Source organism: Actinoplanes sp. CA-015351 (assembly GCF_050955685.1).
Taxonomy (GTDB): Bacteria; Actinomycetota; Actinomycetes; order Mycobacteriales; family Micromonosporaceae; genus Actinoplanes.
Genome location: NZ_CP192102.1, coordinates 4,715,026 through 4,830,368 on the forward strand (window position 1 = coordinate 4,715,026; position 115,343 = coordinate 4,830,368).

The following is a 115,343-nucleotide window of genomic DNA, read 5'->3' on the forward strand; positions in this document are numbered from 1 at the left end:
CGCCGTACCCGCCCTCGCCGCCGAGTGGCTTGCCGCCGACCAGGATGCCGCCGCCCACGCCGACGTCGCCGTGCAGGTAGATCAGGTCCGGGGAGCCGGCTCCGGCGCCTCGGGCGTACTCGGCCAGGGCGCCCAGGTGCGCCTCGTTGCCGACCGCCACCGGCAGGCCGATCCCGAGCGCGCGCTCCAGCTCGGTGCCGAAGGCCTGGTCGACCCAGCCCATCTCGGGCCCGTATCGGACCATGCCGTCGCCGGGGCGGATCATGCCGCAGTAGGAGGCGCCGATGCCCGCGATCGTGGTAGCGGCCGGCGCGGCCTCCAGCAGCTCACGGCCCATCTCGGCGAGTTCGCGCACCACCGTGTCGAGGTCGGCGCCGGCCCGGGACCGGGCCACCTGCCGCCGGTCCAGGATCGGCCCGCCGAGGCCGACCCGGGCCGCGGTGAGCCGGTCCACCGCCACGTCGAAGGCGAGCACCGCGACGCGCTGTGACTCCGGGACCACCACGAACGACGGCCGGCCGGCTCCGGTGGTGCCGGTGGGCGGCTCCTCGCGGACCAGGCCGGCGGCGGCCAGCTCGGCGGTGAGCCCGAGGATGGTGCTGCGATTGACACCCATCCGTTCGGCGAGGGCGGCGCGGGAGAGCGGCCCGCTCACGTGAACGTGGTGGAGCAGGGTGCCAAGATTCGATCGGTGTCTACGCATACCGCCGCCAAACCTATGACATCAGTACTCCACGATGTCCCGGCCAGCGAAAAACCTGACCCCGATCACCATTGATCGCGCCGGTTACGCTGCCGCCATGAGCCTGGAGGTGCTCGCGGCGCTGCTGGACCGATCGGTCGCGCAGATGTCCGCGTCCACCGCCGAGCTGGCGAGCCTGGACTGCGATTATGACCTGGCCGCCGCGACGATGCGGACCATCCGGCTGGAACGAGCCGGCGATTCGGTGTCCGCCTGGACGTCGCTCGTCCTGCCCCGCCGATTCGCTGCCGCGGCGGGATCGGCCGAGGCCGTCGTCGTGCTCTCTGGCGGATGTCGGCGCGGCGCTCTTCGACAGCGCGGACCACGCCTCGGTGCACCTGTCACTCACCGGCGACGCCCTCACTGCCTGAACACCACGGGATGCCGGAGCCACGCTGGACGATCGGCAGCAGATCCGTGCGAACGGGCGCGGGGAGAGGTTCATGCGTACTCAAGAAAGGGGTTTCGCGGGCTGCTGAGCGGGCACAAAACAGACACCCCCGATATTGACGAAGGAGATACCCCCGATGGCTGGCAACGAGCACGAGGTCAACCGCAGCGCCCGCACCGGCAAGTTCGTCAAGGACAGCACCGTCAAGCGGCAGCCGGACACCACCACGACCGAGACCGTCGGTGGCGACAAGAGTGACAGGACCGGCGACCAGGAAGTGAACCGCAGCACGACGACCGGCCGCTTCGTCAAGGAGACGACCGCCGAGCTGCACCCGGCGACCACCGAGACGCAGAAGCTCTAGAGCCGCGGCTCCCGCGCGCCGGACCAGGCGCGCGGGCCGAGCCGCAGAAGAATCAGGCCGGCCACGAACTGGGTGACCAGAATCGGATAGACGGCGATGCGTTCGAGCAGCCCGCTGTAATCCCCCGGGAACGCCACGAACGCGGCGAACCCCACCAGCCCGGTCACGCCGAGAAACCGGAACCGGCGGATCATCACGATCGCCGCGTTCCCACCGGCGATGGCCAGGAACGCGCCGAGGCCGTGCAGGGAACTCCCGGTGTGAAAGACCGCGATGAGGATCAATCCAGCGCAGTAGGCCAGGGTCAGGCCGCGAAACACACAGCGGTCTCGCACGGCGAGAAACACCAGGACGGCGTTGACGACGAACGCGCCGTTCATGGCCCACGCCAGCGGCGAATCAGGACCGGGTACGCCCAGATCACTGATGTGGTCACCGACCAGGCTGTACCCGGGCCCGCTCCACGCCGCCACCGCCACCGTCTCGCCGGCGAAGTAGACGAGCGCCGCCACGATGAGAAGAACAGCCATATCCGGTGGAGTATCGCAGGCGCGCCGACGCGGATCATCGGCAACAGCGGCCTGGAACTCTAGGGTTGAGCACGCTATGACTGCGCCTGATACCGACAACGAAACCCGCCCCTGCGCGAACTGCGGCCGTCCCGTCCCGCAGCGTGCCTCCGCCGGGCGCCCGTTCCGCTACTGCCGCGACAACGACGGCGAGTGCCAGCGCGCCTCGCGCAACGTGCGGATGCGGCACCGCTCCTCCCCCGGCCTGGCCGGCTCGGTCGCGCGTACCTGGGAGGTCGTCGACCGCCTGGACACCCTGGTCGGCACGCTCACCGAGGCGCTGCACTCGGAGATGTCGCCGGCCGGCGTCGAGCGCCAGGTCGCCGAGGTCCGCGCCGACACGTCCCGGCAGGTCGCGTCCGCGCACGCGGAACGGGACGACGCACGCCGCGACGCCGAGCAGGCCGCGACCGCGATGGCGAACGCGCAGCAGATCGCGATGGCTGCCACCGCCGAGCGTGACGAGGCGCAGCACCGCGCCGCGGACGCCCAGCGCGCGGCGGAGGAAGCGGGCAGGCGCGCCGAGGAAGCCGCTGCCGCGCGCGACGAGGCGGTGCGTGCAGCCACCGGAGCGGCCGCGCTGCGGGAACGGGCCGAGGCCGAGCGCGACACCGCCACCCACGAACTGGCGGATGTCCGGAAAAATCGCGACGCCGCCGAGCGAGACCTCGCTGCCGCGCTCAAGGACGCATCCGACTTCCGCCGTACGGCATCAGCGGCGCAAACTGAGGCCGCCAAGGCTCTGGAGCTGGCGAACGCAACGGCATCGCAGGCCACCGAGGAGACGGGGCGGGCCCGGGCCGCGGCCGACGAGGCGGCCACCCGGGCCGTGGCGGCGGAACGCGAGCGGGACGCCCTGATCAAGAGTGTCAGCGATGCCGATGCACGCGTGGCGGCCGGAATCGCGGAATTGGCGGGAGTGGTAGCTGAACGGGACCGTGTTGCGCGTACCAATGATGATCTGGAACGGACCGCCGAGCGTGCGTCGCGCGAGCGGGCCGAGCTGGAACGCAGGCTGGCGTCCGCCCGTGCCGACGCGGACGCCGCGCAGGAGCGAGTGGCCCAGCTGACGTCACAAGTCAGTGATCTTGCGTCGGCGCTGGCTGCGCTCGGTGCGGCGCGGCCGGCAGCGGTTCCGCCCCAGACAACGAGCCCGAAAAGCTGACGGCGACATATCTCACGGCCAACCGGCCACAGAACGGCAACCACTGGTCTAAATCGGACGGGTGATTGCTACCACGCCGCTACCGTGGTGGCACCCCGCAGTGACCGGCGGATGAGTAAATTGCTGATGAACGCCGTGGAGTGACCGACATCGCACCACCCGCACAAGTCGCAAACACCCGCAAAGTGGACCAAGGTCCACGGGAACACGGGTTCGATTTGCCGGGTAAGGGCGGTGGCCGGTTACGCTCATAGCGTTAACACCGCCGATACAGGCGGTGCGGACAAGATCTCGGCGGCATCCGACTCCGATCCGGCACTGCTCCGTGCCCGGATCAGGAATCCAGCAGCCGTCACTTTCGTTACACCAACGAGAGCAGCACCACGAGCGAGGGGAAAGCCGATCATGGGCGAACGCATGCTGCGCGGCAGCCGTCTAGGCGCGGTCAGCTACGAGTCCGACCGTAACACCGAGCTGGCGCCCCGACAGACCCGTGAGTACCTGTGCGTCAAGGGTCACCAGTTCGAGGTTCCGTTCGCCGTCGACGCCGAGGTGCCGGTCACCTGGGAGTGCAAGTTCGACGGCAGCGTGGCCCGCCTGGTCGACGGCAACGAGCCGGAACAGAAGAAGGCCAAGCCGCCGCGCACCCACTGGGACATGCTGCTCGAGCGGCGTTCGATCGCCGAGCTCGAGGACATCCTCAACGAGCGGCTCCAGGAAGTCCGCACCCGTCGAGGCCGCTAGTCCCGCAGCCACGCGAAGGCCACCCCGGTTCCGGGGTGGCCTTTCGCATTCCCGGCCCCAGCCACCCCGCCCGCCCAGCCAGCCCGCCCAGCCAGACCAGCCACCCGACCCGGCCGCCCCGCCACCGGACCCGGCCGCCCGCCACCCGACCCGGCCGCCCCGCCACCGGACCCGGCCGCCCGCCACCCGACCCGGCCGCCCCGCCACCGGACCCGGCCACTCCGCCACCCGACCCGGCCACTTCCCCGCCGCACGACCGGCCGCCTTGCCACCGCCCGAGCCGGCCGCCCGCGCCCCTGTCCGCGCGCCCAGCCCTGTCCGCGCGCCCCGCATTACCGGCGTCCGGCGATCTTGTGAGCTTGTGGCTGCCACGCAGGCAGAAGCTCACAAGATCCGTCCAAGACAGCTGACACCCACACCCGCCGCACCCCCGGGCAGGGCCGGGGTCAAACCGCACTCGGCGAAGGGGCGGTGAACACCCGCGCAAGCGTTCTGCGAGCACTGACCGCCTCAGAACGGCGGTAAAGGCACGCAAATGCGTTCCGCGGGCGCTCACCCGCCCCGCGCGGACTCTCGCCTGCGCTGGCAGCCTCGGCACAGGCATCTCGCGCGCTTGCCGGCCCGCGGGGCCGGCCGATCAGGATGCGCGGCCCGCGAACTCCGCCCCCGACCACCTGGCGACGAAATCTCACGCAACGGCGCGGCCACCGCGGATGAGGTAGCACCTAACCGCGGTTGGCCCGGAGACGGTCGCACGCAGCCGCCCAGTGCCATTTCGGGCCCGGCGTGTGGATCACCGGGTGCCGCGCTCGACCCCGATCGTCGACATGGCGAACGAATCGCGCCGGGTCAGCGGACGATCTCGCCCTCGATGGCCGGCGGGGCCTGGGTGCGGCCGGTGTGACCCGGAACCGGCTGCTCGTCCACGACGACCACGGTCACCGGGGCGCCGGAGTGGACCTTCACCTTGCGCGGGCCGAAGAGGTCGCCCGTGGCGGCGCCGCCCAGGCTGCGCTCGGCGAACCGCTCGATGCCGCGGCGGGCCAGACCCCGGCCGGGCGGCAGCAGCAGCAGAAGGCCGGCCACCGCGGTGATGAACCCGGGCAGGGTGAGCAGCAACGCCCCGCCGAGACCGGTCAGTGAGTTCGCCACCTCGGCGCCGGGCGGCCGGTTTTCCTGAGCGGCCTGCTGGAAGGCGCGCCAGCCCTTGATCCCCTCGCGGCGCAGCAGGGCGATGCCGGCGAGGGTGGAGGCGGCGAGCAGGAGGATGGCCCAGCCCGCGCCGATCGCGTGCGAGACGGCGAGGAAGACGAAGAACTCGGCCAGCGCCCACAGTGGCATCGCCAGCGGAACATAAGCCAGCCTGGAGCGGCGCATCATTCGACCTCCGGTGTCCCGGGCCCGAAAACACGGGCCCGGTTCAAATATGACACCTCATGGCCAGGAAGAGCCCTGCCGGGGCTTGCGATCGAAGACTTTACGCAAACTCTCAGTTCGGGCCTGTGCACCCCAGATCGTCACCCTGAGCAGCTGTTCCTTGAAGATGTTGCCGCTCATCTTGCTGACGCCGTGCTCGCGTTCGGTGAAGGTGATCGGCACTTCGACCATCCGATAACCCTGACGGTACGAGCGCCAGGCCATCTCGACCTGGAAGGAGTAACCGGTCGACGCGATGGTGCCGACGTCGATCTTGTCGAGAACGCCGATCCGGTACGCCCGGTAACCACCCGTGGCGTCCTTGAACGGCATGCCGAGGGCCATCCGGATGTAGATGTTGCCGCCCCGGGAGAGCAGCAGCCGGTGGATCGGCCAGTTGTGCACGCTCCCGCCGGGGATGTACCGGGTGCCGAGCACGACGTCGTGGCTGCCCAGCGCGTCGAGCAGCTTGTGCAGCTCCTCGGGGGCGTGCGAGCCGTCCGCGTCCATCTCGACGACCGCGTCGTACCCTTTGTCCTTGGCCCAGGCGAACCCGGCCTTGTATGCCGCGCCGAGGCCTTCCTTACCGGCCCGGTGCAGGACGAAGACGTGGTCGTCCGCGAGAGCGATCTCGTCGGCGATGACTCCGGTGCCGTCCGGCGAGTTGTCGTCGGCAACCAGGATGTCCACCTCGGGTACAGCTTTGCGTACCCGATCGGTAATCACCCGTACGTTGTCAGCCTCGTTGTACGTTGGGATGATCACGAGGACGCGTCCCACGCCGGGGTACTCGCTCACCGTTCCTCCGAAACCTTGTCGCCGTCAATGCCGATGTTCGCACGCCGCCGGCGCAAGGGCAGCACGCCGGCGAGGGCAACGACCATCAGAGCGACGGCCACCACCTCGGGCCAGTTGCCCGAACGAGTCGCCAGCGTACGCGGTCCCTCCGTCGCTATGTCACGCACCACCACGGCCGCCGTGTTGAAGCCGGTCGCGCCGTGCACCTCGCCCGTTCCATCCACGAATCCGGACACGCCGACGGTGGAGACCATCAGCGCCTCCCGGCCGTGCTCGACAGCACGCAGCCGTACCATCGCGAGCTGTTGCAGCGCCTCGGCCTCGTTGAACGTGGCGTTGTTGGTCTGCACGGCCAGCAGCTGAGCCCCACCGTCGACGGTGTCACGAACGATCCCGTCGTACGCCACTTCGAAGCAGATCACGTCCCCGAGGATGACCGAACCCGTGTTGATCACACCGGGGTGGTCGCCGGGGAGCATGTTGCGGACCAGGTCGACCTTGTCGGTGACCAGCCGGGCGATCGGGCGCAGCGGCATGTACTCGGCGAACGGCACCGGATGCCGCTTCTCGTACTGCTGGTCCAGATCCGGCCCGGTACGCGGCCACCAGAGGATGCCGACGTTGTAGATGTCCTCCGGGTCCTCGGTGCGCTGCAGCGTGCCGACCAGGATCGGCGCCTTGATCGCGTCGGCGGCCGCGCTGATCGCGTCGGCCGCGTCGTCGTTGCGCAGCGGGTCGATGTCGCTGGAGTTCTCCGGCCAGATCACCAGGCCGGGCTGCTTCTGCTTGCCGGCCGCCACGTCGGCGGCGAGCTGGCGGGTGGCGCTGACGTGGTTGTCCAGGACGGCGCGGCGCTGGGCGTTGAAGTCGAGGCCGAGTCGCGGGACGTTGCCCTGGACGATGGCGATCGTGCTGGTGGGCCCGGCGGGCTCGGTGAGCGGCAGGGCAGCCGGTCCGGCCAGCAGCAGGGCGGCGACCACCGCGAACCCCGCGGCGCCGTGGACGCTTCCCCGAGTGAAACGACGCCAGGCCAGCGCGACCAGCGCGCCACCGGCAGCCGCCACGACGAACGTGACCAGGGGCGCTCCGCCGTAGGCCGCGAGGCGCAAGGTGGGCGCGTCACCCTGGCTGAAAGCGAGCCGGCCCCACGGGAAACCGCCGAACGGCGCCCGGTCGCGCAACGCTTCCTGAGCGGTCCAGAGCAGCCCGGCCAGCAGCGGCCACGACCACCGCCACCGATCCACCAGTGGCGACAGCCAGGCGCCGGCCATCCCGGCCAGTCCGATGATCACGGCCTGGGCGATCGAGAGCATCGCCCAGGGCAGCCAGCCGGCGCCGATCGTGGTCCACCAGAGCAGAGGGAGGAACAGCACCACGCCGGTGAGGAAGCCGAGCCCGAATCCGGCGCGCAGCCGCCGCCGGTGCACCGCCGCCGCCATCAGCGCCACGCCGACCGGCGAGAGCCACCACAGGTCGTACGGAGGGAGGGCGAGAAGCAGAGCCGCGCCCGCGGCGATCGCCAGAGCCGCGGCGAGCGGCAGGCGCAGTGGCCGCGGCGACCCGTGAACCGGGGCTCCGGGTGCCGGCTCCGGTGACGCGAGCCCAGGCGGCGGCAAAGTCATTTCCACGGGTGGGAGGCTACCCGCCCGGACGACAGAGGGGCGCAGCCCGCCTATGGCTGCGCCCCTTGAGTACATCTGGTGTCACTGTTCCAGGCCGGTGGGCCCGATGACATCGCGGCGACCTTCGGACCGACGCGCCGCGAGCCGGCTGCCCGCGTCGTGCCGTTGTCTACTGGCCGTCACCGGTGTCACCGGAGTTGCCACCTGAACGCGGCCGGGTCCGCCCCGCCCCGCGCACCTCCACCCCCTGGACCTGGCTGAACGCGCGACCCCAGCGAGGACTGCGGGCCAGTGGGTAGAGGGACGAAGCGAATCTGGGCTGCTCGCCGTGAACAAGACCTGAAGACGGTACGTCCGGACACCGGTGGCCTGTCAACCACCTGCCGTGTGCTCCGGCGTGTCGCATTCGTCGGCGTGTCACCTGATGTTCAGGTGTTTTCCCTGGTGTTCGCGCTGCTCAGGACCACCAGTCGGCGTGTCGCACGGGTCATCGCAACATAACGATCAACAGCTCCTTCGATACCTTCACCGAACTCTTCCGGGTTGATCAGCACGACCAGATCGAATTCCAGGCCCTTCGCGAGCGACGGCGTGAGCGACCGGACACGCTCCGTGCCCGCGAACGCCGGATCCCCGATCACACACGCCAGCCCCTCGCCCCGCGTGCGCAAGATCTCTTCAAGATCAAGAACATTCCCGTGTACGACCGGAAGCCCGCTGCTGCGGATCGAGATCGGCACGTTCGCATCGGGCAGCACGGCCCGGATCACCGGCGCGGCCTCCTCCATGATTTCCCGGGGAGTGCGGTAGTTGATGGTCAGCGCGGCCATGCTGACCCGATCGAGCCCGATCCGTTCCAGGCGTTCCTGCCACGACTCGCTGAACCCCTGCCGGGCCTGCGCCCGATCCCCGACGATCGTGAAGCTGCGCGACGGGCAGCGCTGCAGCAGCATCTGCCACTCGGCGTCGGTCAGCTCCTGCGCCTCGTCGACGACGATGTGCGCGTACGGGCCGGTGAGCAGCCCCGGCCCGTCACTGTCCGGCGCCACCAGGCCGTCCGCGAGGTTCTCCCGCAGGTCCTGCTGGACCAGCATCTTCATCAAGCCCTCACCGTCGTCGTGCACCGACGAGGCGATCAGGTCGTCGACGACCCGGTCCATCTGCTCCTGGCCGGCCGCCGCGCCGGCGTCGCGCCTCCTTCTTCTCTCCGCGGCCTGCGCGTCACCCAGCCGCTGCCGCGCCGCGTCGAGCAGCGGCAGGTCCGCGACGGTCCAGGCCTGGGCCGCGGCGCGCTGCAACGCGCGCACCTGCCCGGCCTCCAGCCAGGGGGCGCATGTGCGCAGGTACGCGGGGACAGCCCACAGGTCACCGATCAGATCCGGGGCCGACAGCATCGGCCACGCCCGGTTCAGCGCGGCCCGCAGATCCGGGTTGCGGTTCAGCTCCCGCTCGGTGAGGTCGTGCTTCTCGGCGAGGACGGCGGTCAGCTCCGCCCAGATCTGCTCCCGCGCCTCGTTGTGCGGGGTGCCCGGCTCGACGGCGTCGAACGCGGCCGCCCAGTCGCCCGCCGTCACCACGAACTCGTCCAGGGCGGTCGGGCCCGGTGGCTCCTCGTAGAACCGGACCGCTGCCTCGACCGCCCCCACCATCCGGGCCTCGGACTTGAGCGCGGCCACCACGGCGTTCGTCTCGGGCACCGCGCCGGCACCCTCCGGCACCAGATCACGCACCGTGCAGGTCTGCACGTCGTCCTCGCCGAGGCTGGGCAGCACATCCGACACGTACGCCAGATAGGGCTCGTGCGGCCCGACGAACAGCACCCCGCCGCGCCGGTTGCCCAGCCGCGGATCGGAGTAGAGCAGGTACGCGGTGCGGTGCAGGGCCACCACGGTCTTCCCGGTGCCCGGCCCGCCGTCGACCACCAGCGCGCCGCGCGAGCCGGCCCGGATGATCGCGTCCTGGTCGGCCTGGATGGTGCCGAGCACGTCACGCATCCGGTCCGTGCGAGCGCCGCCGAGACTGGCGATGAACGCGGACTGGTCGTCGAGCGCCACGGCGTGCCCCTCGAACCCGCCGGCGTCGAACACCTCGTCCCAGTAATCGGTGATCCGGCCGCCGCTCCATCGGTACCGGCGGCGGAACACCAGGCCCATCGGGTTCGCGTGGGTCGCCCCGAAGAACGGCTCCGCGGCCGGCGACCGCCAGTCCAGCAGCAACCGCCGGCCGGTGTCGTCGGTCAGGCCGCGGCGGCCGATGTAGACCGGCTCAGCGCCGTCGTCGCCGACCATCCGGCCCAGGCAGAGATCCACCCCGTACCGGCGCAGCAGTTCGAGGCGGGAGGTGAGCCGCCGGACCTCGTCGTCGCGGTCCACCGCCTGGCGTCCCTTGCCCGCGGGCGCCCTGCGGACCGTTTCGAGACGCTCGGCCAGCTCACCGATGGAGCGATCCAGGCTCTCCGCGATCGCCGCGAAATGCTTCTCGTCCTCACCGATCAGGTTCGGGTCGGCCTTGGCGCCGGCCTCCCCGAGCTCGAACAGGCTCATGGCCACTCGTGACTCCCATGCGGCAGAAAACAGCTGTGAGCTGCGATTTTGCTGCACGAACCGGGTCTTGCCGCAAGGCCCCCTCTGTGTTATAAGTTAAAGAGGGCAAGGGAATTGCCCCTTTTTTGTGCCCTGGCACACCCGTCCGAGATCGGAGGCTCCCGGTTCCGGCCGGGGGCGGTTACCCTCTGGGCATGGAGCAGGACACCAGCGCGCAGCGCAGCATGACCGACGTCCTCGCCGAGCTCGGTGTCACGGTCACCGCCGAGGGCAAGGCCCGTGCCCGCGCCCGCCTGCAGGAGGCCGACGCCCGCCGCGACCACACCACCCGAGCAGCCTTCCTGGCCGAGATCCGCTCCCGCCGCACGGCCGCGTGACCGCCGGGCCGCGCACGGTCCGGCTGGTGCTCGACACGTCGGCGGTGGTGGCCTGGACCCGCGGTTCGCTGGCGGTCGGCGAGCTGATCGCCGAGATCGACGACGAGCACGGCGCGGTCGTCCTGCCGCTGCCCTGCCTGATCGAGGCCGCACACCTGACCGGCCTGCTGGAGCAGGTTCGGCTCGACGCGCTGATCGCCCACCGCGCGGTCTTCCTGCTCTCCGACGACCCCCAGGACTGGCAGGCCCTGGCAACCCTGCGAGGCCTGGTCGGCACACCCGGCCGGGCCTCGGCCGCGATGCTCGCCCTGGACGCGGACGTCGACGTCCTGACCCGCGACGCCACCTGGTACACCCCGGTGGCCGGCGGCAAAGCCACCCTCGAATTCAACGATTGACCCGGCACAGGTCCGTTTCGTGGGCATTCTGCGGGGCTGCGGTTCAGGCTTTCAGCAGGCCGTCCAGCAAACCGGCGGCTGCTTCCGGATGGTCTGTTGCCAGTAGGCCTGCTGCGGCCAGGACGTACTGCGCGTCGACCACTGTGCGGGCCTGCTCCGGCAGGGCCCATCCGCCGGCCAGGTCGCCCAGTACTGCGCCGAGGACGTGCTCGCCACCGCCGTGCCGGAGCACTCCCCCGGAGCCGACCACCAGCCGCACGTCGCGCAGGTCACGGCCACCGGTTCGGGGCTGCCCGGGCCCGGCGGAATGGCCGCGCGCGTGCCGGCGCAGAGCGACCACCGCCGCTGCGGCCGCCAACTGTTGATCATCAGAAGCGGCGCCGAGGTCGAGCTTCTCCGCCACTGCCGCCGCGCGAGTCCCCTCCGCCCCCACCGCCACCCCGAGATCGCCCTCGACCGTTCGGGAGCGCCACAGCGTCCCGGCCACATCCCGCTGCGGACCGGTCTCGCTCTCCGCGTCCGGGATCAGCGCCGAGTACACGTCGGTGGTCGCCCCGCCGACATCGACCACCAGCACGCCGTAACCGGTCAGGTCCGCGAGCAGCTCCACCCCGGCCAGGACCGCGTCCGGGGTGGCCGAGCGCACCAGCGAGCCGAACCGGGCCCCTTTCGACAGCCGCTTCCCGCCGATCACGTGCCGCAGGAACACCTCCCGGATCGCGCCGCGCGCCGGCAGCGGATCCAGCACGCCGATGCGCGGCAGCACGTTGCTGGTCAGCGTGACCGGCACCCCCCGTTCCCGCAGCAGCGACACCGTCGCAGGCCCCGCCTCGGCGTTGCCCGCCACCACCACCGGCACCCGGAAGCGCGCCGCCGCCAGCCGCCGGGCGTTGTGCAGCAGCGTCGACGCATCCCCGCCGTCGGTGCCGCCGACGAGCAGCACCACGTCCGGCCGGGCCGCGCGGACGGCGGCCAGGCCCGGCCCGGAGAGCAGGCCCGCCGACACGTGCACCACCTGCGCGCCGGCCGACAGCCCGACGCGGTGCCCGGCCTCGGCGGTCACCAGTGACTCGTACCCGATGACCGCGAGCCGCAGCCCGCCTCCCGCAGAGGAACAGACGTAGAGATCGCCGCCGTTGCCGCCGACGGCGGCGACGGCGGCATCCAGGCCGTGCAGCACATCGGTGGCGGAGGTCGTGGGAACTTCCGCGCGGCGGATCAGTCGCGCGCCGCGCGGGTCGATCCGGGCGGCTTTCGTGTACGTGGAACCGACATCGACGCAGACCACAGAACTCACGAGTGTGCCGGCACGACGACCGTCCCGACGGCGGTCACCGCGACGATCGGCTCGTCCAGCACCCGGGCGGCCGACCCCTCGGTGCCCCGGCAGACGACCTTGGACTCGAAGTAGATGCGGCGCGACCGGTTGCCCATGTGCACGACGTTCCCGGTGATCTCGAGGACGTCGCCGGCCTGCACCGGCGCCTTGAACTGCACGTCGGAGTAGGACGCGAACAGCCCCTCGTCGCCGTCGAGCTGGATGCACACCTCGGTGGCGACGTCGCCGAACAGGCCGAGCGAGTACGCCCCGTCGACCAGGTTCCCCGCGTAGTGAGCGTGCGAGTACGGCACGTAACGGCGATGCGTGACAGTGATCAACTCTTGCTCCCTGCGGACAGAAGGGCGTGAACCAGATAGGAGGCGACCTCGCGCGGTGTCGTGCCCCGCCCGAAGATCCGGTCGACGCCGAGCTCGCCGGTCATCAGCTCGTCGAAGCGCGGCCCGCCGACGATCAGCAGCGGCCGCCGCCCGGCCGGCAGGGCCTCGCGGAACGCGGCCGACATGGCCCGGGTGTTCTGCAGGTGCGCGTCGCGCTGGGTGACGACCTGGGAGACCAGCACCGCGTCGGCGTTGCGTTCCCGGGCGGTCTCGACGAGTTCGGGCACCGAGACCTGCGCGCCCATGTTGGTGACGGAGAGCTCGGAGTAGTACTCCAGGCCCTTCTCCCCGGCGATGCCCTTGAGGTTGAGGATCGCGTCGATGCCGACGGTGTGCGCGTCGGTGCCGATGCACGCGCCGACCACGTTGAGCCGGCGACGCAGGCCCTTCTTGATGGCCGCGTTCACCTCTTTGGCGCTGAGCAGCGGGAAGTCGCGTTCGACGACCTGCACCTGCTCGGTGTCGACGAGGTGGCCCACCTTGCCGTAGACGACGAAGAAGGTGTACCCGTCGCCCATCTGCTTGGCGTGCACGAGCATCGCCGGGTCCATGCCCATCTTCCCGGCGAGCTGCAGCGCCGCGCCCTCGGCGCGTTTGTCGTGCGGGATCGGCAGGGTGAACGAGAGCTGCACCATCCCGTCCCCGGTGGTGTCCCCATAAGGCCGGATGATCACAGCGCTTCCACCACCGGGTTGTAGTAGTCGTCCGCGTGCTTCGCGACGCCGTCGAGGCCCTTGCCCCGGTCGGCGGGGCGTTTCATGATGCCGAAGGTGCCGTCGGCTATGGCGTCCAGCAGGGTGTCGTCGACGATCTTCGCCAGCAGGTCGATCGCCTCGCCGAGGACCTGGTTGGCCCGGCCCCGGATGAACGGGCCGGGGGTGAAGTCCTCGTGCAGGTTGCCGGCGCCGTTGAGGACGTACCGCACGTTCTGCAGAGCGATGTCGCGGTCGGAGAGCCACGGGGTGACCACGGCCTCGGTCATCATGCCGACGAGCAGGATGCCCTGCCCGGTCAGCGCCCCGGCCAGGTTGAAGAAGCCGTCCAGCAGGTTTCCCCGGAAGACGTCGCCGGTCATGTGCTTGGTCGGCGGCATCCATTTCAGGGGCGCGTCCGGGAACAGCTCGCGGGCGAGCAACGCGTGGGCCAGCTCCAGCCGGAAGCTGTCCGGCAGGTCCGGGTTGATCTCGAACGCGTGCCCCAGCCCGAGCTGCCAGTCCGCCAGGCCCGCCTCGTGCGCGAAGAACTCGTTGAGCAGCTGCGACACCGTCACCGTGTGCGCGGCGTCCACGGCGTCGGCCGTGGTCAGGTAGTTGTCCTCGCCGGTGTTGATGATGATGCCGGCGCGGGCGTGCACCTGACGGGAGAACCGCTGGTCGACGAAGGTGCGGATCGGGTTGATGTCGCGGAAGAGGATCCCGTACATCGAGTCGTTGAGCATCATGTCGAGGCGTTCCATGCCGGCCAGCGCCGCGATCTCCGGCATGCACAGACCGGACGCGTAGTTGGTCAGCCTGATGTATCGGCCCAGTTCGCGCGAGGTCTCGTCGAGCGCCGCCCGCATCAGGCGGAAGTTCTCCTGGGTGGCGTAGGTGCCGGCGAACCCCTCCCGCGTGGCGCCCTCCGGCACGTAGTCGAGCAGCGACTGCCCGGTGGACCGGATCACCGCGATGACGTCGGCGCCGGCCCGGGCGGCGGCCTGCGCCTGCGGGATGTCCTCGTAGATGTCCCCGGTCGCGACGATCAGGTAGATCCACGGCCGCTGCGCGGGATTGCCGTGCCGTTTGATCAGCCGGTCGCGTGCCACCCGCTGCCGGTCCATGATCTTGATGCCGGCCCGCGCCGCCTTCGACGCCGCGCGCCGGGCCGCCGAGATGTCACCTTTCCGAGCAGGAAGGGTGAACCGGACCGAGCCGGCCGCCGCCTTCTGCGCCAGCGTCGTCAGATCCTCCGACCCCGATGACAGCAACGCGTGAAACGCCGGCACGGCCACCCCGTGTTCCAGGCCGACGTCCGCGCGGACCGCGTCGACCAGACGGTTCACCCAGGGAATGCCGTCCGGGTCGGCGCCGGTCACGCCGGCCAGGCGCAGCACCGCACGCTCCACCGACACGGTGGTGTGCGACCGCGCCAGGTCGACGACGGGCTGTCCCGCCCGCGCCGCCAGCGCACGGGCCCGCGCCACGATGCGCGGGTCAAGATCCAGCTTCCCGGACAAGGCCACTCCCTACTCTTCGAAAATCGTCTCGCCGGACAGGACCGTGCGACGGCAGATCGGCCGTTCCGGTGTCACGCCGTCGACATCGGGCAGCAGCGACGGCAGCCCGGCCTGGGTGCCGCCCGGGGTGGTCCAGGTCGCGAACGTGGCCTGGGCGCCCGGTGCGAGAACACCGGCGTCGCCGACTCCGGCGGCGCGCCAGCCGCCCTTGCTGGACGCCGCGAACGCCGCGCGGACAGTCATCCGGTAGATCGGGTTGCGCGGCGCGGCGGCGGCCACCACCATCGCCCACGGGTCCAGGGCGGTGACCGGCGAGTCGGAGCCGAACGCCAGGGCCACCCCGGTCGCGTGCATGGCGCCGATCGGGTTGCTGGCCAGGGCCCGGTCGACGCCGAGGCGCTGGGCGTACATCCGGTCGGTGCCGCCCCAGAGGGCGTCGAAGACCGGCTGCACCGAGGCGATCACGCCGAACTCGACCATCCGGGCGATCATCGCCTTGTCGATCAGCTCGACGTGCTCGATGCGGTGGTGGCCCTCGCGCAGCGTGTCGACGCCGACCTGCTTCGCGGCGATGGCGAATCCGTCCAGGACCGTCTCGATCGCGGCGTCGCCAATGGCGTGGAAACCGCCCTGGAACCCGATCCGGACGCAGTCGAGCAGGTGCTCGCCGACCTGCTCGGCGGTCAGGAACGCCTCGCCGCAGCCGTGGTCGCCGTCGAGGTAGGGCCGGCGCACCGACGCGGTACGCGAACCGAGGGCGCCGTCCGCGTACAGGTCGCCGGCCGCGCCGTGGGCGCCCAGCTCACGGGCCTTCGCGGCACCGCCGAGCTCGCCCCAGTACCCGTACACTCGCGGCAGTTTCTGTCCGGAGAGCGCGAGCACCGAGGTGAAGTCGGCCTCGCTGGAGGTGCCCGGCCCGCCGCACTCGTGCACCGCGGCGATGCCCATCGACGCGGCCTTGCGCAGCGCGGTGGTCTGCGCGGCGGTGCGCTGGGAGTCGGTGAGCGAGCCGAGCGCGACCGCCCGGACCGCGTGGTGGGCGTGCTCCCGCACCCAGCCCGACTCGTCGAATCCGTCGACCCCGCGCGCGGCCGGGAGCAGCGCCGACGAGGTGAGCGCCGAGTGCACCGACGCCTGTGACAGGTAGACGCGGCGTCCCCCGGCGGCCCGATCCAGCTCAGCGGCGGTCGGTGGAACCTGGGAGGCCCAGGTCGACTCGTCCCAGCCGTGCCCGTGCACGACGGCGTCGGCCGCGCGGGTCGCCGCGAACGCCGCCACCGCGTCGAGCAGTTCCCCTGCCGAGCGCACCCCGGACAGATCGAGGCCGTCGAACGCCAGGCCGGTGTCGGTGGCGTGCAGGTGCGCGTCGACGAACGCCGGGGTTACCAGGGTGCCGTCCAGATCCACTGTCCGGTCGGCGGCGGGCGCGTCGGCGCTCTGGCCGAGCCAGGCGATCTTCCCGTCGCGGACCAGCATCGCGGTGGCGCGCGGGTCGGCGGCGGAGTAGAAGCGGCCGTTGAGGTACCGGGCGGAGGGAGTTTCGCTCATGCGGGTCAGTCTCCCGCGATCCGCGCTTCGAAGAGAGCACGCACCGCGGGCACGCTGCGCAGCAACCCCACCGCGAACTCCGCGTGCCCGGGCACGAAACCGTTGCCCACCAGCATCGTCACGTCCGCGGCGAGGCCTTCGGCGCCGAGTGCGGCAGCGGAGAAGCTGGTCGCCATCGAGAAGAAGATCACGGTTCCGCCGGCCGCCGTCGCCAGGATCGCGCCGTGCTCGCAGCCGGGCACGTCCACGCAGACCACTGTCACGTCGGCGGGCGTACCGATCGCCTCGGCCACCGCGACCGGGTCCCGCGCGTCCGCGACCGCGATCGCGTCGGCCAGTCCCGCTCCCCGGAGCGCGTCGCGCTCGGAGTCCGAGACGACCACAGCGACGGTACGCGCACCGGCCCGCTTCGCCGCCGCGAGAGACAACGATCCGCTCTTCCCGGCCCCGCCCAGCACGGCGACGGTGGCACCCGCCGGATAGCCCCGGACGACCCGGTCGACAAGCGCCGGGGCGCCGCACACGTCGTAGACCGCCAGGGCCAGCTCCGGCGGCAGGTCGTCGGGGAGAACACCGATTATCGAACGGCCGAACAGGATCGCGGTGCCGTCGGCCGGCACCTGCTCGCTGAGACCGTCCCACCCGGCGAGGCGGTCGGTGATCCGCAACGGGGTGAGCGTCAGCGAGACGAGGGTGGCGACCAGATCACCGGGTTTCACGGGCAGCGGCGAGTCCGGCCCGACCTCGTCGACCACGCCGATCAGCATGCCGCCGGACCCGGTCACCGGATTGTGCATCTTGCCGCGCGTCTCGACGATCTCCAGGACCTCGGCCCGGATCGCGGCGCCGTCGCCCTCATGCTTGCCGGCGAGCTGCCGATAGCTGGCGGCGTCGAGGTTGAGCCGGCGCACCCGGATCCGTACCTCGTCCGGCCCGATCGCCGGGTCGGCGTCGAGGCGCCAGGCCGCCTGCGGCAGGACACCGGTCGGCTCCAGCACCCGGCCAAGACCCACAGATTCCGTCACGTCACACCCTCCTCACGTGAAACAATCGTCTCGAACCGCTGTCTCACCGTAAATCCTCCGTCAACATGGTTACTACACCGGAGATTATCCGTTAGCGTGTGCCCAGCCAACGATGCCTGGAGGGGATCCGTGCTTTCCATGGGACAGCCCTACGAGTACCGGCGACGCGAGCTCGTCGAGCCGGACTGGACGCGATTCCCCGGCTGGAAGAACGTCACCGCCACGCAGTGGGCCTCCGCGCAGTGGCAGCGGGTCAACTGCGTGAAGAACGTGAAGCAGCTGCGCGCGGTGATGGGCGACCTGCTCGGCGAGAGCTTCTACGCCGACCTGGAGACCGACCAGCAGCGCCTCGCCACCATGTCGATGCTGCTGCCGCCGCAGATGCTCAACACCATGGTTCCCGGCCAGGCGCCGGACACGGAGACCTTTTACGCGGACCCGATCCGGCGGTACATGCTCCCGGTCGCCACCGACCGCCAGCTGGACTGGCCGTCACACCCGCACGCCTCCCGGGACTCGCTGCACGAGCACGACATGTGGGTCGCCGAGGGCCTCACCCACCGGTACCCCACCAAGGTCCTCGCCGAGCTGCTCAGCACCTGCCCGCAGTACTGCGGGCACTGCACCCGGATGGACCTGGTCGGCAACAGCACCCCCATCGTCAGCAAGCTCAAGCTGCTGGAGAAGCCGGTCGACCGCTACGCGGCCCACCTCGAATACCTCAAGAACCACCCCGGGGTACGCGACGTCGTGGTCTCCGGCGGCGACGTGGCCAACGTGCCGTGGAAGCAGCTCGAGGCGTACCTGATGGGTCTGCTCTCGGTGCCGACGGTGCGCGACATCCGGCTCGCCACCAAGGCGCTGATGGGCCTTCCGCAGCACTGGCTGCAGGACGACGTGGTCGAGGGGATGCACCGGGTCGCGGTCACCGCCGAGCGGCGCGGGGTCAACCTGGCCGTGCACACCCACGTGAACCACGTGAACTCGCTGACGCCGCTGGTCGCCAAGGCCACCCGCACGCTGCTGGAGATCGGCGTCCGCGACGTGCGCAACCAGGGCGTACTGATGCGCGGCGTCAACGCCACCGCGCCGGACCTGCTCGACCTCTGCTTCGCGCTGCAGGGCGAGGCCGGGATCCTGCCCTACTACTTCTACATGTGCGACATGATCCCGAACGCGGAGCACTGGCGGGTGCCGGTCTGGCACGCCCAGCAGCTCCAGCACGACCTGATGGGATACCTGCCCGGGTACGCGACCCCGCGGATCGTCTGCGACGTGCCGTTCGTCGGCAAACGCTGGGTGCACATGATCGCCGATTACGACCGGGAGCACGGCATCTCGTACTGGACCAAGAACTACCGCACCTCGATCGAGGCCGAGGACACCGAGGCGCTGTCCAAGCAGTACGCCTACTACGACCCGATCGACACGCTGCCCGGGTCCGGCCAGGACTGGTGGCGCAAGCAGCAACAGGAACAACTGCAGACGGCATGAGAAAAGGGCCCGGCGAACCGCCGGGCCCTTTTCTGGTCTTCGATGCTGATCAGCTGAAGGTGTCGCGGACGTCGCGGCCGGCGTCCTTCACGTGCTCGCCGGCCTGCTTGGCGTGCGCGGCGGCTTCCTGCGCCTGACCCTCGGCCTGAAGGCGCTCGTTGTCGGTGGCGTCGCCGATGCCCTGCTTCGCCTTGCCGGTGAGTTCCTCGGCCTTGTTCTTGACCTTATCGGTGAAGCTCATAGCAACCTCCGTCGTCGTGCCTACGAGAACTGGTGTGCCCGGCGTGGCCCGTTTCGAAACAAGCGCACAACCGGTACGACTTGATCGGACGGTCGGCTAGCTAAGATCATTAATGTGATCGACCCTCATGCCGGCTCCTTCGGGGAGGCCGCTGACGCTTACGAACGAGGCCGTCCCGCGTACCCTCACAAGGCGCTGGATTGGCTCCTGCCCGGCGGCGAGCCGCGGGTCTTGGATCTCGGGGCCGGGACCGGCAAGCTGAGCCGGCAGGTCCGCGAGCGTGGCCTCGACGTCGTCGCGGTCGATCCGTCCGAAGGCATGCTGGCCGAGCTGCGCCGGGTCCTGCCGGACGTGCCGGCCTCACTGGGCAGCGCCGAGAACATCCCGCTGCCGGACAACTCGGTGGACGTCGTGCTTGTCGCGCAGGCCTGGCACTGGGTGGATCCGGCGCGCGCGCTGCCGGAGATCGCGCGCGTGCTGACGCCGGGCGGCCGGCTCGGGCTGATCTGGAACGTGCGCGACGAGCGCAGCGATTGGGTACGCCGTCTCGGCGCGATCATCGGCAGCGAGCCGATGGACCGCAGCCCTCGCCTCGACGTGCCGTTCGAGACCACGTCGTTCGAGTGGACGCACACTGTCGCGCCGGAGGTTCTCCAGGACCTCGTCGCGTCCCGCAGCCGGATCATCCTGATGCCGGCCGACGAGCGCGCGGCGGTGCTGGCCCAGGTCAGGCAGCTGACGGCTACGCATCCGGCGTTGCTGGGGCGAGGGTCCTACGAGCTTCCGTACGTGACGGAGTGCGCGCGGGCGACGCTGAACTGACCGCTGGGTTCGTTCCTCCTTTTCCTCCGCTTCCTCCTCTTCCTTTTCTTCCTCCGCTTCCTTTTCTTCCTCCGACCGCTCCCATCGCGGCGGTGATCACCAGTGTGATGGCGAGGCATTCCAGCAGGGTGAGGGCCTGGCCGTGCAGGAGGAAACCGGCGAGAGCGGCCACCGCCGGGCCGAGGCTCATCAGCACGGCGAACGTCGTCGTCGGCATCCGGCGCAGCGCCAGCATCTCCAGGCTGTACGGCAGCACCGACGCCAGGACCGCCACCACCGTGCCCATCAGCAGCATCGACGGCTCCAGCAGCACCGTTCCGGCCTCCGCCACACCGAACGGCAGCATGATCACGGCGGAGGCGGTGACCGCGAGGGCCAGGCCGCCGGCTTTCGGGAAGCGGTGGCCGACCCGGGCGCTCAGCACGATGTACGCGGCCCACATCACCGCGGCGCCGAGCGCGAAAGCGACACCGGCTCTGCTCTCGGCCGGGCCCAGACCGCCGAGTCCGGCCCGGCCGAGCACTGCCACCCCGGCCAGGGCCAGACCGGCCCTCAGCCCTTTTTGGTACGCGCGGTCAGCACCGACAGCGTCAGCGGGCCGAGCACCTCGAGGGTGACTGCGGCGCCCATCGGGATCCGGTCGATCGCCTGGTAGAAGAGTGTGTTCAGCCCGGCCAGGGCGATCCCGAACGCGCCGATCGACAGCCAGTCCGTTGTCGTGTGGCCTCTGATCCGCGGGCGGCAGATCGCCAGCAGGATCAGCGCGGCGATCGTGAGCCGCACCGCGACCCCGCCGTGCACGCCGGCCCGCCGGCCCGCGCAAAGAGCAGCGCCGCGACAGCGCCGCCGAACTGCAACGACAGCACACTGCCGAGAACCACCCGCAGACCCCGCTCCAGCTGCTGCGCGTCGACGAACGCGACGCCGGCCTGGCCCACCCAGCCTGACCCATTAACCCCGGCGCGCCCTGCCGCCCTGCCTGCCTGCCGCCCTGCCGATCTGCCTGCCGATCTGCCTGCCGCCCTGCCTGCCGCCCTGCCGATCTGCTGGCCGAACAGGCCGGCGCAGCCGCCAGCGAGCTTTCGCCCATCACTCCCGCGGTCCGCTGACCGGCGTCCCGCTGACCGGCGTCCCGCTGACCGGCGTCCCGCTGACCGGCGTCCCGCTGGCCGGCGTCCCGCTGACCGGTGTCCCGCCGAGTGGCCCGCACCGGTCAGTTCGCGATCTTAGAAACTTCCAGTTGCGAAGTGTTACTGCCTGTCACGGCAAGGCGAGCGGCTGCCGATGTGTGGAGCGTCCGGGGGCCTCCAGTGTCCGCCAGTTACCAAGATCTGCGGTAATGCCGGCGAGCACAACACGCAGAGCCACCAATACAGGCCGCCGGCAACTCGCGAACCGCCACCCCGCCCTTGCCCCGTCCTCCGGGCGGCTCCGTGTCAAGCCCCGAGTTTGATGGAGAGTTGGTTAGCTGGTTTTCAGGGCTGCGGTGACCGGGCGGGTCATCGCGTGTAGGGCCTCGTATTCGGCGGGTGGGACGTGTCCGATTTCGCCGTGCAGTCTGCGGTTGTTGTACCAGTCGATGTACTCGACGGTGGCCATCTCCAGGTCGTCGAGCCCACGCCACGGACCTTTGTTGCGGACCAGTTCGGCCTTGAACAGGGAGTTGAACGCCTCGGCCATCGCGTTGTCGTAGGAGTCGCCCTTCGACCCGACCGAGGCGACTGCGCCAGCCTCGGAGAGCCGCTGGGTGTAGCGGATCGCTCGATATTGGACGCCGCGGTCGGAGTGGTGGACGAGTTTATGCAGGTCAGCGCCCTGGCTTTCGCGGCGCCAGGTCGCCATTGTCAACGCGTCCAGGGCGAGATCGGTGTAGAGGCTGGTCGCAACCTGCCAGCCGACGATCAGCCGGGAGTACACGTCGAGGACGAACGCGGCGTATACCCAGCCCACGCTGGTGCGCACGTAGGTCAGGTCGGCGACCCACAGCTGGTTGGGGCCGGCCGCGGTGAAGTCGCGTTTGACCAAGTCACGAGGCCGGTCGGCTTCGGCTGCGGGGCGGGTCGTGCGGGGCGATTTGTCGCGCAGCAGTCCCCGTAGCCCGGACTCGCGCATCAGCCGTTCGACCGTGCACCGGGCCACCTCGACGCCGCGACGGCGCAGCTCGTGCCAGATCTTGCGGGCCCCGTAGACGCCGTAGTTCTCCGCGTGGATCTGCTCGATCACCGCGGTCAGTTCCTCGTCACGCCGGGAACGGGCCGAGGCGGGGCGGGACTTGGCGGCGTAGTAGGTCGACGATGCGATCTGTGCCGGCGTGTCTTCGAGCGCCTGCAGGACCGGCTGGACACCGTGTTCCTCGTGCTGGGAGTCGACGAAGGCGACCTTCATCGCGACGGACGGTCCAGCTCCGCCGCGAAGAAAGACGCCGCGGACTTCAAGATCTGATTCGCCCGCCGCAACTCACGATTCTCCCGTTCCAGCACCGCGAGGCGTTCCGCGTCGCTGGACGTCGTGCCCGACCGCACGCCGGCATCGGTCTCGGCCTGCCGCACCCACACCCGCAACGCCTCCGGATGAACACCGAGCTGGCCGGCGATCCGCCGAATCGCCCCGACGCTGGATGCCGGGTCTCGGCGGGCCTCGATCGCCAACCGGGTCGCACGCTCACGCAGCTCATCGGGGTACTTCTTCGGTGCCGCCATAGCGAGATTCTCTCCCAGGTTTGGATGTCTCCATCAAACCCGGGGCGGGACACCGCCCGCAGCCCCACCGCGTGTTGACTTCGGGTGCGATTCAAACCTGAAGTCAACACACAAACAGCGCTTCCCGCTGTGCAGCCCCACCGCGTGTTGACTTCGGGTGCGATTCGAACCTGAAGTCAACACACGGACAGCGTTTCCCGGTGCGTGTCGGCACTAGGCGCGTATCAAACCCGAAGTCAACACGCTGGGCCGCACCGGCCGTGGCAGCGGTAGGCGGCACCGGCCGTGGCCGCTGGGACGGCGGTTCGGGCGGCACCGTCCGTAGCAGCGCTGGGACGGTGCGGGCGGTACCGCTTGTAGTGGCTCTGCGGTGGCGGTGAGGGCCGGCCGGCACCCCCTTTGGCGTCCTAGGAGGCTAGGTGGGTTGGTTCGGGCGATAATCGGTTGCGCGGGTGCTGGCGGGACGCGTACAAAAGGGGCCTCGATCTTGAAGGAAGGAGGCTGAGCGATGTTTGCACCGACGACCGCGCTCGTGTCCTCCCGGGACGGCAGCTGAGCTGATCCCGGAGCAGGCCGGGCGCATCCTGTGAAGGAAACGCCTTGACTGAACTGACCATCCGTCCGATCACCGGGGCCGGCGAGTTGCCCCTGTTCAACAGCCTGCCGTACGTTCTGAACGACGAGATCGACGCCGACCTGGCCGCCGGGCGGCGGCGACTGCCCTGGCTGTGGGTCGCGCTGCGCGGTGACCGCGTGGTCGCCCGGGCTGCCTGGTGGGCGCTGCCCGGCGACGGGAGACCGCAGCTGATGGACATCTTCGACATCGCTGAGGACGTCGAGGACGGCGTCCGGCTGCTCGCGGCCGCGCTACCCGTGATGGCCCCGGACGGGGCGGCCCCGCCGGAGTCCGTCCGGTTCGTCCCGCCGGACTGGCGGGACAACCCGCGGACCCGGCAGGTGGTGGACAACCACATGGCCGCGCTGGAGAGGACCGGGGCGAAACTGTTCGTGGAGCGGCTACGGATGAACTGGCTGCCCGGCACGCCGATCCCCGAGCCCACCGGCCGGCTGACGTTTCGCCCGGTCTTCGGCGCAAACAAACCGGCCGGAGCGAACAAACCGGCCGGAGCGAACAAACCAACCCGAGCGAACAAACCGGCCGGCGCGAACAAACCGGCCGGCGCGGACGAGCTGATCGACCTGATGACGCTCGCGCTGGAGGGCTCGCTCGACGCGCACAGCCGCGACGAGCTCACCCGGATGACCGCTCGCGAGTCCGCCGTGGCGCAGTACCACGACGAGCTGGAGCGGTACACCAGCCCGCACGACTGGTGGCAGATCGCCACGCTGCCGGACGGCGAGCCGGTCGGTTTCGTGATTCCGGCGCGGAACAGCTACAACCCGATCATCGCGTACCTCGGGGTGGTGCCGGCGCATCGCGGCAAGGGGTACATCGACGAGATCCTCGCCGCCGGGACCCGGCTGCTGGCCGGGCAGGACGTGCCCAGGATCCGGGCCGCCACCGACGTCGGCAACGTGCCGATGGCGAAGGCGTTCGCCCGCGCCGGTTACGTCACCTTCGAGCGCCAGATCGACATGGTCTGGCAGTGATCAACCAGTAACCCCGATCCGGGGAGGACGGCTCTCGTACGGGGTGGAGAGCACGACCGTGGTCCGCGTCGTCACGTTCGCGGCGGTCCGGATGTCCTGGAGCAGGCGTTCCAGGTCGGCCGGGCTCTTCACTCGCACGAGCAGCATGTAGAAGTCCTCGCCGGCCACCGAGTAACACGACTCGATCTCGGCGAGGTGGGCGAGGCGTTCCGGCGCGTCGTCCGGCTGGGACGGGTCGAACGGCCGGATCGCCACGAACGCTGTCAAGGGCAGGCCGAGCGCCTCGTACGAGACGCGCGCGGTGTATCCCGCGAGCACGCCGCGCTGTTCGAGGCGCCGGACCCGCTGGTGCACGGCGGAGACGCTCAGGCCCACCCGTTCGGCCAGGTCGGTGTACGACAGCCGGCCGTCCACGGTGAGCGCCGACACGATCGCCTGGTCGATCTCTTCCACGCGGACAACCCTACGGGAGCGTCCTCGGTGAGCAATCTTCAACCTGGCAGCGGGCCTGAAGCCGCCGGGCCGTTGTTCGGCGCCGGCGAGCGAGGCCCTCGCCACGGTGAAAAGGCTCATTGAAGAAGCGCGCGGGCGATCACCATCCGCTGGATCTGGTTGGTGCCCTCCACGATCTGCAGAACCTTGGCCTCGCGGAACCAGCGCTCGACCGGGTGGTCGCTGACGTATCCGGCCCCGCCGAGGACCTGGACGGCGTCGGTGGTGACCCGCATGGCGACGTCGGTGGCGAACAGTTTCGCTTTCGCCGCCTCGATCGAGAACGGCCGGCCGGCGTCCTTGAGGCGGGCCGCGTTGAGCAGCAGCGCGCGGGCCGCCGAGATCTGGGTGCCCATGTCGGCGAGCATGAACCCGAGTCCCTGGAATCTGCCGATCGGCTGGCCGAACTGTTCGCGCTCCCGTGCGTACCCAAGGGCATGATCGAGTGCCGCCTGAGCGAGCCCGACCGCGCAGGCCGCGATGCCGAGACGCCCGGCGTCGAGGGCTTTCATGGCGATGGCGAAGCCTTCGCCCTCCGCGCCGACCAGGCGGTCGCGCGGGACCCGGGCCTGTTCCAGGACGATCTGCGCGGGGGCTGAGGAACGCAGGCCCATCAGGCGTTCCCGCTGCTGCGGGAGCAGGCCGGGGGTGCCGGCGTCGGCGAGCAGGCAGGAGATGCCCTTCGGGCCGGGGCCGCCGGTGCGGCAGAAGATGTTGTAGAAGTCGGCCTGGCCGCCGTGCGTGATCCAGGCCTTGGTGCCGTCGACCACCCAGGTGTCGCCGTCGGCGACCGCCCGGGTGGTGAGGCCGGCCGCGTCGGAACCACCCTGCGGCTCGGAGAGGGCGAACGCGCCGAGCAGCTCGCCGCCGAGCATGTCAGGCAGCATCTTGCGCTGCTCCGGGGTGCCGAAATAGGCGGTGGGCAGGCAGGACAGGGTGTGCACGCTGACTGCCTCGGCGATGCCCAGCCAGGTGGTCGCCAGGATCTCCAGGACCTGGACGTAGACCTCGTAGGGCTGGCCGGCGCCGCCCATCTCCTCCGGGTACGGCAGGCCGAGCAGCCCGGAGCGGCCCAGAACGCGCAGGACCTCGCGGGGGAACTCGCCGCGCGCCTCGAAGTCGTCGACCTTGCCGGCGAGCTCGCGGGTGGCGAGTTCCCCGGTCAGGTCCAGGAGGTCGTGCGCTTCAGGGGTGGGAAGCATGCGATCGACGGTCATGCGTCACAGCTTAACGAACGTTCAGTGCGCGGAGGGCGCCACCAAGCCGGTCTCGTACGCCAGCACCACGGCCTGTGCCCGGTCCCGCAACTCCAGCTTCGCAAAGATGCGGGCCACGTGGGTCTTGACGGTCGCTTCGCTCAGGGTCAGCTCGGCGGCCAGCTCGGTGTTGGACAAGCCCCGGCCGAGCAGCGTCAGCACCTCCCGCTCGCGGGGTGTGAGCGCGGTGAGGTCGCGGTGCACGGCGGGCGGGTCGTCGGACTGGGCGAACCGCTGCACCAGCCGCCGGGTGATCGACGGGGCGAGCAGGGCGTCCCCGGTGCCGACCAGGCGGACCGCGGCCGCGAGGTGCTCGGCCGTGACGTCCTTGAGCAGGAAGCCGCTGGCGCCGATCGCGAGGGCCGTGTAGACGTACTTGTCCAGGTCGAACGTGGTCAGCATGAGGACGCGGCAGGCCGGGTTGCGGGCCAGGATGCGCCGGGTCGCCTCCAGGCCGTCCAGGACGGGCATCCGGATGTCCATCAGCACCACGTCGGGGCGCAGGCGGCGCTCGGCCTCGACCGCCGCCAGACCGTCGGAGGCCTCGCCGGCCACCTCGATGCCGCGGGCGGTGAGGATCATCCGGAAGCCGGTGCGGATCAGCTCCTGGTCGTCGACGATCAGAACCCGCGGCTCACTCATGCGGGATCCTCGCCCGCACCCGGTAACCGCCGCCGAGCCGGCGGCGAGCGTCCAGATCGCCGCCGTAGACGGCGACCCGCTCGCGCAGCCCGAGCAGACCACGACCTGCGCCTCCGGGAGAGAACGGTGGTGCTGATCCGGTCAGCACGCTCGGGCCGGTGGTCAGCACCTCGACCCGCAGGGCACGTCCGGCGTACCTGATGGTGACCTCGGCCTTGCCGCCGCTGCCGTGCTTGAGCGCGTTGGTGAGCGCCTCCTGCACGATGCGGTAGGCGGTCGCGCCGATCCCGGACGGCAGCGGCCGCGCCTCGCCGGAGACGCGCACCTCGACCGGCATGCCGGCGAAGGCGATCCGGTCGACGAGGGACCCGAGCGCGTCGAGGCCCGGCTGCGGCGCGAGGCCGCCGGCGTCCGGATCGAGCAGGTCGAGCAGGTGGCGCAGCTCGGCCATGGTGTCCCGGCCGGCTGTCTCCACCGCTTCCAGGGCGGCGAGGGCCTCGTCGGGCATGGTCCGCAGCACCTCGCGGGCGGCCGACGTCTGCACGATCATGACGCTGACGTTGTGGCTCACGATGTCGTGCAGCTCGCCGGCGATCCGGGTGCGCTCCGCGTCGACGGCGGCACGGGTGGCGCTCTCCCGCTCGCGCTCCAGCAGCCAGCCCCGCTCCCCCACCGCCTTGTCGTGCCGCTGCCGGGCCCGGCGCAGGGCCAGCGTGAACGGCGCCGCGACCAGCACGGCCACCACGAGCCCCACGGCCATCAGCGTCCCCATGCTCCCCATGCGACACACCCTGTCAGATCGACGCCGGTGGGTCATCCACCCGGGAGCTGACGCTCCCTACATCTCGGGGATGACGCCGCCGGGTGGTTGCATACAGAGGTGGATGCCTATTCCGTACGCCTCTCCGTAGCGTTCCGCCCATGACAACCGACACCCCCGTCGTACGCCTGACCGGCGTCCGCAAGGAGTACGGCGACACCGTGGCGCTCGACGGCGTCACCCTCGACATCCGCGCCGGTGAGGCGGTGGCCGTGATGGGCCCGTCCGGTTGCGGCAAATCCACCCTGCTCAACATGATCGCCGGGCTGGACAAGCCGAGCGCCGGCGAGATCACCGTGCACGGCGAGCGCCTGGACACGATGAACGAGACGAAGCTGTCGCTGTTCCGCCGCCACCACCTCGGGATGATCTTCCAGTTCTTCAACCTGCTCGACGACCTGTCGGCGCTGGACAACGTGGCCCTGGCCGCGCAGCTCACCGGCAGCTCGGCGAGCACCGCCCGGCGCCGCGCGCTGGAACTCTTCGACGAGCTCGGCATCGCGACCCGCCGCAACGTGTACCCGGCCGCGCTCAGCGGCGGCGAGCGCCAGCGTGTCGCGGTGGCCCGCGCCCTGATGAACCGGCCGGCGCTGCTGCTCGCCGACGAGCCGACCGGCGCGCTGGACAGCAAGGCCGGCGAGCAGGTGATGGACCTGCTGCTCGACCTGAACCAGATCGGCCAGACGCTGCTGATCGTCACGCACGACGAGCGCCTCGCCCATCGGTGCGCCAGCCGGCTCGTCGAGTTCGCCGATGGTCAGGTCGCCCGCGAATCAGTCCTGGACCGGGTATGAGCGCCGTCTGGAAGGCCTCCCGCGCCGCTGTTCGCCGGCGCCGGGTACAGACCTTTGTGATCTTCCTGGTGGTGCTGGTCTGCTCGGCCACCGCCCTGGTCTCGGTGGCGCTGCTGGACGCGGCCCGGTCGCCGTTCCAGCGGGCGTTCGAGGGCCAGCGCGGCGCCCACTCGGTCGTCACGTTCGATCCGGCGAAGGTCACCGACGCGCAGCTCACCGCGGCGGCCACCGGTGCCGAGGCGTCGGCCGGGCCGTTCGGCCAGGTGATCGTCGAGCCGCAGAACGACGTCGGCCCGGTGTTCAGCCAGCCGCTGACCGTCGTCGGGCGCGCTGATCCGGCCGGCGCGGTGGACCGGGTCGACCTGTGGCACGGGCGCTGGCCGTCCGCTCCCGGTGAGATCGTGCTCAACGAGCCGCCGCAGCCGGACGAGGACCTGTCCATCGGCCCGCTCGCCGGCGTCACCGAGCTGACCACGAACGGGACCACGCTGACGATCGTCGGCTTCGCGTTCACGGTCAGCGGCTCGGCGGACGGCTGGGTGACACCGGCGCAGATGGCCGCGCTGCACCCGACCGGAACACAGATGCTCTACCGGTTCGCCGGCGACGTCGCCACTCGCGAAGCCCTGGCGGCTCGCGTCTCCGGGGTGACCACGGGGCTCCCCGCAGGCGCGCTGCTCGCCGCCCAGCCGTACCTGGTCACGAAGGAGGAGGCGGCCGCCGGACCCGGCGTCTACCTGCCGTTCCTCGGTACGTTCGGCATCCTCGGCCTGCTGGTCGCGGTGATCATCGTAGGTAATGTGGTGAGCGGCGCCGTGGTCTCCGGATTCCGGCACATCGGCGTACTCAAGGCGCTCGGTTTCACCCCGCGGCAGGTGGTCGCCGTCTACCTGACCATGGTGTCGGTCCCGGCCGTCGCCGGCGCCATTCTGGGTACGGGACTCGGCTGGGTGGCAGTCCGTCCGATGCTGACCGATACGTTCCGGGGGCTCGGCTTCGGTCAGGAGGCGGAGGTCCAGCCGTGGGTCATCACGGTCGTGCTTCTCGGCGTACCCTCGCTGGTCTTGATCGCGGCGTTGCTTCCCGCGCTGCGTGCCCACCGGCTGTCCGCGGCGCAGGCGATCAGCGCCGGGAGCGCGCCGCGGCGTGGACGCGGGCTGCGCGTGCAACGCGCCCTGAGTGGATCACGACTGCCGCGAGCCATCAGTCTCGGACTCGGCCTGCCGTTCGCCAGGCCGGCGAGGACCGCCTTGACCATGGCGTCGCTGCTGCTCGGCGTGGTGACGGTGACGTTCGCGATGGGGCTGTCGGATTCGGTCATCCGGATCAGCGAGGTCGGCGAGATCGCCGCCGGGGACATCGGCGTGCGGCCGATGCGCGGGGACGACCAGCCCGCCACCCAGCGCTCGGACACCGAGATCGAGCAGATGCTGCGGGCGCTGCCCGGCACCGCCCGGGTCGGCGTCGGCGTGGCCCGCGACCTGTCCGTCGCCGGCCAGAGCGAACCCCTCATGATCAATTTCGTACGCGGCGACACGGCTGCCATGGGGTACCAGGAACAGCTCTACGAGGGCCACTGGATGACCGCTCCTGATCAGTTGGTGGTGCCGACGCAGCTGCTCAACGAACGCGGCCTGACGATCGGCGAGAAGGTCACCGTCGCCCTCGAAGGCGCCTGGACCACGTTCACCGTCGTCGGCGAGACGGTCCGCGGGCTGCCCGGCCCGGAGGGCGCGTTCGCCACCTGGCGCGACTTCCCCGGCACCGGCCCGAACGCGTTCTTCTACCAGGTGCAGACCGTCGAGGGCACCGACCTGGGCGCGTTCACCGCGTCGATCCGCGCCGCCGACCCCGGCCTGGACGCCTGGGACAACACCGGCGGCGACTCGTTCTCCACCGTGGTCGCCGGGTTCGCCACCGTGCTCGCCCTGCTGCTCGCCATGGTGGCCGCTCTCGGCGTCCTCAACACGGTCGCGCTCAACGTCACCGAACGCCGCCGTGACCTGGGCATGCTCAAGTCTCTCGGTATGACCCCGCGGCAGGTGGTGACCATGGTGGTGACCTCGATGGCGGCGCTCGGTGTGATCGGCGGGCTGCTCGGCATCCCGCTCGGCCTGGCCGCGCACCGGTTCGTCGTGCCGCTCTCCGCGGACGCTGCCAGGATCCGGCTGCCGGAGTACGTCATGCAGGTGTGGGACCCGGCCACCCTGGCCCTGCTGGCGTTCAGCGGCGTGGTGATCGCGGTGGCCGGCGCGCTGATTCCGGCACGCGCGGCGGCGAGGCTGACGATCGCCCGGGTGCTGCACAACGAATAGGGTGTTCGGCGTGAGTCAACCTCTGCTGGCCGTCGACGCCCCGAGCCTGTACTTCCGGGCCTTCCACGGCATTCCCGAGAAGGCGGCGCAGACCGCGGCCGGCGAGCCGGTCAACGCGATCCGGGGCTTCCTCGACATGCTCGCCCAGCTGATCCGGACCCGGCGTCCGGATCGGCTGGTCTGCGCGCTGGACGCGGACTGGCGCCCGGCCTGGCGGGTCGAGCTGGTGCCGAGCTACAAGCAGCACCGGGTCGCGCACGGCGACGTCGAGGAGGTGCCGTCGTCGCTGGAGAAGCAGGTCCCGGTGCTGCTCGAGGTCCTCGCCGCGATCGGCATCCCGGCGTTCGGGGTGCCCGGTTACGAGGCCGACGACGTGCTCGGCACCCTCGCCGCGACCCAGCCGGCCCCGGTCGAGGTGGTCTCCGGCGACCGCGACCTGTTCCAGCTCGTCGACGACGCCCGCGGCACCCGGCTGCTCTACTGCGGCCGGGGCGTCGCCAAGCTGGAGGATGCCGACGAGGCCCTGGTGATGGCGAAGTACGGCGTCGAGGCCCGGTGGTACGCGGACTTCGCGGCGATGCGCGGCGACGCCTCCGACGGCCTGCCCGGCGTGGCCGGCGTCGGCGAGAAGACCGCGGCCCGCCTGATCGAGCGGTACGGCGGCGTCGAGCAGATCCTGGCGGCCCTGGACGACCCGGACGCCGGTTTCGCCCCCGGTGTCCGGACCAAGCTGGACGTCTCCCGCGACTACCTGGCGAGGGCGCTGCCGGTCTGCAAGGTCGTCCTGGACGTGCCGCTGCCGTCGTTCGACGCGCGCCTGCCGTCGTCGCCACTCGACGAGAAATCCCTGCTCACCCTCGCCGACCGGTGGAATCTGGCCGGGTCCGCGCGACGCCTGGTGGACGCCCTGGCTCTCTGAATTCCTCAGGTCGAGGGCCTTTCCCTCCGATACGCGTGTCGGCAACCCCGCCGCCTGACGATCGGAGTGCGCTGTGCAGACGCGAGTTGTTCGCGCGTGCTTCGCGGCCTGGGTCGTGGTGCTCACCGGGCTCTACTACGTGTTCCCGGACGCGCACCTCTACACCTGGGCGGCGCTCGGATATTCGTGCGCCGTCATGGTGCTGGCCGGTGTCCGGCTGCACCGGCCCGTCCGCCGGCTGCCCTGGTACCTGATCAGCGCGGCGCTGGCGTTCTTCACCACCGGCGACACCTGGTACAACCTGGTCCTCGCGATGGGCCGGCAGCCGGGCTTCCCCGGCCTGGCCGACCTGTTCTACCTGCTGGTCTACCCGCTGCTCACGGGCGGCCTGCTGATCTTCGTACGGGCCCGGTCGGGCGGCGGTGACAAGGCCGCGCTGCTCGACGCGCTGGTGCCGACCGTCGGCCTCGGCCTGCTCGCCTGGGTGTACTGGATCGCGCCGTTCACCCGCTCGGCCGAGCTGTCCGAGCTGGAGAAGATCGTCTCGATCGGGTACCCGCTCGGCGACGTCCTGGTGCTCGCCATGATCCTGCGGATGCTGACCGGCTCCGGCCGGAAGCCCCGCGCGGTCGGCGTCATCGGCGTCGCCATGGTCGGCCTGCTGATCTCCGACATCTTCTACGGCCAGTCCCAGCTCAACAGCGCCTGGGAACTCGGCGGGCCGGTCGACTTCGGCTGGATCGTCTTCTACTCCTCGATGGCGTTCGCGGCCCTGCACCCCTCGATGGGGATGCTCACCCAGCCGGCCGCGCGTACCGCCGAGACCGGCATGGGCCGCAACCGGCTGTTCTGGCTCAGCGCCGCCGCGCTGATCGCCCCCGGCGTGCTCGCCCTGGAGTACGCGCAGGGCAAGGAGGTCGAGATCACCCGCGGCGGTGTCGTCGACGCGCCCGTCATCGCGGCCGCCGCCGCCCTGATGTTCCTGCTGGTCCTGGCCCGGGTCGGCGACCTGGCCTGGTCGCAGCGGCAGGCCAGCGCCCGGGAACGTGCTCTGCGCGAGGCCGGCACCGCGCTCTTCGCCGCCACCAACGAGCGCGAACTGGCCGCCGGGGTACGCGAGGCCGTCAGCCGGCTGATGCCCGCCGACAAGCCGTACCACCTGCAGCTCGCGCTGCCGCGTCCCGGCGACGCCGATGCCACGCTGCGCTGGATGGCCGCCGCCGATCTGCCGGAACACGTCAGCAGCGGCGGTTTCGCCAACACGCTCTTCTGCCCGCAGCAGCTGCCCGGCGGCCGTTACGGCATCATCGTGCTCGGCGCGCCGGACGCGGTGCTGCACGCCGTCCAGGGCTCGATCGAGACGCTCAGCTCGCAGATCGCGGTGGTCCTGGACCGGATCTCACTCACCGAGGAGGTCACCCGCCGCGACAGCGAGGCCTACTTCCGTACGCTCATCCAGTCCGCCGCCGACGTCATCATGATCCTCGACCAGGACGGCACGATCCGGTACGCCAGCCCGTCCGCCGGCACCCTGTTCGGGTGCGACGACCCCACTGGCGGCGTCTTCGCGACGCTGATCGCTCCGGACGCCCAGGACGCTCTCCGGGTCGCCATCGCGCGGATCGCGCACGGCTCCGGCGACCTCGAGGGCGTCGCGCTCGCCGCGCTCCGCGGCGAGCGGCGGGTGGAGATCGAGTGCGACATGCGCGATCTCCGAGAGGATCCGACGGTACGCGGACTCGTGGTCACCATGCGCGACGTGACCGAGCAGCGCCGGCTCGAGGACGACCTGACCCATCAGGCGTACCACGACTCGCTGACCGGGCTCGCCAACCGGGTGCTGTTCCGCAACCGGCTGGAGCAGGCGTTCGCCCTGGCCGCGCTGAGCGACGCCACCCTCGGCGTGCTCTTCGTCGACCTGGACGACTTCAAGGAGATCAACGACACCCTCGGGCACGCCGTCGGCGACCAGCTGCTGATCACCGTGGCGCAGCGGATCTCCGCGGTCATCGGGGCCGGCGGCACCGCGGCCCGGATGGGCGGCGACGAGTTCGCCGTCATGATCGCGCCGAGCCACAACGCCGACGCCGCCGAGGACGTCGCGGCCCGCCTGGTCGCCGCGCTGGCCGCGCCGATCGAGCTCGCCGACGGCGAGGGCGGCACCCACCTGGTCAACGGCGCCGCCAGCGTCGGTGTCGCCACCAACCTGGACGCGACCAGCGCCACCGAGCTCCTGCGCCACGCCGACCTGGCGCTGTACCTGGCCAAGGGCCTCGGCAAGGGCGGCTGGCAGCGGTACCAGAACGACCTGCACACCGCGATGGTGCAGCGCCTGGAGATGCGTACCCAGCTGATCGAGGCGATCGAGGGTGAGCAGTTCGTGCTCCAGTACCAGCCGATCGTCGAACTCGCCGACCAGCGGATCACCGGTGTCGAGGCGCTGGTGCGCTGGCAGCACCCCGTTCGCGGGCTGCTCGGGCCGTACCACTTCATCGAGGCCGCCGAGGAGAGCGGCGCGATCGTCGGCATCGGGACCTGGGTGATGCGCGAGGCGCTGCGCCAGTTCGCTCAGTGGCGCGCCTCCCAGCCGTCCACCACTCTTCGGTACGTCAGTGTCAACGTGTCGCCACGCCAGTTCCGCAGCCCGGATTTCGCCGACGTGGTCCGCCAGGCCCTCGCCGACGCCGGCGCGCGCCCGGAGTGGCTGCTCCTGGAGATCACCGAGAGCCTGGTGCTGCGGGACGCGGAGAAGGTGCTCGCCGACCTCAAGGCGCTGCGCGCCCTCGGGGTCCGGGTCGCGATCGACGACTTCGGTACGGGGTACTCGTCGCTCAGTTACTTGCGGCAGATGCCGGTAGACGTGCTTAAGCTGGACAAGTCGTTCATTGACGACATTCTGCACAGCCGGCAGCAGCACGCCCTCGTCGACGCCATCGTCACCCTCGCCGGCAACCTCGACCTGTCCGTGGTCGCCGAGGGCATCGAGGAGCCCGGCCAGCACACCGCCCTCGACACCATGGGCTGCCAGTACGGCCAGGGGTACCTGTTCGCCAAGCCGCAGTGGCCGGCCGACATCCCCGCCATGGCCGCAGCATCGGCCAGCCTCGCCGCGCTCGCGGCCCCGAGGTGAGGCGTTGCCCATTTGTCTGCCGGATCGTTGACAGAACCGGCAGATTAAGTGTGCATCCCGCGCGGGTGGAAGCCTGGATATCCACTGGCGCGGTGACGCGGTAAGGGGCAGGGTCGCAACTGTGCTGAACAATCCCGTGTGGGCCGCCCTCTCCGGGCCGCAGGCCTGTTTCGCCGAGGCCGCCGGTGACGCCGCCCGCTACTCTCCCGAGATCGCGCCGTTCGGCGCGCTGCGTGACCCCGCCGACCCGGCAGGGTGGCGCGACCTGTCCACCATCGCCGACACCGTGGTGCTCACCGGCCCGTCCATCAACCCGCTCGCCGGCTGGGAGACCACCGAGGTCCTAGCCGGCGTCCAGATGGTCGGCCAGAGCATGACCGGCGTCGACGACCCGGACGCGGTCGTCCTCACCGAGTCCGACGTCCCCGAGATGCTGGACCTGGTCGCCCGCGCCCAGCCCGGCCCGTTCCGCAAACGAACCATCGACCTGGGCCGTTACCTGGGCATCCGCGGCCCGGACGGCCGCCTGATCGCGATGGCCGGCGAGCGTTTCCGGCTCCCGGGGTGGACCGAGGTGAGCGCGGTCTGCACCGACCCGGAGTTCCGCGGCCAGGGCCTGGGCGCCCGCCTGACCCTCGCGGTCGCCGCCGGCATCCTGGCCCGCGGCGAGCTCCCGTTCCTGCACACGGTCCACGACAACGAGAACGCGATCCGCCTCTACGGACGGCTCGGCTTCGAACACAGCGGCGACGTGGTGTTCTCCACATTCCGCAACACCGCGACGCCCTGACCCGCCGCCTCCGGCCCCACCGGGCCGGAGGCAGCAGCCCGCCAATCCCACCAACCCGCTCACGCGGCAGCCCGCCAGCCCGCTCACGCGGCAGCCCCCAGCGCGCCAGCCCTCCAATCCCGGCAGCCCGCGCGGCAGCGCGGCAATCCCGGCAGCCCGCCCGCGCGGCAGTGCGCCAGTCCCGGCAGCCCGCACACGCGGCAGTGCGCCAGTCCCGGCAGCCCGCACACGCGGCAGCGCGGCAGCGCGGCAGCCCACCAATCCCGGCAGCCCACCAATCCCGGCCAGCCCGCCCGCGCGGCAGCCCGCCAATCCCGGCGGCGCGAGGGCACGGTGGCGTGGCAGCGCGGAGCAGGCCAACAGTCGGCAGCGGCTGGGTTACCACTGCGACGCGGCCACCCATTTCACACGCTTTGACGTTATGCGTGCGCTTTGCCGAGGTAGTCAGGCGGCGACACAGAACTCGTTGCCCTCCGGGTCGATCATCACAATGTGATGACCGTCGAAGGTCGCCCGCACCCGCCCGCCCGCCGCGACGAGCTGCTCGGATTTCGCCACGATCCGTTCCCACTGGTCGGCGGACTTGCCCACGCGAACGTCGATGTGCAGCCGATTCTTGGCGACTTTGGCCTCCGGCACATCCAGGAAGCAGAGCCGAGGCCCGACACCCGCTGGATCCTGCAGCCAGGCACCACCGCCCTCGTCCTCCTCAGGCTCCCCGAACGAGGCCACCCAATCCTCCCGTGTCGCGAACGGCGCCGGCGGCGGCTCGTCCTCGTAACCGAGAGCCAGCTTCCAGAACTCAGCCAGCGCCTCAGCGTCGACCGTGTCGAACGTCAGATCCACCCGTAACGCCATGCCCGCATCCTCCCACTCCCCTACGACATCCCGCCGCCCCAGCACCGCGCACGTTTGACCCCGGACGCGGAAGCCGACGCCCCGAACGCGAAAGTCGACGCCCCGAACGCGGCCCGCGGCGCCCCGGACGCGGCCCGCGACGCTCGGGAGTTGATCCGCGACCTGTTGGCGGTCGGCGTCACTCGCACGCGTTCCCTCGCGCCCCATGCCAGGCCGGGCCGGCCGATGCTGCTGGCTGCCGCTCGGCGCAGGGCACCAGCGCACACGTCCGCCGACTTCACGTGGACGAGGACACACACAGCGGTTACGTGTGACTCCATCCACCCAAGGCGGGGTCACCGTGTGCCCGGAACGAGGTGACCGCGCTCCCGAGGCGAGGTGCCCGTGCTCCCTGGGCGAGGTGCCCGTGCTCCCTGGGCGAGGTGACCGCGCTCCCGGGGCGGGGTCACCGTGCGCCCAGGGCCAGGCCACGCGGCAGGCCTGCTGCGAGCGGGCGGCTTGTGCTCACGGTCGTTGGAACAGGCCCAGCACGACCACAAGCACAAGCCGGACATGAGCATCGACGCCGGCTTGCGCTCGCGGTCGCCATACGTGACAGCCGGCAGCCGTGCGCGACAGCCGCCGAGAACTGGCTGTCCCTGGCGGACGCCGGCTGTCGCTCACGGTCGCCACGCCGTACAGCCGGCAGCCGTGCGTGACAGCCGGGCGCCGCGAGCGACAGCCCGCCGCCGTAAGCGACAGCCCGCCGCCGTAAGCGACAGCCGGGCGCCGTGAGCGACAGCCGTTCAGGGTCGGCTGTCGCTCAGGGCTGCCGGCTGTCACGCACGGCGACCGTGGCGTTCAGCCGGCTGACGCTGACGCCCCGGGACGCGGGCGGCAGACCCGGGCGGGCGGACGCGGGCGGGCGGACGCGGGCGGGCGGACGCGGGCGGGCGGACGCGGGCGGGCGGACGCGGGCGGGCGGACGCGGGCGGGCGGACGCGGGCGGGCGGACGCGGGCGGGCGGACGCGGGCGGGCGGACGCGGGCGGGCGGACGCGGGCGGGCGGACGCGGGCGGGCGGACGCGGGCGGGCGGACGCGGGCGGGCGGACGCGGGTGGTTGCCGGTGAGGGCTTCGGAGGGCTTGGGTGGTGGCTGGGGTGAGGGTGACGCCGCGCCGGGGTGGCGGCGGGGCGCGCCGGGGTGTGGGCGTCAGGGGCGGACGGGGCGGGGGCACGGTGATGCGGTTGGGAGGCCGTCGGGCGTACCCAGGAATTAGATCTGGCCGTGGTTGGGTGGGGGGACGTCGGAGAGGTCATATGCGGCTATGTGGGCGTATTTGTAGTCGATGGGGTCGTGGATGCTGTGGGTTCGGGCGTTGCGCCAGTGGCGGTCCAGGTCCCATGTGGCGGCTGCGGAGCTGGTGCCGCAGAGGGTGAAGAGTTCGGAGCCCGCCTCGACGGCGATCTCGCTGGCGAAGGCTTTGGCGGCGGCTACGGTGAGTGATCCCCGGGCTGCTTCGGCGGGGGAGGCCGGGCCCAGGCCGATCTCCTCGAGGGTTGCTGCCGCCGAGGCGAGCAGGGCCTCGGCGGCGCGCACCCGGCTGGCGAGGCGGCCATATCGGTGGCGGACGTGCGGATCGGCGGTGGCACTGTCGTGACCTGCGCGGATGGCCTCGCTGGAGGGGCGGGCGGTGGAGCGCAGGTACGCCCGGGCGTCGCGCAAAGCAGCGCCGGCGATGCCTGCCTCGATGGCGGTGTGCACCAGCTGGGCGCGGGCGCCGAGCTGTTGCGGGACTTCGTAGGCGGAGGCGTAGTCGATGACCGATGACACCGGAACGTCACGGAAAGTAGCGGTTCCGCTGATGGTGGCGCGCTGGCCGATCACGTCCCAGTCGGTGCCGACCGTGACGCCCGGAGCTGAGCGGGGGACGAAGGCCAGGACCAGGCGACCGGTTTCGTTCAGGGCGCTGACCGCGATCCAGGCGCTGGTCAGGGCGCCGGTGGTGTAGTACTTGACGCCGTTCAGAACGCCGTCGGTGATCCGCGTCCGTAGGTCTTGCGCATGCTTGCCGCCGCGTTCGGCGAGGCCGTTGCCGATGCGCTTGCCGGCCAGGACGTCGGCGAAGAGCGCCTTGCGCACCGGCGGCGAGCCGTGCACGGCCAGGATGTCGATCATCAGGAAGTGGCCCTGCGGCACCTGCGCGATCGCCGGGTCGGCGGCGGCCAGGATGCGGGTGACCTCGGCGAGGGTACGCGGGCCGAGGCCGGGACCCCCGTCGGCCGCCGGGATCGTGATGCCGAGCAGGCCCGAGGAGTCGACGGCGGACAGGGCGTCGTGCGGGATCACCGTGGCGCCGTCGCGGTCGCGCTGGATCGCGCCGGGTTCGAGTTCAGCGGCGAGCCGGTGGGCAGTGGTGACCGCCTGATCGTGGGTGAGCATCCCGCGATCCTAAGGTGCAGCTCCGCAACCGAGGGGTTTCTCAAGTCGGTGATGACCGGAACCGATCAGCGGAAGGTCAGAACCGGCGGAGGGGGAACCTTGCACACCTGGACCAACCGTGTGCCGGAGCCACGCCTGCCGTCCGGCTCCTATCTCGCGCTGGGACTGCTCTATGTCGCCGCGATGTTCGGGCTGGCCGGATCGGCGGCCGCGACCGACGTGAACGAATGGGTGGCCGAGGCCGCCCGGTTCAGCTTCGGTGTGTTCGGCCTGATCGCGGCGGTACGCGCGGCCCGGCTCCCGCACCTCGCGCCGCGTCTGCGCCAGGCGTGGGGTGCGGTCGCCGGCTGCTTCGCCATCCTGGTGATCAGCGTGCCGGTGCTGCTGCTCGCCGACCCGGACGGTTCGTCGACCGCCAACGACGTCATCCACATGATGTTCGTGGTGGCGCTGCTGATCGCGCTGCAGCGGTTCCCGCTCGCCCCGATGAACCGCCGGGACGGCTGGAAGACCGCCCTCGACGCGATGACCGTGCTGGTCGGCGGCTCGATGGTGCTCTGGTACACCGCTGTCGACCCGCTGCTGCAGAGCCACCGGCTCACCATGGACGTCGCGGTGAGCGCCGTGATCTACCCGATCGGTGACCTGGCGCTGCTGTTCAGCGTCTCCCGGGCGCTGCTGCGCGGCGCCAACGAGTCCGCGCGCCGCCCGTTGCAGCTGCTCACCGCCGGCACGCTGGTGCTGTTCCTGGGCGACGCGCTGAACGGCTACCTGGACGCGCACGGGCTCTACCTGCAGTCGTCCTGGCAGTTCTACCTGTGGATCACCACGGACGCGCTGCTCGCCGCGGCCGCCGTGGAGCAGAGCCGGTCGCGGGTCTCGAACGGTTTCGTGTTCAGCCCGGTCCGGATCGGCCGGTTCCTGCCCTTTCTCGCGGTCGTGGTCGCGCACGCCCTGATGCTCGACGCCGCCGTGAAGTCCGGAACGTTCTCCCCGTGGGGCGGGCTCGCCCTCGGTGGCGCCGCGATCAGCGCGCTCGTGCTGTTCCGGCAGACCCTCGTGCAGCGGGAGTCCGACGAGCAGGCGCTCACCGACGGGCTGACCGGGCTCGCCAACCGCAGCCGGTTCCGGGCCACGTCCTACAAGGGTCTCGCCCGGGGTGCACGCTCCGGCCTGCACTCGGCGATCCTGGTGATCGACATGAACAGCTTCAAGGAGATCAACGACACGCTCGGGCACAAGTCCGGCGACCTCGTTCTCATCGAGTTCGCCGAGGTGCTGCGCCGCAGCGTGCCCTCGCCGGGCCTGCCGGCCCGTCTCGGCGGTGACGAATTCGCCGTCGTCCTCTCCGACCTCACGTCACCCCAGCAGGCGTACGACGTAGCGGGGCGGATCGCCGCCGCGCTGGGCCCCGTCGCCGTGCACGGCCGGCTGATCAACCTGGCCGCGAGCGTCGGTGTCGCGGTGTCCGCCCCGGGCGAGCTGAACCACGACGAGCTGGTGCACCGCGCCGACCTGGCGATGTACAAGGCCAAGGGCCTCGGCCCGTCGACCCGGTGGGCGGTCTGGCAGGAATCGCTGGAAATCGCCGCCTAAAAATCTGTTGTCATCGATGTGGTGTCGCATCTACTGGAATGGATCGGTGGTCCCCCGCCGCCGATCCTCATCCCCAGGGAAGGACCCACCATGCAACGAAGGCGTCTCCTCGTCTTAGCCGGCGGTATAGCCGTCCCGGCCCTGCTCGTCGGCATCTCGATGATCCCCGCATCGGCTGCCGACGCTCCGGCCGCGAACGGCGTGCCCGCCCTCGCCGAGGCCGGCCGGCAGATGGAGGACCTCGACCGCGGCCTGATCAGTGTCCGCTCCGGATCCGCCAACCTGGTTTCCTGGCGGCTGCTCGGCACCGAGGCCTCCACCACCGGCTTCAACGTCTACCGGGCCGGCACCAAGATCACCGCCACGCCGATCACCAACTCGACGAACTACCTGGATTCCGGGGCGGCAGCCGGCGTCTCCTACACGGTCCGTGCCGTGGTCGACGGCGTCGAGCAGGCGGCGTCAGGCACCTCGCTCTCCTTCGGCAGCGGCTATCTCGACGTGCCGCTGTCGGTGCCGGCCGCCGGTTCCGGTTTCACCTATTCCGCCAACGACGCCTCGGTCGGTGACCTCGACGGCGACGGCGATTACGAGATCGTCCTCAAGTGGGACCCGTCCAACTCCAAGGACAACTCCCAATCCGGTGTCACCGGCAACGTCCTCGTCGACGCGTACACCCTGCAGGGCCAGCGGCTGTGGCGCATCGACCTGGGCCGCAACATCCGGGCCGGCGCCCACTACACCCAGTTCCAGGTCTACGACTACGACGGCGACGGCAAGGCCGAGGTCGCCATGAAGACGGCCGACGCCACTGTCGACGGCACCGGCACGGTGATCGGCTCGTCCACCGCCGACCACCGCAACTCCTCCGGGTACATCCTGTCCGGCCCGGAGTACCTGACCATGTTCAGCGGCCAGACCGGCGCGGCGCTGTCGACGGTCAACTACACCCCGGCCCGCGGAACGGTCTCGTCGTGGGGCGACTCCTACGGCAACCGGGTCGACCGTTTCCTGGCCGGAACCGCGTACCTGGACGGCGTCCGCCCCTCGCTGATCATGGCCCGTGGTTACTACACCCGGGCTGTCGTCGCCGCCTGGGACTTCCGCAACGGAACCTTGACCAGCCGCTGGACCTACGACTCGGGTACCAGCAACACCGGCGCCTACGGCCAGGGCAACCACCAGCTGTCCATCGCCGACGCCGATCAGGACGGCAAGGACGAGATCATCTACGGCGCTGCGGCGATCAACGACAACGGCACCCTGATGTGGCGTACCGGCCTCGGCCACGGCGACTCCCTGCACGTCGGCGACCTGATCCCGGCCCGCGCCGGGCTTGAGGTGTACCGCCCGTCGGAGAGCACCACCCAGCCGACCGACGCGATGCTGGATGCCAGGACAGGCGCGATCATCTGGTCGCACGCCTCCTGCGGCTGCGACAACGGCCGCGCGGTGGCCGGCGACGTCCATGCCGGAAGCGCCGGAGCCGAGGCCTGGTCGTCATCGGTGGACGGCCTCTCCAACACGGCCGGGCAGAACGTAGGCCGCAAACCCTCCTCCACCAACTTCCTGGCCTGGTGGGACGCCGACCCGGTCCGCGAGCTGGTGGACGCCACCCGGGTGGACAAATACGGCACCAGCGGCGACACCCGTCTGCTCACCGCGTCAGGCGTGGCGTCCAACAACACCACGAAGCAGACCCCGGCACTCTCCGGCGACATCCTGGGCGACTGGCGCGAGGAGATCGTCTGGCGCCTGTCCGACTCGTCGGCGCTGCGCATCTACAGCACCCCGGCGCCCACGGACCGCCGCATCCACACGCTGATGCACGACGCGCAGTACCGCACCGCGATCGCCTGGCAGAACACCGCCTACAACCAGCCGCCGCACCCGAGCTTCTTCCTCGGCAACGGCATGACCACCCCGCCCCAGCCCACCATCTACGTTCGCTGACGGCGGTTGCGCTTCTTTTCTTTGATACGCGTAACCGCCCTCAACAAACGCATCAACGGCGTATTCGAGAGTCCACCGCGACCCCCTGCCCACTCCCGGCCGCTGCGCGACCATCGCGACCGGTGCACGGTCACCCTCCCCAGCGGCCGTGGTGTTCAGCCAGCCCCGCCCGGCTGAACACCACGGCCGCCATACGTGACAGCCAGCAGCCGCACGCGACAGCCAGCCCCGCCCGGCTGAACACCACGGCCGCCCTGCGTGACAGCCGGCAGTCGCACGTGACAGCCGACCGCCGTAAGCGACAGCCGACCGCCGTGAGCGACAGCCGGTTGGCCGGGGGCCGGCTGTCGCTCAGCACTGTGAAAACGGTCCCGTGACAGCGCTGAGAGCCAGCCGGCAGGGTGAGGCAGGGTGCATGTGACGACACCGTGTGCCCGGGTCTACGCCCGGGCAGCGGTTCGCGGGCGCAGCCCCTCCGTGACGTCGTATCCAGTGGCTCGGCGCGGGGCCGGGACCAGGCGGGCCTGCGAATCGCCGGCTGGCGGCGGGTGTCAGGCGTGGTGGGCGGCTGCCAGGAATGTCGGGAAGTCGTTGCCGTGGGCGGCCGCCGCTGTCCAGATCGCCTCTATCGCCGCGGCGAGGGGGTCGTCCTCGGTCAGGGCCAGCAGGGCGGGGAACGCCACCGCCTGGTGCAGCATCCGGGAGGACGCGCCGCGGACGTCGAGGATCGTCTGGGGCACCTCCGGGTCCTCCAGGAGCCGCCGGAAGGCTTCGCCGTGGTCGGTGAAGGCGGCGGGCAACGGATCTCCGGACTCCACCGCCTCCAGGGCTGCGGCTATCCAGCCGACACGGTCCAGGCCGGCGGTCTGCATGGCTCGGCGGGCGGCCCAGCAGGCTACCTCGCGCTGGCGCTCCGGCGGCAGTCGTTCCAGGTGGTCCAGCAGCGGGCGGTCCAGTGTGGCCAGGGCTTTCGCGCGTGCTCGTACACCGCGCAGCCGCTCGGTCGGCGGGGTACCACCCCAGGCCGCCATCTCCCGTTCGGCGCGCTCGCGCTGCTTCTTCGCGGCCCGCCGGGTGGCTTCGGCCGCTTTGGCACGCATCGGTTGTTCCCAGGCGACCGGGACGCCGGTGGGCAGGTCGATCAGGTAGTCCCAGATCAGGCCGAGCAGCACGGCCTGATGACCGGGTACGCCCTCGTGCCGCACGGTCAGCGTCCCGTCCTCCTCGACGACCGCCCGGACCGTGCTCGGCGCCGCGTCCGGCAGTGCTGCCGCGGGCGACGGGGAGATGGGCCGGTCGGCGAGCGCCCATGTGAACGTCCACCTGTCGTCGCCGGCCGCACGCAACTGGATCTCCAGGTCGCCGGCGAAGATCGTCGGTGGCGGCGACCAGCGCCCGCCCGGCGCCACCGCGCGGCACCGCACGACCGCCACCCGCGACGAGCCCGGATCGGCCGGGCCGGTGTCCAGGAGGCGGGACATGGCCCAGGTGGCGGCGTGGGCGGGTTTCGGGGACCAGGTGCTCCGGGTGCCGTCGCCGACGATCGTTCGCAGGGCGGTCTCCTCGGACGCCGGCCAGACGTGCAGCTCGTGCTGCTCGGCCGGGTCGGCGTCGGTACGGAGTCCGTCGTGGATACGGTTGCGGGCGTATACGCGTACCCTCGCCAGTCCGGGCACCGCAAGGGGCACGTCGGTGTGATCGTCGGACATCAGGCCGTTCACGGTCAGTGACCCCGTGGGGCACCAGAGCGTGGTCTCCGAGGCCGCGTCCCAGTCGTCGCCGGAGAGCAGCGGCGGCTCGGACGGGAAGGCCTCGATGCGCATCTGCACGGTTCCGGTGTGCAGGCCGGTGAACGCGGTGCACTCGTCCGGGCCGCCGACGTGCAGCAATTCGTCGCCGGCCGTGTAGATCTCCAGGCCGTCGCCGCCCTCGCCGGTGAAGATCTGGTACTGGCAGTAACTGACGAACCGCGGCTCGAACCCGCTCATCGGCCCAGCCACCCGTCGATCTCGGCGATGGCCTGCTCCGTCTCGGTGAAACGCACTGCCCGTAGCCCGAACTCCCGCGCCTGCCGGACCAGTTCCGGGGAGTCGTCGACGAACACGATCTCGCCCGGTTCGGCGCCCATCCGCCGGCAGGTGAGTGCCCAGAGCGCCGGGTCCGGCTTGCTCATGCCTGCCTCGTGCGAGTAGATCAAATCGTCCACCAGGTCACCGAACCCGTATCGCTGCTGCTCGCGTTCCCGGGCGCCGACGAAGCTGTTGCTGAGGATTCCGGTCCGGTAGTCCGGCCGTAAGGTTCGGGCGTACCCGATCAGCCGGGTGTTGGCGACGCCCAGGTACTGCCGCCAGATCTCGTCCATCACGTCGGTGACCTGCCCGGCTGACAGGCCCAGCCGGTCGCGCAGGGCGGTGTGCACGTCGGTCTCGGTGATCCGGCCGAGCTCGCCGTCGGCCCAGACGTCCGCCATGGTCGCGTCGCCGACGCCGGCCGGGAGGGCCACCCGTGGTCCGGGCGGGACCACCGACAGCACCCCACCGACATCGAAGACGACCGCGCGAATCGACATGGGTCGACACTTTACGACGCGACGACGGCAAGCGGATTGCGGATGCCCCGGCCGGCGCCGTCATGCGGGACCGCGACCTCGCCGGTGACGCCGGCCCGCTCGGTGATCTCCCATCCGCCGACCGTGGTCAGTTCGGCGGCGATCGTGGCGGCGATCGTGGCCGCGGTGCGGTGTTCGGCGAAGCCGAGTTCGAAGTGGGCGATTTCGGGGTGGGCGAGTTCGGGGTGGGTGTGCAGGTCGCGGTAGACGTCCTCCCCGTGCGGGAGGTGCACGGCCAGGTCGTCGTCCCGAGACGGCATCGATCACTCCTCGACGCGTAGTGGTTCGCCGCATTCGCTGACAGCGACGCCTTCGGCCTCCGAGTACACGGCGGCCGAGCAGGTCACCCGCTCGATGATCTGGGTGCCGAAATTGTCCTGCCGGGAGTCGGTGGTGACGTCGATCCGGCCGTCGGCGCGGGTGGCGTAGGTGACCGGGATCGGGTCGCCCTCGGTGGTCGGGGACGTCACCTTCAGGGTGGCCACCCGTTTCGCCGTGAACGCGTCGAGCAGGCAGGTCACCGCGTCCCCGGGAACCTCCTCGCCCTGGTGGAGGTCGAAGGAGCCGCAGTCACCGGCAGCGGCGGAGAAGGAGGAGGCGGAGAAGGAGGAGGCGGAGAAGGAGGAGGCGGAGAAGGAGGAGGCGGAGAAGGAGGAGGCGGAGAAGGAGGAGGCGGAGAAGGAGGAGGCGCCGGGTGGATACGGCGCGGCGGCGGGGGCGTCGTCACCGCACGCGGCCAGGCAGGCCACGGCGAGCAGCAGCGGGATCCGTCTCATGCCCGCTTCGACGTGGTGAGCGTGCCGGGCGTTCCGTCACCGGTGCCCCGGACGACGAAGCCTGCGCGTTCCCACGGGCGGTCGGCGCGCAGGAACGGGATCTCCTCGGCCATCCACTCGTCCCACTCCCGTTTCGCGGTGCCCGGGTCGAGCCCGTCCCGATCGACATCGCGAAGAATGCCCCGCCGCTCGGCCTCGGCGAAATCGGACTGCACCCAGATCGCGGCGTCGAGCAGCGGCAGCAGCTCGCGGCGGGACGCGCCGACGCCTTCGACGAAGACGGCGGAGCAGCCGGCCGGCACCTCGATGAACCCCTCGCGGCCGCGCTGCTCCCAGGCCGGTGGCCGGAACCGCACCCCGAGACCGGCGTGCAGCGGGTCCAGCACGCCGGAGATCATCAACGGTGCCCAGCCGAACCGGGAATGCCACCAGGCCACGTCGTCGGTGTGCACGACCGCCGAGCCCGGCGTCAGCTCGCGCAGCCGGCCCGCGAGGGTCGATTTGCCGCTGCCGCTCCGGCCATCCACGGCGATCAGGCGCGGGCGCCCGGCCGGTGACCCCGCCGCGGCCTGCACCGACGCCGCGAAATCGATCGGCGTCAGCTCCTGCCAGGGCCCTGCGAGTGGTTCGTCCGGGCCAAGTTTCACCCTTGGACCGTACCAACGCTCAGGTTTTCGCGAAGGGTGCCGATGCACCCACCCGGAGAGAGACGCGGAGAGGGACCCGAGATGCACAACGTGGATGAGCGCTGGTTCGGTGTCGGGCGCAGCCTTCTGGAGGACCCCGCCGAGGCCGGCGCGCAGGCGTGCCGGGAGGCGATCGCCGGGCGGCAACCCACGCTGCTGCTCGTCTTCGCCGCGCTGCGGCACTCGACCCAGGCCATGGCCGAGGCGGTGCACGCGGCGGCCGGCGGCGACGTGCTGATGATCGGCTGTTCCACGGCGGGCGAGTTCACCAGCGACGGCCGTGGCAGCGGCGTCGTCGTGACCGCTCTGGGCGGTCCCGGTTTCACCGCTTCGGTACGCGCGATCGAGCACGACAGCATGGACCTCTACGAAGCCGGGGTGACCGCCGCCTCCAGCCTCGACGACATCGACGCCGAGCACCGGGTGGTGCTGCTGCTCGGTGACGGGCGCAGCGGCGACCAGCAGGAGATGGTCCGTGGCGCCTATTCGGTGGCCGGTGCCGGGGTGCCGCTGGTCGGGGGGTGCGCGGCCGACGACCTGACACAGACCGGCACGGTCAGCTTCGTCAGCGACGGCGCGACGGTACGCGTGCTCCCGAACGCTGTCCTCGGCGCCGCCCTGGGCTCCCCGTCCCCGCTCGGGGTCGGCCTGGCACACGGCTGGCACAAGATCGGTGAGCCGATGGTGGTTACCCGTAGCGAGGGCGGCAAGATCTACGAGCTGGACGGGGAGCCGGCGCTCGACACCTACCTGCGGCGTACCGGCGCCGCGCCCGGCCTCGGCGACGACCCGGCGGCGTTCCTCACGTTCGCGGCGGTACGCCCGCTCGGGCTGGCCCGGCGCACCGGCGAGGACATCCGGATCATCTTCGAGGCGGACCCGGCCGAGCGGTCGATCTCCGGGCTGGCCGACACGCCGGAGGGCGCGATGGTCTGGTTCATGGAGGGCGACCGGGAGAACGTCGTCGACGCGGCTGCCGTCGCCACCCGCGAGGCGATCGGCGAACTCGGCCGGGACGCGCTCGGCGTGCTGGTCTTCGACTGCTCGGTACGCCTGATCGCGCTCGGCGGTGACGGCGTCGACCTGGCCGGCGAGCGGGTACGCGACGTGCTCAAGCCGGTTCCGTACAGCGGCTTCTTCTCCAACGGTGAGATCGTCCGCCGTGCCAACGCGAAGGGCATGCACCACCTGTCCGTGGCCGCGCTCGCGGTGAGCTGACATGCCCGGCTGGTCCTCGCTGCAGCTCACCGAGTTCTTCAGCGCGATCACCCGGGCCGGCGACATCGCCGCGGCGACCCGGATCGCGGTGCAGCGCGCGGCCGAGGCCACCGACGCCGAGCTGGCCGCGGTGGTCTGCGGCGACGCCGTGCCGGCCTCGGTGGGGCTGGGCCGGTCCCCCGACGTGGCGTTGTTCACCGGGTTGCCGGCCGGCGACGACATCGCGGACTTCCCGGGTCTCGGCCCGATGCACCTGACCGTGCACCCGCTGGACCGGGACACCGGCGACCGCATCCTGGTGGCCCGGGCCGGCGACGCGTTCGACCCCGAGGAGCGGCAGATGCTCCAGGGCATGGCCCGGGTGCTGGGCCTGGCCCTGCGCGGGCTGCGCACCCTGGAGACCGAGCGGGAGCTGCGCCGCGAACGGGAGCGGGAGGCCGCGTCGCGTCTGGAGCTGCTGGAAGCACTGGAGCGCCGGGAGCGGCTGCTGGAGACGTTGCTGCGCGTGCAGAGGATGGTGAATCCGCGTACGCCTGTCGACGAGACCCTGGACGCGATCACCGACGGGGCGCGGTCGCTGCTGGCCGGGGCGACGACGGCGCTGGTGCTGCGGGACGGCGCGGCTCTCACCGTCGCGTCGATGAGCCGGGGCACCGACGTCCGCAACGAGGTGCTGATCGCCGCCGCCGATCAGGCCCTCGCCGGGAAAGGGCCGGTCACCGGCGGCCCGGTCCTCGCCGCCCCGGTCAAGATCGGGGAGGAGTACGCCGGCGCCTTCGTCATCGCCGGGGACGGTGCGGAGATCCTGGAGGCGTTCGCGGAGCAGGCCAGCCTCGCGCTGACCGGCGCGCACACCCAGGCCGCGGTGCACGAGGCGCACCATGACCCGCTGACCCGGCTGCCGAACCGCAAGCTCTTCCTGACCCGCGTCGAACAGGTCGTCAACACCGGGCCGGCCGCGCTGCTCTACCTCGACCTGGACCTGTTCAAGCAGGTCAACGACACCCTGGGGCACAGCGTCGGCGACGAGCTGCTGCGCGGGGTCGCCGACCGGATCCGCGGCGCGATCCGGGACTCGGACATGGCCGCCCGGTTCGGCGGTGACGAGTTCGCGGTGCTACTCGAGCCGATCACCGGCACCGAGCAAGCGGTGGAGATCGCTCAGCGGGTGATCGACTCGATATCCCAGCCGTTCGCCATTTCCGGACGGATGGTGCGCACCCGGGCCAGCGTCGGGATCGCGTACAGCGACGGGGTCCGGACCGCCGAGGAGCTGCTGGAGGACGCGGACCTGGCGATGTACCGGGCCAAGCGGTCCCGGCCCGGCACCTGCCGGGCGTACGACCCCCGGATGCGCACCGATGACCTGCTACGCGCGAGCTAGCGTGCGCAGCAGCGTGTAGTAGGCCGGCTTCTTGCCGAAGTCGTCCCACATCACCGTGGCCGCGCCCTCGGCGGGGAAGAACACCGGCACCCAGGAGTACTTGTCGGTGAATCCCCAGAGGGTGAACGAGTTGCACCCGGCGACGGCGAGGCAGGCGTCGAGCACGGTCTTGTAGTAGACCGCCTGCGTCGCCAGCTGGTCAGCGGTGGGCACCCCGGTGGCGGGGAGGTCCATCCGCACGTCCAGCTCGGTGATCGCGGTGTGCAGCCCGAGGTCGTCGAACCGTTGCAGCACGCTCGCGAGCTGGTCGGGAGCGCCGTACCGCATGCTCAGGTGCGCCTGCGAGGCGAAACCGTGCAGCGGCACCCGCGCGGCGAGAAGCTGCTGGGCGAGCGCGTGGTACGCGTCGACCTTCACCCCCGGCCAATCGACCCCGTAGTCGTTGAGGAACAGCTGCGCGCGCGGGTCGGCCTGGTGCGCCCAGCGGAACGCGTCGGCGACGATGCCCGGCCCGAGCTCCCGGATGAAGATGTTCTCCTGCCGGTACTCACCGTTCTCGTTGAAGATCTCGTTGGCGACGTCCCACTGCTGAATCTTGCCGCGGTAGTGGCCGACCACGGTGACGATGTGATCCCGCAGGATCTTCCGGAGCTCGGCCTTGGTGAACGTGCCCTCGGCGAGCCAGTCCGGGTTCTGGCTGTGCCACAGCAGGGTGTGGCCGCGGACGACCTGGCCGTTCTTGCGGGCGAAGGCGACGATCGCGTCGGCCGGGCCGAAGTTGTACTCGTCGCGGCCGGGGTGGATGAACTCCCACTTCATCTGGTTCTCCGGCGAGACCGAGCTGAACTCGCGGGCCAGGACCTTGCGGTACGCACGATCGTTCGGGAACGGGTCCGGGTAGGGCTGGTCGACGTGGTGTCCGCCGCCGGCAACCGCGGAGCCGATCCGCAAGTATCGGGGCGCGGCGTCCCGCAGCGATCGGTCGTGAGCCTGGGCGGGTGGGGTGGCGGGGATGAGTACGGCGGCCGTGGCGAGGACGGCCATCAGTGCCTTTCTCACACGAACTCCTTCGGTGGGCCGGAGCGACGAAACTTACGGAGCTGTGTCGTAAGTTAGGCGTCGGTGCCCCCGCCGTCAATCGAAGTTGATCAGTGCTCTCCCACCCGGTTCACCAGAACTCGCGCGGACACCACGGTGATCAGACCGGCCGCGACCACGGTCAGCAGGCCGATCCGCAGGCTGGACAGGTCGGCGATCGCACCGACCAGCGGCGCCGACAGCAGGAATCCGGCCCGCAGCAGCCAGCTCGACACGGTCAGGCCGGCGCCCTCCGGCAGGCCGGGCAGTTCGTCGGCGCTGTGCATCGCGGCGGGCACCAGGGTCGCCGTACCGAGACCGGCGAGAGCGAAACCGATCAGCGTGGCCGGCACCGACGGGAACGCCAGAGCGAGGCCCATGCCGAGCGCGGCGATCGCGCCACCGGCGCGCACCACGGTCCGCTGGCCGAACCGGTCGACAACGCGGTCGCCGGTCAGCCGGCCGATGGTCATCGCGACCTGGAGCGCGACGAACGCGAGGCCGGCCACGGCGGCGCTGGTGAGCAGCTCGTTGCGCAGGTAGAGCGCGCCCCAGGAGGAGCCGGCGTCCTCGACGAGAGCGCCGCAGGCGGCCAGCAGGCCGAGAACGGCGAGCATCCGCACGGCATGTGCGGAGTAAGAGCCCTTCTTGGCGGGGGCCTCGGAGGTGACGACCGCCCCATCCGGTCCAGGCAGCATGAATTTCAGGGCAAAAAGAGCGACAAAGCTAAAAATAACCGCAGATATCGTCAGATGCAGTGGCAGCGAGAGTGCCAGCCCAGCCGCCGCCGACCCCATCAGCCCGCCCAGGACCGCCCCGACGCTCCACAACCCGTGCAGCGAGTTCAGGATCGACCGCCCGTAGATCCGCTGCACCCGCAGACCGTGCGCGTTCTGCGCCACGTCCACGATCGCGTCCAGCGCGCCCGCCGCGAAGAACACCGCGCCGAGCACCCAGACATTCGGCGCGAACGCGACGAGCAGCACCAGCACCGCGAGCAGGACGATGCCGAGCGACGCGACCCGCGCCGACCGGAACCGCCGGATGATCGTGGCGGCGAACAACCCGGCGATCAGCGCGCCGAGCGGCATCGCCGCGATCGCCGATCCGAGAGCGGCGTTGGTCAGGCCGAGTTCCGCCTTGAGCTGCGGAAACCGGGGTACGACGTTCGCGTAGAGCGCGCCGTTGGTGAGGAACACCAGCGCGACGGCCATGCGGGCCAGTCGCGCCTCGCGCGTCGGCGCGGTACGGGTGGGGACGGACATGCGTACGATCGTACATACGATATGTACGCGTGTACACATCCCCCTAAACCTCAAAGCGTCCCGGCAGCGGCCGATAACGCAAGAGTGGAAAGGTCATCGAAGGCCGCGGAGCGGCGCCGCGAGATCATCGCGCCCGCGCTGCGCCATGACCCTCTGCTGACCGCGGCCACCTGGTGGACCATCCTCGCGGTGATCCTGCTGTTCACCCTCGCCGGGCACACCGAGTCCCAGGTACGCGTCTACTGGGCGTTCCAGGTGCCGCTCGACGTGTTGCTCGCGTACTCGTCGTGGCAGGTCTCCCGGGTCGCGACCGGGCCCACCAAGCGGTTCTGGCGTGTCCTGACCGGGGCCGGCGTGCTCTTCGTCATCGGCGACACCACCCAGACGATCACCGTGCTGCTCAACGGCGGCCAGGGGCTGACCAACGGCGGCTCCGTGCAGACCGCCTGCTTCGGGATCGGCCTCAGCGCGGTGGTCATCGCGATGCTGGCCCACCCGCATCCGCAGCGCTCCGGCCGGGAACGGCTCGCGTTCTGGCTCGACTCGGCCACCGTGATGGTCGGTGGCGCGGTCGTGGCGTGGTGTTTCACGGCGGACACGAGGGGCTCGACAGGTGATCTGATCGCCAACCTCGCGGCCGGCGGCGTCATCCTCACCGCCGCCTTCGCCTCCGCCAAGATGAGCCTCAACGGCAACGCGCCGATGCACAAGGCCGCCGTTCTGCCGATGGTCGTCTCGAGCGCCTTCAACAGCGTCGGCTTCTTTCTCGCCCCGGGCAGCGCGGTCACACTTCCCGCGTACGTCTTCGCGATCCGGTTCCTTCCGTCGCTGCTGATCGCCGCCGGTCCCCGTACCCAAGAGATCATCGCCCGGTTCGACCAGACCGCGTTCGGCGCCAAGCGCCGCAAGCCGTACAGCCTGCTCCCCTACGGCTCGATCGTGGTCGTCTTCACCGCCCTGGTGGTGCTGCTCGGCAGAAGCGGCGACAACAACCTGCAGAACGTCGAGAAGAGCCGCCTCTGGGGTGTCATCGCCGGTCTCGGCGTGATCATCGCGCTGGTCGCCGGGCGGCAGCTGGTCGCCTTCCACGACAACACCCGGCTGATCAAGGAACTCGACCACACCCTCGCCGAACTGCGCGAGCACGAGATCCGGCTGCGGCACCAGGCGAACACCGACGGCCTCACCGGGCTGGCGAACCGTACCCACCTGCAGGAGGAGATGGCCGAGGCGCTGGACGGCCACGAGCCGGGCACGGTCTCGCTGCTCCTGATCGACCTGGACGGCTTCAAAGCCGTCAACGACACCCTCGGTCACCCCGCCGGCGACGCCCTGCTCACCGGGGTGGCACACCGGCTGACCGAATCGGTACGCGGCAACGACCTGGTGGCCCGGCTCGGCGGCGACGAGTTCGCGGTGCTGCTGCGCGACTGCGACGCGGCCGCCGCCGAACACACCGCGCGCCGCGTCCTGCGCTCCCTGGAAACCCCGCTGCCGGTCGGCGACGGCGCGATGACCAGGGCGAACGCGAGCATCGGCGCGGCCACGGCGGGACCGGACGCGGACATCGAGACGCTGCTGCGCGACGCGGACATCGCCATGTATGCCGCGAAACGTGCCGGCAAGGGCTGCTGGCGCAGCTATACGCCGGCCTTGGCGGGGGTCCAGGCCAGCGAGGCGGCGCAGGCTCTGCAGCGCGCCGGCTGACTTCGTGCGTACGGAAATGTGTGCGATGGTTTCGGGGTGACCCTCGACGACCTGGTCCGGTTGCGTCGTGTCCGGGACCGGATGGACCGTGACTACGCCGAGCCGCTGGACGTCCCGGCGCTGGCGCGCGAGGCCCTGATGTCGGCCGGTCACTTCTCCCGCAGTTTCCGGGCCGCGTTCGGTGAGACGCCGTACAGCTACCTGATGACCCGCCGCATCGAGCGGGCGAAGGCGCTGCTGCGGCGCGGCGACCTGTCGGTGACCGAGGTGTGCTTCGCCGTCGGCTGTACCTCGCTCGGATCGTTCAGCAGCCGGTTCACCGAGCTCGTCGGGGAGAGTCCCAGCGCGTACCGGGCCCGTGGGCACGAGGCCGGCGCGGCGATCCCGGCCTGCTACGCCAAGATTTACACGCGACCGGTCAGGAACGGAGAAGCCGGCCGCGCTTCCCGTCCGTAGCGTGGAACGCATGACAGTCACCATCGCGCAGACGTTCATCGCCGTCGACGACCACGACAAGGCGCTCTCCTTCTACCGCGACGCGCTGGGCCTGGAGGTCCGCAACGACGTCGGGTTCGAGGGCATGCGCTGGATCACTCTCGGCGCGCCCGGCCAGGACGTGGAGATCGTCCTGGAGCCGCCGCTGGCCGACCCGAACGCGTCACCCGCCGACCGGGACACCCTGGCCGAGCTGATGGCCAAGGGTTTGCTGCGGGGCGTCATCTTCACCACCGCGGATGTCGACGGCGCGTTCGAGAAGGTTCGCTCGGCCGGCGGCGAGGTGCTGCAGGAGCCGATCGACCAGCCGTACGGGGTGCGGGACTGCGCCTTCCGGGACCCGGCCGGCAACATGATCCGGATCAACCAGAAGAAGAAGTAACGGTGGTGCCGGGCCGGTGTTCTCCGGCCGGCGCTCACAGGAACCGCACAGATCGCTCATGGGTCAGGGCCAAGAGCAGGGCCGACAGTAGTTCTCATGACCGACATCGCGATCCGCCTCCCGCAGACCCAGTCCTCCTCCACCGTCGCCGTGGCGCCGATCAGCTGGCGCCTGCGCGGCGCGGCGATGGCCGCGGCGTTCGTGCTCGGCACCGCCGGCAGCACGGCGGCCGTCCGGATGGCCGACCACGGCGCCGCCGTCGCGCCGGTGGTGACCGGTGGTGCTCTTGCCGGCGCCGGCGGCCGGTCCGCCGGTTTCGCGGCGACCAGCGTCGCGCCGGTCTCAGCGCAGCCGTTGCGGGCGTTCGTCTACGAGCGCACCACCGGCGCCGTCCGCGAAATCGCGTGAGACGCCGGGTCCTTCGATGGCAGCACCCGGGTAGACGAAGACACTCCCGCCTGAAGCCCGTAAATCCGAAGCCCACAAATCTGAAGCCCATAAAGGCGATAAGTCCGGCGCTGGCGCGCCAGACTTATCGCCTTTATCCGCATTTAGCAGGTCAGCTGCAGGTGTTCAGCATCGTCTGAAGTGCCGTCTTCTCCGTCGACTGGAGCTTCAGCGCCCAGTAGTACTTCACCGCGATCCACATCCGGGCGTACGTACACCGGTACGACGTGACCGACGGCTGCCAGGTCGACGGGTCCTGGTCGCTCTTCGACTGGTTGACGTTGTCGGTCACCGCGATCAGCTGCGGACGCGTCAGGTCGTTCGCGAAGAGCTGCCGTTTGGCGGTGGTCCACGCGCTGGCGCCGGACCGCCACGCCTCGGCGAGCGGCACCACGTGGTCGATGTCCACGTCCGAAGCCGCGGTCCAGGTCGCCCCGTCGTACGGCGAGAACCACGACCCGGAGGTCGCCGCACACGCCGAACTGGTCACCACATTGCTGCCGTCCCGCTTGAGCACGGTCTCGCGGGTGTTACAGGTGCCGCTGATCGTGATCCAGTGCGGGAACAGGTCACGGTCGTACGTGCTCGCGTTCGCCTCGGCGGCCACGGTCAGCGCGTTGAGGTAGGTCTGCGCGGTCGCCTTGGTGGGGATTCCGGTCGGCGCGGCCTCGGCCGGGGCGCCGAGGAAGAGGCTGACCAGAACACCGGTCAGGACAGCGGGGATGAGGGGACGGAGGGACAGGCGCATATTGGCTCCCATCGACATGATGTCCGTGCTGGACACGCATAGAATTACGGAAGCCAAACGTCACAAGACGTCGACGCACGTGAATTTCTTGTGTCTGAACAAACAAGAACAATCGCCCAGTTCGCGTGTTCATGTTGCGAGAGGGTTTCCGTTTCGCGCACGGCTACGATGCGGCCATGATCGAACTCCACCTGGAGAACGCCGCGGCGATGTGGGCCTCACGCCACACCCTCACCCCTTCAGGGGTACGCGTAACCGAAGCCACCGATCCGGAAGAACTGGCCGTGGCAGAACGGGTGATGGTCGACGGATTCCCGTTCCCGGCGTACCAGCCGTGGTCACCGGGCCAGGCCTTGCCACCGAGCCTGTTACCGAACCCCGGCGGGCAGTTCTGGCTGGCCCGCATCGGCACTTCTCCGGCAGCCGCGGACTACACGTTCGACGACGGCGCCAGCATCGGCGTCTATTGGCTGGCGACAATGCCCCAGCACCGTTCCCGTGGCGCCGCCCGAGCCATCCTGACAACGGCGATAGCCGCCCACCCCGGCCGCCCGTTCACCCTGGTGGCGACAGAGGCGGGCCGCCCGCTCCACGAATGCCTGAACTTCACCACAGCCACCACGACAACCTGGCGAACCCGGCCCTGGCGATCCCGTGAGTTGACGGCCGCCACGCCATCACTCGAGTTTCGCCGTTTGCGGTCTCGCCCGGCGACCGGCTCATCGCGTAACAACTGGTGGCCCTGCGGATCCGCGAGGCCGACCCGGTTTCCCGACAGAGATCGCGATCAGCCACGACGCAACATCCACTGCCATGCCGGGCACCGGCGCCCTCCGCCGCGCCGGCGCCCTCCGCCGCGCCGGCGCCCTCCGCCGCAGGCACCCCACGCTCCGCCCCGCGCTCCGCCCCGCCACGCACCCTCTTCCGCCCCGCGCGCGCCGCTCTGCCCGCGCGGTTCCGCTCTGCCCGCGCGGTTCCGCTCTGCCCGCGCGTTCCGCTCTGCCCGCGCGTATGCTCCGCCCGCGCGTTCCGCTCCGCCCGCGCGTTCCGCTCCGCCCGCGCGTTCCGCTCTGCCCGCGCGTATGCTCCGCCCGCGCGTTCCGCTCTGCCCGCGCCGCTCTGCCCGCGACCCTCTGCCCGCACGGCCCTGCTCGGCCTGGATCTTGTGGACTTCCCCGCAGACGTGCCCGCACAACTCCGCAAGATCGAACAAGCCGAGCCGATCTTGCGGAATTACGCGCAAACGGCTCGCCGAACTCCACAAGATCGGCGAAGCACCACGCTCACCACGTCGAAACGGTCAACCACCGCGCTCACCACGTCGGACCCAAAGCACTGCGACGCCACGGATGGCCGTCTCGCAAACTCGTGCACTCGTGGCCGATCAGCCGGCCGAACCGCACAAGATCTCCGAGCGGCACCTCGCACCAAGGAAACCGCCACGACGTCCCGAAGCCGCTACCGCTCCACAAATGGCGAAACCCGCGCCATCACAACCGCACAAGATCCAGGAGCCACCACCTGTGGCCGGCATCGCTCAGCTCACCTCAGCAGCATGGGCCGCTCGGCGGCTGTCACTCACGGCCCCCAGCTGCACACCACGGCGACCACCAGCGACAGCCAGCAGCCGCCAGCGACAGCCAGCGACCACGACCGACAGCCAGCAGCCGCCAGCGACAGCCAGCAGCCACGACCGACAGCCAGCCGCCGCCTGTTCAGGATCAGCCGAGGGGGATCTCGGCGATCGGGCTCCACGTCACCGTCTTGGCCGCGGCTGACACCGTCACCTCCACCAGAAACACCGAACCGATCCGCATCACCGCGTGCCCCGGCCGCACCCGGCGCAGATCACGCTGAATGTCAGCGTTGTCCGCCGATCCGTGCGCATACCCGAGGGACATGTGCGGCACCCCGGCGTTGTACCCCAGCGCCTCGTCACCGCGTACCCGCCCGATCGTCGCGTGCACCGCCGCCCCCAGCGCGCCGATCCGCTCATCGGGATGGACGTCGAACATCACCACCGACGACTGCGCGAGACAACTGCCGACCGTCAGCTCGAAGGCCCCGAAACCCGCCAGGTCCGACGACAACGCAGCAGCCAGCGAGGCCCGCTCCGACGGCGAATACTCCGAACCGAAAGCGTCGGTGATCTGCGAGATCGTGATGTGCAGCCAGCGATCCTCGACCATCGTCAGCGGGTACCCCGCCAGCGCGGTCCGGCAGCCGGTCACCAGTTCACGAAGCTCGTGGTCCCGGGAAAGGTCAGGAATAGCATAAACGTGCAGGAGGGTCTCCCCCTCCGGCCATTTTCCGGTGCCATGCCGGAACACGAAGGGTTTCACGGCGGCAACTCTAGAAGGTCACCGCCGTACCGGAGAAAACCTCAGCTGACGCTACGGTCGACCGGCTCGTTCGGGTCGGAGCTGGCGCCCGAACCGCCCGTGGTCGCCTTCGGGATGCTGGCCTTCAGGGCCTCGACATCCTGACAAACCGTACGGAACTTGAGAATGTCGGTGCTCACCGCCGCGGTGAGCGTCTGCTCGTCCGGGTCGCCGACGGACGCTTCGGCCTTCCGGACGCTGACCTCCAGGACGTTCGCCTGGGTCGAGATCATCGTGCTCTTCGCCGTCTTCCCGGCGGTGATGATCTGGTTCGCGGACTCCAGGTCCAGGTCGTGGCCGGCCCGGCCGAGGACCGCGTTCTCCGCCAGCGTGCAGGCGGTCGCGGTGCTCTCGTCGAGGCCGGACAGGTCCGCTGCCGATGCCGCGGTGGCGGCTCCCGGTGCGGTCGAGGTGCCGTCGTCGCTGGCACAGCCGGTCAGGGCAAAGGTCAGCAGGACGCTTGTGGCGATCACTGCGGTGGTTGCGCGCATGTCCGGCAGGTTACCGATTCGCCCCGCGCGACCCGGCCTCCGGCTTGAGCTTTGTGACCTATATCGTCCGAATAGACCCACTGCGATGCCGAAGTCACGAAGAGCAATAACTTCTTGCTCAGCGAACCTCCAGCTCCAACAGAGAGTAACCGTAACTGCTGTTGCGCTCCGTGCCATACATTCGCACATAGCGCGCGACGGACGCCTTCGCGTCGACGGTCACCGAGCCACCCTTGCCGGCTTTCGTACTGTAGATCGCCGTCCACTTCTTGCCATCGAGCGAGGTCTCGACGCGGTAACTGACCCCGTAGGCGTGCTCCCATTCGAGCGTCACCTGGGACAGCTGCCACCGTTCCTTGAGGTCGACGGTGATCCACTGCGGGTCGGCGAAGCCACTCGACCAGCGAGTCGTGATGTCTCCGTCGATCGCTTTCGCCGGCAGCCACGGATCGCCCTCGACCGCCGACGCGGTAGCGGCCCCGGCGAGCGCGAGGTTGGCGCCCTTCGGATTAGGCTTGCCGACGACCGCCGGGCTGGAGGCAGCGGACGCCACCGCACTCGCCGAAGCGCTCGCCGTCACCCCGGTCGCCGCACCGGCAGACGGACCGGCACCCGCACTCGCAACCGCACTGGGTGCGACACTCACCGAAGCAGCAACACCCTCGGTAACCGGCGCGACCACCTCGACACTACCGCCAGTCACCGCAGGAAACCCCACCTCGCTCGCGACCGGGTCAGCCACCCGCAGGGGCGCGGGCCCACTGCCCTCTTTCTCCAGACCCCTTCGGTACGCCCAGCCGACGCCAGCCCCGGCCAGCAGCACCACCACGACGGCGAACACGACCCACCGCCCCCACCGCTTCCGAGTCCCACCGGCAGCACCCTCATCCACCGACTTTCCGGATTTGCCGGACAAATCGCCTACGGGGATAGGTTCACCCGGCCCACCCGGCCCACCCGCCCCGACCGACCCCACCGGACCACCCGACCCGCCGGACAACCCGGAAACGCCGGACAAGCTGGAAACGCCGGACAAGCCGGAAACGCCAAGCGCGGGCGCGGCGCTGGTTCGCGGCACCGGGCGCTGCGGCATCCGTGTGAGGCGCAAATTCTCGGCCCGGGACGGCCGCCGCTCTCCGGACGCACCACGCCCGGACGCACCACGCTCAGACGCACCGCGCCCGGAAACATCGCGCCCGGAAACATCGCGCCCGGAAACATCGCGCCCGGGAACGTCGCGCCCGGACGCTGCCGGGCCGGGTGTGGAGGCAGCATCGGCCGGCGGGCTGGGCTTGCCGGCGGTGGGCTCGAACCCGTTCACGCTTGTCGCTCCCCTGTCGCTTTTGCGGCGCGCGCGCTGCGGCCGCAGCGCCGTATCTTGGCGCATGTCCATGTCCGGGAAAGCACCCCGAAGCCCCGGTGATCCACAGGAATGCGGTCCTGCTGGGCGAACACCACCCCAGTGATGCCCATCACTCTTGCGTGTCGCGACAGGAAAGAATCCTGCATGAACACGGACAGGATGGACACGAGCACAGACCGCCAGCGCAGCGCCTACCCAGCGAGGCCCGCGCGGAACTGCTGCGGGGTCGTCCCGCGTACCCGCTTGAAGGCGACCGTGAGCGCGAACGCGTTGGCGTAACCGACCTGCCGGGCGATCGAGGCGAGTGTCGCCTCGGACTCGCGCAGCGACGCGGCGGCGAGGTCGAGACGCCAGTGCGTCAGGTACGCCATCGGTGGCTGGCCGACAAGCGTGGTGAACCGGCGGGCGAACGCGGCACGGGACACCCCGGTGGCGGCGGCGAGGCCGGCGACGGTCCACTGCCGCGACGGCTCCTCGTGGATGATCCGCAGGGCGTGGCCGACGCAGGGGTCGCCGTGGGCGCGGTACCAGCCGGGCGGGTCGGCCGCGGGCCGGGCGAACCAGCCGCGCAGCGCCGCGATCAGGGCCAGGTCGAGGAGCCGGTCGAGGACGACCTGCTGGCCGGGCTCGTCACGGTTCATCTCGGCGTACAGAAGGTCCATGATCGGGGATTGGACCTGGTCGCGCGGCACCCGGACGACCGGCGGCAGCGTCGCGAGCAGGCGGCCGGAGACGAAGCTGGAGACCTGGTAGGACCCGCTGGCGATCACCGTGGAGGCCCCGGAGCCGAGGCCGAGGGTGCTGGTGTTCGGCCCGAGCCGGGTGGCGGCCGTGATGTCCACGCCGCCGTCCGTGATCAGCCGGTTGCCGGGGTGAACGAAAACGGTCGGCCGGGTCGCCACCGCATCAGCGACGGTGTACGGCGCCGGCCCCTGCACGATCGCCACGTCGCCGGTCTCGATCAGGGTGGGATCGCCCTGGTCCGGCACGATCCAGGCGTGCCCGTGCAGCGGGGTGGCCAGCCCGAGCGGTGCCTCGTCGCAGATCCGCAGCGACCAGGGCGGGTCGAGCACCGACCGGCAGAACGCGGCGGTCCGGGCGCGTACCCCGTCCAGGAGGTCGCCGAGCGGGTCCATGGCATCGCAGCGTAGACGCTCGAACATGCGAACGAGGCGTACGAACATGGATCGTCTCACCAACTGCGATTTCACTAGGAGGCATGACGGAGACCTACGCCATCACCGGCGTCACCGGACATGTCGGCGGCGCCACCGCCCGAGCACTCATCACCGCCGGCCGGCAGGTCCGCGCCATCAGCCGCCGGCCCGGCACCGCCGTGACAAAAGGCCGGAACTGGACAGAAAGCGCACAGGCCGACCTTGCCGACACCGCCGCCCTGACCAGGGCCCTGTACGGCTGCGCCGGCGCGTTCCTGCTGCTACCGACCGTGCCACCGTTCACCGCCGAGGCCCACCGGGACCTGATCACGTCGATGGCCGCCGCGGTCGAGGCGAGTGGCGTCCCGCACGTCGTCATGCTGTCGTCGTGGGGCGCGGACCTGGCCGAGGGCACCGGCCCGATCCGCTGGCTGCACGATCTGGAGAACCGGCTGCGCGCGACCGGCGCCCGCCTCACCGCGATCCGTTCACCGCACTTCCAGGAGAAGGTCGAGACGGTACTGGACGCGGCGATCGGTGCCGGCGTCTACCCGGTCTTCGCCGACGAAACCGACAAACCAATCCCGATGGTCGCGACCCGGGACATCGGCGAGGCAGTCGCTCAAGCGCTGACCACAAAAGAGGATAAATCCGAAGTCGTCGTTCTCGACGCCCCCACCTACACCGAAAGCCAGGTCGCCGAAGCCCTCGCCACGGCCCTCGGCAAGCCGCTGACAACGATCACCATCCCGCGCGAGGCCTGGCACGACACCCTCACCACCGGTGGCATCCCGTCCCAGCTCGCCACCGAGCTGGTCGCCCTCTACGCAGCCGACGCCGACGGCCGGCTCCAGCCCCGCGGCGACCGGACGATCACCTGCACGACACCGATCGAGGAGACCCTAGAAGTCGTCACCCGTGGATGACACCGCGAAGAAGAACACGAACGCGATCTGCGCGATCAGCCCCAGAATGCCGAGCGCGATCCCCGCAACTGCCATCCCGCGCCCGTAGGCGGCGCCACGCGGCGGCGGTCGCATCCCGAGAACCCCGGTGATGATCGCCGTGATCGAGAAGACCGGGCCGACCGGAACACACATGGTCGCCGGCAGCGACAGGATGCCGAGTATCAACGAGACGAGCGGCAGGCCGCCGACCGGCGGGACGGGAGGCGGCGGCCGGGGCGGCGCGACCGGCACCACCGGGTATCTGCCGGCCGGGGCCGGCAGGTCCCACACCACCTCGGAGAGCTCGCCCCAGGTCCGGCACGCGTACGCCTGCCGGGCCCGCTCGCTGAACTCCTCGATGGACAGACGCCCCTCGGCCGTCGCCTGGTTCAGCCGGGCCACGATCGCCTCACGATCGGCGTCGGAAACCCGCATGTGGGGTTCGCGGTACATGCCCGGAGACTATCCAGGCCGGTCAAGAAGCGCGAGCGTCCGCTCGTCAGGTCCCTCGTAGAACAGATCTATCACCTGATGGAAGACGGTCGGGTGGTCGGCCGCCCGGGAGAACAGGGTCATCGAGGACCGCAGTTTCAGGTCGTCGGGGAAACCGAAGATCTGGTTGGCGCTCTTGTCCGGATGAGCCAGCAGCGCCGACGAGCAGGAGACCAGGCGCGGGCCGAGCAGCGGGTGTGCCATGTAGGAACGGGCCTCGGCCAGGTCGCGGATGGCGTACTGCTGGGCGGTCGGGCTGGAGCCGAGGCCGGCGAGCTGCGGGAAGATGAACCACATCCAGTGGCTGCGCTTCTTCCCGTCGACGATCTCCGCGAGGGCACGGTCGTAGACACCCTCTTGCGCCCGCACGAATCGTTCCATGACCGTGCAATTCCCGGCCGTCAGGAACGCAAACGAATCACCTCACAGCCGGCCTATCCGCAGCCCGGACAACCCCGGCACGCTGCGCCGGGCCACGCCGAGCCCGCTCACCCCCTCGACCGTCACCTCGACGATGTCGGCGTCGGCCAGGACCAGCGTCTCGCCGCCGGCCGGCATGCTCAGGATCAGCTCGCCGTTGTCGCGTACCTCTCCCCCGGCGGCGGTCAGCCCGGCGGCGCCGCTGGTCAGGTACGGGTCGAGGTGGGGGTGCGGCGTGGCGACGAGCCTCTGCCCGCGTACCGAAAGAACCCAGGGGAGGCTGAAGGCACTGGCCTGACCGGTGAGATGGGCGAGCGCGCAGCGCCGCCCCGCCGCATCCGCGAAGGTGACCACCGGGCCGAGCCGGCCGCGACCGAAAACGCCCTGACTCGCGGCCGTGAAGACCCGGCCGTCGTAGGTGCCGACCGCGTAGGAACCGGCGACGAGCAGCACCCACGCGCCGTCGAGCGGGAAGAGCCGCGGGCATCGCGCGCCGTCCCAGGCGACCAGATCGGAGACGAAATCCCAGGCCAGCTGGTCGGTCGATCGATATTGCGCGATGCGGTCGGCGCCGGCGAGCAGCATCCGCCACTCGTCGCCGGCGCGCCACACGTAGGGGTCGCGCAGGTCCGGATCAACGGCAAGGACCTGATCGGTGGTCCAGCCGGCAGATCCGGTCGCGGCCGTCGCCCGCACGATCACCCCAGGGGTACGCGTGAAGAACAACGCCGGCCCGTCCACCACCGATCCACAGCCGGCGTCACCCAGCGCCCCGGGTGACGGCTGCTCCCACCAGATCACCAGGTCGTCGGAGCTGGCCTGCCCGAGGCCGCCGGGGGCCTGCTCGTAGAAGACCTGGTACCGCCCGCCGGAGCGCAGCACGCCGTAGATCTCGCCGATCTCGCCGTCACGCGGGGCGAAGTGCAGCCGGGGTGCGGGCACGGGTTCCATGTCTATGCCTAGCACCGGCTGTCCGGTTTTCCGACCGGCGTCAGGTCACTTTCGCAGCAGTTGCTGGAAACCGATCGGCGGGTGGCCGGTCAGGTCGGCGATGTGCGTGGTCACGGCTGCCAGCTCACCGGCGGCGATGGCCAGGTAGGTGGAGACCCAGGCGTCGAGCTGCCAGCGCGGCGCGTCGTAGACCGCCCGGGACTCGTAGGCCTCCTCGACGGTCTCGTCGTGGTACCGGGCCCCGAGGATGTCCGCGATCTCGGCGAGGCTGAGCGCTTCCGGCCCGGTCAGCTCGTAGGCCTTCCCGGCGTGCGCGGCCGGGTCACCCAGCACGGCCACGGCCGCGTCGGCGATGTCGTCCTGCGCCACGGCGGCCACTCTCCCGTCGCCGCCCGGTCCGCGGATCACCCCGTCGGCGCCGGCGAGATGCGGCAGGAAATCGGCGTACAGATTGTCGCGCAGGAAGGTCGCGCTCAGCCCGCGCTCGCGGATGCGCTGCTCGGTGGCCCAATGGTCACGCGCCAGGGTGAACGTGGCGTCCGGGGCCGCGCCCGCGAACGAGATGTACACCAGGTGTTCGACACCGGCCTCGGCGGCCGCGTCGACGAACGTGTGATGCTGCGCCACCCGGTCCGGCGCCTCGGACGCCGACACCATCAGCACCGTCCGCACACCGTCGAGGGCCTTGCGCACCGCCGGCCCGTCGGCATAGGGCGCGACCGCCGCCTCAGCGCCGGGCAGCTGCGGCGCCCGCGCCGCGTCTCGCACGAGCAATGTCAGGGGTACGCCCAGCGCCGTCAGTTTCAGGGCGATGCGTCCACCCAGCTGACCGGTCGACCCGGTGACGGCAACAGTTTCACGACTCATGGGTCCATCCTGCCGGGGCGCAAGGGTGGTGCGCCCCGGCAGGTGGAATCTCCTATCGGGCGTACGCCTGGAACTCGGCGATACGCACGTTCTGCGCCTGCGGGCTGGCCGTCGAACAGTCCGTGTTCGCCCGCGGGTCGGCATCCTGCTCACCGGCGTACGCCGGTGCGCCGGTGCACTGGTTGGTGACGACCTCGACCCGCAGGTGGGTCGCTGTCGTGTCCGGGATGTCGAAGTCCCGGACGATCAGCTCCGGAGCCCGCGGCCGGGGCTGCCCGGACGGGAACGCGTCCCGCTTGCTGACGTAGACCGTGCGGTAGTCGGTCGCCTCGACGCAGTCGTTCGTGGCCGACGCCGTGCAGGCGAGGACCGTGAACTGCCGCAGCGCGGAGAACCGGCTCTGGCCGAGCGGATCGGCGTTGCCGGCGATGGCCGGGCGCAGCATCGCGCTGACCTGCACCCGCTTGATCCGCTGCCGGTCACCGGCCAGGTCGACGGAGACGCCCTTGCCGGCGATCGGGCTGGCCAGCGAGGCCCAGTTCGTCGCCTCGTCGTCGTCGATCAGCGCCGGCACGTTCACACCGTCACCGGTCGCGGTGGCGCCGCTGGTGCCGGACGCCAGGTTGGTGGGCAGCTTCACGGTCAGGGTCCGGTCGCGGCCCGCCCTGAACTCGGTCGCCTTGACCTTCGCCTCGCCGTGTCCCGGCGCCTGGGCGATGAACGTGTACTTCCCGGCAACCAGGTCGACCGTGTCCGGCAGCGTGGTGGCCGGGTCGGTGTCGGCGACCGCGACCGCACGGGCCTGGTAGTCACCGACGAACAGCTTCGCTCCGGGAACGACCGTGCCGGTCTCGTCGAGCGGCCGGAAGGTCACCGTGGACTCGTTCGCGTACGGCGAGCTGAAGCTCGGCCGCGGGTCGACGTCGCCGGCGCCGTTGCTGAGCGCCGTCTCGCCGAGACCACGCTTCGCGAACGCGTTCCAGATGATGTCCTGGTTCGCGCCACCGAAGCGGATCCGGTCGGCGGCGATCAGCGCGTCACGGGCGTCGACCTGGCTGTTGGCACTGTTCGCCAGCAGCAGGAACGAGTCGAACACCAGCTGGATCCAGCGGCGGTTGCCGGGGCACTTGGTGACCGCGACCTTGCCGTTGGCGCAGGCCTTCTGCAGCGCCGCGCTGCCGGTGCCGTACCGCTTCATGAACGCGGCGCGGACATCGAAGTTGGACACGCTCCAGACCTCGCCGGAGGCGTGCACCTGCAGGCCGACGAAGTCGTAGTCGACGTGGCTGTAGTTGAGCGGGCTGCGGCTCATGTTGAAGTTGCGGATGCCCGCCCCGCCGTCACCTGTCACGTACTCGCCGACGGTGTAGGCGCTGCTGCCCTTCGGCATGTAGCCGTGCTCGTACAGGTACTCGATCGCGAGCAGGTCGGACCAGCTCTCGCTCATGCCCTGCGGTGAGCTCAGGCCCGCGTTCGGCCCGGCGATCATGCGGTTCGTGATGGCGTGCGTGTACTCGTGCGCGATCACCGACATGTCGTAGTCGCCGTCGACGCAGGAGCCGTAGAACGCCCCGGCGATCGGCTGCCACAGGTACATGTTGGTGATCGGCGCCTGGCCGTCCGGCGGCGTGATCTGGTTGGCGTTGTTGCGGGCCGCGAAGTCCGGCGGGCCGCCGCTGATCCCACCGGCCTGCGCGTTGCCCTGTTCGTAATCGTTGCCCAGCCCGGCGCCGGAGGCGTTCTCGGCCTGCATGTTCCAGGTCTCCTCGGTGAACCCGAGGTGGTACGACCAGTCGTGCATCCGGTTGTGCTGGGCGAACAGGTTGGCGCGAGCCGCGTCGATGTCGTTGCGGGCCGCCGACGCGAACGTCGTCGGCGCGCACTGCTCCTCGTACCACTGGTTGGTCCAGGGGTACTGGTATTCGCGGGCCGGGCTCGGGGTGGCGGTCTCGGTGCCGACCGAGAACGGGTCGTTGGAGTTCCAGTTGTGCACCGCGATCGCGTTGTTGCCCCGCGTCGTGAACGTCGGCAGATCGGTGGCCGGGTCGACGTCCCACGCCTGCGGGGACGCCGGCGTGGCGAGCGACTCGTCGCAGCGGCGCGACGGCAGGAAGCACCAGGTCTTGCGGGTGTCCGCCGACGAGTTGCTGACCGGTGGAGAGTTCGGGAAGACGTCCCACTCCGGGTTGTCGCTGTCCGAGTCCACGATGCTCTCGCTGACCAGCACGGCGCCGTCCCGGGCATCGACCCAGGTGGTGTACGCGACCGGGTCCGCCCCGGTCAGGTCCTGTCCGAGAGTCACCTGGTAGGCGGCGCGCGCACCCTGCTCCGGGGTGGGAACCGCGACCAGTTCGGTGCCGAGCACCGTGGGCGCGGTGAGACCGGCGTCGGTGGCGGCGATCCGCTCGGCGTCGGCCTTGCTGAGGGTGGCGGGTGCGGGCGCGGCAGCGTCGCGGGCCAGGGAGGAGCTCACACTCCACACCTCGCCGTCGCGCAGGCCGACCGAGAGCAGGCCGTCACGGCCCGCGGGCAGGTCGCCGAAGCGCTGCCGGAGGATCACGACGGCGCCTTCGCCGAGTTTCTGCTCGGTGAGCACCTCGAGGGCGGCCGCGCCGCTGGTGGTGAGGCCGAGAACGCCGAGGTTCGCCGCGACGTACGCCTTGGCGGCGGCCACCGGTTCGGCCGGGAGCCCGGTTGCCAGGGGTTGTTCGACCGCCGTGAGCGCGGCGGGTGTGCCGAGGGTGTTCCAGCGGGTCAGTGCCCCGGTCTCGGCGGCGCCCCTGCGCTGTGCCGAGGTCGGCGCGAGCGAGCCGCGCCGGTTGTCCGTTGTCCTCTCGTGGTCATGGTCGTCGTGAGCCTGCTCGGCCCGGGCCGGAGCGGCGGGCGCGGCGCTGCTCCCGGCCCCCGGAACGAGAATGAGCGCGGCCGCGACGAACGCTGTGGTGGATGCCGCCGACGCACGGGATGCTGTGCGCACGGTACCTCCTCTGTGGACGGCGTTTACCGATCCACTGCATCCGATCAGTCGAACGGCCCCGGCGACATGGGCCGAACATCCACAATCGAAGTTGATCAATTGCGATGCACGTCGATGTCACCGGGGCCGCCCGGCGAACTCAGCCGACCGGTTCGAGCTCGCGTTCCGGCTGGTCCAGAGGCTGCGGCCGCTTATCGCGACGGCTCTCCACGATGGTGTAGAGGACCGGGATCAGCACCAGCGTGAGCAGCGTCGAACTCACCAGTCCGCCGATCACCACGACCGCGAGGGGCTGCGAGATGAACCCGCCCGAGCCGGTGATCCCGAGGGCCATCGGAATCAGCGCGAAGATCGTGGCGAGGGCGGTCATCAGGATCGGGCGCAGCCGGCGCAGGCCACCCTCGACGACCGCCTCGGTGACCGTCATGCCACGTTCCCGGTACTGGTTGATCAGGTCCATCAGCACGATCGCGTTGGTGACCACGATGCCGATCAGCATCAGGATGCCGATCAGCGCGGCCACGCCCATCGGGGTACCGGTGATCAGCAACAGGGTGATCGCGCCGACGAACGCGAACGGGATCGACACCAGCAGGATCAGCGTCTGCCGGATGCTGCGGAACACCGCGACCAGGATCAGGAACACCAGCGCGATGGCGGCGGCGATGGCGAGGAACAGCTGGCTGAACGCCTCGTCCTGCTGCGCGGTCACGCCACCGGTCTCGACCGACGCCCCGGCCGGCAGATCAAGAGCATCAAGAGCCTCCTGTACGGCGGTGCCGGCCGCGCCCGTGTCGTCCCCGGCCGGCGTGGCGGTGACCGTGTTGGTGCGGTCGCCGTCGGCGCGGACCCGCTGGACCGGGCCGTCGACCTGGGTCACCGTGGCGACCTTGTCGAGGCGTACCGGGCCGGTCGGTGTGCTGACCGTCAGCGCCTTCACCTCGGCGAGGCTGTCCGGAGCGGTGGCGCTCGTGCGCACCACGACGTCGTTCGCGCCGGCCCGGGTGGTGGTGACGCCCTGGACCGCGGTGCGCAGCGTGGACACGATCGTCTGGTCGGTGACGCCGTACCGGGCCGCGGCTTCGCCCTTGGGCACGATGCTGATCTGCGGGGCGCTGGCGCTCAGGTCGCTGGTGACGCCGGTGACCGCGGCGACGCCGGTCAACGCCTTCTCCACCTGCTCGGTGGCGGATTTCAGCACGGTGTCGTCGCCGGCGCGTACCGAGACCTCGACGTCGGTGCCACCCAGGCTGCCGCCGCCCGAGCCGAACGTCAGGTCGTCGAAACCGGACAGGGCGTCCTCGACCGCCGCCGAGGCCGCCGCCGCGTCGGCGTCCTCGGCCAGGTGGACCGTGTAGGAGACCGTGTTGGATCCGCCGCCACCCCCGAGGAAGCCGCCCGAGGAGCCGATCACCACCTGGTACGACGACACCTCGGGCAGCGCGCCGAGGACCTTCTCGACCTTCTGCGCGGCGGCGTCGGTGGTGGCCAGATCGGTGCCCGGCGGCAGTTCCTGGCTGATGCTCACGCTCTCCTCGCCGGAGTCGCCGAGGAAGCTGGTCTTCAGCGCGCCGGCCATCGCCACCGTGGCGACCAGCAGCAGCACCGCGCCGGCCAGCACCGTCTTGCGGCGGCGTACCGACCAGGCGATCACCGGCAGGTAGACGCGCGGCAGGAAACCCCGCCGTTCCCCGGCCTCGACCTCGGCGCGGGAGACGCCGGTCGCCGGTGCTTTCAGGAACCAGTACGCGAGCACCGGCACGATCGTCAGCGACACGATCAGCGACGCCACCATCGCCACCGTCACGGTGATCGAGAAGGGCCCGAACAGCTCGCCGACGAACCCGCTGACGAACGCGATCGGCAGGAACACCGCGACAGTGGTCAGCGTCGACGAGGTCACCGCCGACGACACCTCCCGCACGGCGGTGAGGATCGCCTGGCGCCGCGGTTCGCCGTACCCGAGATGGCGTTTGATGTTCTCCAGCACGACGATCGAGTCGTCGACGACGCGGCCCACCGCGATCGTGAGGCCGCCCAGGGTGAGGATGTTGAGCGAGTAATCCTGCGTCCAGAGCGCGGTCAGCGCGATCAGCAGCGAGACCGGGATCGACACCGCCGTGACCAGGGTGGACCGCGCCGAGCGCAGGAACACCAGGATCACCACGATCGCCATCAGCAGGCCGAGAGCGCCCTCTTCGAGCAGGCCGTTCACCGACTCGCGGACCTGCGGGCCGCTGTCCGACACGACGGTCAGCCGCGCGCCGGCGCCGAGCCGTTGCTGCAGGTCGTCCAGTTGATCGGTGACGTCCGAGGAGATCGACGCGGCGCTGCCGCCGTGCGCCATGGTGATCGAGACGCCGAGGCTGGGCCGGCCGTCGGTCCGGGTGATCGAGGTGCTCGGCGCGTCCGCCAGCGTCACCGTCGCGACGTCCTTGAGCTGCACCGGGCCGGGCAGCCACAGGTTCTCGACCTGCTCGGCCGAGGTGACCGCGGCGCCGACCGCCAGGCTCAGATCCCGGCCGCCGGTGCTGATCGACCCGGCCGACTGGGTGCCGCCGAGGCCGGTCAGCGCCGAGATGATCGCCTGGGTCTGTTCCTTGCGTGTGGGTGTCACCGTGATGACCTGGTCGCGGGTACCGGAGACGGACACCTCGTTGACGCCGTCGACCGCCTGGAGCGCGGGCACGACCTCGCTGGTCAGCTTCGCGGCGAGGTCCCGCTGGTCGCCGTCGGCGGTCGCGGCCAGCACCATCGTCGGCATGTCGCCGGTGCTGCCGGTCATCACCTGCGGGTCGACGCCGGCCGGCAGCTGCCGGGAGATCTTCGAGACGGCCTGCTCGATGTCGCCGGCCGCGTCATCGATCGCGGTGCCGAACGCGAACGACAGCAGTACCACGGCCGAGCCCTGCGTCGACGTGGAGGTCATGCTCTCCACCCCGCCGATGCTCTGCACCGCGGTTTCGATCGGCACCGTGACCTGCTGCTCGACCACCTCCGGCGCGGCACCCGGGTAGGACGCGACAACGGTCACGGCCGGGAACGACAGGTCGGGCAGCAGCTGCTGTTTCAACGACGACGTGGCGTACACGCCGAGCGCGACCAGGAGCACGGTGACCAGGGCCACCAGCTTCCGGTTCGTGAGACTGATCCGGGACAGCAAGGACACCAGGGACCCCGTTCGGCATCGACAAAGATTGGGCGGGCCCAGTCTCTGTGTGCCGGGGTGTACCGCGCGTCGTCCTTTGGCGGTCCGTGCGACTACTCCGTCCGCGGTACCCGGCGGCCTCGCCTACCGCGCCTGCGGACTCCCCGGACGGACCAGGCCACTTTGGTACGCCACAACGACCAGCTGCGCGCGGTCCCGGACCCCGAGCTTCGCCATCGCCCGGTTCACGTGGGTCTTCGCGGTCAGCGGCGACAGGAACAGCCGCTCGGCGATGGCGTCGTTGGACATGCCGTGCGCCACCAGCACCAGCACCTCGCGTTCCCGGTGGGTCAGCTCGGCGAGTTTCTGCTCCGACGGCGGCGGGCCGGCCTCGGGCTGGCTGAGCAGGTGGTCGAGCAGTCCCCGGGTGGCTTTCGGGGACAGCATCGCCTCACCGGCGGCGACCGCGCGCACGGCGCTGATCAGGTCGTCCGGGCCGACACCCTTGCCGAGGAATCCACTGGCGCCGGCGCGCAGCGCGAGCATCACGTTGTCGTCCTGCTCGAAGGTGGTGAGCACGAGGACGCGTACCCCTGCCAGGTCGTCGTCCGCGGCGATGAGCCGCGTCGCCTCGATCCCGTCGACGCCGGGCATGCGGATGTCCATCAGCACCACGTCGGCCCGGCGGGTCCGGGCGAGGTCGACCGCCTCCCGGCCGTTCACCGCCTCACCGACGATCTCCAGATCGGGTTCGGAGTCGAGGATCATCCGATAACCCGCCCGGATCAGCGGCTGGTCGTCGGCGAGCAGGACGCGGATGGTCATTTCAGTTCCTCGATCGGTGCCGGTAGCAGTGCTCGCACGGTGAACCGGCCGTCCGGCTCGGTGCACGTCTGAAATGTCCCATCCGCGGCGGCCGCGCGCTCGCGCATGCCCACGATGCCGTACCCGGATCCGCCGCCGTCGTGGCCGGTCGCGACAGTGTTCTCCACCTCGATCCCGATCGCCTCGGCCGTGTACCTGACGGTCAGCGACGCCTCGCCGGTGCCGTGCTTGTGCGCGTTGGTGAGCGCCTCCTGCACGATCCGGTACGCGGCCAGGTCCACCACGGCCGGCAGGTCCCGCTCGTCGCCGGCCCGGTGGTGCCGGACCCGCAGCCCGGCCGCCGCCATCGCCTCCAGGAGCTCGGGAAGCCGGGCCAGGCCCCGGGTCGGCTCGGCCGAGTCCGGGTCGTCGGACTGCCGCAGCACACCGACGATCGACCCCAGCTCCTTGAGCACGGTGTCCCCGGCGTGCCGGATGTGGTTCAGCGCCGGCCGCACCTGATCGGGACGCTTGTCGACCAGGTGGCTCGCGGCCGCGGCCTGCACGTTGATCACCGCGATGTGGTGGGCGACCACGTCGTGCAGTTCCCGGGCGATCCGCAGCCGCTCCTGGATGACCCGGCGCCGCGCCTCCTCCTCGCGGGTCAGCTCGGCCCGCCGGGCCCGCTCCTCCACCTCGGCCAGGTAGGCCCGCCGGTTGCGGGTGGCGTCCCCGAACGCGGTAGCCATCGCGATGAACGTCAGCACCGGCACGATCGAGGCGCTCTGGTACGAGATCAGGTCACCCAGGTACAGCGCCAGCCCGCACCCCACCACCACGATCAGGCTGCGCCACCGCGAGGTGCTGACCGCCGTGGTGTACGCCGCCACGGCCGCCGCCACGATCAGCAGCGGGTGCCGGTCACCGGCCACCGCGGTGTACCAGATCATCGCGGCGCTGCACGCCACCAGAACCTGCCACGGCCAGCGGCTGCGCAGCGAGATCGCCACGAAGGTGGCGATCACGCCCAGCACAAGCGGGCTGGTCAGCGGCTGATTCGCATTCTTGGCGCTGCCCGCGAAGTACCCGGCGATCGGCAGGCCGGTCAGCACCGCGGCGAGCCCCAGATCCGCGGCGCCCGGATGGCGCGCGATGAGCCGGCGGATCGGGCCGGACCGGGTCCCCGCCACGATCATGCCCTCCAGGCTAGTGACGCCACCCCTCCCCGGCGTCCTCCACCTGCGGTATTTTCTTCCCACCCGCCCACACCACCGGACCGCCCCGCACCGCCCCTGCGCATGCCCTGCCCTGGCCTGGCCTGGCCTGGACTGGGCTGGGCTGGGCTGGGCTGGGCTGGACTCAGCGTGCCCAAGCTTCCAGTTCGCCCGGCACGGTCACCTCGCCGAACCGCCGGGGAGGTATATATCGCTTACGGCCTACACCCATTGCGGGTGTGGGCACACCCGCAATGGGTGTAGGCCAGAAAGCACTATGCCGCCGAGCGCCGCAGGCCCAGGGCGGCAGTGGTCTCCGCCGCCTTGGGCCTGCGGCCCTCGCTCCCGGGTCACAGCCGCACGGGAACCCTCGCGCACCAGGCGCAGAGCCCGCCAGGCACAGGGCCGGTCGGGTGCGGGGCTGGTCAGGCTCCGGTGTCCAGGCGGGCTCTCTGGTCCGGGGTGAGGGTCACGTGGCGGGCGGCGAGCGCTTCGGTGATCTGGGCGGGGGTGGTCACGCCGACGATCGGGGAGATCTTCAGCGGGCCGCCGGCCAGCCAGGACAGCACGACCTGGTTGCGAGTAGCGCCGGTCTCGGCCGCCACCTCGTCGAGCACCGCGAGCCGCCGCGCGGTGCCCGGGTGGTCGTAGGCCTCCGGCAGGGGCCGGTCCGCCCGGGTGTACCCACCGTCGAGCAGCGTGTTGTACGCCCACAACCAGACGTCGTCGTTGCTCCGCAGATAGTCGAACGTCTCGCTGGTGGCGTGCACGTGCCCGCTCTGCGGCAGCGCCACGCCGGGCAGGGGCTGGAGATACGACCAGCGGAGCTGAATAGCGCTATATCCCGCTAGTCCCTGGTCAGAAGCAATATTTCGGGCACGCTCCACCCGCCACAACGGGTGGTTCGACACCCCGAGCCGCGCCACCTGCCCGTCCGCCACGAAGCCGCCGAGCGTCGCCACGGTCTCCTCCAGCGGAACCGTCCGATCCTCGATGTGCGCCCAGTACACGTCGACGTGCGAGGTCCGCAGCCGCTCGAGACTCCCCCGCAACGCGGTCCGCAGAGCCGGGCCCGACAACCCTTCGACGTGATCGGGATAGCCGTTCGGCGTCGTCGGCTCCGCACCGCCCTTGGTGCTGATCCGGACGTCTCCACGGGCGCCCGGCCGTTTGTCCAGCCACCGGCCGATGACCGTCTCGCTCTGCCCGCCGAAGCCGCTCGGATGCAGCCACCACGAATAGTTGTTCGCCGTGTCGATCCACTCGCCGCCGGCCTCCCGATACTGATCAAGCAGGTCGAAGGATTGCGCCTCGTCGATGCGGGTGCCGAACGCGAGAGCGCCGAGAATCAGCGTGATGTCCGTTGCCATGCCCGTTACCCTGTCGCCTGGAGCGCGCTCCAGGTCAATACCGCTCCAGGTCAATACGGCTCCAGGTCAATACGGGAAGGAACGCGAATGCCGTACACGCCGGGTGAGGTGGCCGGGCGGATCGGGGTCAGCATCGACACGATTCGCTACTACGAGAGGATCGGCCTGATGAGCGGGGTCCAGCGGGACTCCGTCGGCCGCCGGGTGTTCACCGATCACGACCTGTCCCGGCTCGGGCTGCTGCGCTGCCTGCGCGACTCCGGCATGCCGATCGCGCGCCTGCGCAAGTTCGCCGAGCTCCTGGAGGGTGGCGACGACAACGCGGGGCTGCGCGCGGCGCTCCTCGAGGAGCATGATCGGGAAATCGACGCGAAGGTCGCCCAGCTGCGGCTGGAACAGAAGCGAGTACGGGAGAAGATCGCGTGGTACCGGTCGGTAGCGGAACACTGACGTACGTCAAGAGCATCACGTTCGACTGCGCCGACGCCCTGGTGGTGGCGCGGTTCTGGGCTGCCGCGCTCGGCGGCGAGCTGGACGAGGACGCGACAGCGGAGAAGGCGTACGTCGAGGCGCCCGGCTGGGGTGGCCCGAACCTGTGGTTCCAGCGCGTCCCGGAGCCCGCGGTGGCGAAGAACCGGATGCACTTCGACCTGCGCGCCCCGGGCGGTGACGTGCCCGCCGAGGTGGCCCGGCTCAGCTCGCTCGGCGCCACCGTGGTGACACCGGGCGAGCTGACCGTGATGGCCGACCCCGAGGGCAACATCTTCTGCGTGGAGAGCTGAAGCGCGGAGGACCGGAAAATCAGTACCGGCAGCGCATCACGACGAGGCTGTGCCGCATCACGCTCTTCTGGCTCCCGGCCTTGGCGGTACGCCGCCGCCCGGCCAGCAGCGGATCAGCGGTGTTCGCCACGACCTCCCAGGTCCGGCCGTAATCGCGGCCCGGCAGCGTGAACGCGACGTCCTCGTCGAGCGGGTTGAACAGCAGCAGGAACGAGTCGTCCTTGATCTCCTCGCCGAGGGCGTCCCGCTCCGGCAGACCGTGCCCGTTCAGGAAGACGGTCATCGTCATCCCGCTGCGGGTGTTCCAGTCCTCGTCGGTCATGATCTCGCCGTCCCGGCGCAGCCAGGCGATGTCCGGCAGCTTCGAGTCGCCGGCCGGCTCGCCGGTGAAGAACCGCCGGCGGCGGAAGATCGGGTGCTCGGCGCGCAGTTCGAGCAGCCGCCGGGTGAACCCGGTCAGCACGTCGAAGTTGCGGGAGTCCTTCCAGTCGACCCAGGAGATCGGGCCGTCCTGGCAGTAGACGTTGTTGTTGCCGTCCTGGGTGCGTCCCAGTTCGTCGCCGTGCGCGATCATCGGCACGCCCTGGCTGAGCAGCAGCGTCGCCAGGAAGTTGCGCTTCTGCCGCTCGCGCATCATGACGACCTCGGCGTCGTCGGTCGGCCCTTCGATGCCGCAGTTCCAGGACCGGTTGTGGCTCTCGCCGTCCCGGTTGCCCTCACCGTTCGCGTCGTTGTGCTTCTCGTTGTACGACACCAGGTCGTGCAGCGTGAACCCGTCGTGCGCCGTCACGAAGTTGATCGACGCGATGGGCCGCCGGCCGTCGTCCTGGTACAGGTCCGAGCTGCCGGTGAAGCGGGACGCGAACTCGCCGAGGCTCCACTGCTCGCCGCGCCAGAAGTCGCGGACCGAGTCGCGGTACTTGCCGTTCCACTCGGTCCAGTTCGGCGGGAAGCCGCCGACCTGGTAACCGCCGTCGCCGACGTCCCAGGGTTCGGCGATCAGCTTCACCTGTGACACCACCGGGTCCTGGTTGACCAGGTCGAAGAACGCGGCCAGCCGGTCCACCTCGTGGAACTCGCGGGCCAGGGCGGCGGCCAGGTCGAACCGGAACCCGTCCACGTGCATCTCGGTCACCCAGTACCGCAGCGAATCCATGATCAGTCGCAGCGATTCGTGGTGCCGGACGTTCAGGCTGTTCCCGGTACCCGTGGTGTCGTAGTAGTACGACTTGTCGGAGTCGACCAGGCGGTAGTACGCCGGGTTGTCGATGCCCCGGAACGACAGGGTCGGGCCCAGGTGGTTGCCCTCGGCCGTGTGGTTGTAGACCACGTCCAGGATGACCTCCATGCCGGCCGCGTGCAGGGCCTTGACCATGGCCTTGAACTCCTGGACCTGCCCGCCGCTGCCGCCGAACGACGAGTAGTCGTTGTGCGGCGCGAAGAACCCGATCGTGTTGTAACCCCAGTAGTTCGTGAGGCCCTTCTCGATCAGCCCGCTGTCGTGCACGAACTGGTGCACCGGCATCAGCTCGACCGCGGTCACGCCGAGGTTCTTCAAGTACTTGATCATGGCCGGGTGGGCCAGGCCGGAGTACGTCCCCTGCACGTCCGCCGGGATGTCCGGATGCGCGACCGTCATGCCCTTCACGTGCGCCTCGTAGATCACCGTCTGCCACATCGGGATCTTCAGCGGCCGGTCGTTGCCCCAGTCGAAGAACGGGTTGATCACCACGGACCGGGCGGCGAACGGCGCCGAGTCAGCGTCGTTGTACGAGCTCGGATCCCCGAAGTTGTACGAGAACAACGCCTGGTCCCACGTGAAATCCCCGTCGATCGCCTTGGCGTACGGGTCGAGGAGCAGCTTCGACGGGTTGCAACGCAGACCCCGCGACGGGTCGTACGGCCCGTGCACCCGGTAGCCGTACCGCTGTCCCGGCACCACCCGTGGCAGGTACCCGTGCCACACGAGCGCTTCGCGTTCCGGCAGATCGACCCGGGTCTCGGTGCCGTCATCGTCGAAGAGACACAGCTCGACGCGGGTCGCCGCCTCGGAGAAGATGGCGAAGTTCGTCCCGCCGCCGTCATATGTCGCACCCAGCGGATACGGGTTGCCAGGCCAGATTTTCATGCGCCCACGATGCCCAATTACCGTGCGTGCGAAAACACCGGGTCGATGTGACAAGCGTCCTGCGGATCGAATGCCCTGCCCAGGGTAGAAATCAAACGTGCCACGCCGCTACCTCATCCTCGCGATCTGCTGCATGAGTCTGTTGATCATCAGCCTGGACGTGACGATCGTGAACATCGCCCTGCCCGCGATCGGCGAGGAGCTCGACGCCCCGCTCTCCGGCCTGCAGTGGACCATCGACGCGTACACCCTGGTCCTGGCGAGCCTGCTGGTGCTGGCCGGCTCGACCGCCGACCGGATCGGCCGCCGCCGCGTCTTCCAGACCGGCCTTGCGCTGTTCACGCTCGGTTCGCTGCTGTGCAGCGTCGCCCCGTCGCTGAGCTGGCTGATCTTCTTCCGGATGCTCCAGGCGGTCGGCGGCTCGATGCTCAACCCGGTCGCCATGTCGATCATCACGAACACGTTCACCGAGCCGAAGGAGCGCGCCCGCGCCATCGGCGTCTGGGGCGCGGTGACCGGTTTCAGCATGGCGCTCGGCCCGCTCGCCGGCGGGGTGCTGGTCCACTCGTTCGGCTGGCGGTCCATCTTCTGGATCAACGTGCCGGTCGGGATCGCGGCGTTCCTGCTGGCCTGGCGGTTCATCCCGGAGTCCCGGGCGGACCATCCGCGCCGTCTCGACCCGATCGGCCAGGTCCTGGTGCTGACCGTACTGGCCGCTGTCACGTACGCGATCATCGAGGGACCGGCCGCGGGCTGGACGTCCGCGCAAACGGTGAGCTGCTTCGCGCTGGGTCTTGCCGCCCTCGGCGGCCTGCTGTGGTGGGAGCCGCGCCGCGCCGAACCGCTGATCGAACTGAAGTTCTTCCGCAGCGCGCCGTTCAGCGGCGCCACTCTGATCGCGGTCTGCGCGTTCGCCGCGCTCGGCGGCTTCCTTTTCCTGAACACGCTCTACCTGCAGACCGAACGCGGCCTGTCCGCCCTGCACGCCGGCCTCTACACGCTGCCGATGGCCGCGATGACGGTGATCGCCTCGCCTCTTTCCGGCCGCCTGGTCGCGGCCCGCGGCACCCGTCTGCCGCTGACGATCGCCGGCACCGCGATGGCGCTCGGCATGCTCCCGCTGACGGTGTCCGGCCCGGACACCCCGGTCTGGCCGCTGTTCCTCGGATACCTGCTCTTCGGTTTCGGCTTCGGCATGGTCAACACCCCGATCACCAACACCGCCGTCTCCGGCATGCCCCGCGCCCAGGCCGGCGTCGCCGCCGCGATCGCCTCCACCAGCCGCCAGGTCGGCAGCGCCCTCGGCGTAGCCGTCATCGGCGCGGTCGTCGCCTCCGCCGCCTCCGGCGCCTCCCCCACCGGGGGCAATGCCGGCTGGTGGATCCTCGTCGCCCTGGGCCTGGCGGTCCTCACGCTCGGCCGCTTCTCCACCGGCCGCTGGGCACGATCAACCGCCGAGCACGGGTACGCCGAAAAGCTCCCCGCCTGACCCCAGCGCCCCCGCCCTCCCGCATGCAAGGACATCGCACCCGCTGAAGCGAGACGAGAGCACACCGAAACGTTGCGTGTTCCATGGTCGACGCCATAGCGGTGATGAGGTCGCACGGACCGCTTGCGTGCGACTTCATCACCGTGCCCAGCGTTGAACATGCGGCCTGATCCCTGGGGGCAGGCGCTGTACATGCGCGAGTACACCGCCGCAGCCACCGCACCCACCGCCGCGGCGGAGGCCGCCTGGCACTCGCGAGTCTGCGGTCGATCGGACAGCTCTCGAATTTCGCCACGTGCGGTCACGTCCGGCGACCGGGCTCATCGCGTAACAACTGATGAACCTGCGGATCCGCCAGGCCGACGTAGTTTCCCGATTCAGACCGCGATCAGCCACGACGCAAGATTCACGCCATGCCGGGCGCCGACGCCCTCCGCCGCAGGCACCCCGCACCACCCCGCACCGCCCGCACCGCCCGCACCGCCCGCACCGCCCGCGCCCCCGTGCTGCCTGGATCTTGTGGACTTCCCCGCAGACGTGACCGCACAACTCCACAAGATCGAACAAGCCGAGCCGATCTTGTGGAGTTACGCGCAAACGGCTCGCCGAACTTCACAAGATCGGCGAAGCACCGCGCTCACCACGCCGAAACCGTGAAGCACCGCGCCAACCACGCCGAAACCGTGAAGCACCGCGTCGCCACGCCGGAACTGTGGAGCACCGCGTTGGCCGGACCTTAGAGACCGGTGGGGCATGAAACACCCACGAGTATTCACGATCCAGCACTGTTCACCTGTCGTCGTGACAGAGCGTCACCACGACGCTCGCCAGCCACCCGACATCGACATGCCGCGGACGCCCGTCCCCGCAAACTCGTGCACTCGTGGTCGATCAGCCGGCCAAACCGCACAAGATCTCCGAGCGACACCCCACACCGAGAAACCGCCACGCCGCCACGCCGCCACGCCGCCACGCCGCCACGAACCCGCTACCCCTTCACAAATGGCGAAACCCGAGCGACGCCCCAACCGCACAAGATCCGCAGCGACGCCTTGAAGCTGCGGGCTGGGCGCCATGGCAACCACAGCGCAACGCCGGGTTCGGGGACAATGAACCCGTGACCGACCTCCTGGACATCCGGCGCATCTACCTCGAACCGGCTGCCGCCGACCTCTACCGTGGCCGGGAGATCCTCGACCGGTACCCGGACGCCACGATCGTCGAGGTGGAGAGTCATCAGCGGATCCCGGAGCTATACGGCGACGAGACGAACGTGCGTCGCTGGGTCCGGATCAAGCAGGAGGCGCTCGTCGTCGGCGTGAAGAAGACGATGACGGCCCGGCCGAACGGGCGTTCCGCCGATTTCATCGCGCCGTCCACCGCGAACGGCTGCGCCATGGCCTGCGCCTATTGTTATGTTCCCCGGCACAAGGGCTACAGCAATCCGATCACTGTTTTCGCGAACATCGAGCGCATTCTCGCGTACACGAAAAAGCATGTGCTGAAGCAGGGCGCGAAAGCGGAGGCAAATGAGTGCGACCCGGTGAGCTGGGTCTATGACATCGGCGAGAATTCCGACTGCGCGCTGGACGCGCGGATCAGCGACAACGTGCGCGATCTGGTCACGCTGTTCCGCGATCTGCCGTCGGCGAAGGCCAGTTTCGCCACCAAGCACGTCAATCGCGACCTCCTGGAGTGGGATCCGCGCGGCCGGACCCGGATCCGCTTCTCGCTGATGCCACCGGCCGACGCGAAAGTCCTGGACATCCGCACCAGCGGAATCGCGGAGAGAATCGCCGCGATCGACGATTTCGTCGCGGCCGGGTACGAGGTGCATGTCAATTTCAGCCCGGTGGTGGTCCGCGACGGCTGGCTGGCGGATTGGCGCGATCTGCTCGACCACCTGGACGCCGGAATCGGCCCGGACGCCAAGAAACAACTGGCCGCCGAAATTATCTTCCTGACCCACAATCGCGGTCTGCACGAGGTCAACCTGGGCTGGCACCCGAAAGCCGAGGATCTGCTCTGGCGCCCCGACCTGCAGCAGGTGAAGCGTTCCCAGAACGGCGACCTGAACGTCCGTTACCGCACCGGCGACAAGGGCGTTTACGTCCGGGCACTCACCGACCTGATCGCCGAACGAACACCCTATCTACGAATCCGATACGCGTTCTAGACCCGGAAACGGGAGACCAGAGTGTTCAGGCCGGTGGACATCCGGGCGAGTTCCGCGATCGCCTGCTGGGTCTCGGCGACGCCGTGGCTGGTGCTCTGCGCGGCCTGGGCGACGCCCACGATGCTGCGCGAGATCTCGCCGGTGCCGGACGCCGCCTCCGAGACACTGCGGTTCATCTCGGCCGTCGTCGCGGTCTGTTCCTCCACGGCCGACGCGATCGTCGTCTGGAAGTCGCTGATCCGGCCGATCACCGTCGAGATCCGTTCGATGGCCTCGACCGCGCCCTCGGTGTCGACCTGGATGGCCTGGACCCGTTTCGAGATGTCCTCGGTGGCCCGCGCGGTCTCCTGCGCCAGATCCTTCACCTCGGACGCCACCACCGCGAAGCCCTTGCCCATCTCACCGGCCCGCGCCGCCTCGATGGTGGCGTTCAGCGCGAGCAGGTTCGTCTGTTCGGCGATCGCGGTGATCGTCTTGATCACGTTGCCGATCTCGGCGGACGAGTCGCCCAGCTTGTTCATGGTGCTGGAGGTGACCGCGGCGAGGCCGACCGCTTCGGCGGCGACCTGAGCGGCCTCGGCGGCGTTCTGCGAGATCTCCCGGATCGACGCGCCCATCTCCTCGCTACCGGCCGAGACGGTGTCGACGCTGCGGGAGATCTCCTCGGCGGCGCTGGAGACCGCCGCCGACTGGTCCGACGTCTCCTGCGCCGAGCTGGCGATCTGCACGGCCGTGCTGGTCATCTGCTCGCTCGCGCCGGCGAGGGACGCCGCCGAGCCTTCGATCGTCGACACCGCGTCCCGCAGCGAGGCGGTCGCGGCGTCCAGCGAGCGGCCCATCCGGCCGGTCTCGTCGTTGCTGGTGAGCCCGGTCCGCCGGGTCAGATCAAAGGCTTCAAGACCTTCACAGACCTTCTGTACGGCGGTGAGCGACCGCACGATCCGGACAGCGACGTAGGTACCGAGCGCGAGCGCAAGCGCGATCCCGACCACCATGGTGAGGATCTGCACCAGCCGGTTCGTCTGGTACGCGTCCGTGGCAGCCTTCGCGTTCTTCGCCGCGTCGGCGGTCTCGGTGCCGTCCAGCTCGGTCATGTCGGCGTAGATCTCGTCCATCAGCGGGACGACTTCCTCGTCCCGGACCGTGGACCAGGCGGACAGATTGTTGGCCTCGCCGGCCGGCAGCAGTTTCTCCTGCGCCACCGTCACGTAGGTGTCCCACTGGGCCTGCAGGTGGTCGATGGTGTCCGGATCGCCGGCCGGGTAACTGGCCCGGTAGGCGGTCATCGCCGCGGTGAACCCCTCCAGGTCGGCGCTGAAGGCGTCGGCGAACTTCGCGGTCGACGCCTTGTCCGGCGACAACGCCTGGTTCGCCACGTCCACCCGGGCCTGGGTCACCGCGGCCTTGACCTGCCCGACGGCCTTGATGCTCGCCACGTTGCTCTCGTAGATCAGCTTCGCCTTGTCGCTGATCTCGCTCAGCGCGGCAAGGCCGACGAGACCGACGATCAGCGCCACGACGGCGGCCAGGCCGACCGCGCCGAGAATCTTGACCTTCACGCTGATGTCCGCGAGAGACCAGCGCCGCGTGCCCGCGTTCATCGAACTCACAGCTTCACCGTATGACGTCGCACCGGTCCGCGTACCGAACATGAAAGAGCCCGGCGGGGTCACCGCCGGGCTCCCGGGAAACAAGGGGCGGGGTCAGGCGAAGCGGGCCGCGATCCAGTCCGCCACGTAATCCGCGGAGTCGATCACCGCTTGGTCATGGTTGACGCCTTCCAGGCCGAGGAACGTCGTCGGCACCCCGTACTCCTGGATCTGCGGCACGAGCAGCTCGGACGAGAGCGAGAACGGGACCGCCTCGTCCAGGGTGCCGTGCACGATCAGCACCGGCGCGCTGGGCGCCGTCTGCGCCGGGTTGTTGTACGACGCCAGCTTGGTGACCACCGAGGCCGGGACCGTCCCGCCGGAGACGAGCTGGGCCGCGGTGAAGTTCTTGTAGGTGTCGAGGATCTGGTAGAGGCATCCGGTGTTCAGCACCCCGGTCTTGGCCTCGGCCGGCGCGGCGAGCACCGAGTACGGGTGGAACGACGGTTCCACGGCCGCCAGCCCGTAGAGCGCCATCACCAGGTAACCCTGCCCCTCGGTCCCGGCGATGTACGGAATGATCTCCTGGGTGTTGGAGACCGGCGCGATGCTGGCCGTCCCCTTGAGCACCAGCGTCCCGTCGTACGACGGCGCCAGCTGACTCGCGAAGAGCGCGCCCTGCCCGCCCTGCGAGTGCCCGTCGACCGCGTACTGCGTGCCCAGCGTCGCGTCGAGGCTGCGCGCCGCACGGACGCTGTCGATCAGGGAGCGGCCGGCGCTCGCCCCGATGAGGTACGGGTGGGCCTGGGGCGTACCCAATCCGGGGTAATCCGGAGCGGCGACCGTCCATCCGCGGCTGAGCAGTTCGGCCACCGCGATCCGCGCCTCGGGCCAGAAGACCGGAAGGTTGTTGGAGGGCGCGCAGATGTCGGCGAGCCCGGTCGTGCCGTGCCCCCAAGCGACGATCTTGTTGTTCTTGCCGGTTTTCGGAGTGAGCACCAGCCCGGTCGCGGTGATGACACTTCCGGTCACCGAGGTGGTCAGATATTGAATGCGGCGACCGGTTGCCAGTGGTGTCAACTCGGCCGGCAGGGTAGCGGCCGAGTTGGTCAGCACCAGCCCGGGCAGTGTTGCCGCAGCCGCTGGTGAGGCGGCTGCGGCGACCGTGCCGGCGACGGCGAGAAGCACCGCCAGCAGCACGCGTGACGCTGTTTTCATGAACGACCCCGTTCCCTGAAATGATCCCTGTAGTGATCGAGCGCCCAGCCTAAAACCGATCACCACGAGTCGTATCCGTATTCAGGTACACAGATGCCTGACCACCTATCCGATGTGGACTAGGCGGTTGCGGCAAAGCGAAGATCCATTTAAGCGGGGCCACGAATTCACACGCCGGACGGGTACGTCTCCGGCTCCCGGGTGTCGACCCGCAGGGTGTGCAGCGGCCGTAGCGCGTGCGTCTCGTCGAACCAGAAGAACGCGTCGTACCGGCTGCCGAGGATGGTCGGGACGTAGTTGGCCCAGCGTTCCTTGTGCGGGTCGTACACGACGCCGATGGCGCGATGGGCCAGATCGGTCGAGAGCAGATCGGGGACTTCCCAGCCGGCCGGGAAGACCAGCAGGCCGGCGGCCGGCGCGGTCGCGTGCAGCACGTCCTCCAGGGAGCCCGGCCGCGCCTCCGGCACGCCCATCACCTCCATGTGCCCACCCCAGGACGGTCCGGCCACGACGGTTCCCCGGTACGTCCCGAACCCGACCAGCACCACCTCGTCGTCGCCGTACCGTTCCCGGGCGAGCTGGCCCAGGGTGACCTCGCCGTAGATCGACTGGTCGGTCGCCCGGGCGTCGCCGACGTGCGTGTTGTGCGCCCAGACGACGGCTTTCGACGCCGGCCCGTACCGGTTCAGGAGGCGGTCGAGGGTCTCGTCCATGTGCCGGTCCCGGATGTTCCAGGCGTCCGGCCCGCCCTTCACCATGTGCCGGTAGTAGCCCTCGGCGCCGGCCACCACCGCGGCGTTCTGCCACACCCCGAAGTCACGGTCCTTCAGCTCGGCGAGCATCCGCACCACCCGGTCCTCGCAGCCGGGCGCCACGAACTGGGTCGACCACGCGTACGCGTTCGGGTCCTCGGCGTACGGCTCGAAGCACCGGTACGCGTCGAGCGCGGCCGGCACCAGCTCCGGGTCGTGTTCCCGCAGCCAGGTCAGGATCTGGTGCATCGACTCCCAGAGCGAGTAGACATCGAGCCCGTGGAAACCGGCCCGGTCGTCCGGCGGCCGTCCGGCGTTGAAGCCGCGCAGCCACCGGGTGAAGTCGACGGTCTCCTCGTTGGCCCACATCCAGGTGGGCCACCTGTCGTACCGGACCAGCGCGGCTCGCGGATCGTCCGGCGCGCCGGGCATGCATCGCACCGCGGCGTCGACCCGGTCGCAGTCCGGCCAGTCCCCTTCGACGGCGACGAACGAGAAGCCGCGCTCCTCGATCAGCCGCCGGGTCAGCGCGGCCCGCCAGGCGTAGAACTCGTGGGTCCCGTGGGTGGCCTCGCCGATCTGAACGACACGCGCGCCGGCCGTCCGATCCAGGAGGATTTCCAGATCGCCGGGGTCCCGCAGCGGCCGGGCCATCGACGCCACATCATCGCCGTACCGGATCATCCCGGTGCGGTACCCCGGGCGAGATGTCCCATACATCCGACTTTAGAAGCACGCTCCGGCTGCGGCCTCGCCGCGAGGATGCAGGTGTCGTCGTCCGGGTTGGCCCGGCGTAATCGGGCCACCAGCTCGGCGAGCGGGCGCAGCGGCGCGGCCCGGACCGCCTCGTCGACCGTGGCGATCACCGTGTCCAGACCAGCGTCGAGGCTCTGCCCGCGGTGCTCGACGAGACCGTCGGTGTAGAGCAGCAGCACGTCGCCGGGGAGGAAGTCGGTGACCGCGTCCGGGTAGGTGGCGCCGTCGACCACCCCGAGCATCGACCCCGGCGGGCGGGAGAGGGTCCGGGTCCGCCCGCCCCGGCTGAGCATCGGCGGCGGGTGCCCGGCCTGCGCCCAGACCAACTCGCCGCCGGCCGGGTCGAACCGGGCGATCACCGCGGTGGCCGCGAGCTCGGGAGATTGCAGCCCCAGTTCGCAGGTGAGCTGGTTGAGGTGCTCCAGCAGGGTTCCGGGATCGCTGGTGACGACCGAGAGAGCCCGCAGCGCGTGCCGCAGCTGCGCCATCGTGGTGGCGGCCGGGGTGCCGTGCCCGGCGACGTCACCAACGGCGAGCAGCACCGAGCCGTCGCGCAGCGCGGCCGCGTGGTACCAGTCGCCGCCGACCATGGTCTCCTCGGTCGCCGGCAGGTACCGCACGGCCACCTTGAGCCCGGGCAGCTCGATCGGCTCGTCCGGGATCGGGAGAATGATCTTCTGCAGCCGGGACGCGAGGTCGTGCTCGGCCGCGGAGGTCCGGCGCTGCTCGTCCAGCTCGCTCTCCACCTCGGCGAGCCGGGCCGCGCCGGCCTGCTGGTCGGTGACGTCCTGCACGATGCCGAAGATCCGCAACGGGCGGCCGTCGGCATCCCGGACCGCGTCGGCGACCGTGCGGACATGCTTCACCATGCCGCCGATCCGGACCCGGGTGATCAGGTCGACGCGTCCCGACCGGCGGAACGCGTCGAGCGCCGCCAATCGCAGCGGCTGGTCGTCGGCGACCGCGGCCCGCTGCGCCTCGTCCTGGCTCAGCGGCCCGAGCGCCGGGTCCCGCTCGTAGATCCGGTAGATCTGCGGCGACCAGTAGACCTCGCCGCTGACCAGGTCCCACTCCCCCCAGCCGAGCTTGCCGAGTTCCTCCATGCCGTCGAGGCGGTCGCGTTCCCGCAGCGGGTCCTCGCGGCGCTGCCAGCTCATCAGCAACCCGGGACCGAGCGGCCGGGCCCGCACCGTGTACTCGTCCTCGTCCACCAGCAGCGGCCCCAGATCGGCCGGCTCACCGGTGTCCAGCACCCGCTGGTACACCTGCCAGCGTTCCTCGCCGATCACCTGCGGGTAGTGCCGGCTGATCGGCTGGCCGAGCAGCTGAGCGCCCCGGCGTCCGTCCGGCGCGACCGCGTCCGGGCTGGCCGCGGCCCAGGTGAGGTCGATCAGCCGGCCGGCGTCGTCCCGCTCCGGCACCAGGTAACCGGACATCCCGGGCAGCGCGTCCAGCACGCCCTGCACCGTGGTCAGCCACGGTGTGAATCGGCGGCCACCGGTCTCGGCCCGCGGCAGTGACATGATGATCTCCGGAAGCGCCGGATCGGTGAGTTCGTGCGCCGTGTCCAGCAGCCGGACCACCCGCCCGGCCATCTCGGCCAGGTCGCAGCGCTGCTCGGCCGCCGCCCGCACCAGGTGCCGGTGCGCCTCGGCGAGCCGGCAGCGTGCCCGCCCGGCGAGCAGCCCGACGGCTCGTTCCACCCGGATCCGCACCTCGCCGGGTGACTCGTCACCCGGCTCGGGGAGCATGCCCACCGCCTGCGCGTACGCCTGACCACCCACCAGCGACCTCCCCGCCCGCTCTGGGTTCCTGCTTAACCCAGCCCGCGCCCGCGCCGCATCCCCCGATCATCCGGGCAGGGCTCCTGCCTGCGGCATCGCGCCGGGCGGGTCACCCGGTCGAGCGTCGGGCGTTCGGGGAGGGCAACGGGCCGTGCGGAGTCCGGGACGGACCGGTCGGAGTCCGGCGCCGGTCAGAGCTCGAAGAGCGAACGCATCGCGTCGGTCAGCCGGACCATGCTCGCCCCGGTCACCATGCCGATCCGTTCGGCGCCGGTCGATGCGGGAAGCCGGCGCATCCGGTTTATCACCACGACACCGGTGATCGGGTCCTGCTCGGTGAGCGCCACCGCGTACGGCGGCAGCTCGGTGACGCCGCGCTGGCGGACGATCGGCGCGCAGAACGGGGACGCGTTGCCGCGCTCGTTGTAGCTGTCGCCGGAGAGGACGAGAACACGGTATCGCAGGTCGGAACGGTCGCCGATGGTCCAGATCTCGCCGCGACGCACGTCAGCACAATCCTGAGGGCAGGATTATCCGGCTCGGCATGGCTGGAAGCGTACCGTCGCCTCGATCTCCGCAGACGTCACCCCGCCGGGCGCGCCGCAAGCTCATGCCGCGCGGCTCGACGCCTTCTCCCGGTACATCGCCTGATCGGCGCGGCGGATCAGCTCGTCGGCGTCCGGCGTGCCGCCGGAACGGGCCGTGCCGATGCTGGCGCCCACGCGTACCCACTCGGTCATGACCTGGACGGGAGCGCTCAGCGCGACCCGGACATGGTCCTCCAGGCGCCGGTCGGCGCCCTCGCCCGAGGAGAGCAGGACGAACTCGTCACCGCCGTAACGGGCCACCGTGTCGCCGGGCGCGAGGCCCGCGCGCAACCGGGCGGCGACCCCGGCGAGCAGCTGGTCGCCGGCGAGGTGACCGAGCCGGTCGTTCACCGCCTTGAACCCGTTGAGGTCGCAGAAGAGCAGGACCACCTCGGGACCGCCGGACGCGCGCTCATCGGCCAGGGCGGCGTCCAGGCGGGTCCACAGCTCGGCCCGGTTCGGCAGCCCGGTCAGCAGGTCGTGGGTGGCCTGGTGCCGCATCCGGGCCTCGACCTGCTCGCGCTGGTCGGCGAGCCGGGACACCCGGATCGCGACCAGCACGACGATCAGCAGGTTGCCCACGGTGAGCAGCGCCGCGTCACCGCGCACGCCGAGCAGCTCGCGGATCGCGGAGACCAGCGGCACGACGGTGACCGCCGCGGTCAGGAAGATCACCCGCTTGCGGAACGGGCGCTCCGCCGGCGTCGGGCCGGGCTGCGCCACCCGGTCCGCGCCGGGCATCAGCGGAGCGAGCCCGACCAGCACGTACGCGACCATGAAGACCATCTCGCGCCAGGCCGAGGACGGCGCGGTGATCGAGCCGGTCGCGGTGACCGAGACGGTGGTGCCGACCAGATCCAGGACGATCGCGCCGGTGAGCAGCACCAGCGGCAACGGCGGGCGCCGCGCCACGACCACGATCCGGAGCAGCGCGCCGAGCACGCCGGCGAGCAGCAGAACCGTGGTGAGCAGGGTGGTCTGCCGGGCCACCACGATCTGTGCGGCGTTCAGGCCGGGCTGCAGCAGCGTGGTCCAGGTGAGCGCGGCCACCAGGATCGCCACCACACTGGAGTCGATCACCCCGCCGACGTCGTTGCGGCCACGCCGCAGCACCAGCGAGACCGCGGCGACCAGCAGATGCACGTGACTGATCGCCACCAGCACGTCGCCGGTCGCGCCTCGGGGCTCGGCGCTCGCCAGCGCCACCGTATTGGCGACGACCAGCCAGCCGAGACCCAGAGCCAGGAATCGGTACGGGTACCGTTCGGCGCCCGCCACCCGCGGCAGAACGCTGAGAACCGCCACCAGGGCGGCCACCGAGACTCCCACCATCAGCAGGTGACGCCCCGACGAGGAGGCCAGCGGCATGGCGGCCGTCAGCCCGCCGGTCACGGCCAGGTAGGCGGACACGCCGAAGTAACGGGTCACGAGCCCCTCCATCGGTTGTGAAAGGCTCGACCTGAGGGTGTGCCGGAGAAGGCTCGGCCGCAGGCCGCTCAACACGTGGACGTGATCGAACCGCTGCGGCCCGGTTCCCGTAAGAATGACCGCGGGGCCCGTAACGCGCGGGTAACGAGGAAGGACGTAGTGATGTCGCAGAAGGCGCAGATCGGAGTCACCGGCCTGGCGGTGATGGGCCGCAACCTGGCTCGCAACTTCGCTCGGCACGGTCACACCGTGGCGGTGCACAACCGGTCCTACGGCCGCACCAAGGAGCTTGTCGAGGAGTTCGGTCACGAGGGCACGTTCCTGCCGGCCGAGACCGCCGAGCAGTTCGTCGCGAGCCTCGAGCGCCCCCGTCGCGTCGTCATCATGGTCAAGGCCGGTCCCGCCACCGACGCCGTGATCGACGAGTTCGCCCCGCTGCTCGAAGAGGGCGACATGCTCATCGACGCGGGCAACGCCCACTTCGCGGACACCCGCCGGCGGGAGGCCGCGCTCAAGGAACAGGGCCTGCACTTCGTCGGTACCGGCGTGTCCGGCGGTGAGGAGGGCGCGCTGCACGGCCCGAGCATCATGCCGGGCGGCTCACCGGAGTCGTACCAGGCGCTCGGCCCGCTGCTGGAGGACATCTCGGCGAAGGTGGACGGCGAGCCGTGCTGCGTGCACGTCGGCCCGGACGGCGCCGGCCACTTCGTGAAGATGGTGCACAACGGCATCGAGTACGCCGACATGCAGCTCATCGCCGAGGCGTACGACCTGCTGCGTCAGGTGGGCGGGCACACCCCGGCCGAGATCGCCGAGGTCTTCCAGGGGTGGAACGAGGGGCGGCTCGGGTCGTACCTCATCGAGATCACCGCTGAGGTGCTGAAGCAGACCGACGCGGCGACCGGCAAGCCGTTCGTCGACGTCGTGGTGGACCGGGCCGAGCAGAAGGGCACCGGCCGCTGGACCGTGCAGGCGGCTCTCGACCTCGGGGTCCCGGTCTCCGGCATCGCCGAATCGGTCTTCGCCCGGGCGCTCTCCGGCGGCGCGGACGTGCGGGACGCGGCCGCCTCGGCCGGCCTGCCCGGTCCGGGCGCCAGCGCCGGCCTGCACGCCGGCGACCTGGTGGCCGACGTCGAGCAGGCGCTGTTCGCCTCCAAGATCGTCGCGTACGCGCAGGGCTTCCAGCAGGTACAGGCGGCCAGCGCGGAGTACGGCTGGGACATCGACCCCGGCGCCATGGCGAAGATCTGGCGGGCCGGCTGCATCATCCGGGCCAAGTTCCTGGACTTCATCAAGCAGGCGTACGACAAGCAGCCGTCGCTGCCGACGCTGCTCGTCGACGAGTACTTCCTGGACGCCGTCTCGGGCGCGCAGGACGCCTGGCGGCGGGTCGTGGTGACGGCGGCGCAGCAGGGCATCCCGGCACCCGGTTTCTCGTCGGCGCTGGCGTACTACGACGGTCTGCGGGCCAAGCGCCTGCCGGCCGCCCTGATCCAGGGCCAGCGGGACTTCTTCGGCGCGCACACCTACCAGCGGGTGGACAAGCCGGGCGCGTTCCACACCCTCTGGGCGGCGGAGAACCGCCCCGAGGTCGACGCCTGATTCAGCTGAGCGATTCAGCGGGTGCGGCGGCCGGCCCGGCCGTCGCCCTGCTGTTCAGCCGCCGATAGGGGCGGCTCACCAGGGCCAGCGCGGTCGCGATCACGCCGATGATGCCGGTCAGCACGAACACCAGGGCGATCCCCCGGTCCGCGCCGGTGCCGAACCACGGCCCCAGCTCCCGCGCGCCCCACCCGTCGGTCATGAACGGGATGAACACGAACTGGGTGATCGGCGAGATCAGGAACGCGGTCAGCGGCGACGCGGCCTGCTCGGCGCTCTGTGCCAGCCCGAAGACCCGCCCCTGCCGCTCGTACGGCACCACCTTCTGCAGGATGGTCTGTTCGGCGGCCTCGGCGTACGGCATCAGCAGCATGTAGAGGTAGAGCCCGGCGGCAAGCCACCAGATCGACGCGCGCAGCGGGAACACGATGATGATCGCCCAGAGCACCACGTTGATCAGCAGGAGCAGGCGCACCGGGCGGCGGCCGAGCCCGGTCCGAGACACCGCCAGCCCGCCGACGATCATGCCGGTGCTCAGCACACCCCAGAGCAGGCCCCACGACTGCACCGAGACGAGCGACAGTCCGTACGCGTCGGCGAGGGCCATGAACACCCCGCCGAGGAAGTTGTTGAACGTGCTGAACAGGATCAGCGCGGTCAGCCCGGGAACGCCCGCGATGATCCGCAGGGTGCCACGGAGGTCGACGCCCGATTTATCGGCAATCTCGCCCGGGGCGACCACTCTCTCCGGGATCGTCACGAACGACAGGTGCACCATCGCTAAAACCAGCGACGCGATCCCCAGGATCAGCACCGAGCGCATCCCGTCGAACGCCACCAGCACCCCACTGATCACCGACGTGGTCAGGAAGGTGGTGCCGGTGACCGTACCCACGAGGCCGTTGGCCCGATCCCGGGTGTCCTCCTCGATCAGCAGCGTGACCAGGGTGGGCAACGCGATCGTCCGGATGTTGCCGGCGATCACGCCGAACATGATCAGCAGGATCAGCGCCCAGAGCGGGACGCCGGCCGGATCGTGGAATTCATCCGCCGGGGTGACCAGGTAGACCGCGAGGGCGCCCGCGTAGAAGAGCAGCGACGCGAACGCCGAGGCCTGCAGCGCGGTCTTCTTCCGGTGACCGTCCACGATGCTGCCGAACCAGATCCCGGTCGCCGCGGTGAGCACCAGGAAGATCCCGGAGATCACCCCGGTGGCGAAGACCGACCTGGTCTGCAGGTAAACCCAGAACGTCACGGCGAACCAGGCGGTGAAGTTCATGACCGACACCAGGAGCGTGTTGGCGAGGATCTGGTAGAAGGTCTTCACATGGCCCTGGATGACGGTCATGCAGACAAGGTACGACCTCAAGGGCGGTCGAGGTCCAGCGGTTTCAGGCCGCTCGCACCGGATCGGCGGCCATCAGCGCGCCGCACTCGTCGGCCGGCAGCGGCTTGGCCATGAAGAACCCCTGGCCGTACCGATACCCCAGCGCCCGCAGCCGATCCATCTGGGCCTGGCTCTCGATGCCCTCGGCGACCGCCTTGAGCTGCAGATGCTCGGCGAGCTGGGCGACCGCACCGGCCACCGCGAGCCGGCCCCGGTCCTCACCGTCGGCGATGCCGTCCACGAACGACTTGTCCAGTTTCAGCACGTCCACCGGGAAGGCCCGGAGCAGGCTCAGCGACGACTGACCGGTGCCGAAGTCGTCGAGCGCGAGCCGCACACCCATGTCGTGCAGCTGCTCCAGGGTCTCCCGGACCTGCCAGCCGTCGACCACCGACGACTCGGTGACCTCCAGGATCAGATTGATCGCGGTCAGCCCGGTCTCGCTGAGCACGGCCGCCACCTCGTCGACCAGGCCGGCCTCGCGCAGCTGGCGGACCGCGACGTTCACGTTGATCGCCTCGATCGCGCCGGCCCCGTGCTCGGCACGCCAGCGGGCGAGCTGCTCGCAGGCTTCCCGGAGCACCCAGGCGCCGAGCGGCACGATCAGCCCGGAGCGCTCGGCGACCGGGATGAACTCGGCCGGCGAGACGAACCCGCGCTGCGGGTGCTGCCAGCGGACCAGCGCCTCGGCGCCGTGCAGGCGGCCGGTGACCAGGTCGAAGACGGGCTGGTAGAGCAGCCGCAGCTCGCCGCGGATGATGGCGTTGCGCAGCTCGCTGGCGACCCGGGCATGGCTGACCATGTCCTGGCGCATCTGCGGCTCGAACCGGATCCAGGAGGCCTTGCCGGCTTCCTTGGCGGCGTACATGGCGATGTCGGCGTTGCGCAGCACCTCGTCGGCCGTCTCGCCGGTGTCGGCGATCGCGATACCGGCGCTGGCGTGCAGCAGCAGGTGCTGGTCACCGAGGTGGAACGGGTCGGCGAGCGCGGCCAGCAGCCGGCCCGCGGCGGCCTCGGCGGCCGGCGGGTCGTCGAGCGGCAGCAGCACGGCGAACTCGTCACCGCCGAGCCGGGCCGGCAGCTCGCCGGCCTGGCAGAGCCCGCGCAGCCGCTGCGCCACCTGGTAGAGCAGCTGGTCGCCGGCGGCCGGGCCGAGCGTGTCGTTGATCATCTTGAAGTCGTCGACGTCGATCAGCAGGGCGGTGGCCGCCTGGTGGTCACCGAGCCGTTCGCCGAGGACCACGCTGAAGCGGGTGCGGTTCGGCAGGCCGGTGAGCGTGTCGCTGAGCGCGAGCCGTTCCAGCTCGGCCTGCTGCTGCCGGATCCCGCGCAGCGCGATGGTGTTCTCCCGCAGGCTGAGCAGCTGGCGGGCGACCACGAACCCGGTGATCAGCACGGCGCCGATGATCACGGTGCGCTGCCGGGTGTTCATGTCCTGGGCGCTGACCGTCACCACCAGCGCGGCCGTGGCGGTGACCGCGAGGAACGGCAGCAGGTTGAAGAGCGAGCGGTGGGTGAGCAGCTCCCGGGGCGGGGCGGCCAGGGCCCGGCGCTGCACCAGGGCGGCCGTGCAGACCGCGGTCCCGATCAGCGGCAGGGCCAGCACGGACAGCGCCAGCCGGCTCCAGTCCTCGCCCGCGATCAGCAGGATGTTGCCGCCGATGGCGACCACCGGCGCGACGGTCAGCACCCGCAGCGCGACCGGGTCGACGAGGGTCTCCGGGCGGGACGCGGCCTTGCCGATCACCACGAGCAGCAGCACGCCGCCGACGCCGACGATCGCCGCGGAGGTCCGGGAGACGAGCGACGTTCCCTCGGGCGCGAGATCGAGGACCACGTACCAGAAGATGAGCGCGCTGGCGGTGGCCACGGTCGCGCCGTCCAGCAGCGCCCGGACCCAGCCCGCTCCGGTGCGTTTCGGCCCGGGCAGCCCCAGGAACCCGAGCATCAGCAGCAGGACGCCGCACAGCATCGGCACCGCGGTCTGCCAGGACAGGCCGGTGTCGTTGTTGGCTCGGGCCAGGGTGACGCACGAGGCGACGAGCAGGCAGAACGAGGCGTGTTCCAGACGGCGCCAGAATGTGCGTACCGGCCGGGACAGCCGCACCTGCCGGGCGATCCGCCAGCTGGCGAAGACCGCGGCGGCCAGGGCGATCGGGCCGGCCGCGTACCCGAATGTCACATCCGACTCGTGGCGCACCCCGAGCCACACGAGAACCCCGGCGACGGCGGCGACAGCCACGATCGTCGGAGCGAGCCCACCGGCTCGCTGCCTCTCGGGTGCACTCACGGTGTCCGACTGCTCCTCGCCGACTGGTACGCCTTCCTTGCGGGATACCAGTCGGCGAGAAGACGCGGAACCTGAGTTCTAACTGTTCAGCGCCGCGGAAACCACCCCGCGTGCTTCTTCCTGGATGCGGGCCAGATGGTCCGGGCCGTGGAACGACTCGGCGTAGATCTTGTAGACGTCCTCGGTGCCGGACGGCCGGGCTGCGAACCAGCCCGACTCGGTCACCACCTTGAGGCCGCCGATCGCCGCGCCGTTGCCGGGCGCGCTGGTCAGCACGCTGGTGATCGGCTCACCGGCCAGCTCTTTGGCGGTCACCTGGGACGGCGACAGCTTGCCGAGGACGGCTTTCTGCTCCCGGGTGGCGGGCGCGTCGATCCGCGCGTACGCCGGCTCGCCGAAGCGTGCGGTCAGCTCCGCGTAGTGCTGCGACGGCGTCTTGCCGGTGGTGGCGATGATCTCGGACGCCAGCAGGTCGAGCAGGATGCCGTCCTTGTCGGTGCTCCACACGCTGCCGTCGCGGCGCAGGAACGACGCCCCGGCGCTCTCCTCGCCGCCGAACCCGATCGACGCGTCCAGCAGGCCGGGCACGAACCACTTGAAGCCGACCGGCACCTCGTCGAGACGCCGGCCCAGGTCGGCCGCGACCCGGTCGATCATCGAGGAGGAGACCAGGGTCTTGCCGATCCCGGCGGTGGCCGGCCAGTCGGTACGCGCCCGGAACAGGTATCCGATCGCCACCGCGAGGTAGTGGTTCGGGTTCATCAGCCCGCCGTCCGGGGTGACGATGCCGTGCCGGTCGGCGTCGGCGTCGTTGCCGGTGGCGATCTGGTACTTGTCCTTCTGCGCGATCAGCGACGCCATCGCGTACGGCGATGAGCAGTCCATCCGGATCTTGCCGTCCCAGTCCAGCGTCATGAAGCCGAACGTCGGGTCGACCGCCGGGTTCACCACGGTCAGGTCGAGGCCGTGCCGGTCGGCGATCTCGCCCCAGTAGTGCACGCTGGCCCCGCCGAGCGGGTCGGCGCCGATCCGGACACCGGCCCGCCGGATCGCCTCGATGTCGATCACGCTCGGCAGATCGTCGACGTACGCGGCCAGGTAGTCGTATCCGGAGACGGTGGCCGACTCGCGGGCCCGGACCGCGCTGATCCGGCGCACGTCCTTGAGACCGCCGGCGACCAGGTCGTTCGCCCGGTCCTGGATCCACCGGGTGGCGTCGGTGTCGGCCGGCCCGCCGTTCGGCGGGTTGTACTTGAAGCCGCCGTCGTCCGGCGGGTTGTGCGACGGGGTGACCACGACGCCGTCCGCGTAACTGCCGGTGCGACCGCGGTTGTAGGTCAGGATCGCGTGCGACAGCGCCGGCGTCGGGGTGTATCCGTCCCGGCTGTCGATCAGCGTGGTCACGTCGTTCGCGGCGAACACCTCGAGCGCGGTGATCATGGCCGGCTCGCTCAGCGCGTGGGTGTCCCGGCCGAGGAACAGCGGGCCATCGGTGCCCTGCGCCTTGCGGTACTCGACGATCGCCTGGCTGGTGGCAGCGATGTGATCCTCGTTGAACGCGGTGCGCAGGCTGGACCCGCGATGACCGGAGGTGCCGAACGCGACGCGCTGCCCCGCCTGGGACGGATCGGGGTGCTCGGTGTAGTAACGCGAGATGACTTTCGGCACGTCGATCAGATCGGCCGGTTCGGCGGGCTTGCCGGCACGGGGGTGGGTGGACATCGCGGCCTCCTCAGGAGCGTGGACCTGTGCGGAATCGTATCGAGCCGCTCACTTGAACCTTTCCCCCGCATCATCCGAACTACCTCACGTGATCCGGGTCGTTCCACGCGTACTGTTGCTCCTGCTCGTGCTGCTGGGAGCGCTTGTCGCGTCGCCGGGCCCGGCTTCCGCGCACGCCGCGACCATCGGCGCCGTCCCCGCGCCCGGCAGCGTCATCGGCAGCTCCCCCACCGAGATCACCGTTACGTTCAGTGAGCCGATCAGCCCGGTCACCGGCCAGATCCAGGTGATCGCCCCCGACGGCGAGCGCATCAACGCCACTCCCACGGTGCGGGGCGCTGTGCTGCGCATCCCGGTCCGCGCCGCGCAACGCCCGCTCGGCACCTACCTCGTCAGCTTCCGGGTGATCTCCGCGGACAGCCACCCGGTCGGCGGCGCCATCACCTTCTCGGTGGGCGCGCCCTCGGCGCGACCCGAGGCCGCGACCACCACCGGCTCCCACCCCTCGGTCACCCTCGCGATCCCCGCCTTCAAATTCCTGGGGTACGCGGGAATCACGCTGATCGCGGGCCCGGCGATGTTCCTGGCCTTCCTGTGGCCCCGCAAACGCTCCCGGACGGGGGCGATCCGGCTGATCAGGATCGGTCTGGCCCTGACAGCCGTGGCGACGCTCGGCGCGCTCGGCACCCAAGCGCAGCAGGGCAGCGGGAGCGCGCTGTGGCAGGTGTCCTGGTCCGAGGTGACGACCGTGGTGAACAGCCAGTTCGGGCTCCTGCTGGTGGCCCGGCTGATCGCTGTCGGCCTGCTGGCGGTGCTGCTGCCGCCGCTGGTGCGCGCCTCGCCACCCGGCGTCACGGGTCAGCGGATGCGTGCCGGCTCACCATCCGGTTCCCCGGGCCGGCGGGTGCGTGCCGCCGGTGTGCTCCTGATCGCCGCTCTCGGCCTCGCCACCTGGCCGCTGACCGGGCACGCCATCGCGGCGCCGATGCCGGCTGTCACCGTCGTGGTCGGCGTCGTGCACATGGCGGCGATGGCCGTGTGGATCGGTGGCCTGGTGACGCTCGCCGGGTTCCTGCTGCGCGGCACCGACCGGCGCCTGCTCGGCGTGCTGCTCCCGGCCTGGTCACGGTGGGCCGGCCTGGCAGTGGTCTGGCTCGTCACGGCCGGCCTGGTGCAGTCGGTGGTCCAGCTGGGATCGCTGCCGGCCCTCTGGCAGACCGGGTACGGGCAGCTGCTGCTCGCCAAAGCCGGCCTGCTCGTCGGCGTCCTGGCGTTTGCCGCCGTCGCCCGTCGCCTGGTCGCCCGGGTTGCCGCGACCGGGGCCGCGGGCCTGCTCCGCACGGTAGGCATCGAGGTGGCGGCCACCGTGCTGATCCTCGGTCTGAGCGCCGTGCTCGTGCAGGTGGACCCGGGCCGCACCGCCGCCGCGCGCGAGGGCGCGGTGTCCGGCAGGGGCCTGTCGGAGACGCTGACCAGCCCGATCTACTCGCTGCAGTTCAACATCTACCCGGTGGAGCTCGGCGAGTACAACACGGTGCACGCCTTCCTCTACACGCCGGACGGCAGCCCGCTGCGGGCCGCGGAATGGCAGCTCTCCAGCCGCCTGGTCAGCCAGAACCTGGAAGCGGTGCAGGAGGCCATCGCCCCGCTACCGGCGGGTCACCAGGCCCTCGGCTCCATCACCTTCCCCATCCCGGGCACGTACGAGGTCGCCTTCACCATCCGCGTCGACGACCTGAACCGCGCAACAGTGAAAACCTCGGTAACGGTCCCCTGACCGACCCCACACCGGCCCCTCCTTGCGTGTTGAGTTCGGGTGCGATCCTCACCTCAGATCGACACAGTCGCCCAGCTCGCGGCGCGTGTGTGGAACAAGGGCGCGGATCGAACCCGAACTCAACACGCAAACTCTGCGCTGCGCTCTCCCGCCCGGTGGTCTGCGCCGCTGGGTGGTTCGCGTCGCACGTGATGTTCGCGGACAGGTGACTGCGCGTCACTTTCTGGGCAGAAGTAGTCCGGGAGGTGACCGTGGTGCGTGTTTCTTCGGAGGAGACAGCCGGGGTCGTCGTCGTGACAGTGCGCGGCAACCTGGATCTCGACAGTGCCCCGAGCCTGGCCATCGGGCTGGACGAAGCGCTCTCCCGGGATCAGCCCCGCGTGGTGGTCGACCTGTCCCGGGTGGAGTTCTGCGATTCGATCGGGCTGAGCACGTTCGTGGTCGGGCACAACCGGGCCCGGGCGGCAGGCGGCTGGTTACGGATCGCCGCGCCCTCCGAGTTCCTGGAGCAGCTGCTCGACACGGTGGGCCTGGCCGGCCGGCTCGGCGTCTACGCGACAGTGGACGACGCCCTCGCCGGCCGCCCGGACGCCTGACCGGCACCGAGGACGCCCGGCGGGCGAACCACCCGGCGCACCCCGGACGGCCGGGCACGGTGTCACCCCGGCGCACTCGGACGGCCGGGCACGGTGTCACCCCGGCGCGTCCCGCACAAGCTGGGCACGGGACGGCCGGTTAGTCTCGCCGCGTGCTGATCCTGCTGCCGCCGTCCGAGGGCAAGACCACCGCGACCACCGGTGACCCGGTCGACCTTGCCGGCCTCTGGCTGCCCGAGCTCGCGACCGCCCGCACCCGGGTGCTCCACCGCCTCGTCGCTCTGTGTAAGCGAACGAGCGAACGCTCGGTGACCGACTCGCTGACCGTTCTCGGACTCAGCGCCGGGCAGCGCGACGAGGTCACCCGGAACGCCGTGCTGCACACCGCGCCGGCCGCGCCCGCGTCCGAGGTCTACACCGGTGTGCTCTACGAGGCTCTCGACCCGGCCGGGCTCACCGGTGAATCACGGGAGTGGCTGGACCGGACGGCCGTCGTCTTCTCCGGGTTGTGGGGCGCGGTCCGGCTCGGCGATCGGATCCCGGCTTACCGCTGCTCGATCGGTGTCACTCTGCCGGCGCCGGTCGGTGGGCTCACCCCGTACTGGAAAAAGGCTCTGAAGCCGGTGCTGGACCGCCTGGAGGGACCCGTTCTGGATCTTCGCTCGGGTGCTTATGTGGCGATGTGGGCGCCTGGCGCGCAGAGCGCGCAAGTCCGGGTGCTGCACGAACGCACCGTCGGCGGGGTGGTGAAGCGGGCCGTGGTGAGCCACTTCAACAAGGCCACGAAGGGGCGCCTGGTTCGCGCGCTGGCCGAGGATCGCGCCACGCCGGAGACGGCGGACGAACTGGTCACGGCGTTGCGCGACCTGAAGTTCACGGTCGAGGAGCGGCCTGCCGGCCAGGGCAGGCCGCGTCAGCTCGACATCGTGGTCAGTGATCTGTAACGGTCACTTCGCGTCGAGGATGTCGACGACGAAGCGCAGGTCGCCACGCTGCGGACCGTAAGCGAGGTCCTGCGGGACGTCGAGCTGGATCCGGCTGCCGACCTTCTGGCCGGGGATCCCCTGGTCCCAGCCCTTGATCAGCTCGCCGGTGCCGATCCGGGTGGAGAACGGCGCCTTGGTGGCCCACGACGAGTCGATCACGTCGCCGGTGGTGTACGAGACCAGCTTGTAGTTGACAGTGATGGTCTGACCAGCGGTGACGACCGGGCCGGTGCCCGGGATCAGCTCCTTGATCGTGAGCTTCTCGAGGGTGCCGGTGCCGGCGGTGACCTCGGGCTCCACGGTGAGCGGATCCACCGGCGCCGCGGACCGGGTGGCGGCCGCAGCGGTGGGCGTCGCGTCGCTGTCGCCGGATCGGACCCAGAAGACGACGGCGGCGAGCACCGCGAAGACCAGGACCGCGGTCAGCACGCCGGCGATGGCCCGGCCTCGGCTCGTGGTGTCGAACGTGTCGCTCATGCAAATCCCCCGCCGGTGTCGGAAACTTCGGACACGGTACTCGGGTCCGGGACGAAAGCCGCGAAGAACCTCCGCCGAATCACCGATGCCCCTGATCGTCCGTAAGTCCGGAGACGAGTCCCACTCTTCACTCCTGGCCCAACAGATGAGATCGTTTATCGCCCCCTGCCCCCGTGAGCGCCCCCTCCCCGTGAGCCAACGCCTGATCCGGAGGACCCTTGTCCGATCAGACGCCACCGGAAAAGCCTGGACAGAGCCTCGTGCTCCGCGGCCGACCGGACGTCCCCGCCATGCTGCTGGAAGAGAAACGATCCTGGCGCGAGTACTTCGCACCCGGATTGGTGATCTTCCTGGGCGCGGTCGCGGTGATCGCCTTCGGGCTGGTCGTCGTCACCCGCGGCGACGATCCCCAGCCGTCGAACACCACACCGGTCCTCGGTGGCCTCGGCGAGCCGACGGCCGCCCAGGTGCCGATCCCGCTGCCCAGCGCGTCGCCCTCGATCAGCCCGGTGCCTGTCGACTCGATCGCGATCGAACGGTCCGCCGTTCCCGACCGGGTCGACCTGAGCGCCGAGGGCACGATCGACTGGGTGCACTGGGGTGAGCAGGGCGCGTACACCCTCGAACGCAACGCCAACGGCGGGTTCGCGATCCTGGAAGGCACGCCGGATCCGTCCCGCGCCCGGCACACCGCCAGCCCGGAGACGTACAGCTGGACCGGTGGCCACCCGCTCGCCGAGGCCAGCGGCGTGACCAGCGGCGTACGGTCCTGCGACGCCGGCAGCGGGTTCACGCTCTCCGCGCCGGCCGGGACCCGGGACACGACACTGCGCCTCTACGTCGGCATGATCGCCGGACGAGGCTCGCTGGAGGTCCGGCTGTCCACCGGCGGCAAGGTCGTCACCGACTCCTGGGAGCAGACCGGGGAGTCGATGGCCACCGCTGCCTACACGGTGAGCTACACCTCTTCGGGTACTGGCAAGATCTCCATCAAGTGGATCACCGACGAGTCCTTCGACGAGGACTGCGGCGGGGTCACCCTGCAGGCCGCGACCCTGAGCTGACCTGCTTTTTCTGACCCTCATCCGGAAGGGGAGCTTGTGTTCGCGGGCTGGGGATCGCAGGTTGCCCGCCTTCGGTGGCCGGTTCTGATCATCGCGCTCGTCGCGGTGCTCGGCGCCGGGACCTGGGGCTTCGGGGTGTTCGATCGGCTCACCGAGGGCGGTTACAGCGATCCGGGCTCGGAGTCCGCGCGCGCCGCCGAGGTGGTCGCCACCGCCCTGAGCGGGCAGAGCGGCGACGTCATCGCGATCTGGACACCGGACCAGGGCACGATCGACGACGCGCCGCTGACCAAGCGGATCAAGGAACGGCTCGCGGCGCTGCCGGAGTCGGCTGTCGTCTCGTCGCCGTCCTACTGGGACAAGAAGGCGCCGCAGTTCGCCGCCGAGGACAAGTCCAGCGCGGTCGCGGTGATCACCCTGGCCGGGGCGGACGACGCCGGGAAGCTCGCCTCTTACGGCGACATAGTGGATCAGCTGGCGGTGCCCGGCGCGCACCTCCAGCTCGCCGGCGGCCTCCCCCTTGCCCACGCCTCCAACGAACGCTCCGCCTCCGACCTCGTCTTCGCCGAGATGATCTCGCTGCCGATCGTCCTGATCCTGCTGCTCTTCATCTTCGGCTCGCTGGTCGCCGCGTCCCTGCCGGTGCTCGTCGGCGGCGCCGCGGTGCTCGGCTCACTCGGTGTGCTCAACGCGGTCGCGCTCAGCCACGAGGTCAACTCGTTCGCCGTCAACGTGGCCAGCCTCCTGGGCCTCGGCATGGCGATCGATTACGGACTCTTCATGGTCGGCCGGTTCCGGGAGGAGCAGGCGTTCCACTCCACCGCCGAGGCGGTTCGGCGTACCGTCGCCACCGCCGGGCGTACCGTCCTGTTCTCCGCCACCCTGCTGATGACCGCCCTGGCCGGGCTGCTGCTGTTCCCGCAGGGCTTCCTCAAATCGCTCGCCTACGGCGGCCTCGCCGCTGTCTTCCTCGCGGCGCTGCTTTCGCTCACCCTGCTGCCCGCAGTCCTTGCCATCCTGGGTACGCGCGTCGACAAACTCCCGGTTCGTCTCCCCTCGTTCGGCAGTGGCGGCGACGGCTGGACCCGGCTCGCCGGCGCGGTGCTGCGCCGTCCGGTCCTGTTCGCGCTGCCGATCCTGGCCGGGCTGCTGGTGCTCGCGCTGCCGATCGGCGGCGTCCGCTTCGGTGAAAATGACGAGCGGGTCCTCCCCGAGGGCGACCCGTCACGCGTCGCGATCGAGACCCTCACGACCGACTACCCCCAGTTCAGTACGGGTGGTGTACAGATCGTCGTGAGTGGCTCGCCGGAGGTCGTCGCGGCCGGCTCGCCGCAGGTGGAGACGTTCACCACTGCCGCCAGCAAGATCAACGGGGTTACCGGGGTGACCACCACCGGCACGTCCAAGGACGTGATCGTGCTCAACGCGGCGCTCGCCGCGACGGACCCCTTCAGCGCCCAGGCCCGCGACGTGGTCGAGAACCTGCGCGCACTGCCCGCCCCGGACGGCACCGACGTGCTCGTCGGCGGCGCCACCGCCCGCAACGTCGACAGCATCGCCGCGATCGGCGCGAAACTCCCGCTGATGATCGCCCTGCTCACCGGGGCGACGCTGATCCTGATGTTCCTGGCGTTCGGCTCGATCCTGCTGCCGATCAAGGCCGTGGTGATGAGCGCGCTCAGCCTCACCGCCACGTTCGGCATCCTCATCTGGATCTTCCAGGACGGCCACGGCGCGGGGCTGCTCAACGTGACCCCGGCACCGCTGGAAGCCGGCATCGTCGTACTGATGGCCGCTGTCGTCTTCGGTCTCAGCACCGACTACGAGGTGTTCCTGCTGTCCCGCATGGTCGAGGCCAGGGTGAAGGGCGCGACCACGGCCGAGGCGGTCACCATCGGCCTGACCCGGACCGGCCGCGTGATCAGCGCGGCCGCCCTGCTGCTGATCGTGGTGACCGGCGCGTTCGCCCTGTCCACGGTGACAACGATGCGCTTCGTCGGCGTCGGCATGATCATCGCGCTGGTGCTGGACGCGACGGTGGTCCGGATGCTGCTGGTCCCGGCGGTCCTGGCGCTGTTCGGCGACGCGGCCTGGTGGGCGCCGGGACCGCTGAAGCGTTTGCAGGAGCGGGCCGGGCTGTCCGAGCACGGTGCCGAGCCGGCTGGGTCCGGGGCCGGGGTTGAGTCCGGGGCCGGGGCCGGGGTTGAGTCCGGGGCCGGTGTTGAGTCCGGGGCCGGGGACCGTTATCACGTCGGCGCGGCCCCCCGGCACGCGCTGCCCGGACGCCACGCCGCTGCTCCGGGCGAACCGTCCTTCGCCGAGACCGCAGGCCTGGACACGGTGGTGATCCAGCGGGGCGCCCACGCCATGCCGGCCCACGCGCTCACCGAGGCGGCCCATGCCGGCGGGCCAGCGGACGAGAACCACACGATGGTGCTGGAGTACACGGACGTCCTGGACTACATCGCCGAGAAGGAACGCGAGGCCGCACGGAACGTCCCGGTCTCACCGGCGGTACTGCCGGCAGGCGAGGGCGCGGCATCCTTTGCTGCCACCCCGCCTCCGTCGTCCTCGTTGGCGCCTTCATCGTCACCTTCGTCGCCCTCGTCGGCTGCGGATGTGGGCGCCCAGGCGCCGTTGCCACAGGTGTCGATCCCCGAAGCAACCGCCGTCAGCTCGGGAGCAACCGCTGTCAGCTCGGGCGGAATCGACGCGCCCGGTACAGCGGTCAATGCTCCTGCAGAAGAGACCACCCCGGACACCGCCACCGCTGACACCGCCACCGCTGACACCGCCACCGCTGACACCGCCACCGCTGACACCGCCACCCCTAGCACCGCCACCGCTAGCACCGCCACCCCTAGCACCGCCACCCCTGACACCGTCTCCTCTGACACGACCACGCCCGCCACCGGAGCACCCGCTGCTGGCGCACCCACCACCGACGCGGACATTTCTGGCACCGGCACCGCAGCAACAGGGGTTGAATCCCTCTCACCAGCGGATCTTGAGCGATCTTCAACCCCACAGGGTCCGGAATCGCTCAAGATCCCGGACGGGGAAGCGCTGGAGACGCCGCAGGCCGAAGAGGAACTCACCACCGGCAGCGAAATACGGCACACAGCGGACGAATCGACCGCGATCGCCGACGCTGGCAATGGCGATCGCGCTGGCAATGGCGGCGGTGGCGACGATGGCGATGGCGGCGGCGGTGGCGGCGGCGAAGATCGCGCTGGCGATGGCGGTGGCGACGATGGCGATGGCGATGGCGATGGCGATGGCGATCATGAGGACGACGTCCCCGTGGACACTCCGATCTTCGCCGAGGCACGCAGCGCAGCCGAAGAGCCCGCCGCCGAGCCCGTGGACAGCGAAGCGATCTGGGCCGAGGTCGAAGCGACCCTCGCAGCAGGCGCCGAGGTAGCGCACGGCGACCTTCCGCCGAGCGCACAGTCGACAGACGCTGCGGATCACGCCGACATCGACGCACCCGCGTCCGACGTCGATGTCGATGTCGATGTCGATGTCGATGTCGATGTGGCATCCACCCCGGTGAACCACGATGCCGACACCACCGAACCGCCGGCAATCGAACCCCCGCCCGGCCTCGCCACGACCGAACCAGCCGAGCCCCAGAACAACGATCCCCATGTAGCCCAGCACAGCGAAGCCCAGCACAACGAGGTCGAGGAGCCCGTGGCCGAGCAATCCGTGTCTGAGGAAGCCCCGGCTCCCGACCGTTCCCCCGTCGATCAGCAGGCCCCGGCCACCGAGCCCAACGCCGCCGAACCCACCGCCACCGAGCAGACCGGGCCCGAGCAGACCGACCACGTCAAGTCCGAACCCGAGCCCGACCCCGAGCCCGAGCCGACTGAAACCGAAACCGAGCCGGCTGAAGCCGAGCAGGTCGAAGCCCCGCAGGTCGAAGCCCCGCAGGCCGGCTCAGCGACGGAACCCTCCGGCGGCGAGCAAGACAGCACCGACGAAGGCGACGAATCCCCGTCCGGCGGCCCGGAAACCGTTCACGCTCCGGCGGCCAGTGCCACGGCCGAGCAACCGCCGGCCGGCGTACCCGGGCCGGATCCGTTCGCGTGGCGGAACGACCCGCGGCTCGCCAACCTGGAGCCGCCCGGAGCTGACGACTTCGGCTGGCTGCCCGGCGCCAACGGGCAGGCCGGCTCCCTCTCTCCGGAAACGAACTACGCCGAGACCACAGAACCCACCCCGGCCGCTGAGCCCGAGGCCGCGCCGAACCCGGAAACCCCGGTCCCGACCGAACCAGAGGCGACCGCGCCGCAGCCCATCGAGGCCCTGATGACCGAGCACACCACGCCTACTCCGGGCGGTCCGGACCCGGAGGACACGACACAAAAGGACACCACCCCGGAGGACACCACCCCGGAGGACACCACCCCGGAGGACACCACCCCCGAGGACACCATCCCGGAAGCCGAGCCGCGCCGGCCGCAGACGCTGGACGACTGGTTGAGCGGTACGGCCGTACCCGTCAGTGCCGTCCCCGCGCCGAGCCGGCGGCCGCAGACGCTGGGCGAGTGGCTCAGTGGTCCGCGCCCGCAGACTCTCGGCGACGTCCCGGCCAAACCCCGGCCCAACGGCCAGCCCGGCCAACCCGGCCAGCCCGGCCAACCCGGCCAACCCGGCCAACCCGGCCAGGCCGGCCAACCGACGCCGCCCGCCGCTCCGACCGCCCCCCAGGAGAACGCGGCAGCGCCACAGAACCCCACGCCCGACGAAGCAAACCCCACGCCCGACGAGGCAAACCCCACGACAGCCGAGACCGCCGCCACCGACAACCCCGCAAAAGCGCACGAAATCCCCGCAAACACCCCGGAGCCGACGCCCGCTCACGCCGTCCGCCCCCGCACCCTCGACGACTGGCTCAGCGGCCCCCGGCCACCCGCCGATCGCCCGCAAACCCTCGCCGATCAGCCCGCCACCGCCCGTGACAAGCGCGAACAGAACCAGGAAGGGTGACCCGGACCCCTTGCCCCGTCCCACCCTCAGCCGATAGGTCCCCCGGGTAAGTACAGTGCCTGCGGTGAGAACAGAGGGGGATGCGGTAATGACCGGCAGTATCGACAACGTCACGGGCGTGGACCCGGACCGCCTTGCGGTCTGCCTTGCCGTCCTGGCCGAGGTGGAATCGCTGCCGGCGGAGCATCCTGACGCGGTGGCGGTGCGGCGGGCGACCGCCGGGATCTTCAAGACGGTGAAGCTGCAGCGCCGCCGGGACCGCCGGGAGGCGATCCTGGAGAACGACCGGGCGGTGACCGAGGCGACCGCGACCGGGGCACCCGGGCGGATTGATGACGAAACGGCCGGCATTCCGCTGCGCAGCAATGTCCGGGGCGCCACGGCCGGGGTGCTGAAGCAGGCGCGTGGCTGCTACGTGTGCAAGCAGCGGTTCACCGTGGTGGATGCGTTCTACCACCAGCTCTGCCCGAAGTGCGCGGAGCTGAATCACTCCCGCCGCGATGCCCGCACCGACCTGACCGGCCGGAAAGCGCTGCTCACCGGTGGTCGCGCGAAGATCGGCATGTACATCGCGCTGCGTCTGCTGCGCGACGGCGCGGATTTGACGATCACCACGCGGTTCCCGCATGACGCCGTCCGCCGCTTCGCGGCGATGCCGGACAGCGCCGACTGGTTGCATCGGCTGCGGGTCGTGGGCATCGATCTGCGCGACCCGGCCCAGGTGGTGGGTCTCGCCGAGTCGGTGGCCTCACGCGGGTCGGTGGACATTCTTGTCAACAACGCGGCCCAGACGGTACGCCGAACCGCAGGCGCTTACTCGGAGCTGGTGGCCGCCGAGTCGGCGCCGCTGCCGGACGGGCCGTTGCCGGCCCTCGAGTACTTCGGCGGGGCGGCGACCCTCGGCGGGGCGTCCCCGGCTGCCGCCCTGGCCGCGCCGGGCACCCTTTCGCCGCAGCAGGTGACCGAGCTGGCGCTCACCGCGCGGTCGACCGGGATCGACGCGGGCGGCCTGGTCCCGGACATCACGCCGACGAACAGCTGGAGCGACCGGGTCCACGAGGTCGAGCCGATGGAGCTGCTCGAAGTGCAGCTGTGCAACGTCACGGCGCCGTTCATCCTGGTGAGCCGGCTGCGCACGGCGATGCTCGCGTCACCGTTCCCGCGACGGTACGTGGTGAACGTGTCGGCCATGGAAGGCATCTTCACCCGCGGTTACAAGGGCGCCGGGCACCCGCACACGAACATGGCGAAAGCCTCGCTCAACATGCTGACGCGCACCAGCGCGGAGGACATGTTCGCCGACGGCATCCTGATGACCAGCGTGGACACCGGCTGGATCACCGACGAGCGGCCGCATTTCACGAAGATGCGCCTGCACGAGGAGGGCTTCCACGCCCCGCTGGACCTGGTCGACGGCGCGGCCCGGGTCTACGACCCGATCATCCGCGGTGAACTCGGCGAGGACGTGTACGGCTGTTTCCTGAAGGACTACGCACCGGTCGCCTGGTAAGACGGGAGCGGGCCGCGCCCTAAGGGCGCGGCCCACGCAAAAGAGGGGTAACCCTCCCCCATCAGTTCCAGTGACCACCGCCGCCGGCCTTCGGGCCGCCGCCACCCATGCCGCCGCCGCCCTGCTGGCCGCCGCCGCCACCCATGCCGCCGCCACCTTGCTGGCCGCCGCCACCTTGCTGGCCGCCGCCACCTTGCTGGCCGCCGCCACCTTGCTGGCCGCCGCCGCCACCCTGCTGGCCGCCGCCACCTTGCTGGCCGCCGCCGCCACCCTGCTGGCCGCCGCCGCCACCCTGCTGGCCGCCGCCACCCTGCTGACCGCCACCACCCTGCTGACCGCCACCACCCTGCTGACCGCCACCACCCTGCTGACCGCCACCACCCTGCTGACCGCCACCACCCTGCTGACCGCCACCACCCTGCTGACCGCCACCACCCTGCTGACCGCCACCACCCTGCTGACCGCCACCACCCTGCTGACCGCCACCACCCTGCTGACCGCCACCACCCTTCCAGGGGCCGTCCTTCCAGTCACCAGGACCGCCGCCGCCGGGCTTGCCGGGCTTGCCCGGGCCGCCGCCCTTCCAATCGTCGGGGCCGCCGGGACCCATCTGGCCGCCCTTGTCCCAGCCGCCCTTCGGGCCGTTGCTCCACGGGCCCTTGTGCCCGTCCGGCCGGTGACCGCCGCCACGGATGTTGTATCCCTTGCCGACGATGTAGTCGGGCCGGTCCGGCCATCCCTTGGGCCAGCCGCCGCGCCACTCGCCCCAGTACCAGTCGTCTTCTTCGACCTCGAGGACGTAGTACGAGCCGCGCCACCCCCAGCCGACCTTCCAGCAGTTGAAGTCCTCCCAGGCCCCGAACCGGACACCGGTCCAGCCGGCCCGGTTGCAGGATCCCTTGAACCGGTAGTAACCGGCGATGTAGTCGTCGTCCCACCGATCACTGCTCGACTGGGCACTGGAACCAGCGGTTCCGGACTGTCCGGCAGCGGGCGCCGCCTGGGCCGGAGTCGCACCGATCATCGCGCCGGCCGCCAGACCCATGCTGGTCAAGGCAAGCGCTCGGGTTAGCTTCTTCATCTCACACCTTTTCGGACAAAACGCCATTACTCGGACTATCTGATCATGCCCAGCAACGTCCGAGCCGCTGTTTCCGCGAAGGCTGTCCGTTTGGATGACCCTTTTGGTGTCCGTACAGACATGAATGCGCCAGCCATGTTTCAACCCCGAAAAGGCCCTCTATCAGGCATTTCTTTGGGTACGCCAGAACCACCCACGCTGAGCGCGGGGATGCCCGTGCAGCCCACGCACGAACGGACACCCGGTCGAAAACCGGGCGCCCGTCGGGTGCCCTGCGAGATAACGAGAAATATCCCTGAAATCAGGACTTCAATACGGCTCGCCGCAACGATGAATCGCCGTCAGCGTGCGGTGCTCCGACCGTACCCACGCTGTTTGCGCCTTGCCGGTTTGGCACCCACCTTGGGTGGGGCGACCGGCGTGACCAGCGCTTTCGGAGCCTGCGACCGACGGTCCGGCGAGGAGGCCGACGAGGAGGATGGCGAGGAGGATGGCGAGGAGGATGGCGAGGAGGCCGGCGAGGAGGCCGGCGAGGAATCGGCGGAGGCCGCAGCGACCGGCGGGAGGGGGTAACGGCGCAGGATCCACGCCTGCTGACCGAGGGCGAAGATGTTCTGGGTGACCCAGTAGAGGACGACGCCGATCGGGAAGAGCACGCCGGAGACCAGCAGCGACAGCGGGAGTCCGTAGAGCATGACGCGCTGGACGGTGCGGGCCGGCTCGTCCTGCGCCCAGCCCGACTTGCCGATCATCTGCCGGGTGCTGAGGTATGTCGTCGCGGTCATCACCAGGATCAGCACGGCCGCGACCAGCTTCACGGCGAGATCGCCGGTGGTGAATCCCTCAACGATCGGCGCACTGAACATTTTCGCCTGCACGGCGCTGCCGAACTGGGTGAGCGTCCAGCCGTACAGGGTGCGCGACGCCTCGCTGGTGACGTCCGGGCGCAGGTGGCGCAGCACGTGCAGCAGGCCGATCACGACCGGGATCTGCACGAGCATCGGCAGGAACTGGGCGAGCGGGCTGACCTTTTCCCGCCGGAACAGTTCGCCGAGCTCCTTCTGCAGCGTCTCGCGGTCGCCCTTGTGCTTCTCCTGCAACGCTTTGACCTGCGGTTGTACGCGCTGGGTCGCCCGCTGCGAACGCACCTGCTTGATGATCACCGGGAAGAGCGCGACACGGACCGTGACGACGAGGAAGACGATGCCGAGCACCCAGGCCCAGGAGGTGCCGAGAGTGGGCAGGTCACCGAGCAGGCGCTGCCAGGCGGCATGCCAGAACAGCAGGATGGCGGAGATGGCGGAGTAGACGGGTTCCATCATGGAAAGTGATCCTTTGCGGACGCACTGGACTGGGGACAGTCGGCAGTGGCCGCCCAGGTGCGGTCGCGCGGTCAGCGCGGGGCGAAGATCAGCGCCGGGCTAGGTCAGCACGAGGCGAAGATCAGCGCAGGGCTGGATCAGCACGGGCGAAGGATCAGGCGGCCACGAGCCGCCGGGTCGGACCTCGGGGACGGGTGCGGCCGGGTGCGTCAGGATCACGGTGGCGGGGCACACCGGTGCGCCGGGCGCGGTCGCGCATCTCGGAGCGGCTGACCGGCGGATGGGCGACGGTGCGGAAATGGGTCATGGCGCCGGCGGCGACCGCTGTCAGCAGCAGCACACCGGCGACGCTTGCCGCGCCGACGATCATCGCGGTGGGGCCGGCGTCGGTCAGCATGCCGACCAGGCGCCAGAGGGCTTCCCACCACATCACGTCGGCAAGGCTAGCTCCCCTGCGCAACCTCGGCATCGGACAGCGCCGCGTACGCGGGACGCAGCACCTCGACGATCGGCTTCCCGTGGTGACTCAGCGGCGGGGCATCGAGTTGATCGAGGAGGGCGTCCGGGCGTACCCCGGTGGGTGCGGCCGCCGGGGGCGGCGGATAGTTCCCCCAGAAGGCGGCCGGATCATCAGGATCGACGAGGGGAACCCGCTCCGGCGGCGACGCGGGCGGCGGAGCGACCATCCCGTCGACCGCGGCTGATTCCCGGGCGCGGCGCAAACGCATCAGCAACTCGTCGCGGGACCGGCCCCGCCAGGTGAACACCTCGAACGGGTCGGCCTCGAACGCGCGGGCCAGGGCGTAACACGTGGCCGCCAGGTGTGCGCACGGCATCGGCCACCGCTCGCAGGTGCAGTCCAGCGCGACCTCGTCGAGTGAGAGCGGCAGCAGCCCGAGCCCGGCCTCGGCGAAAACCGCCTCGATGCCGTCCGGCATCCGCCCGTCGAGGAGTCCGGCCACGTAACGCGCCTCGCTGACCAGTGCTTTCTCCACCCGGGCCCACTCGGTCGCGCCGAACGAGCGGACCGCGATGCGGGAGCGGAACGCGGTGGTCTCCTCAGGGCCGCGGACCAGGGCGACGACCAGGCTGGAGGAGACGGTCAGGCTGCGCACGTGACCGGCCCGCTCGTCGCGGCGGCCGCGGGCGAACGTCGGGCCCATCCGCAGGGCCTCGAACATGCCGAGGAAGGCCACTGGCAGGTCAGTCAACGATGGCCTCCGGGAGCAGGGCGAACAGGTCCCGCAGCTCGCTTGCCGACAGTGCGCTCAGCCAGCTCTCGCCGGTGCCGACGATCCGTTCGGCGAGCACACCCTTGTCCGCGATGACCTTGTCGATGTTCTCCTCCAGGGTGCCGAGGCAGACCAGGTTGTGCACGTGCACGTCGCGGCGCTGACCGATCCGGAACGCCCGGTCGGACGCCTGCGTCTCGGTCGCCGGGTTCCACCAGCGGTCGATGTGGATCACGTGGTTCGCGGCGGTCAGGTTCAGGCCGGTGCCGCCGGCTTTCAGCGACAGCACGAAGATCCCGGGGCGCGCGGCCTGCTGGAACTCCGTGACCATGGCGTCGCGCGTCCCGCGCGGCGTGCCTCCGTGCAGAAACTTCACGGGTACGCCGAAGCGGGCGGCCAGATGCGGCGTGAGCATGGCGCCGAACCGGGCGAACTGGGTGAAACACAGCACGCTCTCCCCCGCACCGAGCGCCCGGTCGACGATCTCCTCGAGGCGGTCGACCTTGCCGGACCGGCCGGGCAGCGGCGAGTTGTCCTTGAGCAGCAGCGCCGGGTGCACACACGCCTGTTTCAGCTTGGTCATCGCGGCCAGGACCAGGCCCTTGCGCCATTTGTCGCCGGGTTCGGCGAGCCGGTCGAGCAGGTCGTCGAGGACCGCCTGATAGAGGCTGACCTGCTCGGTCGTCATCCCGCACAGGTGCCGCACGTGCCGTTTGACCGGCAGGGTGGCGGCGATGGCCGGATCGCTCTTGGTGCGCCGCAGCAGGAACGGCCGGGTCGCCTGCCGCAGCCGGGCCGCCGCGTCCTCGTCGCCGTACCTTTCGATCGGCACCGCGAACCGCGCCCGGAACGTGTGCGCCGAGGCGAGAATGCCCGGATTGAGGAAGTCGAGAATCGACCAGAGCTCAGCGAGGCGATTCTCCACCGGGGTGCCGGTGAGCGCGATCCGGTTGCGCGCCGGGAACCGCCGGACCGCTTTGGCAGCGCTGCTCCCCGCGTTCTTGATGTGCTGCGCCTCGTCGAGCACCACCCGGTCCCAGGCGATCCCGGCCAGCACGTCGGCGTCGCGAACCGCGGTCTGGTAGGTGGTCAGCACCAGGTCGGCACCGCCGGCCAGTGTTTGTGCGTCAGCCCGGTCGGCGCCGTGCAGCACCCGGACCCGCAGCTGGGGCGCGAATCGCTCCGCCTCGCGCTGCCAGTTGCCGAGCACCGAGAGCGGGCAGACCAGCAGCGCCGGACCCTCACGACGGTGCAGCAGCAGGGCGAGCAGCTGCACGGTCTTGCCCAGCCCCATGTCATCGGCGAGACAGGCCCCGAGCCCGAGCCGATCAAGAAAGGCCAACCACGAGAAACCCCGCATTTGGTACGGCCGGAGCACTGCCCTGAGATCTTCCGGTGGGTCGAGGACCTCCAGCCGCTCCTCCAGCCGGCCGGTGAGCAGGTCGGCGAGCCAGCCCTCCCCCCGGGCGTCGGTGACCGGCAGCGGCAGGCCTTCCGGCGGGAGCAGGCGCATCGTCGCGAGGGCGTCGCCGGCGGTCATGGTGCCGCCGCCCCGGCTCAGGAACGCGAGCCCGGCGGCAAGCCGTTGCGGGTCGAGGTAGACCCACCGCCCGCGCAGCCGGACCAGCGGCACCTTGGCCCGGGCCAGGTCGGCCAGCTCGTCGGAGGTGAGGGTGCGGCCGCCGAGGGCCAGCCCCCAGCTGTAGGACACCAGCTCCTTCTTGCCGACCGCGCGGTCCCGCAGCACTGTCGAGACCGGGTCACGCCCCCGCACGTCGAGCGACAGGCCGAGGCTGGAACGCCGCTGCCACCAGGCCGGGAGCAGCACGCCGTAACCCGCCTCCTCCAGCAGCGCCGCGTGGCTGAGGAAGCCGTGGGCACCCTCGGTGTCGAGCAGCATCTCGGCGGGCCGGGCGCCGCGCAGGGCATCACCGAGCGCCGGGTAGAGCCGGGCGGCCCGGCCCAGGCCGGCCAGCAGCCGTTCCTGCGGGTGGCTGGTCCAGCGGCTGAGCGGCGCGAACGTGTCCCGCCACACGTCGGCGGCGGTGACCAGGACGCTCGGCTCGTCGGCGGCCTGGAGCAGGAACTCGAGCCGCCAGGCGTCCTGCGGCAGCGGCACCTCGTCGGGGATCACCGGCTCGTGCTCGCGGGGGTCGCTGAGCCGGAAACAGACCCGCACCTCGGCGCCCCGGGCGGCCTGCTCGAACCAGGCGTCCAGCCGCCCGGCCAGCTCGTCGATCAGCGCGGGCGCGGCGTCGAACTCGGGCTCACCGCCGAGCGCCGCGAGCCACCCGTAATCGGCGAGGGTGACGCCGGCCTCGGCGAGCCGGGTGCGGACCAGGCCGTCGACAAGCCGGTCGAGGGCAGCGGGCAGCAACTCCTCCGCCGGGTGGTCACCGGCGCGGCAGGCTGGTGGCATGGTTTCCAGCAACGCGGCCCGCCGGACCGCGTCGGCGCCGATCATCACCGGCTGCCAGACCGCCGCCGGGCGAGCGCCGCCGGACTGCACGGCGGGCAGCACCCGGCCGCGCCGGACCAGGCTCGCGGCGAACCCGCACAGCTCGACGAGCCACGCAGCAGACGGCGCGACCCGCCCGTCGAACTCGGCGACCAGATCGGGGTCGAGGAACGGCACGGTCACGGCCGGCACCCGCCAGGTGCGTGCCCGGGGCGTGCCCCGGCGCGGCGGCATCCCGAGCTGCGGCGACGACAGCGGCCCGGACGAGGTCGACGGCAGCGTCAGCAGGGCGGCGTCGCGCACCTCGCCGGACGGCAGCTCCCCGGCCGCCGCGGCGAACGGATGCCAGGGCACGGCGCCGCGCGACGCCGGTTTCCGAGCCGGCGGTTTCCGAGCCGGGGGTTTCTGACCTGCCGGTTCCTGAATCGGCGGCGCTGTCTCCTCGGCCCAGAGGTTGAGGTCACCGTCGCGCCCGACGAACCCGTGCAGCACCCGGACCGTGGCCAGGATCGGTGAGCCGGCCGTCATGCCAGCTCCCAGGTGAGATCAGGTGGGCGGACCCGGGCGCAGCGCGGCCCGCCCTCGGCGTCGGTGAGGCCCAGCCGGGCCACGAGGGTGCCCTCGCCACCGGCCGCGGAGCGCAGCAGCGGACCGGGGATGTCGCCGAAGAGCAGCTTGGCCCGGCGGAACATCGCGAACGCCTCGCCGTCGACAGCGCCCCAGCTCAGGTAGAGGAACCGCCGCCCCGGACCGCCGTGCACCCACGGCCCGCCCACGTCGATCCACCCGTCGACGTGGCGCACGTCGACGTCGAGCTCCCACACCGCGCTCTCCGCCTGAACCGGGACTCGCTGCACCACCTCGGCCTTGCGCTGCACGCCGACGTGCACCCCGCCGAGCCGCAGCGCCTCCGCCTGGGGAGCGCCGGGCCGGCCGGGCAGGTCGTAGCCCTCGATCCGAATCCGCACGCTGAGGACTCTAGGCCGCCCCTACGACATTTTTACCCGCCCGGCGGGGCGGCTCACACGGCAGTAGGGTGCGTTCATGGAGGCTTGGGACGGTGCCACGGTGCGGTTCCGTTACCCCGATCCCGGCAAGCGTCTCGCCGCCGTGCGCCTGCTCTCCTCGGTCCGGCACGCCGACCTCGCGTACGCCGGCGACGGCTGGCACCTCGATCTGGACGCACCGCCGGCCCAGCGGATCGAGTACCGCTTCGAGCTGACCCACCCGGACGGCACCCGCGAGACCAGCACCGATCCGGGCAACCCGATGCACGCCGAGGGCGGGTTCGGCCCGTCGTCGGTGGTGCACCGCCCCGATTACACGGAACCGGACTGGCTGCACCGCTCCGGCCTGCACGGCATCTGGCGCACGGTGCACCTGCCGGTCCGTGGCCTGCAGGCCACCGTCGACCTGCGGATCTGGTCCCCGGACGGCCCGGACGCGGCGAGGACGAAAGGCCGGGTGCTCCTCGTTCACGACGGACCCGACTACGAGCGGTTCGCCGCCCTGGCCCGGTACTCGGCCGCCATGATCCGGGCCGGCAGCGTTCCGCCGTACCATCTGGTGCTTGTCGGCGGTGGTGACCGCGACGAGTGGTACTCGGCCTCGCCCGCGTACTCCCTGGCGCTGGCCGGCGAGATCATTCCGCGGATCCGGTCCGAGCTGCGCAGCCCGGCCGTCGTCGGCGCCGGGGCGAGCCTGGGCGCGCTCGCGATGCTGCACGCGCAACGCCGGCACCCGGCCGGGTTCGCCGGGCTGTTCCTGCAGTCCGGCAGTTACTTCCAGCCCCGGCACGACAGCCAGGAGTCCGGGTTCGCGCGGTGGGGGCGGATCGTCCGGTTCACCGGGCAGGTGCTGCGCGGTGGCCGGGGTCCGGGCGTCCCGGCGACGCTGACCTGCGGAGCGGCCGAGGAGAACCTGGCGAACAACCGTGACATGGCGGCGGCGCTGAGCGGCCAGGATTACCAGGTCGCCTTCGCCGAGAACCCGGACGCGCACACCTGGACGGGCTGGCGCGACGCGCTGGATCCGCATCTCACCGCGCTGCTGTGCCGGGTCTGGCCCGATTAAGACGAACCGATCAGAACGAAGGGGGCGGCCGTGGCCGACGTCGAGCACACCATCGGAATGTTGCTGGGCACCGAGGACGACTGGCCACGCGCTTACGAGGCGCTGCTGCGCCGCGTCGGCCTGGTCACCGGGCCGGACGGCCGCACCCACCGGGCCAGTCCGGTGCGGGTGACGATCGAACCCTTCAATCTTCGGTACGAACCGAAGCACGACCTGG

General features: G+C 70.6%; 95 protein-coding genes and 1 pseudogene (2 of these 96 only partly in view). 35 read left to right on the forward strand and 61 right to left on the reverse strand.

The features are described from left to right. Positions 1–703: the 5' portion of an ROK family transcriptional regulator gene (locus ACQP2E_RS21895; RefSeq protein WP_433824799.1), read on the reverse strand. It extends 464 nt beyond the left edge of the window; 703 of the gene's 1,167 nt are visible here — the first part of the coding sequence; its start codon is at positions 701–703; the stop codon falls past the left edge of the window. 566 nt (positions 704–1,269) lie between these two features. Here ACQP2E_RS21895 and ACQP2E_RS21900 point away from each other — a divergent pair. Beyond that, the gene (locus ACQP2E_RS21900) at positions 1,270–1,497 is read left to right on the forward strand and encodes a hypothetical protein (RefSeq protein WP_433824800.1); all 228 of its coding nucleotides are present in this window, start codon (positions 1,270–1,272) and stop codon (positions 1,495–1,497) included. Here the strand turns inward: ACQP2E_RS21900 and ACQP2E_RS21905 are convergent. After that, positions 1,494–2,027 (reverse strand): DUF998 domain-containing protein, encoded by a 534-nt coding sequence (locus ACQP2E_RS21905; protein WP_433824801.1) that lies wholly within the window; start codon positions 2,025–2,027, stop codon positions 1,494–1,496. The genes ACQP2E_RS21900 and ACQP2E_RS21905 overlap by 4 nt on opposite strands. Positions 2,028–2,103: 76 nt before the next feature. On the opposite strand from ACQP2E_RS21905, the gene ACQP2E_RS21910 reads away from it, so the two are divergent. Then, the gene (locus ACQP2E_RS21910; RefSeq protein ID WP_433824802.1) at positions 2,104–3,231 is read left to right on the forward strand and encodes a serine/threonine protein kinase; all 1,128 of its coding nucleotides are present in this window, start codon (positions 2,104–2,106) and stop codon (positions 3,229–3,231) included. A gap of 405 nt (positions 3,232–3,636) precedes the next feature. Further along, positions 3,637–3,975 carry an RNA polymerase-binding protein RbpA gene (locus tag ACQP2E_RS21915; RefSeq protein WP_111651245.1) on the forward strand — a complete coding sequence of 113 codons (339 nt, stop codon included), beginning with the start codon at positions 3,637–3,639 and terminating at the stop codon, positions 3,973–3,975. Positions 3,976–4,824: 849 nt separating this feature from the next. On the opposite strand, the gene ACQP2E_RS21920 is transcribed toward ACQP2E_RS21915, so the two are convergent. The 4 genes from ACQP2E_RS21920 to helR form a co-directional block, all read right to left on the reverse strand. Further along, on the reverse strand, positions 4,825–5,352 hold the full coding sequence (locus ACQP2E_RS21920) for an FxsA family protein (RefSeq protein ID WP_433824803.1): 528 nt from the start codon (positions 5,350–5,352) through the stop codon (positions 4,825–4,827). Positions 5,353–5,409: 57 nt separating this feature from the next. Then, complete coding sequence (locus ACQP2E_RS21925; RefSeq protein WP_433824804.1) at positions 5,410–6,189, reverse strand: polyprenol monophosphomannose synthase; 780 nt, start codon at positions 6,187–6,189, stop codon at positions 5,410–5,412. Next, positions 6,186–7,811 (reverse strand): apolipoprotein N-acyltransferase, encoded by a 1,626-nt coding sequence (gene lnt, locus ACQP2E_RS21930; protein ID WP_433833995.1) that lies wholly within the window; start codon positions 7,809–7,811, stop codon positions 6,186–6,188. Before lnt ends, ACQP2E_RS21925 begins: the two co-directional genes overlap by 4 nt. A 428-nt stretch (positions 7,812–8,239) precedes the next feature. Further along, positions 8,240–10,354, reverse strand: coding sequence for an RNA polymerase recycling motor ATPase HelR (helR, locus tag ACQP2E_RS21935; protein WP_433824805.1), 2,115 nt, complete (start codon positions 10,352–10,354; stop codon positions 8,240–8,242). 194 nt (positions 10,355–10,548) lie between these two features. Between helR and ACQP2E_RS21940 the strand changes: the two genes are divergently transcribed. Both ACQP2E_RS21940 and ACQP2E_RS21945 read left to right on the forward strand, forming a co-directional pair. Further along, positions 10,549–10,731, forward strand: coding sequence for a hypothetical protein (locus ACQP2E_RS21940; protein WP_433824806.1), 183 nt, complete (start codon positions 10,549–10,551; stop codon positions 10,729–10,731). A gap of 26 nt (positions 10,732–10,757) precedes the next feature. Continuing rightward, on the forward strand, positions 10,758–11,129 hold the full coding sequence (locus ACQP2E_RS21945; RefSeq protein ID WP_433824807.1) for a hypothetical protein: 372 nt from the start codon (positions 10,758–10,760) through the stop codon (positions 11,127–11,129). 43 nt (positions 11,130–11,172) lie between these two features. Here ACQP2E_RS21945 and ACQP2E_RS21950 read toward each other — a convergent pair whose 3' ends face one another. From ACQP2E_RS21950 to ACQP2E_RS21975, 6 genes are read right to left on the reverse strand one after another with little or no spacing between them, the layout of a single operon-like run. Further along, positions 11,173–12,426: a glutamate mutase L gene (locus tag ACQP2E_RS21950; RefSeq protein WP_433824808.1), complete on the reverse strand. Its 1,254-nt coding sequence runs from the start codon at positions 12,424–12,426 to the stop codon at positions 11,173–11,175. Next, positions 12,423–12,788, reverse strand: a complete 366-nt coding sequence (locus ACQP2E_RS21955; protein ID WP_433824809.1) for a hotdog domain-containing protein — start codon at positions 12,786–12,788, stop codon at positions 12,423–12,425. The genes ACQP2E_RS21950 and ACQP2E_RS21955 overlap by 4 nt, the downstream gene beginning before the upstream one ends. After that, complete coding sequence (locus ACQP2E_RS21960; protein WP_433833997.1) at positions 12,785–13,483, reverse strand: OAM dimerization domain-containing protein; 699 nt, start codon at positions 13,481–13,483, stop codon at positions 12,785–12,787. The genes ACQP2E_RS21955 and ACQP2E_RS21960 overlap by 4 nt, the downstream gene beginning before the upstream one ends. Before the next feature lie 35 nt (positions 13,484–13,518). Continuing rightward, positions 13,519–15,063: a lysine 5,6-aminomutase subunit alpha gene (locus tag ACQP2E_RS21965; protein ID WP_433824810.1), complete on the reverse strand. Its 1,545-nt coding sequence runs from the start codon at positions 15,061–15,063 to the stop codon at positions 13,519–13,521. A gap of 9 nt (positions 15,064–15,072) precedes the next feature. Next, entirely contained in the window at positions 15,073–16,611 is a 1,539-nt protein-coding gene (locus tag ACQP2E_RS21970; protein WP_433824811.1) for an amidohydrolase, read from the reverse strand. A 5-nt stretch (positions 16,612–16,616) separates the two neighbouring features. Beyond that, positions 16,617–17,636, reverse strand: coding sequence for an L-erythro-3,5-diaminohexanoate dehydrogenase (locus ACQP2E_RS21975; RefSeq protein WP_433824812.1), 1,020 nt, complete (start codon positions 17,634–17,636; stop codon positions 16,617–16,619). Between the two features lie 138 nt (positions 17,637–17,774). On the opposite strand from ACQP2E_RS21975, the gene ACQP2E_RS21980 reads away from it, so the two are divergent. Next, positions 17,775–19,130 (forward strand): KamA family radical SAM protein, encoded by a 1,356-nt coding sequence (locus tag ACQP2E_RS21980; protein WP_433824813.1) that lies wholly within the window; start codon positions 17,775–17,777, stop codon positions 19,128–19,130. Positions 19,131–19,179: 49 nt separating this feature from the next. Here the strand turns inward: ACQP2E_RS21980 and ACQP2E_RS21985 are convergent, their stop codons facing one another. Further along, a complete protein-coding gene (locus ACQP2E_RS21985; protein ID WP_433824814.1) occupies positions 19,180–19,371 on the reverse strand; it encodes a CsbD family protein in 192 nt (63 codons plus the stop codon). Between the two features lie 114 nt (positions 19,372–19,485). Here ACQP2E_RS21985 and ACQP2E_RS21990 point away from each other — a divergent pair, with 114 nt between their 5' ends. Beyond that, positions 19,486–20,193 (forward strand): class I SAM-dependent methyltransferase, encoded by a 708-nt coding sequence (locus ACQP2E_RS21990; RefSeq protein ID WP_433824815.1) that lies wholly within the window; start codon positions 19,486–19,488, stop codon positions 20,191–20,193. Here the strand turns inward: ACQP2E_RS21990 and ACQP2E_RS21995 are convergent. From ACQP2E_RS21995 to ACQP2E_RS22010, 4 genes and pseudogenes are all read right to left on the reverse strand, one after another. Then, a complete protein-coding gene (locus ACQP2E_RS21995) occupies positions 20,114–20,722 on the reverse strand; it encodes an EamA family transporter (RefSeq protein WP_433824816.1) in 609 nt (202 codons plus the stop codon). The genes ACQP2E_RS21990 and ACQP2E_RS21995 overlap by 80 nt on opposite strands. 23 nt (positions 20,723–20,745) lie before the next feature. Beyond that, a complete protein-coding gene (locus ACQP2E_RS22000) occupies positions 20,746–20,976 on the reverse strand; it encodes a hypothetical protein (protein ID WP_433824817.1) in 231 nt (76 codons plus the stop codon). Continuing rightward, entirely contained in the window at positions 20,952–21,131 is a 180-nt protein-coding gene (locus ACQP2E_RS22005) for a hypothetical protein (RefSeq protein WP_433824818.1), read from the reverse strand. Before ACQP2E_RS22005 ends, ACQP2E_RS22000 begins: the two co-directional genes overlap by 25 nt. Before the next feature lie 526 nt (positions 21,132–21,657). Then, positions 21,658–22,892 (reverse strand): annotated as a pseudogene (locus tag ACQP2E_RS22010) (IS3 family transposase). A 600-nt stretch (positions 22,893–23,492) separates the two neighbouring features. Between ACQP2E_RS22010 and ACQP2E_RS22015 the strand changes: the two are divergent. Further along, the gene (locus tag ACQP2E_RS22015; RefSeq protein ID WP_433824819.1) at positions 23,493–24,503 is read left to right on the forward strand and encodes a GNAT family N-acetyltransferase; all 1,011 of its coding nucleotides are present in this window, start codon (positions 23,493–23,495) and stop codon (positions 24,501–24,503) included. Here ACQP2E_RS22015 and ACQP2E_RS22020 read toward each other — a convergent pair whose 3' ends face one another. From ACQP2E_RS22020 to ACQP2E_RS22035, 4 genes are all read right to left on the reverse strand, one after another. Beyond that, the gene (locus ACQP2E_RS22020) at positions 24,504–24,956 is read right to left on the reverse strand and encodes an Lrp/AsnC family transcriptional regulator (RefSeq protein ID WP_433824820.1); all 453 of its coding nucleotides are present in this window, start codon (positions 24,954–24,956) and stop codon (positions 24,504–24,506) included. 116 nt (positions 24,957–25,072) lie between these two features. Beyond that, positions 25,073–26,212, reverse strand: coding sequence for an acyl-CoA dehydrogenase family protein (locus ACQP2E_RS22025; protein WP_433824821.1), 1,140 nt, complete (start codon positions 26,210–26,212; stop codon positions 25,073–25,075). 21 nt (positions 26,213–26,233) lie between these two features. Next, positions 26,234–26,893: a response regulator gene (locus ACQP2E_RS22030; RefSeq protein WP_433824822.1), complete on the reverse strand. Its 660-nt coding sequence runs from the start codon at positions 26,891–26,893 to the stop codon at positions 26,234–26,236. Beyond that, complete coding sequence (locus tag ACQP2E_RS22035; RefSeq protein ID WP_433833999.1) at positions 26,886–27,665, reverse strand: sensor histidine kinase; 780 nt, start codon at positions 27,663–27,665, stop codon at positions 26,886–26,888. The genes ACQP2E_RS22030 and ACQP2E_RS22035 overlap by 8 nt, the downstream gene beginning before the upstream one ends. Positions 27,666–27,814: 149 nt before the next feature. Here ACQP2E_RS22035 and ACQP2E_RS22040 point away from each other — a divergent pair, with 149 nt between their 5' ends. The 5 genes from ACQP2E_RS22040 (at position 27,815) to ACQP2E_RS22060 (ending at position 35,661) form a co-directional block, all read left to right on the forward strand. After that, positions 27,815–28,507 (forward strand): ABC transporter ATP-binding protein, encoded by a 693-nt coding sequence (locus ACQP2E_RS22040; protein ID WP_433824823.1) that lies wholly within the window; start codon positions 27,815–27,817, stop codon positions 28,505–28,507. Further along, positions 28,504–30,822 (forward strand): ABC transporter permease, encoded by a 2,319-nt coding sequence (locus tag ACQP2E_RS22045; RefSeq protein ID WP_433824824.1) that lies wholly within the window; start codon positions 28,504–28,506, stop codon positions 30,820–30,822. The genes ACQP2E_RS22040 and ACQP2E_RS22045 overlap by 4 nt, the downstream gene beginning before the upstream one ends. 10 nt (positions 30,823–30,832) lie before the next feature. Beyond that, on the forward strand, positions 30,833–31,741 hold the full coding sequence (locus ACQP2E_RS22050; protein ID WP_433824825.1) for a 5'-3' exonuclease: 909 nt from the start codon (positions 30,833–30,835) through the stop codon (positions 31,739–31,741). Positions 31,742–31,814: 73 nt separating this feature from the next. After that, positions 31,815–34,871, forward strand: a complete 3,057-nt coding sequence (locus ACQP2E_RS22055; protein ID WP_433824826.1) for a putative bifunctional diguanylate cyclase/phosphodiesterase — start codon at positions 31,815–31,817, stop codon at positions 34,869–34,871. A gap of 121 nt (positions 34,872–34,992) precedes the next feature. Beyond that, positions 34,993–35,661: a GNAT family N-acetyltransferase gene (locus ACQP2E_RS22060; RefSeq protein WP_433824827.1), complete on the forward strand. Its 669-nt coding sequence runs from the start codon at positions 34,993–34,995 to the stop codon at positions 35,659–35,661. Positions 35,662–36,105: 444 nt separating this feature from the next. On the opposite strand, the gene ACQP2E_RS22065 is transcribed toward ACQP2E_RS22060, so the two are convergent. Next, complete coding sequence (locus ACQP2E_RS22065) at positions 36,106–36,519, reverse strand: VOC family protein (protein WP_433824828.1); 414 nt, start codon at positions 36,517–36,519, stop codon at positions 36,106–36,108. Between the two features lie 1,255 nt (positions 36,520–37,774). Beyond that, the gene (locus ACQP2E_RS22070) at positions 37,775–38,941 is read right to left on the reverse strand and encodes an acyl-CoA dehydrogenase family protein (RefSeq protein ID WP_433824829.1); all 1,167 of its coding nucleotides are present in this window, start codon (positions 38,939–38,941) and stop codon (positions 37,775–37,777) included. A gap of 99 nt (positions 38,942–39,040) precedes the next feature. Here ACQP2E_RS22070 and ACQP2E_RS22075 point away from each other — a divergent pair, with 99 nt between their 5' ends. Together ACQP2E_RS22075 and ACQP2E_RS22080 are read left to right on the forward strand one after the other, a co-directional pair. After that, entirely contained in the window at positions 39,041–40,537 is a 1,497-nt protein-coding gene (locus ACQP2E_RS22075; protein ID WP_433824830.1) for a diguanylate cyclase domain-containing protein, read from the forward strand. A gap of 90 nt (positions 40,538–40,627) precedes the next feature. Beyond that, on the forward strand, positions 40,628–42,490 hold the full coding sequence (locus ACQP2E_RS22080; RefSeq protein WP_433824831.1) for a rhamnogalacturonan lyase: 1,863 nt from the start codon (positions 40,628–40,630) through the stop codon (positions 42,488–42,490). Positions 42,491–43,041: 551 nt separating this feature from the next. Here ACQP2E_RS22080 and ACQP2E_RS22085 read toward each other — a convergent pair. Genes ACQP2E_RS22085 through ACQP2E_RS22105 form a run of 5 tightly spaced genes read right to left on the reverse strand, consistent with a single transcriptional unit; the run spans position 43,042 to position 46,521 of the window. After that, positions 43,042–44,478: a hypothetical protein gene (locus ACQP2E_RS22085; RefSeq protein ID WP_433824832.1), complete on the reverse strand. Its 1,437-nt coding sequence runs from the start codon at positions 44,476–44,478 to the stop codon at positions 43,042–43,044. Further along, on the reverse strand, positions 44,475–45,059 hold the full coding sequence (locus ACQP2E_RS22090) for an HAD family hydrolase (RefSeq protein ID WP_433824833.1): 585 nt from the start codon (positions 45,057–45,059) through the stop codon (positions 44,475–44,477). The genes ACQP2E_RS22085 and ACQP2E_RS22090 overlap by 4 nt, the downstream gene beginning before the upstream one ends. An 11-nt stretch (positions 45,060–45,070) precedes the next feature. Next, entirely contained in the window at positions 45,071–45,358 is a 288-nt protein-coding gene (locus ACQP2E_RS22095) for a hypothetical protein (RefSeq protein WP_433824834.1), read from the reverse strand. 3 nt (positions 45,359–45,361) lie between these two features. Next, a complete protein-coding gene (locus ACQP2E_RS22100; RefSeq protein WP_433824835.1) occupies positions 45,362–45,874 on the reverse strand; it encodes a DUF4362 domain-containing protein in 513 nt (170 codons plus the stop codon). Continuing rightward, complete coding sequence (locus tag ACQP2E_RS22105) at positions 45,871–46,521, reverse strand: uridine kinase family protein (RefSeq protein WP_433824836.1); 651 nt, start codon at positions 46,519–46,521, stop codon at positions 45,871–45,873. Before ACQP2E_RS22105 ends, ACQP2E_RS22100 begins: the two co-directional genes overlap by 4 nt. Before the next feature lie 81 nt (positions 46,522–46,602). On the opposite strand from ACQP2E_RS22105, the gene ACQP2E_RS22110 reads away from it, so the two are divergent. Both ACQP2E_RS22110 and ACQP2E_RS22115 read left to right on the forward strand, forming a co-directional pair. Continuing rightward, positions 46,603–47,778: an FIST signal transduction protein gene (locus tag ACQP2E_RS22110; protein ID WP_433824837.1), complete on the forward strand. Its 1,176-nt coding sequence runs from the start codon at positions 46,603–46,605 to the stop codon at positions 47,776–47,778. Position 47,779: 1 nt separating this feature from the next. Continuing rightward, positions 47,780–49,162: a diguanylate cyclase domain-containing protein gene (locus ACQP2E_RS22115; RefSeq protein ID WP_433824838.1), complete on the forward strand. Its 1,383-nt coding sequence runs from the start codon at positions 47,780–47,782 to the stop codon at positions 49,160–49,162. On the opposite strand, the gene ACQP2E_RS22120 is transcribed toward ACQP2E_RS22115, so the two are convergent. Together ACQP2E_RS22120 and ACQP2E_RS22125 are read right to left on the reverse strand one after the other, a co-directional pair. Continuing rightward, the gene (locus ACQP2E_RS22120) at positions 49,148–50,221 is read right to left on the reverse strand and encodes an endo-1,4-beta-xylanase (RefSeq protein WP_433824839.1); all 1,074 of its coding nucleotides are present in this window, start codon (positions 50,219–50,221) and stop codon (positions 49,148–49,150) included. The genes ACQP2E_RS22115 and ACQP2E_RS22120 overlap by 15 nt on opposite strands. Positions 50,222–50,310: 89 nt before the next feature. Then, complete coding sequence (locus ACQP2E_RS22125; RefSeq protein WP_433824840.1) at positions 50,311–51,504, reverse strand: MFS transporter; 1,194 nt, start codon at positions 51,502–51,504, stop codon at positions 50,311–50,313. 84 nt (positions 51,505–51,588) lie between these two features. Between ACQP2E_RS22125 and ACQP2E_RS22130 the strand changes: the two genes are divergently transcribed. From ACQP2E_RS22130 to ACQP2E_RS22145, 4 genes are all read left to right on the forward strand, one after another. Continuing rightward, the gene (locus ACQP2E_RS22130) at positions 51,589–53,211 is read left to right on the forward strand and encodes a diguanylate cyclase domain-containing protein (RefSeq protein WP_433824841.1); all 1,623 of its coding nucleotides are present in this window, start codon (positions 51,589–51,591) and stop codon (positions 53,209–53,211) included. 81 nt (positions 53,212–53,292) lie between these two features. Further along, entirely contained in the window at positions 53,293–53,667 is a 375-nt protein-coding gene (locus ACQP2E_RS22135) for a helix-turn-helix transcriptional regulator (protein ID WP_433834000.1), read from the forward strand. A 10-nt stretch (positions 53,668–53,677) separates the two neighbouring features. After that, on the forward strand, positions 53,678–54,088 hold the full coding sequence (locus ACQP2E_RS22140) for a VOC family protein (RefSeq protein ID WP_433824842.1): 411 nt from the start codon (positions 53,678–53,680) through the stop codon (positions 54,086–54,088). Between the two features lie 96 nt (positions 54,089–54,184). Next, positions 54,185–54,496, forward strand: a complete 312-nt coding sequence (locus tag ACQP2E_RS22145) for a hypothetical protein (protein WP_433824843.1) — start codon at positions 54,185–54,187, stop codon at positions 54,494–54,496. Positions 54,497–54,647: 151 nt separating this feature from the next. Here the strand turns inward: ACQP2E_RS22145 and ACQP2E_RS22150 are convergent, their stop codons facing one another. The 5 genes from ACQP2E_RS22150 to ACQP2E_RS22170 all read right to left on the reverse strand — a co-directional run bounded on the left by ACQP2E_RS22150 (position 54,648) and on the right by ACQP2E_RS22170 (position 60,654). Further along, entirely contained in the window at positions 54,648–55,283 is a 636-nt protein-coding gene (locus ACQP2E_RS22150; protein WP_433824844.1) for an HNH endonuclease family protein, read from the reverse strand. A gap of 1,721 nt (positions 55,284–57,004) precedes the next feature. Then, positions 57,005–57,625: a 2'-5' RNA ligase family protein gene (locus tag ACQP2E_RS22155; RefSeq protein ID WP_433824845.1), complete on the reverse strand. Its 621-nt coding sequence runs from the start codon at positions 57,623–57,625 to the stop codon at positions 57,005–57,007. A 41-nt stretch (positions 57,626–57,666) separates the two neighbouring features. Continuing rightward, positions 57,667–58,155, reverse strand: coding sequence for a hypothetical protein (locus ACQP2E_RS22160; protein WP_433824846.1), 489 nt, complete (start codon positions 58,153–58,155; stop codon positions 57,667–57,669). A 118-nt stretch (positions 58,156–58,273) separates the two neighbouring features. Next, positions 58,274–58,996: a discoidin domain-containing protein gene (locus ACQP2E_RS22165; protein ID WP_433824847.1), complete on the reverse strand. Its 723-nt coding sequence runs from the start codon at positions 58,994–58,996 to the stop codon at positions 58,274–58,276. Between the two features lie 713 nt (positions 58,997–59,709). Beyond that, the gene (locus ACQP2E_RS22170) at positions 59,710–60,654 is read right to left on the reverse strand and encodes an AraC family transcriptional regulator (RefSeq protein ID WP_433824848.1); all 945 of its coding nucleotides are present in this window, start codon (positions 60,652–60,654) and stop codon (positions 59,710–59,712) included. An 83-nt stretch (positions 60,655–60,737) separates the two neighbouring features. Between ACQP2E_RS22170 and ACQP2E_RS22175 the strand changes: the two genes are divergently transcribed. After that, positions 60,738–61,601 (forward strand): NmrA family NAD(P)-binding protein, encoded by an 864-nt coding sequence (locus tag ACQP2E_RS22175; RefSeq protein WP_433824849.1) that lies wholly within the window; start codon positions 60,738–60,740, stop codon positions 61,599–61,601. Here the strand turns inward: ACQP2E_RS22175 and ACQP2E_RS22180 are convergent. From ACQP2E_RS22180 to ACQP2E_RS22220, 9 genes are all read right to left on the reverse strand, one after another. Then, the gene (locus tag ACQP2E_RS22180) at positions 61,578–62,075 is read right to left on the reverse strand and encodes a DUF1707 and DUF4190 domain-containing protein (protein WP_433824850.1); all 498 of its coding nucleotides are present in this window, start codon (positions 62,073–62,075) and stop codon (positions 61,578–61,580) included. The two genes, ACQP2E_RS22175 and ACQP2E_RS22180, sit on opposite strands and share 24 nt — an antisense overlap. Positions 62,076–62,084: 9 nt before the next feature. Next, complete coding sequence (locus tag ACQP2E_RS22185) at positions 62,085–62,495, reverse strand: DUF1810 domain-containing protein (protein ID WP_433824851.1); 411 nt, start codon at positions 62,493–62,495, stop codon at positions 62,085–62,087. A 42-nt stretch (positions 62,496–62,537) separates the two neighbouring features. Beyond that, entirely contained in the window at positions 62,538–63,485 is a 948-nt protein-coding gene (locus tag ACQP2E_RS22190; protein WP_433824852.1) for a hypothetical protein, read from the reverse strand. Between the two features lie 45 nt (positions 63,486–63,530). Then, a complete protein-coding gene (locus ACQP2E_RS22195) occupies positions 63,531–64,352 on the reverse strand; it encodes an SDR family oxidoreductase (RefSeq protein WP_433824853.1) in 822 nt (273 codons plus the stop codon). 52 nt (positions 64,353–64,404) lie between these two features. Then, positions 64,405–67,329 carry a M36 family metallopeptidase gene (locus tag ACQP2E_RS22200; RefSeq protein WP_433824854.1) on the reverse strand — a complete coding sequence of 975 codons (2,925 nt, stop codon included), beginning with the start codon at positions 67,327–67,329 and terminating at the stop codon, positions 64,405–64,407. Positions 67,330–67,468: 139 nt separating this feature from the next. Next, complete coding sequence (locus ACQP2E_RS22205; protein ID WP_433824855.1) at positions 67,469–70,498, reverse strand: efflux RND transporter permease subunit; 3,030 nt, start codon at positions 70,496–70,498, stop codon at positions 67,469–67,471. 123 nt (positions 70,499–70,621) lie between these two features. Beyond that, complete coding sequence (locus tag ACQP2E_RS22210; protein ID WP_433824856.1) at positions 70,622–71,302, reverse strand: response regulator; 681 nt, start codon at positions 71,300–71,302, stop codon at positions 70,622–70,624. Continuing rightward, positions 71,299–72,477, reverse strand: a complete 1,179-nt coding sequence (locus tag ACQP2E_RS22215; protein ID WP_433824857.1) for a sensor histidine kinase — start codon at positions 72,475–72,477, stop codon at positions 71,299–71,301. Before ACQP2E_RS22215 ends, ACQP2E_RS22210 begins: the two co-directional genes overlap by 4 nt. Positions 72,478–72,920: 443 nt before the next feature. Continuing rightward, positions 72,921–73,865 carry an aldo/keto reductase gene (locus ACQP2E_RS22220; protein ID WP_433824858.1) on the reverse strand — a complete coding sequence of 315 codons (945 nt, stop codon included), beginning with the start codon at positions 73,863–73,865 and terminating at the stop codon, positions 72,921–72,923. A gap of 87 nt (positions 73,866–73,952) precedes the next feature. Between ACQP2E_RS22220 and ACQP2E_RS22225 the strand changes: the two genes are divergently transcribed. Together ACQP2E_RS22225 and ACQP2E_RS22230 are read left to right on the forward strand one after the other, a co-directional pair. After that, on the forward strand, positions 73,953–74,315 hold the full coding sequence (locus ACQP2E_RS22225; protein WP_433824859.1) for a MerR family transcriptional regulator: 363 nt from the start codon (positions 73,953–73,955) through the stop codon (positions 74,313–74,315). Next, positions 74,288–74,647 carry a VOC family protein gene (locus ACQP2E_RS22230; protein ID WP_433824860.1) on the forward strand — a complete coding sequence of 120 codons (360 nt, stop codon included), beginning with the start codon at positions 74,288–74,290 and terminating at the stop codon, positions 74,645–74,647. The genes ACQP2E_RS22225 and ACQP2E_RS22230 overlap by 28 nt, the downstream gene beginning before the upstream one ends. Positions 74,648–74,666: 19 nt before the next feature. On the opposite strand, the gene glgX is transcribed toward ACQP2E_RS22230, so the two are convergent. After that, entirely contained in the window at positions 74,667–76,775 is a 2,109-nt protein-coding gene (glgX, locus tag ACQP2E_RS22235) for a glycogen debranching protein GlgX (protein WP_433824861.1), read from the reverse strand. Positions 76,776–76,908: 133 nt separating this feature from the next. Here glgX and ACQP2E_RS22240 point away from each other — a divergent pair, with 133 nt between their 5' ends. Beyond that, positions 76,909–78,264, forward strand: coding sequence for an MFS transporter (locus ACQP2E_RS22240; protein WP_433824862.1), 1,356 nt, complete (start codon positions 76,909–76,911; stop codon positions 78,262–78,264). A gap of 1,117 nt (positions 78,265–79,381) precedes the next feature. Next, positions 79,382–80,440: a spore photoproduct lyase family protein gene (locus tag ACQP2E_RS22245; RefSeq protein WP_433824863.1), complete on the forward strand. Its 1,059-nt coding sequence runs from the start codon at positions 79,382–79,384 to the stop codon at positions 80,438–80,440. Here the strand turns inward: ACQP2E_RS22245 and ACQP2E_RS22250 are convergent. The 6 genes from ACQP2E_RS22250 to ACQP2E_RS22275 form a co-directional block, all read right to left on the reverse strand. Further along, entirely contained in the window at positions 80,437–82,041 is a 1,605-nt protein-coding gene (locus ACQP2E_RS22250; RefSeq protein ID WP_433834002.1) for a methyl-accepting chemotaxis protein, read from the reverse strand. The genes ACQP2E_RS22245 and ACQP2E_RS22250 overlap by 4 nt on opposite strands. A gap of 102 nt (positions 82,042–82,143) precedes the next feature. Beyond that, a complete protein-coding gene (locus tag ACQP2E_RS22255; RefSeq protein WP_433824864.1) occupies positions 82,144–83,247 on the reverse strand; it encodes an alpha/beta fold hydrolase in 1,104 nt (367 codons plus the stop codon). A 167-nt stretch (positions 83,248–83,414) separates the two neighbouring features. Then, positions 83,415–84,683 carry an erythromycin esterase family protein gene (locus ACQP2E_RS22260; protein ID WP_433824865.1) on the reverse strand — a complete coding sequence of 423 codons (1,269 nt, stop codon included), beginning with the start codon at positions 84,681–84,683 and terminating at the stop codon, positions 83,415–83,417. Then, positions 84,680–86,539: a SpoIIE family protein phosphatase gene (locus ACQP2E_RS22265; RefSeq protein ID WP_433824866.1), complete on the reverse strand. Its 1,860-nt coding sequence runs from the start codon at positions 86,537–86,539 to the stop codon at positions 84,680–84,682. The genes ACQP2E_RS22260 and ACQP2E_RS22265 overlap by 4 nt, the downstream gene beginning before the upstream one ends. Before the next feature lie 191 nt (positions 86,540–86,730). Next, the gene (locus ACQP2E_RS22270) at positions 86,731–87,045 is read right to left on the reverse strand and encodes a type II toxin-antitoxin system PemK/MazF family toxin (protein ID WP_111651300.1); all 315 of its coding nucleotides are present in this window, start codon (positions 87,043–87,045) and stop codon (positions 86,731–86,733) included. 102 nt (positions 87,046–87,147) lie between these two features. Continuing rightward, positions 87,148–88,554 carry a diguanylate cyclase domain-containing protein gene (locus tag ACQP2E_RS22275; RefSeq protein WP_433824867.1) on the reverse strand — a complete coding sequence of 469 codons (1,407 nt, stop codon included), beginning with the start codon at positions 88,552–88,554 and terminating at the stop codon, positions 87,148–87,150. Between the two features lie 162 nt (positions 88,555–88,716). Here ACQP2E_RS22275 and gndA point away from each other — a divergent pair, with 162 nt between their 5' ends. Continuing rightward, positions 88,717–90,156: an NADP-dependent phosphogluconate dehydrogenase gene (gene gndA / locus ACQP2E_RS22280; protein WP_433824868.1), complete on the forward strand. Its 1,440-nt coding sequence runs from the start codon at positions 88,717–88,719 to the stop codon at positions 90,154–90,156. Position 90,157: 1 nt separating this feature from the next. Here gndA and ACQP2E_RS22285 read toward each other — a convergent pair whose 3' ends face one another. The 3 genes from ACQP2E_RS22285 to pgm all read right to left on the reverse strand — a co-directional run bounded on the left by ACQP2E_RS22285 (position 90,158) and on the right by pgm (position 95,555). Further along, positions 90,158–91,504 (reverse strand): MFS transporter, encoded by a 1,347-nt coding sequence (locus tag ACQP2E_RS22285; RefSeq protein ID WP_433824869.1) that lies wholly within the window; start codon positions 91,502–91,504, stop codon positions 90,158–90,160. A 43-nt stretch (positions 91,505–91,547) separates the two neighbouring features. Beyond that, complete coding sequence (locus ACQP2E_RS22290) at positions 91,548–93,833, reverse strand: putative bifunctional diguanylate cyclase/phosphodiesterase (protein WP_433824870.1); 2,286 nt, start codon at positions 93,831–93,833, stop codon at positions 91,548–91,550. Between the two features lie 78 nt (positions 93,834–93,911). Continuing rightward, a complete protein-coding gene (gene pgm, locus ACQP2E_RS22295) occupies positions 93,912–95,555 on the reverse strand; it encodes a phosphoglucomutase (alpha-D-glucose-1,6-bisphosphate-dependent) (protein ID WP_433824871.1) in 1,644 nt (547 codons plus the stop codon). 88 nt (positions 95,556–95,643) lie between these two features. On the opposite strand from pgm, the gene ACQP2E_RS22300 reads away from it, so the two are divergent. From ACQP2E_RS22300 to ACQP2E_RS22310, 3 genes are all read left to right on the forward strand, one after another. After that, a complete protein-coding gene (locus ACQP2E_RS22300; RefSeq protein ID WP_433824872.1) occupies positions 95,644–97,332 on the forward strand; it encodes a copper resistance CopC/CopD family protein in 1,689 nt (562 codons plus the stop codon). Positions 97,333–97,586: 254 nt separating this feature from the next. Next, positions 97,587–97,928: an STAS domain-containing protein gene (locus tag ACQP2E_RS22305; RefSeq protein ID WP_433824873.1), complete on the forward strand. Its 342-nt coding sequence runs from the start codon at positions 97,587–97,589 to the stop codon at positions 97,926–97,928. A gap of 152 nt (positions 97,929–98,080) precedes the next feature. Continuing rightward, complete coding sequence (locus tag ACQP2E_RS22310; RefSeq protein WP_433824874.1) at positions 98,081–98,872, forward strand: YaaA family protein; 792 nt, start codon at positions 98,081–98,083, stop codon at positions 98,870–98,872. Between the two features lie 3 nt (positions 98,873–98,875). On the opposite strand, the gene ACQP2E_RS22315 is transcribed toward ACQP2E_RS22310, so the two are convergent. Next, positions 98,876–99,391 carry an FKBP-type peptidyl-prolyl cis-trans isomerase gene (locus ACQP2E_RS22315; RefSeq protein ID WP_433824875.1) on the reverse strand — a complete coding sequence of 172 codons (516 nt, stop codon included), beginning with the start codon at positions 99,389–99,391 and terminating at the stop codon, positions 98,876–98,878. A gap of 218 nt (positions 99,392–99,609) precedes the next feature. Between ACQP2E_RS22315 and ACQP2E_RS22320 the strand changes: the two genes are divergently transcribed. The 3 genes from ACQP2E_RS22320 to ACQP2E_RS22330 all read left to right on the forward strand — a co-directional run bounded on the left by ACQP2E_RS22320 (position 99,610) and on the right by ACQP2E_RS22330 (position 106,960). Then, positions 99,610–100,455 (forward strand): hypothetical protein, encoded by an 846-nt coding sequence (locus ACQP2E_RS22320; RefSeq protein WP_433824876.1) that lies wholly within the window; start codon positions 99,610–99,612, stop codon positions 100,453–100,455. Positions 100,456–100,491: 36 nt separating this feature from the next. After that, positions 100,492–105,450, forward strand: a complete 4,959-nt coding sequence (locus tag ACQP2E_RS22325) for an MMPL family transporter (protein WP_433824877.1) — start codon at positions 100,492–100,494, stop codon at positions 105,448–105,450. Positions 105,451–105,538: 88 nt separating this feature from the next. Next, positions 105,539–106,960, forward strand: a complete 1,422-nt coding sequence (locus tag ACQP2E_RS22330) for an SDR family NAD(P)-dependent oxidoreductase (RefSeq protein WP_433824878.1) — start codon at positions 105,539–105,541, stop codon at positions 106,958–106,960. Positions 106,961–107,021: 61 nt separating this feature from the next. Here the strand turns inward: ACQP2E_RS22330 and ACQP2E_RS22335 are convergent, their stop codons facing one another. The 6 genes from ACQP2E_RS22335 to ACQP2E_RS22360 all read right to left on the reverse strand — a co-directional run bounded on the left by ACQP2E_RS22335 (position 107,022) and on the right by ACQP2E_RS22360 (position 114,021). Then, positions 107,022–108,041 carry a hypothetical protein gene (locus ACQP2E_RS22335; RefSeq protein WP_433824879.1) on the reverse strand — a complete coding sequence of 340 codons (1,020 nt, stop codon included), beginning with the start codon at positions 108,039–108,041 and terminating at the stop codon, positions 107,022–107,024. Between the two features lie 341 nt (positions 108,042–108,382). Continuing rightward, positions 108,383–109,360, reverse strand: a complete 978-nt coding sequence (yidC, locus tag ACQP2E_RS22340) for a membrane protein insertase YidC (RefSeq protein WP_433834004.1) — start codon at positions 109,358–109,360, stop codon at positions 108,383–108,385. 157 nt (positions 109,361–109,517) lie between these two features. Further along, positions 109,518–109,793 (reverse strand): DUF6412 domain-containing protein, encoded by a 276-nt coding sequence (locus tag ACQP2E_RS22345; RefSeq protein ID WP_433834006.1) that lies wholly within the window; start codon positions 109,791–109,793, stop codon positions 109,518–109,520. 13 nt (positions 109,794–109,806) lie between these two features. Beyond that, positions 109,807–110,574 (reverse strand): hypothetical protein, encoded by a 768-nt coding sequence (locus tag ACQP2E_RS22350; RefSeq protein WP_433824880.1) that lies wholly within the window; start codon positions 110,572–110,574, stop codon positions 109,807–109,809. Next, complete coding sequence (locus ACQP2E_RS22355) at positions 110,567–113,581, reverse strand: SNF2-related protein (protein WP_433824881.1); 3,015 nt, start codon at positions 113,579–113,581, stop codon at positions 110,567–110,569. The genes ACQP2E_RS22350 and ACQP2E_RS22355 overlap by 8 nt, the downstream gene beginning before the upstream one ends. Further along, positions 113,578–114,021 (reverse strand): DUF5990 family protein, encoded by a 444-nt coding sequence (locus tag ACQP2E_RS22360; RefSeq protein ID WP_433824882.1) that lies wholly within the window; start codon positions 114,019–114,021, stop codon positions 113,578–113,580. Before ACQP2E_RS22360 ends, ACQP2E_RS22355 begins: the two co-directional genes overlap by 4 nt. 76 nt (positions 114,022–114,097) lie before the next feature. On the opposite strand from ACQP2E_RS22360, the gene ACQP2E_RS22365 reads away from it, so the two are divergent. After that, entirely contained in the window at positions 114,098–115,126 is a 1,029-nt protein-coding gene (locus tag ACQP2E_RS22365) for an alpha/beta hydrolase (protein ID WP_433824883.1), read from the forward strand. A gap of 30 nt (positions 115,127–115,156) precedes the next feature. Next, a protein-coding gene (locus ACQP2E_RS22370; RefSeq protein WP_433824884.1) for a hypothetical protein crosses the window boundary here: on the forward strand, positions 115,157–115,343 show its 5' end (the start). 1,052 nt of this gene lie beyond the right edge of the window; 187 of the gene's 1,239 nt are visible here — the first part of the coding sequence; the start codon lies at positions 115,157–115,159; the stop codon falls past the right edge of the window.

Excerpts from the sequence above, each read along its gene's own strand:
- ACQP2E_RS22115 (WP_433824838.1), top strand. The coding sequence starts at position 47,780 with ATGCCCGGCTGGTCCTCGCTGCAGCTCACCGAGTTCTTCAGCGCGATC.
- ACQP2E_RS22190 (WP_433824852.1), bottom strand. The coding sequence starts at position 63,485 with ATGGAACCCGTGCCCGCACCCCGGCTGCACTTCGCCCCGCGTGACGGC.
- ACQP2E_RS21960 (WP_433833997.1), bottom strand. The coding sequence starts at position 13,483 with ATGGTGCAGCTCTCGTTCACCCTGCCGATCCCGCACGACAAACGCGCC.
- ACQP2E_RS22220 (WP_433824858.1), bottom strand. The coding sequence starts at position 73,865 with ATGGCAACGGACATCACGCTGATTCTCGGCGCTCTCGCGTTCGGCACC.
- ACQP2E_RS22285 (WP_433824869.1), bottom strand. The coding sequence starts at position 91,504 with ATGACCGTCATCCAGGGCCATGTGAAGACCTTCTACCAGATCCTCGCC.
- ACQP2E_RS22210 (WP_433824856.1), bottom strand. The coding sequence starts at position 71,302 with ATGACCATCCGCGTCCTGCTCGCCGACGACCAGCCGCTGATCCGGGCG.
- ACQP2E_RS22080 (WP_433824831.1), top strand. The coding sequence starts at position 40,628 with ATGCAACGAAGGCGTCTCCTCGTCTTAGCCGGCGGTATAGCCGTCCCG.
- ACQP2E_RS22355 (WP_433824881.1), bottom strand. The coding sequence starts at position 113,581 with ATGACGGCCGGCTCACCGATCCTGGCCACGGTCCGGGTGCTGCACGGG.
- ACQP2E_RS22030 (WP_433824822.1), bottom strand. The coding sequence starts at position 26,893 with ATGAGTGAGCCGCGGGTTCTGATCGTCGACGACCAGGAGCTGATCCGC.
- ACQP2E_RS21985 (WP_433824814.1), bottom strand. The coding sequence starts at position 19,371 with ATGAGCTTCACCGATAAGGTCAAGAACAAGGCCGAGGAACTCACCGGC.
- ACQP2E_RS22175 (WP_433824849.1), top strand. The coding sequence starts at position 60,738 with ATGACGGAGACCTACGCCATCACCGGCGTCACCGGACATGTCGGCGGC.
- ACQP2E_RS21910 (WP_433824802.1), top strand. The coding sequence starts at position 2,104 with ATGACTGCGCCTGATACCGACAACGAAACCCGCCCCTGCGCGAACTGC.
- ACQP2E_RS21980 (WP_433824813.1), top strand. The coding sequence starts at position 17,775 with ATGGGACAGCCCTACGAGTACCGGCGACGCGAGCTCGTCGAGCCGGAC.
- helR (WP_433824805.1), bottom strand. The coding sequence starts at position 10,354 with ATGAGCCTGTTCGAGCTCGGGGAGGCCGGCGCCAAGGCCGACCCGAAC.
- ACQP2E_RS22140 (WP_433824842.1), top strand. The coding sequence starts at position 53,678 with ATGACAGTCACCATCGCGCAGACGTTCATCGCCGTCGACGACCACGAC.
- ACQP2E_RS22240 (WP_433824862.1), top strand. The coding sequence starts at position 76,909 with ATGAGTCTGTTGATCATCAGCCTGGACGTGACGATCGTGAACATCGCC.
- ACQP2E_RS22225 (WP_433824859.1), top strand. The coding sequence starts at position 73,953 with ATGCCGTACACGCCGGGTGAGGTGGCCGGGCGGATCGGGGTCAGCATC.
- ACQP2E_RS21970 (WP_433824811.1), bottom strand. The coding sequence starts at position 16,611 with ATGAGCGAAACTCCCTCCGCCCGGTACCTCAACGGCCGCTTCTACTCC.
- ACQP2E_RS22070 (WP_433824829.1), bottom strand. The coding sequence starts at position 38,941 with ATGCTCACCCACGATCAGGCGGTCACCACTGCCCACCGGCTCGCCGCT.
- ACQP2E_RS21940 (WP_433824806.1), top strand. The coding sequence starts at position 10,549 with ATGGAGCAGGACACCAGCGCGCAGCGCAGCATGACCGACGTCCTCGCC.
- ACQP2E_RS22125 (WP_433824840.1), bottom strand. The coding sequence starts at position 51,504 with ATGTCCGTCCCCACCCGTACCGCGCCGACGCGCGAGGCGCGACTGGCC.
- ACQP2E_RS22100 (WP_433824835.1), bottom strand. The coding sequence starts at position 45,874 with ATGAGACGGATCCCGCTGCTGCTCGCCGTGGCCTGCCTGGCCGCGTGC.
- ACQP2E_RS22040 (WP_433824823.1), top strand. The coding sequence starts at position 27,815 with ATGACAACCGACACCCCCGTCGTACGCCTGACCGGCGTCCGCAAGGAG.
- pgm (WP_433824871.1), bottom strand. The coding sequence starts at position 95,555 with ATGTCCACCCACCCCCGTGCCGGCAAGCCCGCCGAACCGGCCGATCTG.
- ACQP2E_RS22215 (WP_433824857.1), bottom strand. The coding sequence starts at position 72,477 with ATGATCGTGGCGGGGACCCGGTCCGGCCCGATCCGCCGGCTCATCGCG.
- ACQP2E_RS22315 (WP_433824875.1), bottom strand. The coding sequence starts at position 99,391 with ATGAGCGACACGTTCGACACCACGAGCCGAGGCCGGGCCATCGCCGGC.
- ACQP2E_RS21915 (WP_111651245.1), top strand. The coding sequence starts at position 3,637 with ATGGGCGAACGCATGCTGCGCGGCAGCCGTCTAGGCGCGGTCAGCTAC.
- ACQP2E_RS22065 (WP_433824828.1), bottom strand. The coding sequence starts at position 36,519 with ATGGCGTTACGGGTGGATCTGACGTTCGACACGGTCGACGCTGAGGCG.
- ACQP2E_RS22335 (WP_433824879.1), bottom strand. The coding sequence starts at position 108,041 with ATGAAGAAGCTAACCCGAGCGCTTGCCTTGACCAGCATGGGTCTGGCG.
- ACQP2E_RS22185 (WP_433824851.1), bottom strand. The coding sequence starts at position 62,495 with ATGGAACGATTCGTGCGGGCGCAAGAGGGTGTCTACGACCGTGCCCTC.
- ACQP2E_RS22095 (WP_433824834.1), bottom strand. The coding sequence starts at position 45,358 with ATGCCGTCTCGGGACGACGACCTGGCCGTGCACCTCCCGCACGGGGAG.
- ACQP2E_RS21905 (WP_433824801.1), bottom strand. The coding sequence starts at position 2,027 with ATGGCTGTTCTTCTCATCGTGGCGGCGCTCGTCTACTTCGCCGGCGAG.
- ACQP2E_RS22365 (WP_433824883.1), top strand. The coding sequence starts at position 114,098 with ATGGAGGCTTGGGACGGTGCCACGGTGCGGTTCCGTTACCCCGATCCC.
- ACQP2E_RS22085 (WP_433824832.1), bottom strand. The coding sequence starts at position 44,478 with ATGAGCGGGTTCGAGCCGCGGTTCGTCAGTTACTGCCAGTACCAGATC.
- ACQP2E_RS22045 (WP_433824824.1), top strand. The coding sequence starts at position 28,504 with ATGAGCGCCGTCTGGAAGGCCTCCCGCGCCGCTGTTCGCCGGCGCCGG.
- ACQP2E_RS22170 (WP_433824848.1), bottom strand. The coding sequence starts at position 60,654 with ATGGACCCGCTCGGCGACCTCCTGGACGGGGTACGCGCCCGGACCGCC.
- ACQP2E_RS22195 (WP_433824853.1), bottom strand. The coding sequence starts at position 64,352 with ATGAGTCGTGAAACTGTTGCCGTCACCGGGTCGACCGGTCAGCTGGGT.
- ACQP2E_RS22135 (WP_433834000.1), top strand. The coding sequence starts at position 53,293 with ATGGACCGTGACTACGCCGAGCCGCTGGACGTCCCGGCGCTGGCGCGC.
- gndA (WP_433824868.1), top strand. The coding sequence starts at position 88,717 with ATGTCGCAGAAGGCGCAGATCGGAGTCACCGGCCTGGCGGTGATGGGC.
- ACQP2E_RS22090 (WP_433824833.1), bottom strand. The coding sequence starts at position 45,059 with ATGTCGATTCGCGCGGTCGTCTTCGATGTCGGTGGGGTGCTGTCGGTG.
- ACQP2E_RS22160 (WP_433824846.1), bottom strand. The coding sequence starts at position 58,155 with ATGCGCGCAACCACCGCAGTGATCGCCACAAGCGTCCTGCTGACCTTT.
- ACQP2E_RS22250 (WP_433834002.1), bottom strand. The coding sequence starts at position 82,041 with ATGAACGCGGGCACGCGGCGCTGGTCTCTCGCGGACATCAGCGTGAAG.
- lnt (WP_433833995.1), bottom strand. The coding sequence starts at position 7,811 with ATGACTTTGCCGCCGCCTGGGCTCGCGTCACCGGAGCCGGCACCCGGA.
- ACQP2E_RS22260 (WP_433824865.1), bottom strand. The coding sequence starts at position 84,683 with ATGATCCGGTACGGCGATGATGTGGCGTCGATGGCCCGGCCGCTGCGG.
- ACQP2E_RS22110 (WP_433824837.1), top strand. The coding sequence starts at position 46,603 with ATGCACAACGTGGATGAGCGCTGGTTCGGTGTCGGGCGCAGCCTTCTG.
- ACQP2E_RS22145 (WP_433824843.1), top strand. The coding sequence starts at position 54,185 with ATGACCGACATCGCGATCCGCCTCCCGCAGACCCAGTCCTCCTCCACC.
- ACQP2E_RS22180 (WP_433824850.1), bottom strand. The coding sequence starts at position 62,075 with ATGTACCGCGAACCCCACATGCGGGTTTCCGACGCCGATCGTGAGGCG.
- ACQP2E_RS22025 (WP_433824821.1), bottom strand. The coding sequence starts at position 26,212 with ATGACCGTCGATCGCATGCTTCCCACCCCTGAAGCGCACGACCTCCTG.
- ACQP2E_RS22150 (WP_433824844.1), bottom strand. The coding sequence starts at position 55,283 with ATGCGCCTGTCCCTCCGTCCCCTCATCCCCGCTGTCCTGACCGGTGTT.
- ACQP2E_RS22330 (WP_433824878.1), top strand. The coding sequence starts at position 105,539 with ATGACCGGCAGTATCGACAACGTCACGGGCGTGGACCCGGACCGCCTT.
- ACQP2E_RS22035 (WP_433833999.1), bottom strand. The coding sequence starts at position 27,665 with ATGGGGACGCTGATGGCCGTGGGGCTCGTGGTGGCCGTGCTGGTCGCG.
- ACQP2E_RS22255 (WP_433824864.1), bottom strand. The coding sequence starts at position 83,247 with ATGAAAACAGCGTCACGCGTGCTGCTGGCGGTGCTTCTCGCCGTCGCC.
- ACQP2E_RS21920 (WP_433824803.1), bottom strand. The coding sequence starts at position 5,352 with ATGCGCCGCTCCAGGCTGGCTTATGTTCCGCTGGCGATGCCACTGTGG.
- ACQP2E_RS22345 (WP_433834006.1), bottom strand. The coding sequence starts at position 109,793 with ATGTGGTGGGAAGCCCTCTGGCGCCTGGTCGGCATGCTGACCGACGCC.
- yidC (WP_433834004.1), bottom strand. The coding sequence starts at position 109,360 with ATGGAACCCGTCTACTCCGCCATCTCCGCCATCCTGCTGTTCTGGCAT.
- ACQP2E_RS21900 (WP_433824800.1), top strand. The coding sequence starts at position 1,270 with ATGGCTGGCAACGAGCACGAGGTCAACCGCAGCGCCCGCACCGGCAAG.
- glgX (WP_433824861.1), bottom strand. The coding sequence starts at position 76,775 with ATGAAAATCTGGCCTGGCAACCCGTATCCGCTGGGTGCGACATATGAC.